The following is a 115,343-nucleotide window of genomic DNA, read 5'->3' as shown; positions in this document are numbered from 1 at the left end:
AGGTCGACTCCCGCAAGGTCCGCCCCGGCGGCCTGTTCGCGGCCTTCGTCGGCGAGCACGTGGACGGCCACGACTACGCGGTCACCGCGGTCGAGGCCGGCGCCGTCGCGGTGCTGGCCTCCCGCCCGGTCGGCGTGCCCGCCGTGCTGGTGGACAGCGTGGTGGACGCCCTGGGCAAGCTGGCCCGCACCGTCGTCGGCCGCTCCGACGCCACCGTGGTCGCGCTGACCGGTTCGGCCGGCAAGACCAGCGCCAAGGACCTCATCGCCCAGCTGCTCCAGCCCCTGGGCGAGACCGTCTTCCCGGCCGGCTCGCTCAACAACGAGATCGGCCACCCGACGACCGCGCTGCGCGTCGAGGCCACCACCCGGCACCTGGTGATGGAGATGGGCGCCCGGCACAAGGGCGACATCGAGTACCTCACCTCGATCACCCCGCCCCGGATCGGCCTGGTGCTCAACGTCGGCACCGCGCACGTCGGCGAGTTCGGCTCCCAGGAGGCGATCGCCGAGGCCAAGGGCGAACTCGTCGAGGCCCTGCCCGCCGACGGCGCGGCGATCCTCAACGCGGACGACCGGCTGGTGCGCGCCATGGCCGCCCGCACCAAGGCCCGGGTGGTGTACTTCGGAGAGTCCCCGGAGGCCGACGTCCGGGCACAGGACGTTCGCCTGGACTCCACCGGACGTCCATCCTTCACGCTGAGCACCCCGGCCGGTTCCGCACCCGTGCAGCTGCGCCTGTACGGTGAGCACCACGTCTCGAACGCCCTCGCCGCCGCCGCGGTGGCGATGGAGCTCGGGATGACCGTCGACGACACCGCCGAAGCACTGAGCCAGGCGGGTGCGCTGTCCCGCTGGCGCATGGAGGTCGTCGACCGGGCCGATGGTGTCACCGTCGTCAACGACGCCTACAACGCGAACCCCGACTCGATGCGGGCCGCGCTGCGGGCGCTGGTCTCGATGGGGGGGCGCGGCCCGGAGCGCCGCCGCACCTGGGCGGTGCTCGGCGAGATGCGGGAGCTCGGCGAGGACAGCCTGGCCGAGCACGACGCCATCGGGCGGCTCGCCGTCCGGCTCGACGTCACCAAGCTGGTGGCGGTCGGCGGACGCGAGGCGGCCTGCATGGAACTGGGCGCGAGGAACGAAGGTTCGTGGGGTGAGGAGTCGGTGCTGGTGTCCGACGCGGACGCGGCGGTCGAGCTGCTGCGCAGTCAGCTGCGGCCGGGGGATGTGGTGCTGGTGAAGGCCTCCCGTTCGGTGAGGCTGGAGAAGGTGGCCGAGGCCCTCCTCGCGGACGGTGCGGCCGAGTAATGAAGCAGATCCTCTTCTCCGGCATGATCGGCCTGATCCTGTCGCTGGCCGGCACCCCCGCGCTGATCAAGCTGCTCGCCCGGCAGGGCTACGGCCAGTACATCCGCGACGACGGCCCCAAGGCGCACCACAGCAAGAAGGGCACGCCCACGATGGGCGGCATCGCGTTCATCCTCGCGACGCTGATCGCCTACTTCGCCACCAAGGCGATAACGCGCGAGAGCCCGACCGCCTCCGGCCTGCTGGTGCTGTTCCTGACCACCGGTCTGGGCCTGGTGGGCTTCCTCGACGACTACATCAAGGTCGTCAAGCGCCGCTCGCTCGGCCTGCGGGCCAAGGCCAAGCTGGCCGGCCAGTCCATCGTCGGCCTGGTCTTCGCGATCCTGGCCCTGCAGTTCCCCGACAACGCCGGCCGCACGCCGGCCTCGGAGCACCTGTCCTTCGTCCGGGACTTCGAGTGGGCGGTCGGCCCGGTCCTGTTCGTCATCTTCGCGTACTTCCTGATCGCCGCCACCTCCAACGGCGTCAACCTGACGGACGGTCTGGACGGCCTGGCCACCGGCGCCTCGGTGATGGCCTTCGGCGCCTACACCTTCATCGGCGTCTGGGAGTACGGCCAGAGCTGCGCCTACGTGGCCTCGGCCACCTCCAACTGCTACGACGTCCGCGACCCGCTGGACCTCGCGGTGGTCGCGGCCGCCCTGATGGGCTCCTGCTTCGGCTTCCTCTGGTGGAACACCTCGCCCGCCAAGATCTTCATGGGCGACACCGGCTCGCTGGCCCTCGGCGGCGCGCTGGCCGGTCTGGCGATCTGCTCGCGCACCGAGATCCTGCTCGTCCTGCTGGGCGGCCTCTTCGTGATCATCACTCTCTCGGTGATCATCCAGGTCGGCTCGTTCCGGATGACCGGCAAGCGCGTCTTCAAGATGGCCCCGCTGCAGCACCACTTCGAACTCAAGGGCTGGAGCGAGGTCCTGGTCGTGGTCCGGTTCTGGATCATCCAGGGCCTGTGCGTGGCCGTCGGCCTCGGCCTCTTCTACGCGGGATGGGTGACCGGATGACCACCGCCGCACCGGGCAACCCGGACTGGGCCGGACTCCCGGTCGCCGTCGCCGGGCTCGGCGTCTCCGGCATCAGCGCCGCCCGCGTCCTGCACGGCCTCGGCGCGCGCGTCACCGTCGTGGACGGCGGCTCCGGCGAGGGCCTCGGCGCCCGCGCCGCCGAGCTGGAGGCGCAGGGCGTCACCGTCCGCCTCGGCGACGGCGCCACCCTGCCCGAGGGCACCCGCCTGGTCGTCACCTCGCCCGGCTGGCCGCCGAGCAGCCCGCTGTTCGCCGCCGCCGCCGAGGCCGGCGTCGAGGTCTGGGGCGACGTCGAGCTGGCCTGGCGCCTGCGCCGGCCGCTGCCCGCCACCGGCGAACCCGCCCCCTGGCTGGCCGTCACCGGCACCAACGGCAAGACCACCACCGTCCAGATGCTCGCCTCGATCCTCACCGCCGCCGGCAGGCGCACCGCCGCCGTCGGCAACGTCGGGGTCTCGGTGCTGGACGCGGTGCTCGCCGAGGAGCCGTACGACGTGCTCGCCGTCGAGCTCTCCAGCTACCAGCTGCACTGGGCGCCCTCGCTGCGCCCGTACGCGGCGGCCGTGCTCAACCTGGCGCCCGACCACCTCGACTGGCACGGCTCGATGGAGGCGTACGCCGCCGACAAGGGCCGGATCTACGAGGGCAACGTCGTCGCCTGCGTGTACAACCTGGCCGACCCGGCCACCGAGGCGCTGGTCCGCGAGGCCGACGTCGAGGAGGGCTGCCGGGCGATCGGGTTCGGCCTCGGCGCGCCCGGCCCGTCGAACTTCGGCGTGGTCGACGGCCTGCTGGTGGACCGCGCGTTCGTGGCCGACCGGGCCGTGAGCGCCGCCGAGCTGGGCTCGGTCGAGGACATCAGCCCGCCCGTCGCCCACCACCCTTCCGAGGAAGGCGCCTCGCGCCGCCGCCCTGCCGCCCCGCACAACATCACCAACGCGCTGGCGGCCGCCGCGCTGGCCCGCGCCTACGGCGTGGAGCCCAAGGCCGTCCGGGAGGGCCTGCGGGCCTTCCGGCCGGACGCGCACCGGATCGCCGAGGTCGCGGTGGTCGACGGCGTCACGTACGTCGACGACTCCAAGGCCACCAACACCCACGCCGCCGCGGCCTCGCTGGCCGCGTACCGGCCGATCGTCTGGATCGCCGGGGGCCTGGCCAAGGGCGCGACCTTCGACGACCTGGTCCAGGGCGCGGCCGAGCGGCTGCGGGCCGTCGTGCTGATCGGCGAGGACCGCGCGCTGATCCGCGAGGCGCTGGCGCGACACGCGCCGGATGTCCCGGTGATCGAGGCGGCCGAGGGCCAGACTGGCGCGGTGGCGATGACCGAGGTGGTCCGCGCGGCCGCGTCGCTCGCCCGAACGGGTGACACGGTGCTGCTGGCCCCGGCCTGCGCCTCGATGGACATGTTCACCAACTACGGCGAGCGCGGCGACCTCTTCGCCGCGGCCGTCCGGGAGCTGGCGGACGGGAACCGGTAGGCGACCTCCTGCCCCGTGGCCTCCGGCCCGGAGGCCACGGGGGACGGAAAAGGGGAGCTGTGGTGGGGCAGGGCGGCAGGGTGGGCGGTTCGAGCGCGCCGGAGAAGGGCCGCCCGGCCGGGTCCCTGCGGGTGATCTCGGCCACCATCACCGCCTACAAGTCGGCCGGTCCACTGGCCCGCCTGCAGGCCTTCCGGGCCCGCGTGCGGTACGCCCTGGACCGGCCGCTCACGCCCTACCTGCTGATCGCCGGCACGGCACTGCTGCTGGTGGTGCTCGGGCTGATGATGGTCTTCTCGGCCTCGCAGATCCTCGCGCTGGGCCAGCACCGCTCGACCCAGTTCTACTTCTACAAGCAGCTCCTCGCGGTGGTGCTCGGCTTCGCCCTGCTGCTCGGCTTCGCGCTGGTGCCGGTGGCGGTGCTGCGGGTGATCGTCTACCCGGTGATGTTCGCGGTGATCGGCGCCATGGTGCTGGTCGCGATCCCGGGCATCGGCATGGAGGTCAACGGCAACCGGAACTGGCTGGATTTCGGCGTGTTCCAGTTCCAGCCGTCCGAGTTCGCCAAGCTCGCCCTGGTGCTCTGGGGCGCCGACCTGCTGGCCCGCAAGCAGAAGACCGGCACCCTCGATCAGTGGAAGCACCTGCTGGTCCCGCTGGTGCCGGGCACCCTGTTGCTGCTCGCGCTGATCATGCTCGGCGGCGACATGGGCACCACGATGATCCTGGTGGCGATGCTGTTCGGCCTGCTGTGGATGGTCGGCGCGCCGCTGCGGCTGTTCGTCGCCACCCTCGGGGTGGCCGTCGTGGTCTGCACCGCCCTGGTGGTCACCGTCCCGCACCGCGCCGAGCGGCTCTCCTGCATCGGTGTGACCAAGCTCGACCCGGCCGGCGCCTGCTTCCAGGCCCTGCACGGCGTCTACTCGTTCGGCCTCGGCGGTCTGTTCGGCTCCGGGCTCGGCGCAGGCGTGGAGAAGTGGGGCCAGCTCCCGGAGGCGCACACCGACTTCATCTTCGCCACCACCGGCGAGGAACTGGGTCTGGTGGGGACGCTGTCGGTGATCGGTCTCTTCTCGGCACTAGGCTACGCGGGTATCCGTGTGGCCATCGGTACGAAGGATCCCTTCGTCAGGTACGCCGCGGGAGCCGCCACCACCTGGATCATGGCGCAGGCCGTGATCAACCTGGGGTCGGCGCTGGGACTGCTGCCCATCGCGGGCGTCCCGCTCCCGCTGTTCTCCTACGGCGGTTCCGCCATGCTGTCGGCCATGTCCGCGATCGGGGTGCTGCTCTGCCTGGCACGCAGCAGCTCGGGCGCGAAGGCGGCCCTGGCCGCCCGGAGCAAGAACTCCCGGATCAGGAAACAGCTGGCCCGGGTGCTGCCACGACGACGAACCACAGCGCGCCCGGCCAGCGGGCCGGCACGCAGGGAGCGGTGAATTTCGGTGCATGTCGTACTCGCCGGCGGGGGGACCGCCGGTCACATCGAGCCGGCCATGGCCCTCGCGGACGCCCTCCGCAGGCATGACCCGTCCATCGGGATCACCGCCCTCGGCACCGAGCGCGGCCTGGAGACCCGGCTGGTGCCCGAGCGCGGCTACCAGCTGGAGCTGATCCCGGCCGTCCCGCTGCCCCGCAAGCCCACCCCCGAGCTGATCACCGTCCCGGGCCGGCTGCGCGGCACCGTCCGGGCCGCCCAGGAGATCATCGAGCGGGTCAAGGCGGACGCCGTGGTCGGCTTCGGCGGCTACGTCGCGATGCCCGCCTACCTGGCCGCCAAGCGGGCCGGTGTGCCGATCGTGGTGCACGAGGCCAACGCCCGGCCCGGTCTGGCGAACAAGATCGGCGCCCGCTACAGCGACTTCGTCGCCGTCTCCACGCCGGACAGCAAGCTGCGCGACTCCCGGTACATCGGCATCCCGCTGCGCCGGACCATCGCGACCCTGGACCGCAACGCGGTCCGCCCCGAGGCCCGGCACTACTTCGGCCTCGACCAGCGGCTGCCCACCCTGCTGGTCACCGGCGGCTCGCAGGGCGCCCGCCGGCTGAACGAGACGATCAGCGCGATCGCGCCCCGGCTCCAGCAGTACGGGGTGCAGATCCTGCACGCGGTCGGCCCGAAGAACGAGCTGCCGCAGGTGGACGAGATCCCCGGGATGCCGCCGTACCGCCCGGTGCCGTACCTGGACCGGATGGACCTCGCCTACGCGGCGGCGGACATGATGCTCTGCCGGGCCGGCGCCATGACGGTGGCCGAGCTGGCCGCGGTCGGCCTGCCCGCCGCGTTCGTGCCGCTGCCGATCGGCAACGGCGAGCAGCGGCTGAACGCCCAGCCGATGGTCAAGGCCGGCGGCGGCCTGCTGGTCGACGACGCCGAGCTGACCCCGGACTGGGTGCTGCAGAACGTGCTGCCGGTGCTCACCGACCCGCAGCGGCTGTGGGACATGAGCCGGGCCGCCGCCGAGTTCGGCCGCCGGGACGCCGACGAGTTGCTGGTCGGCATGGTCTACGAGGCCATCGAGGCCGCCCGGGGCGGCCGCCGTCGTGGCTGACGCCCGGCTCGCCGACCCTCTCGACGAGGAGTTCGAGGCCGGGGAGTACGCTCCTCGGCTCCGGCTCTCCCGGCGGGGGGCGCTGGTGCTGGGCGGTCTGACCGCGGTGCTCCTCGGCACGCTGTCCTGGCTGGTGTTCTTCTCCTCGGTGCTGGAGGTCCGCTCGGTCTCCGTGCAGGGGATGCGGGACGACCGGCTGACGGCCGACGAGGTCCGCTCGGCGCTCGGCGGGGTCGGTTCCGGCCCGCTGGCCCGGGTGGACCTCGACGAGGCCCGCCGCCGGGTGGAGGCGATCCCCCGGGTGGCGAGGGCGGAGGTCTGGCGGGGCTGGCCGAACACCCTGCGGGTGAAGGTCACCCAGCGCACGGCGGTCGCCGTGGTCAGGGGCGAGGACGGGCAGTTCACCCAGGTCGACGCGGGCGGCGTGAGCTTCGCCACCGAGCCTGCCGCCCCGGAGGGGGTGCCGGTGGTGGAGCTGAAGCTCAGCCAGCAGGCCCTGGACGCCGAATCGGTGATCGACCATGCGCAGCTGGTGCGGGGCGCGGTCGCGGTGGCCGCCGGCCTGCCGGCGGACGTCCTGCAGCGGGCCGGGGCCGTCCTCGTGCACTCGTACGACGACATCCAGGTGCAGCTCGGCGGGGGTGTGACGGTGCGCTGGGGGAGCCCGGAGCAGACCGATCGAAAAGCCCGGGTCCTGGTGGCACTGCTGAATCAGAAGGGTACGAACTTCGACGTGAGCGCCCCTGACTCGCCTGCGGTGTCCGGATGATCCGGTAGGTTTTCTGCTGCAGGAAGGGGTTGACGCGGTTTCGTGTCGGCCTGACGCTTGGTGGTCACCCCGGTTTCATCCGCCGGTCGATGATCACATAGGCTCAAAAGAAAAAGGGAAGCTCGGCGTGTTCGTTGAAACACGTGGCCGGAGCCACCTAGTGTCCTGTGTCACCAGACTGTGTTTCCTGGTGATGTGACAGAGGCACAGCACTAACCCTAAAGGTCAAGTTTAGGGTTGGGGTCGGCGGTCGGCATTTCGGACATTACGTCAGAAACCAGGCTCCCTACCCATCGACATCCGTCGGTTCGGCCCGTTCCGGGTATCGGGCCGACCCGGAAATTCGAGGCGAGAGGCCTTCGACGTGGCAGCACCGCAGAACTACCTCGCAGTCATCAAGGTCGTCGGCATCGGCGGCGGTGGTGTCAACGCCATCAACCGGATGATCGAGGTCGGTCTCAAGGGCGTCGAGTTCATCGCGATCAACACCGATGCGCAGGCCCTCCTCATGAGCGACGCCGACGTCAAGCTCGATGTGGGCCGTGAACTCACCCGGGGCCTCGGCGCCGGCGCCAACCCCGAGGTCGGCCGGAAGGCCGCCGAGGACCACCGTGAGGAGATCGAGGAGGTCCTCAAGGGGGCCGACATGGTCTTCGTGACCGCCGGTGAGGGCGGTGGCACCGGCACGGGTGGCGCGCCGGTGGTCGCCAACATCGCCCGCTCACTGGGCGCCCTCACCATCGGCGTGGTCACCCGCCCGTTCACCTTCGAGGGCCGGCGCCGCGCCAACCAGGCCGAGGACGGCATCGCCTCCCTGCGCGAAGAGGTCGACACCCTCATCGTGATCCCCAACGACCGGCTGCTGTCCATCTCGGACCGCCAGGTCAGCGTCCTGGACGCGTTCCGCTCGGCCGACCAGGTCCTGCTCTCCGGTGTCCAGGGCATCACCGACCTGATCACCACCCCCGGTCTGATCAACCTCGACTTCGCCGACGTCAAGTCCGTCATGTCGGACGCCGGTTCGGCGCTCATGGGCATCGGCTCGGCCCGCGGCGAGGACCGCGCCAAGGCCGCCGCCGTGATGGCGATCTCCTCGCCGCTGCTGGAGGCCTCGATCGACGGCGCCCGCGGCGTGCTGCTCTCCATCTCCGGTGGCTCGGACCTCGGCCTGTTCGAGATCAACGAGTCCGCCCAGCTGGTCAGTGAGGCGGCCCACCCCGAGGCCAACATCATCTTCGGTGCGGTCATCGACGACGCCCTCGGCGACGAGGTCCGGGTCACCGTCATCGCGGCCGGTTTCGACGGCGGGCAGCCGCCGGCCATCGTCCGCGAGCCGGTCGTCAAGGCGAGCGCGTCCCCGGCCAGCCCGCCGGCCGCCTCGTCCGGTGGCGGCAGCGCCCCCGAGCGCCCGGCCGGCCGTCCCGCCTACGGCGGCATCGGCTCGGTGACCGCCCGCCCGGAGGGCGAGGGCGCCGCCCCGGCCCGCCCGGCCGAGTCCCCGGCCACCGCGACCGCCGCCCCGGTGCCGCCGCAGGTGCAGCCGGCCCGCCAGCCGTTCGTGGAGAGCCCGGCCGAGGAGCTCGACGTCCCGGATTTCCTTAAGTGATCGACCACGCGGTCCGCGACGGTGCTCACTTCGCCTTCACCACTCGGTGGGGCGGGGTGAGCACTTCGCCGTACGGGGAGCTGAACCTCGGCGGTGCGGTGGGGGACGACCCGGAGGCCGTCCGGGAGAACCGGGCGATCGCGGCCCGCGCGCTCGGCCTCGACCCGGCCGACGTGGTCTGGATGAACCAGGTGCACGGCGCGGACGTGGCCGTGGTGACGCGGCGGCAGCCGGCGGGGCAGGCCCCGACCGTCGACGCGGTGGTCACCGACCGGCCGCTGGCGCTGGCGGTGCTCACCGCCGACTGCACGCCGGTGCTGCTGGCCGACCCGGTCGCCGGAGTGGTCGGCGCCGCCCACGCCGGGCGGCCCGGCCTCGCCGCCGGGGTGGTCCCGGCGGCGGTCCGGGCGATGGTGGAGCTCGGCGCCGAGCCCGGGCGGATCGCCGCCGCCACCGGCCCCGCCGTCTGCGGCCGCTGCTACGAGGTGCCCGCGCAGATGCGCGCCGAGGTCGCCGACCGGGTGCCCGCCGCGTACGCGCAGACCTCCTGGGGAACCCCGGCGCTGGACGTGCCGGAGGGAGTCGCGGCCCAGCTGGCCGCCGTGGGGGTCACCGAGGTGGTGCGATCACCGGTCTGCACCCTCGAATCCGCCGATCACTACTCCTACCGCCGCGAGCAGCGCACGGGCCGGCTCGCGAGCTACGTCTGGTTGGGCTCTGAACACTGATGACGAATGACATCTACGGACCGTTCCCGAGTGGCGACGACCGGTTTCCGGACAAGGAGTGGCTGGACGCGCTGACGGAGGGTCAGCGCGCCCGCTACGAGGAACTGGGCACCAATCTGGAGGTCGTCGAGCGCCGGATCGCCGACGCCTGCGCCGCCGCCGGGCGGGCGCGCGACGAGGTCCGGCTGATCGTGGTCACCAAGACCTACCCCGCCGAGGACACCGCACTGCTGGCCGGCCTGGGCGTCACCGACGTCGCGGAGAACCGCGACCAGGACGCCGCGCCCAAGGCGGAGCAGTGCAGAAACCTTCCGCTTGCCTGGCACTTCGTCGGTCAGCTGCAGACCAACAAGGTCCGCTCGGTGGTCCGCTACGCCGACCACGTCCACTCGGTGGACCGGCCGCGGCTGGTGGACTCGCTCGCCGCCGCGGTGCGCAAGGCCGAGCGCGCCGACCTCGGCTGCCTGGTCCAGGTCGCCCTGGACAAGGAGGCCGGCGAGGGCGAGCACCGCGCGGGCGTCGCCCCCGCGGACGTCGTGGCCCTGGCCGACGCGATCGCCGACACGCCCGGGCTGCGTCTGGACGGTGTGATGACGGTCGCTCCGCTCGCCGGACCGCTGGCGGGCGACCCTGCCGCGGCCTTCGATCGGCTGGCGGAAATCGCAACCGCCGTACGGACCGCCCATCCGGCTGCCACCATGGTGTCGGCAGGGATGAGCGGTGACCTTGAGCAGGCCATTGCCGCCGGAGCGACACATGTGCGCGTCGGAACGGCGGTACTCGGAGTGCGGTCACCCCTCGGGTAACGTCACCGGGTAGTAGATCAGACTGCAGGACAAAATAGGACAGAAGCTAGCAGCTTATCTGAGCGCTAGCCAACCGTGGATCGCAGCTCCGCGGCCCTCATCCACGAACTCTGATTGGCCGTCGGCCTGATGAAGCGTCGTGGGCGGACCGCGGAATCCGCAGGCGGGGCCGTACGGCCCGGCCGCCGGGACGGAGCCGGTCCACCACAAGCGGAGGAGACAGGAGCATGGCCGGCGCGATGCGCAAGATGGCGGTCTACCTCGGCCTCGTGGAGGACGAGACGTACGACGGCCAGGGGTACGACCCCGATGACGACTACGACGCGGACCCCGAGCCGATGCGGACCGGACGGACCGAGGACATCCCCCGGCCGGCCGCGCCGGCGCCCGCGCCGGTCTCCTCGATCACCCCGCAGCCGGTGCCGGCCGCCGTCCCGATCCGCCAGGAGACCCCGAGGATGGCCCCAGTGTCGTCCATCACACCCGACCGCCGCCACAACCTGGAGAAGAGCGCCCCGGTGATCATGCCCAAGGTCGTGAACGAACGAGAGCCCTACCGCATCACCACGCTGCACCCGAGGACCTACAACGAGGCCCGTACCATCGGCGAACAGTTCCGTGGCGGCACCCCCGTGATCATGAATCTCACGGAGATGGACGACACCGACGCGAAGCGACTCGTAGACTTCGCCGCTGGACTCGTCTTCGGTCTGCACGGCAGTATCGAGCGCGTGACGCAGAAGGTGTTCCTCCTGTCGCCTGCTAACGTCGATGTCACGGCGGAGGACAAGGCCCGTATCGCCGAGGGTGGGTTCTTCAACCAGAGCTGACCCGGCCACGACTTTACGTGTGGATCTGATCGACAGTGAGTTAGCGACAGACGAGCGGCCCCAGGGCCGGGAACAGGGGAGAGGGAAGCGCGATGGAGATCGTGTGGGCAGTGCTCTACTACGCACTGACCGTCTTCCTGGTGTTCCTGCTCGTGCGGCTGGTGATGGACTGGGTGTTCCAGTTCGCGCGTTCGTGGCGGCCCGGCAAGGCCATGGTTCTGGTCCTCGAGGCCACGTACACTGTCACGGATCCGCCGCTCAAGCTTCTGCGGCGGTTCATTCCGCCGCTGCGTCTCGGGGGCGTGGCGCTCGACCTGTCCTTCTTCGTACTGATGATCATTGTGTATGTCCTGATCTCGCTTGTGCGGCCCTAGTCGTAGGTGAGCGATGCGACAGGATGCCGGTGTGCCGACGATCACGTTGAGGTGAAGAGATGCCATTGACCCCCGAGGACGTTCGGAACAAGCAGTTCACGACCGTCCGCCTGCGCGAAGGCTATGACGAGGACGAGGTCGATGCCTTCCTCGACGAGGTCGAGGCGGAGCTGACCCGTCTCCTCCGCGAGAACGAGGACCTGCGCGCCAAGCTGGCCGCCGCGACCCGGGCCGCCGCGCAGAACCAGGCCAACATGCGCAAGGAGCCGCCGCAGGACGCGCGTTCCGGCGCGCCGGTGCCGGCCGCCATATCCGGCCCGCCGGTCCCCGGCCAGCAGGGTGGCCCCGGTGGCCCGCAGCAGCAGATGGGCCCGGGCGGTCCGCAGCAGCAGCAGATGGGTCCCGGCCCGCAGCAGCAGCAGATGGGCAACCAGCCGCTCGGCCTGCCGTCCGGCGCCCCGCAGCTCCCCGCCGGCCAGGGCGGTCCGATGGGCGGCCCCGGTGGTCCGCAGCAGCAGATGGGCCAGACCATGGGCGGCCAGCAGCAGCTGGTGCAGCCGATGGGCGGTCAGATGCTGCAGCCGATGGGCGGCCCCGGCGGCCCGCAGGGCATGGGCAACCCCATGGGCCAGGGCATGGGCCAGCAGCAGATGCAGCAGATGGGCGGCCCCATGGGCGGCCCGCAGCAGATGGGCGGCCCGCTCGGCGCCCCGATGCAGCAGCAGGGCCCCGGCGGCGACAGCGCCGCCCGCGTGCTGGCGCTCGCCCAGCAGACCGCCGACCAGGCGATCTCCGAGGCGCGCTCCGAGGCCAACAAGATCGTCGGCGAGGCGCGCAGCCGGGCCGAGGGTCTGGAGCGGGACGCCCGCGCCAAGGCCGACGCGCTGGAGCGGGACGCCCAGGAGAAGCACCGGGTCGCGATGGGCTCGCTGGAGTCCGCCCGCGCCACGCTGGAGCGCAAGGTCGAGGACCTGCGGGCGTTCGAGCGTGAGTACCGGACGCGCCTGAAGTCCTACCTGGAGACCCAGCTGCGCCAGCTGGAGTCGCAGGCGGACGACTCGCTCGCCCCGCCGCGGATCCCGGCCACCGCGTCGCTGCCGCCGGCCGCGTCGTCGATGGCTCCGGCCGGTGCGAGCGCGATGAGCAGCCCGTCGCCGAGCTTCGGTGGCAGCCAGCCGTCCTTCGGCGGGAACCAGCCCTCCTTCGGCGGGCAGAGCTCCTTCGGCGGGAACTCGGGTGGGCAGGGCTTCGGCGGGCAGGCCTCGGGTGGCAACTCGGGCGCGCCGCAGATGCAGCCGGCCGGGATGACCCAGCCGATGGCGGCCGTGCGTCCGCAGCCTCCGCAGCCGATGCAGCAGGCGCCGGCGCCGATGCGGGGCTTCCTGATCGACGAGGACGGCGACAACTAGGCGGTAGCCGCTGTCGCGAGCGCCCCCTTCTCGACCCTTCGGGGCCGGGGAGGGGGCGCTCTGCGTTGCCGGCGCGCCGGGCCGGGTTCGCGCGGGGCCGGGTCGGGTCGCGCGGGGGGTACGGCGAAGCCGCCGCCGGTCGGGGACCGGCGGCGGCTTCGGCGGGTTCGGTCAGGCCTTGCGGAGCTGGAAGGCGAGGCCGAGGGAGTCGTCGGAGAAGGTGTCGGACTGCCAGTCGGCGGCGCCGGCGGCGAAGTCGGTGGCGAGGACCTCCTCGGCGACGAGGGCGCCGTGCTCGGCGATGGCCTCCGCGGTCTCGTCGTCGGTGGCCCGCCAGCGCAGGACGATGCGGTCGGCGACGTCCAGGCCGGAGTTCTTGCGGGCCTCCTGGATCTGGCGGATCGCGTCGCGGGCGATGCCGAGGCGCTTCAGCTCGGGGGTGATCGCCAGGTCGAGGGCGACGGTGGCACCGGACTCGTTGGCGACGGCCCAGCCCTCGCGCGGGGTCTCGGTGATGATCACCTCGTCGGGGGAGAGGGCGACGGTCTCGCCGTTCAGCTCGACGGAGGTGGTGCCCCCGGCGCGCAGCTCGGCGGCGAGCCCGGCGGCGTCCGCGGCGGCGACCGCCTTGGCGACGTCCTGCACGCCCTTGCCGAAGCGCTTGCCCAGCGCGCGGAAGTTGGCCTTGGCGGTGGTGTCGACCAGCGAGCTCCCGACCTGGGCCAGCGACTCCAGGGCGGAGACGTTGAGCTCCTCGGCGATCTGCGCGCGCAGGTCGGCGGGCAGCTCGTCCCAGCCCTGGGCGGCGATCAGTGCCCGGGACAGCGGCTGACGGGTCTTCACCCCGGACTCGGCGCGGGTGGCCCGGCCGAGCTCGACCAGGCGGCGGACCAGCGCCATGTGGCGGGAGAGGTCGGCGTCGACCAGCGACTCGTCCGCCTCCGGCCAGGTGGCCAGGTGGACCGAGGCCGGGGCGTCCGGGGCGACCGGGACGACCAGGTCCTGCCAGACCTGCTCGGTGATGAACGGGGTCAGCGGGGCCATCAGCCGGGTGACGGTCTCCAGCGCCTCGTGCAGGGTGGCGAGCGCGGCGGCGTCGCCCTGCCAGAAGCGGCGGCGGCCGCGGCGCACGTACCAGTTGGAGAGGTCGTCGACGAAGCCGGAGAGCAGCTTGCCGGCGCGCTGGGTGTCGTAGGCCTCGAAGGCCGCGTCCACCTCACGGACCAGGGTGTTCAGCTCGGACAGCACCCAGCGGTCCAGCTGCGGGCGGTCGGCCGGGGCCGGGTCGGCCGCGGACGGCGCCCAGCCGGAGGTGCGGGCGTACAGGGCCTGGAAGGCGACGGTGTTCCAGTAGGTGAGGAGGGTCTTGCGGACCACCTCCTGGATGGTGCCGTGGCCGACCCGGCGGGCCGACCAGGGCGAGCCGCCGGCGGCCATGAACCAGCGGACGGCGTCGGCGCCGTGCTGGTCCATCAGCGGGATCGGCTGCAGGATGTTGCCCAGGTGCTTGGACATCTTGCGGCCGTCCTCGGCCAGGATGTGGCCCAGGCAGACGACGTTCTCGTAGGAGTTCTTGTCGAACACCAGGGTGCCGACGGCCATCAGGGTGTAGAACCAGCCGCGGGTCTGGTCGATCGCCTCGGAGATGAACTGCGCCGGGTAGCGCTTCTCGAACAGCTCCTTGTTCTGGTACGGGTAGCCGTACTGGGCGAAGGGCATCGAGCCCGAGTCGTACCAGGCGTCGATGACCTCGGGCACCCGGGTCGCGGTGCCGCCGCAGTCGCGGCAGGCGAAGGTGACCTCGTCGATGTACGGGCGGTGCGGGTCGAGGCCGCTCTGGTCGGTTCCGGTCAGCTCGGTCAGCTCGGCCAGCGAGCCGACGCAGGTGAGGTGGCCCTCCTCGCAGCGCCAGATCGGCAGCGGGGTGCCCCAGTAGCGGTTGCGGCTGAGCGCCCAGTCGATGTTGTTGTTCAGCCAGTCGCCGAAGCGGCCGTGCTTGACGTTCTCGGGGAACCAGTTGGTGGCCTCGTTCTCCCGGACCAGGGCGTCCTTGACCGCGGTGGTGCGGATGTACCAGGACGGCTGCGCGTAGTAGAGCAGCGCGGTGTGGCAGCGCCAGCAGTGCGGGTAGCTGTGCTCGTACGGCAGGTGGCGGAAGAGCAGGTCGCGGGCCTGGAGGTCCTTGACCAGGGCCTCGTCGGCCTTCTTGAAGAACTGGCCGCCGACCAGCGGGACCTCGGGGGCGAAGGTGCCGTCGGCCAGCACCGGGTTGACCACCGGCAGGCCGTACTTGCGGCAGGTCGCGAGGTCGTCGGCGCCGAATGCGGGCGACTGGTGGACGATGCCGGTGCCGTCCTCGGTGGTGACGTACTCGGCGTTGAGGACGTAGTGCGCGTTCTCGATCTCGACCAGGTCGAACGGGCGGCGGTAGGCCCAGCGCTCCATCTCGGCGCCGGTGAAGGACTCGCCGGTCGGCTCCCAGCCCTCGCCGAGGGCCTTGGCCAGCAGCGGCTCGGCGACCACCAGCCGCTCGGTGCCGTCGGTGGCCACCACGTAGGTGACCTCGGGGTGCACGGCGGCGGCGGTGTTGGAGACCAGGGTCCACGGGGTGGTGGTCCACACCAGCAGGGCGGCCCGGCCGGCCAGCGGGCCGCTGGTCAGCGGGAAGCGGACGAAGACCGAGGGGTCGACGACGGTCTCGTAGCCCTGGGCCAGCTCGTGGTCGGACAGGCCGGTGCCGCAGCGCGGGCACCAGGGGGCGACCCGGTGGTCCTGGACCAGCAGGCCCTTGTCGAAGATCTGCTTGAGCGACCACCAGACGGACTGCACGTAGGACGGGTCCATGGTGCGGTAGGCCTCGTCGAGGTCGACCCAGTAGCCCATCCGGGTGGTGAGCTCGGTGAAGGCGTCGGTGTGGCGGGTCACCGACTCGCGGCACCTGGCGTTGAACTCGGCGATGCCGTACGCCTCGATGTCCTGCTTGCCGGAGAAGCCCAGCTCCTTCTCGACGGCCAGCTCGACCGGCAGGCCGTGACAGTCCCAGCCGGCCTTGCGGGCGACGTGGTAGCCCTTCATCGTCCGGTAGCGGGGGAAGACGTCCTTGAAGACGCGGGCCTCGATGTGGTGGGCGCCGGGCATGCCGTTGGCGGTCGGCGGGCCCTCGTAGAAGACCCACTCCGGGCGGCCCTCGGACTGCTCCAGGCTGCGCTGGAACACCTTGTTGTCCTGCCAGAAGGAGAGGATCCGGTGTTCGAGGGCGGGCAGGTCCACCTGCGCGGGGACGGGGTTGTAGGTACTGGCCATCGCGGGTGTCTACCTCCGGCGGATGCGTGGACGGGATCCGACGGAGGGACGAGACGGCGTGCCGTCCCGCGGTACCACCCTCCTTGGCCGCGGTGCTGCGTGCGGCCCTCTTGTTTGGGCTTGCGGCCGGATCTACTGGGCCGGCGAGCGACGTCGCGGACCGTTCTTCCGGCGGCTCCGGGGTGATCTTCGCGCGGTGCACACCCCCGGGCTCACACCGTCCCCGGGTCGCTGGTGGCTGCGTACTGCGGTACTCGTCCCCATCTGCGCCTTGCAGGCCCAGTGTATCGGCCGTCGCAAGTCGGTTTCGGCGCGCCCGGGCGGGGGGCACAACTCTGTTCGGCGTGCTGGGCGTGGCGGCTGTGACGTCTGCCCGGGTGGGATCATTGTGAGGCGTCGGTATGTCATGTTGTGACCGTTTTTGATCGGGATTATCGTTCCGGCACCGGAGGCCGCCGGGAACCGGCGGCTCGATTCGTTCGTAGATGGGGTCGAAGCCATGGCTGAGAAGGCAACCGGCGCGGGTACCGCCACCAAGCGGGCACGCAAGGCCGTGGCAGGCGACCCAGGGGAGGGGACCGTGACCACTACCGCACGGCGCAAGAACACCACCGATCTCGTGGCCCCGGGCCGCACCCGTACCCCGGCCCCGGCCGGGACCTCCGCGCGGCCCGCGGGGGGCGGCGCCGAGTCGGTCGACCCGGCCGAACTGCCGGTCCGGCCCGGCGAGGACCCGTGGACCTCCGAGGAGGTGCACGAGCTGCACGCCGAGCTGATCAGCGAGCTGGAGCGGCTCCAGCACGAGATCGGCGCGGCCGAGGCCGCCATCACCGGTCTGATGCGCGACTCCAACGACGGAGCCGGCGACGACCAGGTGGACGCCGGTACGAAGAACATCTCGCGGGAGAGCGAGCTGGCGCTGGCCAACAACGCCCGTGACAGCCTCGCCCAGACCGAGCACGCGCTGGCCCGGCTGGAGGGCGTCGGGTTCGGCACCTGCGAGTCCTGCGGCCAGGCCATCGGCAAGGCGCGGATGCAGGCCTTCCCGCGGGCGACGCTCTGCGTCCAGTGCAAGGCGAAGCAGGAACGCCGCTGACCACTCCGGGCGACCGACCGGGGCGACGTGGGGGGTCGGGCTTGCCGTAGGCTCGACCCCGTAACGTCGCCCGATCCCTCGGTGGATCGGGTTTTCCACCGGCCCTCGGCCCCCACGTCACGGCAGCGGAGCGGATCATCAGTACGCAAGGTTCCCCCCAGACCCGGGACGAGTCCGTCCCGACGCCCGCCGACGTCGCGGCCGAGACCCCGGCCGCCGGGGAGGCGCCCGTCGCGCAGCCGGAGGCTCCCGTGCAGACCGAGGGTCCGGCCCCGTCCGGGGACGCCGAGCAGGCCGAGCGGGCCGAGGAGCCCAAGGGTCCCCGGCGGGTCGGCGTGCTGCTGGCCGTCGCCCTGCTCGCCTTCCTGATCGACTTCGGCAGCAAGCTGCTGGTCGTGGCCCGGCTGGAGAACCACGCGGCGATCGAGGTGATCGGCGACGTGGTGACCTTCCAGGTGATCCGCAACTCCGGCGCCGCCTTCGGCATGGGGCAGGCACTGACCGTCGTCTTCACCATGATCGCCTCGGCCGTCATCGTGGTGATCTGGCGGATCGCCCGACGGCTGTACAGCCTGCCCTGGGCGATCGCGCTCGGCCTGCTGCTCGGCGGGGCGCTGGGCAACCTCACCGACCGGCTGTTCCGCTCGCCCGGCGTCTTCCGCGGGCACGTGGTGGACTTCATCTCCGTCCAGCACTTCGCGGTCTTCAACCTCGCCGACTCGGCGATCGTCTGCGGCGGCATCCTCGTCGTCCTGCTCTCCTTCCGCGGCAGCAACCCGGACGGCACCGTGCACCAGCAGACGGAGAAGGGCGAGAAGGCGGGCAAGGCCGAGTAGGGCCGGGCGGCCCCCGGGCGGGAGCGTCCGGGGGGACGGCGCGCGTCCGGCATACTCGTACGGGTGAGTACCGCAGCGCAGATCCGCAGCCTCCCCGTTCCCGACGGCCTGGAGGGCGAGCGCCTCGACGCCGCCCTGGCCCGGATGTTCGGCTTCTCCCGGACCAAGGCCGCCGAGCTGGCCGCCGACGGGAAGGTGACGCTCGACGGCGCCGTCGCCGGCAAGTCGGACCGGGTCACCGCCGGCTCCTGGCTGGAGGTCGAGATCCCGGCGCCCGCCGCGCCGGTGCGGATCGTCGCCGAGCCGGTCGAGGGCATGCGGATCGTCCACGACGACGAGGACATCGTGCTCGTCGACAAGCCGATCGGCGTCGCCGCGCACCCCAGCCCCGGCTGGACCGGCCCCACCGTGATCGGCGGGCTCGCCGCGGCCGGCTACCGGATCTCCACCTCGGGCGCGGCCGAGCGCCAGGGCATCGTGCACCGGCTCGACGTCGGCACCTCCGGGCTGATGGTGGTGGCCAAGTCCGAGCGCGCCTACACCGACCTCAAGCGGCAGTTCCACGACCGGGTGACCGAGAAGAAGTACCACACGCTGGTCCAGGGCCACCCGGACCCGCTCAGCGGCACCGTCGACGCCCCGATCGGCCGGCACCCCAGCTCCGACTGGAAGTGGGCCGTCACCCGCGAGGGCAAGCCGTCGGTCACCCACTACGACCTCGTCGAGGCCTACCGGGCCGCCTCGCTGCTGGACATCAAGCTGGAGACCGGCCGCACCCACCAGATCCGCGTCCACATGTCCGCGCTGCGCCACCCCTGCGTCGGCGACCTCACCTACGGGGCCGACCCGACGCTCGCCAAGCGGCTGGGCCTGACCCGGCAGTGGCTGCACGCGGTCTCGCTCGGCTTCGAGCACCCCGCGGACGGCGAGTGGGTGCAGTTCGCCAGCGAGTACCCCGCCGACCTGCGCAAGGCGCTGGACATCATCGCGTCGGAGAGCTGAGGAGGCCGGGATGGCCGGGACGGTCCGGGTGGCGCGGGGGGAGTCCGACCTCGCGCTGGTGCACCGTGTGCGGCGGGACGTCTTCATCGTCGAGCAGGGGATCTCCGAGGAGGAGGAGTGGGACGACCTCGACCCCACCTCGGAGCACCTGCTGGCGCTCGGCCCGGACGGTGAGCCGGTCGGGACCGCGCGGCTGATCTTCGGGGAGCAGGCGCTGAAGATCACCGGCGGGATCGAGGGGCGGGTGCTGCTCGGCCGGCTCGCGGTGCTGCGGACGGCCCGGGGGACCGGGCTCGGCGCGGAGCTGGTGCGGGCGGTCGAGGCCGCCGGGCTGGCGCGCGGAGCGCGCGAGGTGGAACTGCACGCGCAGGTGCAGGCGCTCGGGTTCTACGAGCGCCTGGGGTACGCGGCCGAGGGGCCGGTGTACGACGAGGCCGGGATCCCGCACCGGACGATGACCCGGGTGCTGTAGGCCCGCCGCGGGCCTCCGAGGCCGGCGGCGCCGGTGGTGGACGCCGGTGATTTTATCGGACGCCTACTCCGCGGGCGGCTACGATCACCGCCATGGAGCTCGGTGGGGCGTGGCGCCGGTGGCGAGGCCGTGGGACGGCCGCCGGACGGAGACTGGTGGCCGGGGCGGTGGCCCTGGTGGCCGTGGCCGGCGTCGGGACGGCGGTGGCCGTCGCGGCCGGCGGCGAGCAGTCCGTCCGGCAGGAGGACCGTTTCCTCGCGATGCCCGAGACACCGGGCAGCGCGCAGGTCGTCCAACTGGACACCTCCTTCTTCACCACCGGCGACAGCCCGCGCCCGGCCGTCCTGCTCGGACACGGCTTCGGCGGCTCCAAGGAGGGCGAGCGGGAACGCGCCCAGGAGCTCGCCCGGCAGGGGTACGCGGTGCTGACCTGGTCGGCGCGCGGCTTCGGGCGCTCCGGCGGACGGATCGGGCTGAACGCGCCGGACCGCGAGGTCGAGGACGTCAAGCACCTGGTCGACTGGCTGGCGCAGCGCCCCGAGGTACGGCTGGACGGCCCCGGCGACCCCCGGGTGGGGATCACCGGCGCCTCCTACGGCGGCGCGGTGGCGCTGCTCGGCTCGGCCCACGACAGCCGGATCGATGCCGTGGCCAGCGCGATCACCTGGTGGAACCTGGCCGACGCGCTGTTCCCGCAGGGGGTGCGCGGCTCGGGCGCGATCGACGGCGTGTTCAAGAAGCTGTGGGCCGGGATCTTCTTCACCACCGGCTCGGCGGGCGAGCTCGGGCCGTCCGGCGGTGCGCCGCGCCCGGCCCTGGCGCCCGATCAGGGCGGCGGGCAGGTCGGCTGCGGCCGGTTCCTGGACGAGCTGTGCCGGATGTACGACCGGGTGGCGGCCTCCGGGCACGCCGACCCGGAGGCGGTCGCGCTGCTCGACCGCTCCAGCCCGTCCTCGGTGGCCGCGCGGCTGAAGGCGCCCACGCTGGTGATCCAGGGCCAGCAGGACTCGCTGTTCCCGCTCGACCAGGGCGACGCGATCGCCCGGGCGGTGGCCGCCAACGGCGCCCCGGTGGCGGTGGACTGGTTCGCCGGCGGGCACGACGGCGCGACCGACACCAGTGCGCGGGTGGACGGCCGGGTGGCGGAGTGGTTCGACCGGTACCTGAAGGGCGGCGACGGCGACACCGGCGCGGCGTTCCGGGTGACCCGGACCGGCGGGGTCGACTCGACGGGCTTCCAGGCGGTGCTGCGCGGCGCGAGCGCGGACGCCTACCCGGGCCTCGGCGGCACCGGCTCCCGGCAGTTCGAGCTGAAGGCCCCCACCGGCGAGCCCGAGCAGGCCTTCGCCAACCCGCCCGGCGGCGCACCGCCCAACATCTCCGCGCTGCCCGGATTCGGCGGCGCGCTCAGCCAGGCCTCCTCGCTGGGTGCCGGGCTGTCGCTGGACTTCCCCGGGCAGTTCGCCGCCTTCGAGTCGGCGCCGCTGGACGGCTCGGTGCACCTGACCGGACAGCCGACCGTGCCCGTCCGGGTCCGGGCGGACCGGCCGGACGCGGTGCTCTTCGCCAAGCTGTACGACGTCGCCCCGGACGGCAAGCAGAGCCTGCCGCAGCAGCTGTCCGCGCCGCTGCGGGTGACCGGCGCGGACGCGCCCGAGGGGCGCGAGGTCACGGTGGCGCTGCCCACCCTCGACCACACCTTCGACACCGGGCACCGGCTGCGGCTGGTGCTCGCCTCGACCGACCTGGCCTACGCCTCGCCCGTCGAGCCCGCGACCTACCGGGCGGCGGTCACCGGGCCGGTGACCGTGCCGACCGTGGACGAGCTGGTCACCGAGGCGGCGCCGCTGCCGTCCCGGACCTGGGTGCTGCCGCTGGTCGCGCTCGCGCTGGCCGCCGCGCTGGTGCTGGTGCCGCGGCTGCGCGCGGCCCGGTCCGCGCGCCGGGCGCACGGACCGGCGTACGACCCGGCGCTGGCCGGGGTGCCGCTGCAGATCACCGGCCTGAGCAAGCGCTACAAGGGCGCCGCCGACCGCTACGCCGTCCGCGACCTGGGTTTCCGGGTGGAGCAGGGCCAGGTGCTCGGCCTGCTCGGGCCCAACGGCGCGGGCAAGACCACCACGCTGCGGATGCTGATGGGCCTGATCCGGCCGGACGCCGGTGAGATCAGGCTCTTCGGCCACCTGGTGCGGCCCGGCGCGCCGGTGCTCTCCCGGGTCGGCGCGTTCGTCGAGGGCGCCGGCTTCCTGCCGCACCTCACCGGGCGGGCCAACCTGCGGCTGTACTGGCAGGCCACCGGCCGCCCGGAGGCGGACGCGCACCTGGAGGAGGCGCTGGCCATCGCCGGGCTCGGCGAGGCGCTGGACCGGGCGGTGCGCACCTACTCGCAGGGGATGCGGCAGCGGCTGGCGATCGCCCAGGCCATGCTCGGCCTGCCGGACCTGCTGATCCTCGACGAGCCGACCAACGGGCTCGACCCGCCGCAGATCCGCGAGATGCGCGAGGTGATGATCCGCTACGCGGCGGCCGGGCGGACGGTCATCGTCTCCAGCCACCTGCTGGCCGAGGTCGAGCAGAGCTGCACCGACCTGGTCGTCATGGACCGGGGCCGGCTGGTCACCACCGGCGCGGTCGCGGAGATCGTCGGGGCCGGCACGCAGCTGATGGTCGGCACCGACGCCTCGTTCGGGTCGGCGGACCTGGAGGCGGCGGCCGGCAAGGTGGCCGCGCTGGACGGGGTCGGCTCGGCCGAGGCCGTGGAGGGCGGACTGCTCGTCCGGCTGGACGGCATGGCGGGCAGTCAGCTGCTCGCCGAGCTGGTGCGGCTCGGGGTTCCGGTGGAGTCGGCCGGGCCGCAGCGCCGGCTGGAGGACGCGTTCCTGTCGCTGATCGGAGGTACGGCGTGAGCGCCGTGGGTGCAGGGGTGGCGGCCGAGGCCGCGCCGGACCACGCGGCCGGCTACCGGGCCGGGCGGACGCTGCCGTTCCGGGTCGAGGTGGTCCGTCAGCTGCGGCGGCGCCGGACGCTGGTGATCGGCGGGGTGCTGGCCGCGATGCCGCTGGTCGTGCTGGCGGCGTTCGCGGTCGCGGGCACCCCGGGGCGGACCGACCGGACCACGTTCATCGAGCTGGCCACCGCCTCCGGGCCGAACTTCGCGGCGACCATGCTCTTCATGGGCACCGGCTTCCTGCTGGTGATCCCGGTCGCGCTGTTCTGCGGCGACACGGTGGCCTCGGAGGCCAGCTGGTCCTCGCTGCGCTACCTGCTGGCCGCGCCGGTGCCCCGGGCCCGGCTGCTGGTGCGCAAGTTCCTGGTGGGACTGCTCTTCTCGGCGGTGGCCGTGACGCTGCTGCCGCTGGTCGGGCTGCTGGTGGGCACCGTCGCGTACGGCTGGGGGGACCTCCAGCTGCCCGCCGGCGCGAGTCTGACGGCGGGGGAGGCACTGCCGCGGCTGGCGGTCGCGGTGGTGTACGTGTTCCTGAGCGAGATCGTGGTCGCCGCGGTGGCGTTCTGGCTCTCGACCGCCACGGACGCGCCGCTGGGGGCGGTCGGCGGGGCGGTGTTCGCCTCGATCGTCACCGGGGTGCTGGACGCCATCACGGCGCTCGGGGACCTGCGGGCCTGGTTGCCGGCGCACTGGCAGTACGCGTGGGCGGACGCGCTGCAGCCGCGGATGGAGTGGGGCGGCATGGTGCAGGGCGTCTCGCTGTCGCTGTCCTACGCGGTGGTGCTGCTGGCGCTCGCCTTCCGGGGCTTCACCCGCAAGGACGTGGTGTCGTAGGCCCGGTCCGCGGTGGCCCGGGCGCGGCGACGGCCCCGTCCCCGGCGTCCTGACGGAGGCCGGGGACGGGGCCGTTCGGGGTCGGCCCTGCCGACCGGTACTACGGTGTGTGACTGATGCTACGGTGCGTGACAGGCGTTACGGGGCGGCGTGGACGGCGGCGGCCGTCGCGCGGCGCCGGGCCCGGTGGAGCAGCGCGCCGCCCGCGAGGGCGAGCAGGCCGCCGGCCGCGGCCAGGCCGGTGACCGGTGCGCCGGTGTCGGACAGGCTGCCGGGCCCGTCGTTCGGCGGTACCGCGTGCGGGCCGGAGGCGCTGTCCTGCGACTTCCCGTAGCCGCCGCCGTGACCCGGGTGGCCCGGGCAGGCGCCGCCCTTGTCACCGTGGCCCTTCGGGGGGCAGGGGACGACGGTGATGCAGAGCTCCACGTCCGGGCTGCGGACCGGATCGCCCTGGGCGTCGGTGCCGGTGGCGAAGGCCCGGTTGGTCACGTGGCCGGCCTCGGCGTCGGCTTCGGTGACGGTGTAGGTGGCGTGGCAGGTGGCGCTCTCGCCGGGGTCGAGGGTGGTGCGGTCGCAGGTGACGTTGGGCGCGTGGTCGTCGGACACCGCGAGGTCGTGCACCGTGGAGCCGCCGGTGTTGGTGACGGTGTAGGTGTAGGTGAGGGTCTCACCGGGGTGGACCGAACCGTCGGTGTCGGCGGTCTTGGTGATGCTCAGACTCGCCGCCCCGGCCGTGACGGGCAGGGTGACCTGGGCGTCGGGGCTGCGGACGGGGTTGCCCTGGGGGTCGGTGCCGGTGGCGTGGGCGGTGTTGGTGAGGCTGCCGGCCTGGGCGTCGGCGGCGGTGACGGTGTAGGTGGCGTGGCAGGTGGCGGACTCGCCGGGGTCGAGGGTGGTGCGGTCGCAGGTGGCGTTGGGCGCGTGGTCGTCGGACACCGCGAGGTCGTGCACCGTGGAGCCGCCGGTGTTGGTGACGGTGTAGGTGTAGGTGACGGCGTCACCCACGTGCACCGGTCCGGCGGTGCTCGCCGTTTTGGTCAGGCCCAGCGCGGCGGGGACCGGAGCGACGGGCAGGGTGACCTGCGCCGGCGGGCTCTCCACGGGCTGGCCCTGCGGGCCGAGCGCGTCGGCCAGCGCGGTGTTGGTGAGGTGGCCGGCCTGGGCGTCGGCGGCGGTGACCGTGTAGCTGCCGCTGCAGGTGGCGACCTGGCCCGGGGTGAGGGTGGTGCGGTCGCAGGTGACCGTGGGGGTGTGGTCGTCCCGGACGGTGAGGGTGTTCACCGTCGTCCCGCCGGTGTTGGTGACGGTGTAGGTGTAGGTGACGACGTCACCCACGTGCACCGGTCCGGCGGTGCTCGCCTGCTTGCGCAGGTCGAGCCCGAACGTCCCGGTGATCGTGACGGTCGCCTCGGCCTCCGGCGAGACGACCGGCTGGCCGCCCGAGGTCCCGCCGGCGCGGGCGTGGTTGGTGACCGAGCCGAACTGGCCGTCGGCAGCGGTGATGGTGTAGCTGCCGTGGCAGACGGTGCTGTCACCCGGGCTGCCGGCCGGTGCCAGCACGGTGGAGTCGCAGACGATGCCGGTGACCTTGTCGTCCGTCACCACCAGGCCGTCCACCTGGGTGCCGCCGGTGTTGGTGACCACGTAGCTGTACGGCACGGTCGCCCCGACCGCGAACGGCTCGGGCGCGTCCACGTGCTTGGTCAGGGTGATGCCCGGCGGGGCGACCACCGGCACGGTGGCGGTGGACGGCGGGGAGAGCACCGGGTCGCCGTTGGAGGTCCCGGAGGCCTGTGCGGTGTTGGTGAAGTGGCCCAGGGCGGCGTCCGCCGCGGTGAGTTGGTACGTCCCGGTACAGGTCATCGTCTCGCCGGGGGCGAGGGTGGTGCTGGGGCAGGTGATCTCGCCGACCAGCGGGTCGTTGACGGCCACGTTGTTCAGCGTGGTGCCGCCCGCGTTGGTGACCACGAAGTCGTACGGCACGGGCGTGCCGACCGTCAGCAGCCCGGGCAGGGGTTCGTGCGGCTGCTTCACCAGGTTCAGCTGGGGCAGCGGCGCGACCGTGGACAGGGTGACGTTGCGGATCAGGTGCACGTCGGTGAACAGGCCGGTCGAGCCGGCGAAGCCGAACTTGTAGGTGGAGGGCACCGGTTCGGGCGCCGGGGTGGAGAGCACCTGGTGCGAGCCGGTGCCGTCGTTGAAGTCGATGCTGACCGTCAGCACCGGGGAGGGGGCGGGCGTCAGGTGGACGTTCACCCGGCGGCGGGAGGGCTCCAGCAGGGTCTGCGCCTGGTCCGGGGTCACCCCGGGCGGCAGCGTGGTGAGCGGGCCCTGCAGGGTGCCCGGCAGGGTGGAGGGCCACGGGCCGGTGGTGGTGAAGTTGCTGGTGGTCGCGGTCAGGAAGCAGTAGCCGGTGGTGCCGTCGCCGGGGCCGCGAACGGTGACCATGTTGGAGCCCGGCGCGGGGATCCGGAACCCGGTGCCGGCCGGCGAGCGCTGGGCGCAGCCGTTGCCGCGCTGCTCCCAGTCGCCGAAGTAGTTGCCGAGGACGTCCAGGCCGACGCCGAGGTAGCCCCGGTCGACGCCGGGCAGGAAGGCGAGGTTGGGGTCGTCGTCGGGCAGTTTCTGGGCGTAGCCGAGGCTGCCGCCGAAGGCGCCGGGGTGCTGGAGCGAGGTGTCGCCGTTGACCAGGAAGAAGGAGATGCCGTCGGCCGGGGTGTTGGGCGTGGTGCTGCCGTACTGCCACTGGTCGAAGGTGACGTCCAGGCCGTTGCCGGCGGGCAGCGCCTGGTCGAACAGGACGGCGCCGCTCTGGTCGGTGGAGGCGTCGGTGAGCCGGAGGTAGCCGAGCGGCGCGCTGTTGAGCGGCGGCACCGGTCCGGTCTCGGCGGCGGGGCAGCCGCCGAGCGGATGGTTGCCCGGCCCCGGGGTGGCGGGCGCCGCACCGGTGAGGCAGGCGGAGCCGACGGCGAGGAAGCGCGGGTCGGCGGTGGCGCCGGTGAACGCCTCGTCCAGCAGGACGCTGCCGGTGGCCCGGACGCGCTCCGGAGCCGGCGCGGCCGGGTGGAGGGCCGGGGGTACGGCCGCCTGGGCGGCGGCGCCGGTCAGGCCTGTGCCGAGGATTCCCAGGGTGGCGATGGTGGTGACGAGGCGGGCCGTTCGGGCACGGAGCCACGGAGGACCGCAGGATTCTCTGGTCATATCGTCACTATGTGCGACCAGTGCACGGTGTGACGGATCGATTGCTCTGAGTGTGGAGGGTGGGTCGCCCGGACGACGGAGGGCGGAGCCGTCCGGGTCTCCCCGGCGGGGCGGGCCCCGCCTCTCCGGGGGCGGCCGGAGGGGCGGGGCCCGGTGGGGTGGTGGCTACTTGACGGGGGAGTAGACCCGCTCGATCTTCTGGGTGCCGGACTTGGTGCGGTAGGAGCGCGTCCACTTGCTGGTCGCGTCCTTGCGGGTCCGGTCGGAGAGGGAGTAGTAGTCCATCTGGGTCTGGGTGGGGGTGACCTCCAGGACGCCGTAGCCGTGCGAGTCCAGGTCGACCCACTTGATGTGCGGGTTGGCGGCCTTCAGCGCGGTGGCGGCGACCAGCGACAGGGTCTGCGGCGCGACCTTGAGGATGTCGTCGATGTTGTCCGAGGTGACCGAGGTGACCACGAACTCGGTCGCGGCGCTGCCGGACAGCGGGTAGGTGGCGGCCTCGTGCGGGACGTCCGAGGCCCAGGCCGAGTGAATGTCGCCGGTGAGGAAGACGGTGTTGGTGATGCCGTTCGCCTTGAGGTGGCCGAGCAGCTCGCGGCGGTCGTGGGTGTAGCCGTCCCACTGGTCGGTGTTGATCGCCAGGCCCTCGCCGGGCAGGCCGAGCAGCTTGGCCAGCGGGCGCAGCAGGTAGTCCGGCAGCGAGAAGAACGCGACCGGGGAGATCATCACCTCGTTGCCGATCAGGCGCCAGGTGGTGTCGGAGGCGGAGAGGCCGGCCTTCAGCCAGTCCATCTGGGCGCGGCCGGTGATGCTGCGGTCGGCCGAGTCGACGTCGCCGTTGCCGACCTTGACCTGCTGGGAGCGGAACGAGCGCTGGTCCATCAGGTGCAGGTCGGCGAGCTTGCCGTAGCGCAGGCGGCGGTAGGTGGTGCCGGCGATGGAGGGGCGGACCGGCATCCACTCGAAGTAGGCCTGCTTGGCGGCGGCGACCCGGGCCGCCCAGTCGCCCTCGGCGCCCGGGGTGTGGTTCTCGGCGCCGCCGGACCAGGCGTCGTTGGCGAACTCGTGGTCGTCCCAGATCGCGATGGCCGGGACCTGGGCGTGCAGGGCCTGGAGGTCCTCGTCCGTCTTGTACCGGCCGTGGCGGGTGCGGTAGTCGGCGAGGGTGAGGATCTCGTGGGCGGGCGCGTGCGGGCGGACCACCGAGCCGGCGGCGCAGAACTCGCCGCTCTTGTACTCGTAGATGTAGTCGCCGAGGAAGAGGAAGGCGTCGAGGTCGCCGCGGGCCGCCAGGTGGCGGTAGGCGGAGAAGTAGCCGGCCTCCCAGTTGGCGCAGGACGCGACGCCGAAGCGGAGCCGGTCGAGGGCGGCGTCGGCGGCCGGGGTGGTGTGGGTGTGGCCGACCGGGGAGGTCGTGGTGCCGGCGGTGAAGCGGTACCAGTAGGCGGTGTCCGGGGCGAGGCCGCGGACGTCCGCCTTGACGGTGTGGTCGGCTGCGGCGGAGGTGGTCACGGTGCCGCTCGCCGCGATCCGGGTGAAGCCCTTGTCGGCGGCGAGCTCCCAGCGGACCTCGGTGTCGGCGCCCAGGCCGGAGCCGGGGACCGCCTCGGGGGCCGGGGTGACGCGGGTCCAGAGCAGGATGCCGTCCGGCAGCGGGTCGCCGGAGGCGACGCCGTGCAGGAACTGCGGGGCGGTGGCGGCCTGGGCCGTGGCGCCGAGGGTCAGCGGCAGGGCGGCGGCGCCCGCCACGATGGCGGTGGCCTTGAGCACCTGGCGACGGTGCGGGTGGGCGGGGGTCATGTCATTGACAAGGTCGGTCACGGCGGACAGGCTACCGGCGGGTAACGATGTGTTCCATATGTAGAACTGACTGTTTGTCGGTGATTCACCGGTGTGTGATGTCCCGCCACTCCGCCGGGTGGGGGCGGCCACCTGGCGGCCATGAGCGATGATGGGGTGGTTCCCGCCCGCTGCAAGGAAGTTCTCCCCGTGGCCCAGATCCTGCTCCTGCACTCCGCCTACGGCCTGCGCCCCGCCGTCCACGCCGCCGCCGACCGGCTGCGCGCCGCCGGGCACACCGTGCACACCCCCGACCTCTTCGAGGGGCGGGCCTTCGACGACGTCGAGGAGGGCATGGCGTACAAGGAGGAGCTGGGCAGCGAGGAACTGCTGCGCCGGGCGGTCGGCGTGGCCGCCCCGCTGCTGGCCTCCGGCGCCACCCTGGTCTACGCCGGCTTCTCGCTCGGCGGCTCGCTCGCCCAGAACCTCGCCCTCGCCGACGAGAACGCCCGCGGCCTGCTCCTGCTGCACGGCACCTCCGACATCCGCGAGGACGCCGCCACCTCGATCCCCGTCCAGCTGCACGTCGCCGAGCCGGACCCGTTCGAGCCGGAGGACTGGCTGAACGCCTGGTACCTCAACATGCGCAAGACCGGCGCCGACGTCGAGATCCACCGCTACCACGGCGCCGGCCACCTCTTCACCGACCCGGACCTGGCGGACTACGACCCCGAGGCCGCCGAGCGCACCTGGGCGATCGCCCTGGACTTCCTCGCCGAGCTGGACGGCTGACCCGCCGTGCGCGGGAAGTCGGCCCGGCCGACTTCCCGCGCACGGCAGGGGAAAGGCCTCAGGAAGGGGCTTGGTAGGAGGGGGCGCGTTGTCCGGGCCGGACAACGCGCTCTGTCTGGCCGTCCGCGCCCGCACCGAGGCCGGCCCGCCGACACCTGGTTCGGCTACTCCCTCCAGAAACACCACGTCCACCTCTCCCAGGCGTTCACCCTCCTGGGACAGACCCGCGAGGCGTACGCCGAGCAGGAAGCCGCCCTCGCCCTCACCCACTCGGCCTCCGTGATGACCCGCGCCCTGCTGGCCATGGACACCGCGATCTGCCTCAACACCGATGGCGACCCGACCGCCGCGGCCACCATGGCCGTCGACGTCTGGGAACACCTGCCGAAGGCGTACCGCGACGGGCTGGTGCGCACCCGGGCCGAAGGCCTCCGCCACGCTCTGTCCGTCCCGGCCCGGCCCGGCCCACGCCCGGCTCGGCGAAGCCCTGGCCGGCTGACGGCCAGCTGATCCCAAAACCGCCGAGCGGGCAGTGGCGCTGGACTTCCCGGCGGAGCTGGACGTGCACAACGGGGGCGCCTACGGTGTCGGCCATGACCGAACCCGGCCCCGGCGCCTGGCCCCCGGCCCCGATCAGGACCGAGCGGCTGGTGCTTCGTGCGTCCGAGGCCCGGGACCGTGCGGCGTTCATCGAGCTGTTCGCCTCGCCGGAGGTGGGTGCGTACACCGGTGGCGCCCGACCGCGTGACGAGCTTGAGTGCATGGTGCCCGCGGTGCCGGGGCGGCGTCCCGGCTTCTTCGTGATCGAGCTCGACGGGGCGATGATCGGCACCGTCGAGCTCAACCGGCGGGCGGTGGAGCACCGGAGCCAGGTCCGTCCGGACACCGGGGAGGCCGAACTCGGCTACCTGTTCCTGCCGGAGGCGTGGGGGTTCGGGTACGCCGCCGAGGCGTGCGAGGCGGTGCTCGACTGGTACGCCGACGCGCTTCCCGGCGAGCCGGTGGTGCTCACCACCCAGACCGCCAACGACCGCTCGATGCGCCTCGCCGCGAAGCTGGGGTTCGCCGAGGTCGCGCGGTTCGAGGAGTGGGGCGCCGACCAATGGTGCGGCGTGCGGCCCCCCAAGGGGCTGCACGACTATCTCGCCCGTCGCTGCGAGGAGGTCGCCAAGGTGGGCTTCACCTGCCGCGACGGGCGGGAGTTCCTCGGCTGGATCGCGGAGGTCGCCGGGGACCGCGTCCTGCTGACCTGGGCCCCCGGCCCCCTCGACGACCGCGACCCCGACGACGAGTGGCTCCCCCTCACCGCCCTCCGCCCGGAAACCGCCGCCCACTACGACACCGTTTCTTCCGGCTGGATCCCTTACCCGGGCCGACTTCCTGCGCCGAGGTGGGGGTAGCGCCGGGGTCGTGGTGCGCAAGGGAGCCGGGCTCTCGGGAGCCCGGCTCGCTGGGGCGGGGGTCCGGCCGCCTTCGTCATGTGTGACGAAGGCGGCCGAGGGAGGTGTTCAGCGCAGGTGGTCGAAGGCGCCGGACTTGGCGCCGTCGAGGAGGGAGGCGATCTCGGTGCGGGTGTAGACGAGTGGGGTCTGTGTGGGGTTCTTGGAGTCGCGGATGGCGACGTACTGGCCGATCACGCCGAACTCCACACAGTTGCCGCCGCCGCTGAACGGGGACTTCGCCCAGGAGACGCCGGAGAAGTCGAGTTCGGCGGGATCGGGCTTGTTGATCACTTTCGCGTCTCCTTGAGCAGCTCGTGCAGGTGGGCATGGGTCTCAGGCGGCCCGCGGGCTCGGGGAAGCTCATGATGACGAAGGGGCCGTCCAGGCCGGGGTGAAGACCAGCGCTGAATGGGAGGACTTGCATGGTGATGTTGGTCCGCGCGCCCATGTCCAGCAGGTGTTGCAGTTGGCCGCGCAGAAGCTCGGGTGTTTCTGCGAGCCGACGAATGGCTGCTTCGTCGATGACGGCCCAGAGCTTGACGGCCTGCTCCCCCGCGAGCAGGTCGCGGCGCATCATTCTCACCTTGACCAGCTCTTCGATCTGAGGCAGCTCCAGATCGAAACGCATGACGGTCAGGACGTGGCGGGCGTACTCCTCGGGTGGGCAGGTCGTTGGCATCGGGGTTCGGGTGGCCAAGGCGGGGGCGGTGGTGATTCGGGTCGGTGATTCGCACCCGGGGTTCTTCGGTGGGCGAGTGTCGCGGGAGCCCGGGGAGCATGGGCGGGGGCTCGTCATGGTGCGGCGGTTGGCGCGGTGCTGGTGGTGGGAGCCGTTGCCGGAGGGGAAGGTGGTCTGTGCCCTGGTGGAGCTGGGCGGGGGAGGATGTGGGGGTGACGAGGATGAGTGATGGGCGGTATGCGCCGGCGGGGTCGTTGATCGGGATGGTGCAGCGGGGGCGGGGGTTGGGGGCCCGGATGGCTGTGGAGGATCCGGTGGGGGTGGCGGAGGTCGTCCATGGGTGTGTGCGGTGGGACTGGCGGTGGGACGGGCTGGATGAGCGGGGGGTGTATCTCGCGCGGCTGGTGAGGGATCTGGGGTTGCCGCTCGGGCCGGTGGTGGAGGGGTTGGCCGGGAGCCAGGAGCGGTGCGAGCGGGCGGCGCGGGTGTTGGGGTTGCTGGCGCTGAGCGGGTCGGGGGAGGCGCGGGAGGCGCTGCGGAGGTACGTGGGCGAGGGGGAGCACTGGCGGGATGTGCTGGAGGAGATGGCGCGTGGATGGCCGGTGGAGTGGTGGGAGGACCTGGGGGAGACCGCGCGGGCGCGGTTGAAGGGGGACGAGACGGATCTCTGGGGGGAGCCGTGGGTTCGGTGGGGAATGGGGACGAGGCCCCCGGAGGACGGGCCCGGGCCGGCGGATCCGCTGGTGGCGGAGACGAACGCGCGGTTGTTGGAGTTGCTGGCGGATCCGGGGGAGAGGCGGCAGTGGGGGGACGCGGTGCGGTTGTTGGCCGGGCGGGAGCCGGAGCCCGGGTTGCTGCCGTTGGTGCCGTCGTTGGGGTCGGCGGACGGGGAGCGTCCGATGCCGTTGCTGCCGCGTGCGGTGCGGCGGCTGGGGCCGGTGGCGGTTCCGGCCGCGCGGGAGTGGGCCGGGTCCGGGACGGGCTGGTTGGCGGAGCTGGGGTGCCGGGTGTTGACCGAGCACGGGGAGGTGGCGGACATCCCCGTCCTGGTGGCCGATCTGGAGCGGGACTGGGTGGAGAAGCGGTGGTGCGGGCCGGTGCACACGGCGCGGGGGTTGGCGCGGTTCGGCGTGGAGGCGCGGCAGGCGGTGTCGTTGCTGCGGCGGTTCTGGTTGTGGACTCCGCACTCGTACGAGCGGGCGGGGTATCTGGAGGCGTTGGCGGCGATCGAGCCGGCGGGGTTGGACGGGATCCATGTGGAGTGTCTGTGGGACTGTGAGGAGGCGGCCCGGTTGCTGGGGGTGAGGAAGGCGAAGGACGGGGTGGAGGTCAGGGAGAGGTTGGCGTACCTCAGGGACGACGAGATGGAGACGGCGGAGGTCAGGGCCGCCGCCGGGGAGCGGCTGGCGGCCCTGACCGGGCAGGGCTAGAGGCCCGGGATGCGGTTGTTGCGGTAGAGGTCGACGAAGAGCTGGTGGTCGGCGCGGGCCCGGGCGCCGTAGGTGTGGGCGAAGTCGACCAGCATCTCGGTGAAGCCCTTCGAGTCGCGGGCGATGGCCTCGTGGATGGCGTGCTCGGTGGAGAACGGGACCAGGGTGTGGCCGCTGGAGGACTCGTCGGCGGCCGCGTGCATGGTCGCCGTGGCGCGGCCCAGGTACTCGGTGACCGTGAGCAGGTCGGGCAGCTCGTTGAGGTCGCGCCAGTCGAGGTCGGTCGCGTACGGGGACACCTCCGCCACCAGCTGGCCGCGGCCGCGCAGGGTGGTGTGGCCGAGCCACGGGTCGCTGTGGGCCTGGAGGGCGCGCTGGGAGATCACCGTGCGGTGGCCCTCGTGCTCGAAGTAGCCGGCGATCGCCGGGTCGGTGACGTGACGCGAGACGGCCGGGGTCTGGCCCTGCTTCATATAGATGATCACATCGTTCTCGAGGGCGTCGGTGTGGCCTTCGAGGAGCAGGTTGTAGGAGGGGAGACCGGCGGAGCCGATGCCGATGCCCCGGCGGCCGACCACGTCCTTGACCCGCAGGGCGGCCGGGCGCACGAGGGAGGACGGCGGCAGGGTGGCGAGGTAGGCCTCGAAGGCGGCGAGGACCTCCGCCTTGGTGGGCTCGTCCAGCTCGATCGCGCCGCCCCCGAGGCGGAAGCGGCGGTCGTAGCCCTCGATCACGGTGTCGCCGTCGAGCAGGGAGACCCGGGTCTGCAGCCGGGCCTGCCGGAGGGTGGCCAGGATCGGGCCGCCGGTGGTGTCCAGGGTGTACGGGTCGGCGTCGCCGGTGGTGACGTGGGCCGAGATCCGGTGGCGGTAGGCGTCGGCGAAGGAGGTGACCAGCTCGGTGATGGTCGCGTCGGAGAGCGCCTTGGCGTAGCCGATCAGCGCGAGCGAGGCGGCCAGGCGCTGGACGTCCCAGGTGAAGGCGCCGACGTAGGCCTCGTCGAAGTCGTTGACGTTGAAGACGAGCCGGCCCTCGGCGTTGAGGTAGGTGCCGAAGTTCTCCGCGTGCAGGTCGCCGTGGATCCAGACCCGGCTGGTGCGCTCGTCGAGGAAGGGCTCGCCGAAGGAGGAGAAGGGCGCGGTGGTGAGGTCCGCGTAGTAGAGGGCGGCGGTGCCCCGGTAGAACGCGAAGGCCGAGGCGGCCATCTTGCGGAACTTCACCCGGAAGGCCGCCGGGTCCTGGGCGAGCAGGTCGCCGAAGGCCGTGTCGAAGACTCCGAGTATGGCCTCGGCGCGGTCCGTGGCGGGGAGCGTCTGGTGGGACATCGTGGCGGTTCCCTTGCGGTGGGTGAGTGCGGGCGGTCGAGGGGCCGGGGGCTAGAGTAGGGAGCGTGAACGCGTGAGTGACGGTCCGGGTCGGGTTGGCGACTCGGACCTCATTCATTTTCCGGCGCATCCGCCGTGACCTGCGCGTTCACCGGCCCACCTGCCAGCACGAGCCTACGGAGGCCCCGCCTTGAGCGATCAGCCGTTCGCGCATCTGCACGTTCACACCGAGTACTCGATGCTGGACGGTGCCGCCCGGCTGAAGCAGATGTTCAAGGAGGTCGAGCGGCTGGGCCAGACCCACGTCGCGATGACCGACCACGGCAACATGTACGGCGCGGCCGAGTTCCACAAGCAGGCCACGGCCGCCGGCATCACCCCCGTGATCGGCATCGAGGCGTACGTCGCCCCGGAGTCCCGTTCGAACACCAAGCGCATCCTGTGGGGCCAGCCGCACCAGAAGAAGGACGACGTCTCGGCGTCCGGTGCCTACACCCACAAGACCATCTGGGCCCGGAACAAGGAGGGCCTGCACAACCTCTTCAAGCTGACCTCGCGCTCGTACTCCGAGGGCTGGCTGGTCAAGTGGCCCCGGATGGACAAGGAGCTGATCTCCGAGCTGTCCGGCGGCCTGATGGCCACCACCGGCTGCCCCTCCGGCGAGCTGCAGACCCGGCTGCGCCTCGGCCAGTTCGACGAGGCGCTGCGGTCGGCCGCCGAGTACCAGGAGATCTTCGGCAAGGAGAACTACTTCCTGGAGCTGATGGACCACGGCCTCGACATCGAGAAGCGGGTCCGCGACGGGCTGATCGAGATCGGCAGGAAGCTCGGCATCCCGCCGGTCGTCACCAACGACTCGCACTACACCACCGAGGCCGACGCCGGCGCCCACGACCTGCTGCTCTGCGTGCAGACCGGCAAGAACCTCTCCGACCCGGACCGCTTCCGGTTCGACGGCACCGGTTACTACATCAAGTCGGCCGCCGAGATGTACGCGCTCGACCAGTCGGACGCCTGGCAGGAGGGCTGCCGCAACAGCCAGCTGCTGGTGGCCTCCCGGGTCGACACCGAGGGCATGTTCCAGTTCCGCAACCTCATGCCGCGCTTCCCGATCCCGGAGGGCTTCGAGTCCGAGGCGGACTTCTTCAAGTCCAAGGTCTGGGAGGGCATGGACTGGCGCTTCCCGCACGGGTACGACGAGGAGCACAAGAAGCTCGCCGAGTACGAGATGGACACCATCATCCAGATGGGGTTCCCGGCGTACTTCCTCGTGGTCGCCGACTTCATCATGTGGGCGAAGAGCCAGGGCATCGCGGTGGGCCCGGGCCGCGGTTCGGCGGCCGGCTCGCTGGTCGCGTACGCCATGGGCATCACCGACCTCGACCCGATCCCGCACGGCCTGATCTTCGAGCGCTTCCTCAACCCCGAGCGCATCTCCATGCCCGATGTCGACATCGACTTCGACGAGCGCCGGCGCGGTGACGTGATCCGGTACGTGACGGAGAAGTGGGGATCCGACAAGGTCGCCATGATCGTCACCTACGGCACCATCAAGGCGAAGGCCGCCATCAAGGACTCCTCGCGCGTCCTCGGCTATCCCTACGCGATGGGCGACCGGATCACCAAGGCGATGCCGCCGGACGTCATGGGCAAGGGCATCCCGCTGTCCGGCATCACCGACAGCAGCCACCCGCGCTACAGCGAGGCCGGCGAGATCCGCGGGCTGTACGAGACCGACCCCGACGTGCGCAAGGTGATCGACACCGCGCGCGGCATCGAGGGCCTGATCCGCCAGCCCGGCGTGCACGCGGCCGGCGTCATCATGTCCGCCGAGCCGCTGACCGACCACATCCCGGTCTGGACCCGGCACACCGACGGCGTCACCATCACGCAGTTCGACTACCCCACCTGTGAGGGCCTCGGCCTTCTCAAGATGGACTTCCTCGGCCTGCGCAACCTGACGATCATGGACGACGCCGTCAAGGCGATCGAGAAGAACAAGGGCATCAAGATCAACCTTCTTGAGCTGCCCCTGGACGACAAGCCGACCTACGAACTGCTGGCGCGCGGCGACACGCTCGGCGTCTTCCAGCTCGACGGCGGCCCGATGCGCTCGCTGCTGCGGCTGATGAAGCCCGACAACTTCGAGGACATCTCCGCCGTACTGGCGCTCTACCGGCCCGGCCCGATGGGCGTCAACTCGCACACCAACTACGCGCTGCGCAAGAACGGGCAGCAGGAGATCACCCCGATCCACCCGGAGCTGGAGAAGCCCCTGGAGGAGGTGCTCCGGCCCACCTACGGCCTGATCGTCTACCAGGAGCAGGTGCAGAAGGCCGCGCAGATCCTGGCCGGCTACTCGCTCGGCCAGGCCGACCTGCTGCGCCGCGCCATGGGCAAGAAGAAGAAGGAGATCCTGGAGGCCGAGTTCGTCCCGTTCCAGAAGGGCTGCCGGGAGCGCGGCTACTCGGACGCGGCGATCCAGGCGGTGTGGGACGTCCTCGTCCCCTTCTCCGGCTACGCGTTCAACAAGGCGCACACGGCGGGCTACGGGCTCGTCTCGTACTGGACGGCGTACCTCAAGGCCAACTACCCGGCCGAGTACATGTCCGGCCTGCTGACCTCGGTGAAGGACGACAAGGACAAGTCGGCCGTCTACCTCAACGAGTGCCGCAAGATGGGCATCAACGTCCTGCCGCCGGACGTCAACGAGTCGGACGCGGACTTCACCCCGCACGGTGACACCACCGTCCGGTTCGGCCTGACCGCCATCCGCAACGTCGGCGGGCCGGTCGTCGAGTCGATGATCCGGACCAGGAAGACCAAGGGGAAGTTCTCCTCCTTCCCGGACTTCCTGGAGAAGGTGGAGTCGGTGGTCTGCAACAAGCGGACCGTCGAATCGCTGATCAAGGCCGGTTCCTTCGACTCGCTCGGGCACACCCGCAAGGGCCTGACCGCGCAGTTCGAGCCGATGATCGACAACGTCGTCGGGATCAAGCGCAAGGAGGCCGAGGGCCAGTTCGACCTGTTCGGCGGCGACCCGGCGAGCGACGAGCCGAGCTTCGGGCTGGACGTGGTCTTCTCCGAGGAGGAGTGGGAGAAGTCCTTCCTGCTCACCCAGGAGCGGGAGATGCTCGGCCTGTACGTCTCCTCGCACCCGCTGCACGGCATCGAGCACGTGCTCGCCGACAAGGCGGACTGCGCGGTGGCGGACCTCGCCGAGCGGCCGGACGGGACGATCGTCACCATCGGCGGCATCATCTCGGGCCTCCAGCGGAAGATGACCAAGCAGGGCAACGCCTGGGCGATCGCGACCGTCGAGGACCTCGCCGGCTCGATCGACTGCATGTTCTTCCCGGCCAGCTACCAGCTGGTCTCCTCGCAGCTGGTCGAGGACGCGGTGGTGTTCGTCCGCGGCAAGCTGGACAAGCGCGAGGACGTGCCGCGGCTGATGGGCATGGAGCTGTCCGCCCCGGACCTGTCGAACGCCCACGCCGAGGCGCCGATCATCATCAGCATCCCGAGCGGCAAGGTGACGCCCCCGCTGGTGGCGCGGCTCGGCGAGGTGCTGAGCAGCCACCGGGGGACGACCGAGGTGCGGGTGCGGCTGGAGGAGCGGAACAAGACGACCGTGCTGCGGCTGGACCGGCACCGGGTGAAGTCGGATCCGGCGTTGTTCGGCGACCTGAAGCAGCTGCTCGGCCCGAGCTGCCTGGCGGGCAACGGGGCGGCGTAGCGCGATCGGCCGCCCGTACCCGGCCACCGGTACGGGCGGCCGTCGGCTACGCGGAGTTGCGCAGCGGGGCCGGGACGGCGGTGTGCAGGGCGGAGACGAAGGCGGAGATCGCGGGGTGGGCGCCGGCGCCCGCGCGGAACGCGGTGCGGGTGCGGCGGTACATCGGCAGCCGGGTGAGCACCACCCCGGGCGGGAGCGGGTCGATGCCGAGGTGCGGGACCAGCGCGACCCCCTGACCGGCCGCGACCAGCGCGAGCACGGTGACGAAGTCGTCGATCTGGTGGCGGATCCGGGGCGCGAAGCCCGCGCTCTCGCAGGCCCGGACGGCCATGCTGTGGCACAGGGTGCCCGGCGGGGCGAGGATCCACGGCTCGGCGCGCTGGTCGGCGACGGTGCCGGTGGCGCGGGCCGCCAGGTACATCGGCTCGGTGAAGATCGGCCGGGTCAGCGCCAGGCCGGGCTCCGGGTCGGCGGGCACCAGGTCGTACTCGTGCACCAGCGCCACGTCCAGCTCGCCCGCGCGCAGCGCCGCCGCCACCGCGGCCGGGTCGACCTCGGTGACCATCGGCTCCAGCCCCGGGTGCCAGCCGGCCAGCTCGGCGAGGACGGCGGGGATGATCGCGCGGGCCGCCGACGGGTAGGTGCCGATCCGCAGCGGGCCGGCCAGCCCCTCGCGGGCGTGGGCGAGTTCGGCGTCGGCCTGTTCCAGCCGCTCCAGCACGGCCTCGGCGTGCCGGACCAGGTTGCGCCCGGCCGGGGTGAGGGTGACCCGGCGGCCGGTGCGCTCCAGCAGCGGGACGCCGGCCTCCTTCTCCAGGACGGACAGCTGCTGGGAGACCGCCGAAGGGCTGAAGCTGAGGGCCTCGGCGACGGCGGCGATGGTGCCGAGGTGGGCGAGTTCGCGCAGCAGGCGCAGGCGTCGGACGTCGAGCATCGGCTCAGCTTACGAGAAGCTTCGGAAACGTGAACTGGACCTGGGGGATCGGCGGGCCCGAGGATCGTGGGCATGGAACTCAAGGGCATTCTCGTCCCGCTGGTCACCCCGTTCGCGGCCGACGGCTCGGTGGCGCTGGACGCGCTGGAGAAGCTGGCCGGCTCGGTGCTGGACGACGGTGCGGCGGGGCTGGTCGCGCTCGGCACCACCGGGGAGCCGGCCGCGCTGAGCGCGGACGAGCGGCGCGCGGTCACCGAGGTCTGCGCGGCGGTCTGCGCGGCGCGGGGCGTGCCGCTGCTGGTCGGCGCGGGCGGGCCGGGCACGGCCGCGGCCGCCGAGGAGCTGGCCGCGCTGGCCGGGCGGGTGCCGGGGGCGGCGGGCGCGCTGGTCACCGTGCCGTCCTTCGTGCGGCCGGGCGAGGCCGGGACGGTCGCGCACTTCCGGGCGCTGGCCGAGGCCAGTTCGGTGCCGCTGGTGATCTACCACATCCCGTACCGGACCGGGCAGCCGCTGTCGGGCGCCGCGCTGCTGGAGCTGGCCGCGCTGCCGAACGTGGTGGGCGTCAAGTACGCGACCGGCGGGGTGGACCAGGCGGCGGCGGAGCTGCTGGCGGCCGCGCCGGCCGGGTTCTCGGTGCTGGGCGGGGACGACGCCGTCCTGGCGCCGCTGCTGGCGCTGGGCGCGGACGGCGGCATCCTGGCCTCCGCGCACCTGGCCACCGCGCGCTTCGTGGAGCTGGCCGCGGCCTGGCGGGACGGGGACGTGGAGCGCGCCCGGTCGCTGGGGCACCGGCTGACCGCGCTGGCGGTGGCGGCCTTCGCCGCGCCGAACCCGGCGGTGGTCAAGGGTGTGCTGCACGCGCGGGGGCGGATCCCGACGCCGGACGTCCGGCTGCCGCTGCTGCCGGCCGGACCGGCCGAGGTCGGGCGGGCGCTGGAACTGGCAAATGGTCTGGACCACCGAGGACCACAGGATGGAATGCCGGGCCGTCCGGTGCCGGTGACAAGGCATGATGGGCGGAGTGCGGCTGTGAGCGGCAAGATCAAGAGGAGTAGTCGGATGAAGATCGGCATTGTCGGGGCCACCGGCCAGGTGGGCGGCGTGGTCCGCGAGATCCTGGCCCAGCGCAACCTTCCGGTGGAGCAGCTGCGGCTGTTCGCCTCGGCCCGTTCGGCCGGGCGCACGCTGCCCTGGCAGGGCACCGAGATCACCGTCGAGGACGCGGCCACGGCCGACTACGCTGGCCTGGACATCGTGATCTTCTCGGCCGGCGGCGCCACCTCCAAGGCGCTCGCCCCCAAGGCCGCCGCCGCCGGCGCCGTCGTCATCGACAACTCCTCCGCCTGGCGCCGCGACCCCGAGGTCCCGCTGGTCGTCTCCGAGGTCAACCCCGGGGCGATCGCCGACCGCCCCAAGGGCATCATCGCCAACCCGAACTGCACCACGATGGCCGCCATGCCGGTGCTGCGCCCGCTGCACGAGGAGGCCGGTCTGGCCGCCCTCGTCGTCTCCACCTACCAGGCCGTCTCCGGCAGCGGCGTGGCCGGCGTGGCCGAGCTGCGGGACCAGGCGGCCAAGGTCGTCGACGGCGCCGCCGCGCTCGCCCACGACGGCTCGGCGGTCGACTTCCCCGAGCCCAAGGTCTACCAGCGCCCGATCGCCTTCAACGTCGTCCCGCTGGCCGGCTCGATCGTCGAGGACGGCTCCAACGAGACCGACGAGGAGCAGAAGCTCCGCCACGAGAGCCGCAAGATCCTCGGCATCCCCGGGCTCAAGGTGGCCGGCACCTGCGTGCGCGTCCCGGTCTTCTCCGGCCACTCGCTGCAGATCAACGCCCGCTTCGAGCGCCCGATCAGCCCCGAGCGCGCGGTCGAGCTGCTCACCGGCGCCCCCGGCGTCGAGCTGAGCGACATCCCCACCCCGCTCCAGGCCGCCGGCCAGGACCCGAGCTACGTCGGCCGCATCCGCGTCGACGAGACGGTGGAGAACGGCCTGTCGCTGTTCGTCTCCAACGACAACCTGCGCAAGGGCGCCGCGCTCAACGCGGTGCAGCTCGCCGAGCTGGTCGCCGCCGAGCTCAAGGGCTGAACCGCCGCACGCCCCGCGAGGGCCCCCGTCCCCGATCCCCGGTACCCGGAATCGGACGGGGGCCCTCGTCGTGCTGGGGGAACAGTGGCGACGGCCGGGGTTCGGCGGGCGGATCCGGGGGAAAAAGCTGACCCAACGATCGGGCGGCTGCGGGCACCCCCTCACCCCACCCGCCCGGGCGCCGGGCGTACGCGCCCACCCCGGCACCGTCGGTCCCGGCGGAGCCCCACCCCGAGGGCGAGCGGAAAGAGGTGCGCGATGGACCGCTGTGTCGTCCTGGTGGACGCCGGATACCTGCTGGGCGCCGCCGCCAGCCTGCTCGCCGGTGACCCGTCCCGCTCCAAGGTCACCGTCGACCACACCGCGCTGATCGCCGCCCTGCGCGAGCGCGCCGAGGCCGAGACCGGCCTGCCGCTGCTGCGGATCTACTGGTTCGACGCCGCGCCCGAACGCCGCCCGATGCCCGAGCACCGGCGGCTGCGCGTCCTGCCCCGGGTCACCGTGCGGCTCGGCGCGCTCACCCGGGCCGAGGGCCGCTGGGTGCAGAAGGGCGTCGACGCCGCGATGCACGCCGAGCTCTCCGAACTCGCCCGCAACCGGGCCTGCGCCGACGTGGTGCTGATCACCGGCGACGGCGACCTGCTGCCCGGCATGATGTCCGCCAAGGAGCACGGCGTCGTCGTCCACCTCTGGGCGCTGCAGGCCGCCGACGGAGACTTCAACCAGTCCGAGGACCTCGTCGGCGAGGCCGATGAGCGGCGGGTGCTGGACCGCGAGTGGATCGAGGGGTCCTTCAGCCTGCGCGACACCTCCAGCGTCTTCCCCGGCCCCGGTGCCCGGCACGACATCGCCAAGATCCTCGCCGCGCCGCCCGCCGCGCCCCCCGGCGCCCTGCCGGGCCCGCTGCCCGCGGCCCAGGTGCCCGGCCGCCCGGCCGCCGAGGAACCCGCCGTGGCCGTCGCCGCCGTGGCGGCCCCCGCCGTCAACGGGCGCCCCCAGCCGGCCGCCGCCGGGCTCAAGGTGGTGCCCACCCCCAAGGACCTCGCCGGGCGCAGCGCCGACCGGCAGGCCGCCGTCGCCTCCCAGCCGCAGACCGGCCCGGTGCTGCGCTGGTCCTCCGACCGGGGCTGGATCGACCGGCCGGTCGCCGAACCCGCCGTCACGGCCGGGGACGGCCTGCCCACCCTCGCCCAGCTCACCACCGCCGAACAGCGCTGGGCCGACCGCGAGGAGGACATCACCTCCATCGGCGGCGACGCCCACGAGGTGGGGCAGGTCTTCGCCCGCCGCTGGACCAGCCGGATCGGCGACGCCGAACGGCTCGCCGTCCTGTGGCCCGGCTACCCGCGCATCCCGCACCGGGTGGACGGCGAGCTGCTGCGCTACGCCGCGCGCTTCGGGCTGCTCGCGCACAAGGACGACCAGATCGACGAGCACGACCGGTACGCGATCCGGGCGGGCTTCTGGAAGGAGCTCGCCGCCCGCGTCCCCGGCGGTGACCTGCTGGTCGACGACTAGAAGCCCTCTCCCGGGGGCGGGGCGGGGCCCCGTTGTCCGGTTCGCCCGTCGCACCGCGTAGAGTCGTCGGTCGTGAGTGAGACGGCCGGGCGGGCACCCCAGGAGACCTCGCCGTGCTGTGCCGTACGCGACCTTGTACGGACGTACCGCGCCGGGCGCGGAGCCTCCGCCACCGAGATCCGGGCCAACGACGGCATCAGCCTGACCGTCCGGCAGGGCGAGATCTTCGGCCTGCTCGGACCCAACGGCGCGGGCAAGTCCACCCTGGTCCGCCAGCTCACCGGCCTGCTGCGGCCCGACTCCGGCAGCATCGAGATCCTCGGCCACGACGTGGTCCGCCACCCCGAACGGGCCGCCCGGCTGCTGGGCTACCTCGGCCAGGAGTCCACCGCGCTGGACGAGCTGACCGTCGCGCTGGCCGCCGAGACCACCGGACGGCTGCGCGGCCTGGGCCGGGCCCAGGCCCGCGCCGCCGCCGACGAGGTGATCACCGAACTCGCCCTGGAGCCGCTCGCCCACCGGCCGCTCGCCAAGCTCTCCGGCGGCCAGCGCCGGCTCGCCTGCTTCGCCGCCGCCCTGGTCGGCGACCGGCCGCTGCTGGTCCTCGACGAGCCCACCACCGGCATGGACCCGGTCGCCCGGCGCGCCGTCTGGTCGGCGGTCGAACGCCGCCGGGCCGAGCGCTCCGCCACCGTCCTGCTGGTCACCCACAACGTGATCGAGGCGGAGACCGTGCTGGACCGGGTCGCCGTGGTCGACGAGGGCCGGGTGATCGCCTGCGACACCCCCGGCGGCCTCAAGGCGCTGGTCGACGGCGACGTCCGGCTGGACCTGGTCTGGCGGGACGAGGCGCCGCTGGCGGTGCCCGCGGTGGCGGCGCTCGCCGAACGGGCCGAGCGCACCGGCCGCCGCTGGACCGTGCGCACCACCCCCGAGCAGGCCCGCGAACTGGTCGCCGCCGTCACCACCGGCCCGGCCTTCGCGGCCCTGGACGACTTCACCCTGGCCACCCCGAGCCTTGAGGACGCGTACCTCAAGCTGGGCGGCCGCCACGGAGGACTGGCCAAGTGACGCTGCTCTCGGCACCGCCGCGGACCACCCCGGACGCGGCCGGCGGGCCCGCCCCGCTGGCCCCGGCCGCCCGGCTGCTGCCCGCCCTCGCGGCGGTCTACCGGGCGCAGCTGGCCCGGGCCCGGGTGGCGCGGATCCCGCTGCTGTTCGTGGCGACCTTCCAGTCGCTCGGCATCCTGGTGATGATGCGGGGCGTCGTCGAGCCCGGGCAGACCTCGGCCGCCCGGTACGTGGTGTCCGGCTCCAGCGTGCTGGTGGTCGCCTTCGTGGCGCTCAACCTGCTCGCCCAGTACTTCGGCCGGCTGCGGGCCAGCGGCGGGCTGGACCACTACGCGACCCTGCCGGTGCCGGCCGCCTCGGTGGTGCTCGGCGCGGCGGCCGCGTTCGCCTCGTTCACCCTGCCGGGGACGCTGGTCACGGCGGCGGTCGGCGCGGTGATGTTCGGGCTGCCGCTCGGGCAGCTGTGGGTGCTGCTCGCGGTGGTGCCGCTGGCCGGCGCGGCGCTCTCCGGGCTCGGCGCGGCCTGCGGGCTGCTGGCGCCCAAGCAGGAGATCGCCACCATGCTCGGGCAGCTGGGCATGTCGGCGGCGCTGCTGCTCGGCGTGCTGCCGGTGGACCACCTGCCGCAGCCGGTGCTGTGGCTGCGCGACCTGCTGCCCTCCACCTACGCGGTGGAGGCCTTCGCCCGGACCTTCCACCCCTCGCCGGACTGGGCGGCGGTGGTCGGGGACCTCGCGGTGTGCGCCGGGGTTGGCGTGGTGTCGCTGGCCGTCGCCACCTGGGCGTACCGGCGGGCGACCCGACGGTAGGGCCCGACTCCTGGATTCCGCGGCCCGGCATGGCGCGGCCCCGGAGAGGAGCCGCGGGACAGGCCCTGACGGCGGGGGGACGGTCATCCGGTCGGTGGGCGGCCGGGCCGCGGGGGCGGTGACCGTGAAACGATGGGGGGTGTGACCGTACCGAACACACCTCCGGACCCCGCGCGCGCCGACGGCACCGATGCCGTGGCGGACGCCGTGCCCGCGGACGCCGTGCCCGCTCCGTACGCCGCGCCCGGTCCGCACGCCGCGCGTGATCCGTACGCACCGCCGCCCGGGCCGGACCTGGTGACCGGGAAGGCGGGGCCGGCCCAGTCGCCGGCGCAGCGGCTGATGCCCGAGCTGAGGGTCGGGGCGGCCACCCTGCTGGCCTGCCTGGTGCTGGGCGTCGTGATGGGCGGGCTGTGGGCCTGGCTGGCGCCCAAGGTGCCGCTGGTGGTGGACGGCAACAAGATCCTCTACGGCGACCCGGAGGGGGAGCAGCGGGCCGGGGCCGACAGCGTCTTCGTGCTGATCGGCCTGGGCATGGGCATCCTGACGGCGCTCGGGGCGTTCCTGGTCACCCGCAAGCGGGGCGGCGGGATCGCGGTGGCGGTCGGACTGGCCGTCGGCGGACTGCTGGCGTCGGTCGGGGCGTGGGGGCTCGGGCGGTGGCTCGGGCCGAGCCGCGATTTGATCGGCGAGGCGCGGCGGGTCGGCAACGGCGGACACTTCCAGGCGGACATCGACCTCGGGGCGTACGGCGCGGTGCTGGCCTGGCCGATGGCGGCGATGGTGGTGCTGCTGGCGCTGTCGGCGGCGTTCGGGAAGCGGGAGGAGGACCCGCCGCCGTACTGGGTGCCGGGGCCGCCGGCCGTGGACGCGGGTGCGGGCGCCGTCCCGGGCACGGGAGCGGGTGCGGCCACGGGCGTCCCGGCGGAGGACCGGCGGGACGCCTGAGGATCCGGGGCCGGTGCGCGGCGCACCGGCCCCGCGGCGTGTCCGGGCCCGGTCAGCGGGCGATCGGGGCGGTGCTGGCGCTGGTGAGGCCGACCAGGTGGGCGGGGGAGAGCTCGACCTCCAGACCCCGGCGGCCGGCCGAGACGTAGACCGTGGGGTGGTCGAGGGCGCTGGCGTCCACGACGGTGCGCAGCGGGCGCCGCTGACCGAGCGGGGAGATGCCGCCGCGGACGTAGCCGCTGCTGCGCTCGGCGGCCGCCGGGTCGGCCATCGCGGCGCGCTTGCCGCCGACCGCCGCCGCCAGGGCCTTGAGGTCGAGCTGGCCGACGACCGGGACCACGCCGACGGTGAGGACGCCGTCGACGTCGGCGACCAGGGTCTTGAAGACCCGCTCGGCCGGGACGCCGAGCGCCTCGGCGGCCTCGGCGCCGTAGGAGGCGGCGGCCGGGTCGTGCTCGTAGGAGTGGACGGTGAACGGCACGGCGGCGGTCTCCAGGGCGACCGTCGCGGGCGTGCCCTGGCCGCCCTTCTTCGGCTTCTTGGCCACGGGGGCTCCCGCAATCGGTGGGCTCGGTGGGTGGGCTCGGTGGGTGGGCTCGGTCAGTTGGGGCTGAAGGACTGGCGGGTGAGGTGGACGGCGGGCAGCGAGGGCAGCCAGCCGAGCACCGCCGTCTCGCGGCGCAGCAGGTCGAGCTCGGTGCGCAGCCGCTGGGCGTTGTCGGGGCAGGCGAGCAGCTGCTGCTTGAGCGGCACCTCCAGGACGGCGGCCGCGGCGACCAGGTAGGACAGCACCTGCGGGTCCTCGGGCAGCTCCTGGCGGCCGACGGTGCTGGCCTCGCGGGCGCCGGCGAGGCGGCGCTGGTAGGTGCGGAAGACCCGCTCGACCTCGGCGGCCAGCGCGCCGGAGCCCTCGCCGGTGCGCTCCTCGATGGGTTCGAGCTCGCCGGTGAGGTACGGCCCGCCGACGTCGACGGAGCGGAGCCAGAACCGGGTGGTGCCGGTGACCAGCAGCTCGTACCGGCCGTCCGGCTGCGGCTGGACGGAGGTGACGTCGGCGACGCAGCCGACGTGGTGCAGCGCCTCCAGCGGGTCGCCGGTCGCGGTGCCCAGGCCGTCCAGCGGCCCGGCCGGGCCGTCCTCGGGACGGACCGGGGCGGTCTCGCGGCCGTCCTTGATGGCGAGCACGCCGAAGCGGCGCGGCTGGTCCTCGGGTTGTTCCAGCAGGTCGGCGACGAGACGGCGGTAGCGCTCCTCGAAGACGTTCAGGGGCATCACCAGTCCCGGGTAGAGGACCGTGTTCAGCGGGAAGAGCGGAAGCCGTTCTGTCACGGCGGACAGCGTAGTTCCCTTGACCCGCCGGGCGTCCACGGCCCTGGACCCGGCTGCCCGCGGCCCGGTCGTCCGAGGCCCGGTCACCGGCGCCCGGGTCGTCGCGCGCCCCGGCTATCCGCGCTGGAGCATCCGGCTGGCGCCGGCGGCGACCGTGGTGGCCAGCACCCAGCCGACGACGACCAGGCCGGAGGAGATCCACTGGGCGGTGCCGCCCGGGTTCCAGCCCTTCTGGCCGAGGTCGACGACGGGCAGCAGCTGGCCCAGCGCGTACAGCACCGGGTTCCAGTGCGGGCGTTCGTCGGCCTTCAGCGGCTGCGGCGCGTGGGTGGCGAAGTAGAGGCTGCCCAGGGCCCAGGCGAGCAGCATCCAGAGCGCGGCCCGGCCGGGCCGGAAGCCGTAGCCGACGGTGACGTCCTGGACCCGGCCCCAGATCCGGGCCGGCAGCGGCAGGGTCTGCCGGCGGCGGCGCTGCTTGGCGTAGAGCACCTCGCGGGCGTCGTCGTCGGCGCCGTCGCGGCGCAGGGCGGCGGCCAGTTGCTCGTAGGACTCGGGCTGGAACTCCACGGAGGAACGTTCCAGCCAGCCGATCCGATCGTGGACGGGGAACGGCACGGCCGGGCGCAGGCACTCGTAGGTGAACCCGGTCAGGCCGACCGCGCCCTCCCGGGGCCAGGAGCCGGGCGCGTCGACGAGGTTGCCGACCCGGGCCCGGGACAGCGAGACGGCGCCGCCGCCCGGGAAGCGGCAGGTGAAGCGCAGCTCCGGGGTCTGGATCCGGCGCAGGGTCACCTCGTCGCCGTCGGTCAGGTGGAACTCGGCGTCGGAGAGCAGACAGGCGTTCTCGAAGCGGCCGTCGGAGAGCCGGACCTGGCCGAAGGCGCGGAACGGCGTGCTCGGCGCGTCCGGCGGCGGGACCTCGCCGTACCCGGAGCCGTAGTAGGTCTGCGACCCGTACCAGCCGCCGTCGGCCGAGCCGCTCAGGTACAGGGTGTGGCCGACGGTGACCCGTACGGCGTTCAGGGCGTTGCGGTTGCCGGGCACGGCGCGCAGCTGGGCGCCGCGCAGCGAGAGCCGCCCGCCGATCCGGGCGGTGCGCAGGCTGACCTCGCCCTCGGCCTCCAGCCGGTCGGCCTCGCAGTCCTGGCTGACCGCGATGCCGTCGGCGGACAGCGCCCGGCCGAACCGGTCGCCGCCCAGCACGGCCTGGTTGATCAGCAGGTCGGTGCCGATCCGGGCGTCGGTGAGCCGCACGCCCTGGCGTATCCGGCAGCGGGCCAGGTGGAGGTCCCCCGAGGTGGCCAGCCGGGAGGCCTCCAGGCGGGGGATCAGGCAGTTGATGAAGCGCAGCGTGCCGGCCTCGGCCTCGGAGATCAGGATCTTCTGGTCGAAGCGGCAGTCGTGCAGCTCGACGTAGTGGCCGATGGTGCCGCCGGCGAGGTCCAGCGGGCCGGTGACCAGGGCGCCGGTCAGCTTGAGCGAGGCGACCCGGCCGGGGACGGGGGCGGGCCCGTCCAGCAGCAGCCGGGCGAGCACCCGGGCGCGGACCGTGCGCCCGGGGCCCCAGACGGCCTCGCCGAACGGGTCGTCCTCGGCGGCCTCGCCGCTGCGCAGGTCGTGGATCCGGCCGAGCCGGAACGCCTGCCAGAGTGCCTGCTCGGCCGCCGTCCAGTCCTCCGGTGCCCGATCCGTCATGCTTCCCCCCGAATCCCACGGCCTCCCCCGGGCCGTCTCGCCCTTCGTATCACGGACTGAAATGCGGGACCGTCGGTTCCGGCCACTCCTTACACTGGGTGGCGTGATCTCTCGAATCGATCTGCGCGGCTCGCTCGACGACCCGCGCGACCTGCTGCCCCGTGCCGACTTCGACGTCGCGGCCGCCCTGGAGACGGTGCGCCCGATCGCCGAGGACGTGCATCATCGCGGCGTCGCGGCGCTGATCGAGATCACCGAACGCTTCGACGGCGTGCGGCTGGAGTCCACCCGCGTCCCGGCCGAGCAGCTCGCCGAGGCCCTGGAGGAGCTGGACCCGAAGGTGCGCGCCGCACTGGAGGAGTCGATCCGCCGCGCCCGCCTGGTGCACGGCGACCAGCGCCGAGAGGGGCACACCACCCAGGTGGTGCCGGGCGGCACGGTGACCCAGCGCTGGGTGCCGGTGGACCGGGTCGGGCTGTACGTGCCGGGCGGACTGGCCGTCTACCCGTCCTCCGTTGTGATGAACGTGGTGCCGGCCCAGGAGGCGGGCGTGCGCGGCATCGCGGTGACCTCCCCGCCGCAGAAGGCCTTCGGCGGCCGGGTGCACCCGACCATCCTGGCGGCCTGCGCGCTGCTCGGCGTCACCGAGGTGTACGCGGTCGGCGGCGCCCAGGCGGTCGCCATGTTCGCGCTCGGCACCGAGGAGTGCGAGCCGGTCAACATGGTCACCGGCCCCGGCAACATCTACGTGGCCGCCGCCAAGCGCTACTTCGCCGGGCGGATCGGCATCGACTCCGAGGCCGGCCCGACCGAGATCGCCGTCCTCGCCGACGACAGCGCCGACCCGGTGGACGTCGCCGCCGACCTGATCAGCCAGGCCGAGCACGGCCCGACCTCGGGCTCGGTGCTGGTCACCGACTCGGTGGCGCTCGCCGACGCGGTCGAGGCCGAGCTGAAGGCCCAGGTCGCCCGCACCCGGCACGGCGAGCGGGTGGCCGAGGCGCTCGGCGGCCGGCAGTCCGGCGTCATCCTGGTCGACGACCTGGAGCAGGGCCTGGCCGTGGTCAACGCCTACGCGGCCGAGCACCTGGAGATCCAGACCCGGGACCCGCGCGCCGTGGCCGCCCGGGTGCGCAACGCCGGCGCGATCTTCCTCGGCCGGTTCACCCCGGTCTCGCTCGGCGACTACGCCGCCGGCTCCAACCACGTGCTGCCCACCGGCGGCTGCGCCTGCCACTCCTCGGGCCTGTCCGTGCAGACCTTCCTGCGCGGCGTGCAGGTCGTCGAGTACGACCGCGAGGCGCTGGCCGGCATCGCCGCGCACGTCGTCAACCTGGCGAACGCCGAGGACCTGCCCGGTCACGGCGACGCGATCAAGGCCCGATTCGGATGGAGTGTGCCGGGCGCGTGACGAAGATCGACGACCTTCCCGTCCGGGACGAGCTGCGCGGCCAGTCGCCCTACGGCGCCCCGCAGCTCGACGTCCCGGTCCAGCTGAACACCAACGAGAACCCCTACCCGCTCCCCGAGGAGCTGGTGGCCCGGATCGCCGAGCGGGTCGCCGAGGCCGCCCGCAACCTCAACCGCTACCCCGACCGGGACGCGGTCGAGCTGCGCGAGGGCCTGGCGGCGTACCTCACCCGCACCACCGGCCACGCCGTCGCCCGGGAGAACGTCTGGGCCGCCAACGGCTCCAACGAGGTGCTCCAGCAGCTGCTGCAGACCTTCGGCGGCCCCGGGCGCACCGCGCTCGGCTTCGAGCCCTCGTACTCGATGCACGCGCTGATCTCCCGCGGCACCGGCACCGGCTGGATCTCCGGCCCGCGCAACGCCGACTTCACCGTCGACCTGGACGCCGCCCTCGCGGCGATCGCCGAGCACCGCCCGCACGTGGTGTTCGTCTGCTCGCCGAACAACCCGACCGGCACGGCCGTCGAGGCCGACACCGTGCTGCGGCTCTACGAGGCCGCGCAGGCCGCCCGGCCCAGCCTGGTGGTGGTCGACGAGGCGTACGTCGAGTTCTCGCACCGCGCCTCGCTGCTGTCGCTGATCGAGGGCCGCCCCAACCTGGTGGTCTCGCGCACCATGTCGAAGGCCTTCGGCGCGGCCGGGCTGCGCCTGGGCTACCTGGCCGCCGACCCGGCGGTGGTGGACGCGGTGCAGCTGGTCCGCCTGCCGTACCACCTGTCGGCCGTCACCCAGGCCACCGCGCTGGCCTGCCTGGAGCACACCGACACCCTGCTCGGCTACGTCGGCCGGCTCAAGGCCGAGCGCGACCGGCTGGTCGACGCGCTGCGCGGACTCGGTCTCGAGGTGACCGACTCGGACGCCAACTTCGTCCAGTTCGGCCGCTTCGCCGACACCCACGCCGTCTGGCGGGCCATCCTCGACCACGGCGTCCTGGTCCGTGACAACGGCGTTCCGGGATGGCTGCGCGTCACCGCCGGCACCCCCGCCGAGAACGACGCCTTCCTGGAGGCCGTCGCCACCGCCCTCCCGTCGCCCACCCCCGCCCTTGAACGTGCGCGCTCCGCGCGCGCGGCCAGTCAGGAGCTGTAACCGCTGATGACCCGCATCGGACGCGTCGAGCGCACCACCAAGGAGACCTCCGTCCTGGTCGAGATAGACCTGGACGGCACCGGCAGGACCGACATCTCCACGGGCGTCGGCTTCTACGACCACATGCTCGACCAGCTCGGGCGCCACGGCCTCTTCGACCTCACCGTGAAGACCGACGGCGACCTGCACATCGACACCCATCACACCATCGAGGACACCGCCCTCGCGCTCGGCGCCGCCTTCAAGCAGGCACTGGGCGACAAGGTCGGCATCTACCGGTTCGGCAACTGCACCGTGCCGCTGGACGAGTCGCTCGCCCAGGTGACCGTCGACCTCTCCGGCCGCCCCTACCTGGTGCACAGCGAGCCGGACGGCATGGCGCCGATGATCGGCAGCTACGACACCACCATGACCCGGCACATCCTGGAGTCCTTCGTGGCCCAGGCCCAGATCGCCCTGCACGTCCACGTGCCGTACGGTCGCAACGCGCACCACATCGTGGAGTGCCAGTTCAAGGCGCTGGCCCGGGCCCTGCGCTATGCCGCCGAGCGCGACCCGCGCGCGGCCGGCATCCTCCCGTCGACCAAGGGTGCGCTGTGAGCAACTCCACGATGATCCTCCTCTTTGTCGGGCTGTTCCTGGCCGGCGGTGTCATCTCGTTCTGGAAGCAGAAGCAGTCCAAGGGCGTCATCCTCGTGCTCGCGCTGGGCTCGGTGATGTGCCTCGCCTCGGGCCTCATGCGCCTGTAACCGTCGAGCCAACGAGAGACTGGACACCTGAACATGGGCAAGAACGTCGTGGTGCTCGACTACGGCTCGGGCAACCTCCGCTCGGCGCAGCGCGCCCTGGAGCGGACCGGGGCGAACGTCACCGTCACCTCCGACTACCAGACCGCGATGGACGCCGACGGCCTGCTCGTGCCCGGCGTCGGCGCCTTCGAGGCCTGCATGCGCGGCCTGAGGTCGGTCCGCGGGGACTGGATCATCGGGCGCCGGCTGGCCGGCGGCCGGCCGGTCATGGGCATCTGCGTCGGCATGCAGATCCTCTTCGAGAGGGGCGTCGAGCACGGCGTGGAGACCGCCGGCTGCGACGAGTGGCCGGGCACGGTGGAGCCCCTGGAGGCGCCGGTCGTGCCGCACATGGGCTGGAACACCGTGGACGCCCCCGAGGACAGCCGGATGTTCGCCGGCCTGGACGCGGACACCCGCTTCTACTTCGTCCACTCCTACGGGGTGCGCAGCTGGGAGCTGGAGGCGCACAGCGCGCGGATCAACCCGCCGCTGGTCACCTGGGCCACCCACGGGCAGCCGTTCGTCGCGGCCGTCGAGAACGGCCCGCTGTGGGCCACCCAGTTCCACCCCGAGAAGTCCGGCGACGCCGGCGCCGCCCTGCTGACCAACTGGGTCAGCACTCTCTGACGACCCCTGACGACGGAAGTTGTGACACCATGAGCCGCCTCGAACTGCTGCCCGCCGTCGACGTCCGGGACGGCCAGGCCGTGCGCCTGGTCAAGGGCGCCTCCGGCACCGAGACCTCCTTCGGCGAGCCGCTCGCCGCCGCCCTCGCCTGGCAGAAGGCCGGCGCCGAGTGGCTGCACCTGGTCGACCTCGACGCCGCCTTCGGCACCGGCTCCAACCGGGACCTGGTGCGCGAGGTCACCGGCACCCTGGACATCAAGGTCGAGCTGTCCGGCGGCATCCGCGACGACGCCTCGCTGGCCGCCGCCCTGGCCACCGGCTGCACCCGGGTCAACCTCGGCACCGCCGCCCTGGAGAGCCCCGAGTGGGTCGCCAAGGTCATCGCCGAGCACGGGGACAGGATCGCCGTCGGTCTGGACGTGGTCGGCACCACCCTGCGCGGCCGCGGCTGGACCAGCGACGGCGGCCAGCTCTTCGACGTGCTGGCCCGCCTGGACGCCGAGGGCTGCGCCCGCTACGTGGTCACCGACGTCAACCGGGACGGCACCCTGACCGGCCCCAACCTGCAGCTGCTGCGCGACGTGTGCGCCGCCACCGACAAGCCGGTGGTCGCCTCCGGCGGCGTCTCCTCGCTGGACGACCTGCGGGCGATCGCCGGTCTGGTCGGCGAGGGAGTCGAGGGCGCGATCGTCGGCAAGGCACTCTACGAGCAGAAGTTCACCCTCGGAGAGGCGCTGGAGGCGGTTTCGGGATGACGGAACGTCGGATCGTACGCGGCCGGGTCGGCGGGTTCTCCGTCTGGGAGGACGTCCTCGGCGCGTCGCAGGCGGTCGCCGCCGGGGACCACGTCCACGTCGCCGGGGCCAGGCCCCTGGTGGAGGGCGTGCTGCACGGCGAGGGCGACCCCTACGAGCAGGCGGGGGCCGCCTTCCGCAACGGGCTGGAGGCCCTGGCCGCGTACGGTCTGACGGCGGACGACGTGGTCCGCACCCGGATGTACCTCACCCACTCCCGTGACATCGACGCGGCGGGCCGTGCCCACCAGGAGGCCTTCGGCGCGGTGCGCCCGGCGGCCGCCGTCGTGGTGGTGCAGAGCCTGGTCGACTCGCGGATGCTCGTCGAGGTCGAACTCGACGCCCACCGCGCCGGACTCGCCGCGACCCTCGAAGCTCTGGAAGGCAATCAGCCGTGACCCTCGCCGTACGTGTCATTCCCTGCCTGGACGTCGACGCCGGCCGTGTGGTCAAGGGCGTCAACTTCCAGAACCTGCGCGATGCCGGGGACCCGGTCGAGATGGCCAAGCTCTACGACGCCGAGGGCGCCGACGAGCTGACCTTCCTCGACATCACCGCCTCCTCCGGCGACCGCGAGACCACCTACGACGTGGTCCGCCGCACCGCCGAGCAGGTGTTCATCCCGCTCACCGTCGGCGGCGGCATCCGCGCCGTCGAGGACGTCGACAAGCTGCTGCGGGCCGGCGCCGACAAGGTCGGCGTCAACACCGCCGCCATCGCCCGCCCCGAGCTGGTCCGGGAGATCGCCCGGCGGTTCGGCCGCCAGGTGCTGGTGCTCTCGGTGGACGCCCGCCGCTGCCCGGAGGGCACCGAGACCGCCTCCGGCTTCGAGGTCACCACGCACGGCGGCCGCCAGGGCACCGGGCTGGACGCCGTCGAGTGGGCCGGGCGCGCCGCCGAGCTGGGCGCGGGCGAGATCCTGCTCAACTCGATGGACGCCGACGGCACCAAGGACGGCTACGACCTGGAGCTGATCCGGGCCGTCCGCAAGACCGTGTCGGTGCCGGTGATCGCCTCCGGCGGCGCCGGGAAGCTCGCCGACTTCGCCCCGGCGGTGGAGGCGGGCGCGGACGCGGTGCTGGCCGCCAGCGTCTTCCACTTCGGCGACCTGCGGATCGGCGAGGTCAAGGACGCGCTGCGGCAGGCCGGGCACCCGGTCCGCTGAGGTCGTCCGGCCCGTCGGCCAGTGCCAGCAGGCCGGGCAGCGAGAGCACGGTGGTGCTGCGCCGGCCGAGCCGGATCAGGCCCAGGCCGGCCAGTTCGTGCAGGGCGTGGTGGACCCGGCGCTCGCCGGCGCCGGTCAGCGCGGCCAGCTCCGCCTGGGTGAGCCGCGGGCGGACGGTGATGCCGGCGCCGCGCGGGCCGGGGACGCCGTAGCGCCGGGCCAGCTCGGCGAGCTGGCGGGCGAGCCGGCGCTGCACCGGCTCGGAGGCGAGGCCGACCAGCCGTCGGGTGGTGGTCCGGCCGCGGTGCACCAGGCAGCGGCTCAGCGCGATGCCGGCCGGTGCGTGGGCGCCCAGCCAGTGCAGCCAGTCGGGCTGGGAGATCCGGCGCAGGGCGACCGGTCCGGCCGCGGTCACCGTCGCCGAGCGGGGGCGGCCGTCCAGGGCGGCGGCCTCGCCGACCACGTCCCCGTAGGCGCGCACGTCCAGCAGGGCGGTCGCGCCCGCGCCGTCCTCCACGGTGGCCTTGGCGAAGCCGGCCAGCAGGAGCAGGACGAAGCCGCCGAGGTCCCGGTCGAGGATCAGCGTCTCGCCGTGGCCGTGCGCGCGCCGGGTGCCCAGCCGCAGCACGGCCCGCTCGGCGGCGAGCGCGGCGGGCGAGCCGTCGCGGTGCAGCTCGGCCAGCAGGGTGCCCTCGGGCCAGCCCCCGCTCGCTCCGTGCACGGCGTCCACCCCCTGCGCTGCGCTCGTTCGGGAGGCTAACGCAGGGGGTGCGGGCGCGGAAGGGGTCAGGACTCCTTCGGCGGCTCGCCCTTGATCAGGGCGAACGGGGCGCCGAACGGGTCGGCCAGCCAGGCGATCCGGCCGACGTCCGGGACGTTCTCCGGGCCCATCAGCACGGTGGCGCCGGCGCCGGTGGCCTGGGCGAGCACGCCGTCCACGTCGGAGGCGCCGAAGTACGGGGTCCAGCTGGGCGGCTGGGCGTCGCCCGTCACCGGGGCGATGCCGCCGAAGGAGGTCTCCCGCAGGTCGCCCTCGGCCGGGGAGATCACCTTGTACGTCATGCCGGGCGCCGGGAAGTTCTCGGAGCGCCAGCCGAAGACCCTCTGGTAGAAGGCGAAGCCCGCGTCCACCGCGCCGGTGTGCAACTCGACCCAGATCAGCGCGCCGTCCTCGGAGACGACGTCCAGCCCGGCCACCGTGCCGGGCTGCCAGACGGCGAACTGCGCGCCCTGCGGGTCGGTCAGCTGGGCCATCCGCCCGGCGTCCATCACGTCGAAGGCGGGGACCCGGACGGTGCCGCCGGACTGCTCGACGGCCTTGGCGGTGGCCCCGGCGTCGGGCGCGTGGAAGTACGTCGTCCAGGCGGACTGCGCGCCCTCCTCGGTGAGCGGGCCGACGGCCGCGGCCGTCCTGCCGTTCAGCTGGAGGAAGCCGTAGCCGCCGGCCTCCGGGCCGGCGGACCGGAAGGTCCAGCCGAAGACCGTGCCGTAGAAGCCGGCGGTGGCGGCCGGGTCCGGGCTGCCGAGGTCGATCCAGCAGGGGGAGCCGGCGGGGAAGGCGGTGGTGAGCATGGTGGAGCGTCCCTTCGGGGGAGAGGGAGCCGGTGCACGACGGGGACGGGCCCGGGCGGTGGCCCGCCCGGACCGCGCCCCCTGCGAGTCTGCACCCCACCACGGACATCCGCAGCCGGGGCGTTCTACGGAACCGGCAGGACGTGGCGCAGGGCCTCGACGGCTTCCCGGGGACCGTCCACCGTCAGCTCGGCGCGGGCGCCGCGGCCGAAGGCGAAGAGCAGCAGCTCGCCCGGCTCGCCGGTGATCCGCACGGTCGGCAGGCCGGCCGGGCCGACGGTCAGGCTCCGGCCGTCCGGGCGGCTCAGCTCCAGGCGCACCGGGGAGCGGCGCCCCGCCTCCAGCCGGGCGATCAGCGGCAGCCGGCGCCAGAGCGCCTCGGTCCGGCCGGGCGGCACCGGCCGCGGTGCGGGGCCGTCACCGGCCCGGGCGACGTCCTCGGCGTGCACGTAGTACTCGACGGTGTTGGCCGCCTCGTCCGCGCCGGGCAGCGAGAACAGCGAGAGCACCGGCGGGCCGGAGCGGAACAGCCGGACCAGCTCCTCGTAGGGCCGGTCGGCGTACGACTCCTGCACCCGGTGGGTCCAGCCGGCCAACGGGCCGATCCGGATGCCCGCGGCGGCGTCCGGCCGCCGCTCGCGGATCACCAGGTGGGCGGCGAGGTCCCGGGTGGACCACCCGGCGCAGAGGGTGGGCGCGTCCGGCCCGGCGGCGGCCAGCAGTTCGGCCAGGCGGTGGCGTTCGGCGAGCGCGTGGTTCGACATGCGCCCAGCCTAGGCGCCCCGCACTGACGGCGGCTCAGCGCAGCCGGCCGGTGAGCTTGGTGGAGCCGGGCCGGTTGCTCGCCGTCAGGATGCAGGTGTAGTCGCGCCAGCCCTGCTGGTAGAAGGTGAAGTTCGGGCCCACCGGGTAGCCGTAGTACGGCCCGCCGCCGCCCTGCCGGGCCTCGGCGGCGGCCTGCGCCTCCTTGCAGCCCTCCCGCATCGTGTTGGCGATCTGGTAGTCGCCGGTCAGCCCCTCCGGCAGCAGCTGGTCGGCGATCGCCTCGCCGTCGTGCTTGTCCTCGCAGGGACGGGCCTCCGGTTTGGTGACCGTCTTGTTCAGCTGCGGGTGGTCCAGGCAGGTGCCGACGGTGAAGAAGCTGTACGGGACCACCTTGGTCGGCGTGGGGGTCGGCGTCGGCGTGGGCGTCGGCGTCGGCGTCGGGGTGGGGGTCGGCGTGGCCGTGGTGGGGGAGGGCGGCGGCGGCTTGGGCGCCGGGTCGTCCTCGGGCCAGAGCAGCACCGTCGCCACCACCGCGAGCAGGAGCGCCAGCACCGCCGCGACGGCGATCAGCAGGCCCCGGGACGGCCGGGCGTCGGAGGTGCCCCCCGGGCGGGGGAGGTCGTCGTCGCCCGGCGGCTCGGCGGGGCCGGCGGCGCGCTGCTCGGAGGTCATGGGCACGAGAATGGCGCAGAGCGGGGCCCTCCGGCAGGCGGTTTGCACAACTCGTTCGATCGGATGGTCTGCCCGGCCCCCGCCGCACCCGCCCCCGCGTCCGCCCGCCGCGTCCGCCCGCCGCCGCCCACGGGGACGGCCGCGATCCGGACGGCGGCCCGTCCGGGCGGACCGGGCTGACACAATGGGCCCCATGCCCACCTCACCCGCCGCCCCCGGTTCCACCGCACTGGCCCCCGAGATCGCCGCCCGGCTCAAGCGCACCGCGGACGGCCTGCTGCCGGCCGTCGCGCAGCAGTACGACACCGGCGAGGTGCTGATGCTGGGCTGGATGGACGACGAGGCGCTGCACCGCACCCTCACCACCGGCCGCTGCACCTACTGGAGCCGCAGCCGCCGCGAGTACTGGGTGAAGGGCGACACCTCGGGCCACGTCCAGGCGGTCAAGTCGGTCGCGCTGGACTGCGACGGCGACACCCTGCTGGTGAAGGTCGACCAGACCGGTGCGGCCTGCCACACCGGCGACCGCACCTGCTTCGACGCCGACGTGCTCCCGCTCGGCTGACCGCTCCCTGCTAGCCCCTTCCGCCCCCTTCCGCCCCTCCGTCGTAAGGTGCCGCTCGTCATGGACCTGGAAGCCTTCCGCAAGCTCGCCGTCGACACCCGGGTCATCCCGGTCACCCGCAGGCTCCTCGCGGACGGCCTCACCCCGATCGGCCTCTACCGCAGCCTCGCCGACGAGCGCCCAGGCACCTTCCTGCTGGAGTCCGCCGAGCAGGGCCGCAGCTGGTCGCGCTACTCCTTCGTCGGCGTCCGCAGCGCCGCCACCCTGACCGCCGGACCGGACGGCGGCGCCCGCTGGCTCGGTACCCCGCCGGTCGGCATCCCGACCACCGGCGACCCGCTGGAGGTGCTGCGCGCCGCGCTGCGGGCCCTGCACACCCCGCGCCACGCCGACGACGGCCTGCCCCCGCTCACCGGTGGCCTGGTCGGCTACCTCGGCTACGACGTGGTGCGCCGGCTGGAGAAGCTGCCCGACCTCAACCCGGACGACCTGAAGCTGCCCGAGCTGACCCTGCTGCTCGCCACCGACCTCGCGGTGCTCGACCACGCCGACGGCACCGTGCTGCTGATCGCCAACGCGGTCAACCACAACGACCTGGCCAGTGGCGTGGACGAGGCCTACGCGGACGCCGTCGCCCGGCTCGACGCGATGGAGGCCGACCTGCTCAAGCCGGTCGACCCGGGCCTGGCCACCTTCACCCCGAGCGGCCCCGGCGAGGTCCGCTCGCCGTTCGGCGGGGAGCCGTACCGGGCCGCGGTGGAGGAGATCAAGGAGCGGATCCGGGCCGGCGAGGCCTTCCAGGTGGTGCCCTCGCAGCGCTTCGAGGCGCCCTGCCCGGCCTCCGCGCTGGACGTCTACCGCGTCCTGCGCACCACCAACCCCAGCCCGTACATGTACCTGTTCCGCTTCCCCGGCCCGGACGGCGGCGCCGAGGGCGGCTTCGACGTGGTCGGCTCCAGCCCGGAGGCGCTGGTCAAGGTCACCGACGGCGCGGCGATGCTGCACCCGATCGCCGGCACCCGGCACCGCGGCGCGACCCCGCACGAGGACGCCGAGCTGGCCGCCGAGCTGCTCGCCGACCCCAAGGAGCGGGCCGAGCACCTGATGCTGGTCGACCTCGGGCGCAACGACCTCGGGCGGGTCTGCGAGCCGGGCAGCGTCGAGGTCGTCGACTTCATGCAGATCGAGCGCTACAGCCACGTCATGCACATCGTCTCCACGGTGACCGGCCGGGTCGCCGAGGGGCGGACCGCCTTCGACGTGCTGACCGCGTGCTTCCCGGCCGGCACCCTGTCCGGCGCGCCCAAGCCGCGGGCGATGCGGATCATCGAGGAGCTGGAGCCCACCCGCCGCGGCCTGTACGGCGGCTGCGTCGGCTACCTGGACTTCGCCGGCGACTCCGACACCGCGATCGCCATCCGCACGGCGGTGCTGCGCGACGGCACCGCCTACGTCCAGGCCGGCGCCGGTGTGGTGGCCGACTCCGACCCGCACGGCGAGGACACCGAATGCCGCAACAAGGCCGCCGCCGTCCTGCGCGCGGTCGCCACCGCGAATACGCTGCGTAGGCCGTAGAACGCCGGCCCCCGCGCGGGTCGCGGGGGCCGCCGCAGCGGAAGGGACAGCAGGATGCCGGAGGTGCAGCGGCGGATCGTGACCGCCGCCAGGGAGCAGCTCGTGCGGCAGCCGGGCGGCCACGGCGGCGTCCTCGCCGACGTGCGGCTGGAGGGGCAGCCGGCCGCGCTGGTGCTGCTCGCCCCGGGCGCGGTGCCCGACCCCGCCGGGCACTACCGGGCCGGGGACGCGCTGGTGGTGCTGGACGTGCTTCCGGCGCCCGAACCGGTCGACCGCCACCGCTTCCACGCGGCCGCGGGCGTCCCGCTGTACGTCGTGGTGGATCCGGGGGAGGGCGTCTGCACGGTGCACAGCCGTCCGCTGCGCGGCGCCGGGTACCGGGAGGCGGAGCGGGTGCCCTTCGGGAACGATCTCTTCCTGCCGCTGGGGGAGCGGACGCTGGTGCTGGAGACGGGCGATTTCCCCACCGAGCCGCCCACCCCGGGTGCGGCGGCGGGGTGAGGGCGGGGGACACTGGTGGGGTGAGCGCTGAAGCCCCTACCGACGCCGTGTCCGCCGACCCCGCCGCCGCACCCGCGCCCGCCGCGCGGGCCGGGCGGCGCACGTTCGCGGTGATGCTGCTGCTCACCGTGCTGGGCGCGGTGCTGGTGCTGACCGCCGCCGGCCGGGTCTGGGCGGAGGGGATGGCGGGCACCCTGGAGGTCTCCGTCACCGGCGGGAAGATCTCCGAACTGCCCGCCGGACTGGCGCTGGTGGCGATGGCGGCGGCGGTCGCGGTGTTCGCGGTGCGCGGCGCCGGCCGGCTCGCCGTCGGGGTGCTGACCGTGCTGGCCGGGCTGGGCGCGGCCGCCCCCGCCGCGACGGGCGCCGGGGACACCGCGGCGCTGGACGCCGAGGCGGCCCGCAAGCTCGCGCTGACCGGGTCGGCCGCGACCGGCGTCGGGCACACCGCCTGGCCGTGGGTGGCGCTCGTGGGCGGGCTGCTGCTGGCCCTGGCCGGGCTGCTGACCGTCCTCCACGGGCGCGGCTGGCCGGCGATGGGCAGCCGCTACGAGGCACCGACCGGCAAGGCGCCGGCGAAGCGGCGGGCCGCCGCGCAGAGCCCGGCCGACCTGTGGAAGGCGCTGGACCGGGGCGAGGACCCGACGGCGGGCTGACCGGCCGGGCGGGCGCGTGCCGCACTGTGACGCGATAGACCCGCCACCCCCTTTGGGGGCCCGGTGTGTGGCCCGGCACAATGGGACACGTCAATGGGACACGTCAAGCGTAGGAGCACCATCCGATGGCAGCAGCAGCACACGGCCACACCCCCGCCGCCTGGACCGGCGTGACCATCTCGTTCATCGGCTTCGGCGTCGCGGGTGTCGCGATGATCCTGCCGTCGGTGCTCCTCACCTGGGTGGGCCTGGCGGTCGTCCTGCTCGGCGGCGTGGTCGGCAAGGCCATGTCGATGGCGGGCATGGGCAAGCAGCCCAGCACCATGGTGTACACCCCCGAGGAGCAGGCCGCGCTGGCCGCCGCCGCTGCCTGACCGACCGGTACTTCGCGTGAACGGCGGCCCACGGGCCGCCGTTTCGCTTCTCCCGCGCGGCCGCCGGGACGGGCACAATCATGGGCGTGAACGCCGCCCCCGCCTCCACCGCCTCCGCCCGGCCCTCCGCGCCGCGCCGGCTGGTGCCGCCGCTGTCCGCGGCGGCCGCCGTGGCCCTCCCCGCCGGGTACGTCGCCGCGGTGGACCCGAACGTCCCCGGCCACTACCCCGACTGCCCCTTCCTGGCGGCCACCGGCTGGTGGTGCCCCGGCTGCGGCGGGCTGCGCTGCGTGCACGCGCTGACCCACGGGGACCTCAGCGGGGCGCTGCACGACAACGCGGTGGCGGTGCTGCTGTTCGCCGTGCTGGGGGTGCTCTGGGCCCGCTGGCTCTGGGCGGCGCTGCGCGGCCGGCCCGGCCCCCGGCTGGCGCTCGGGGCGCGCCGCTGGGTGCTGGTGGGGCTGCTCGTCCTCGTCTTCACGGTGGTCCGCAACCTGCCGGTCGGCGCCGGTCTGGCCCCGCCACCGGTCTGATCGTCGGCGTGGCGGGGGTGTGAAGCCGCAGCTCGCGGCGGGTCCGGGGGGTCCGTACGGTGAGACGCGCGCCGGGCGGATGCGCTGTGCGCTCCCCCTTGCCGATACCATCGAAGGGCCGGAGGCCTGGTGGCCGCCGGCTCCTCGCTAGCAGAATCAGGACTAGCAGACATGATGGGGGCGCCCGAGTGAGTGTGCTCGACTCGATCGTCGAAGGGGTCCGCGAGGACCTCGCCGAGCGGCAGGCCCGGGTCTCGCTGGACGAGCTCAAGGAGCTCGCCGCCAAGGCCCCGGACGCCAAGGACGGCGTGGCGGCCCTGCGCGGCGACGGTGTCCGGGTGATCTGCGAGGTCAAGCGCTCCAGCCCGTCCAAGGGCGCGCTGGCCACGATCGCGGACCCGGCGTCGCTGGCGGTCGACTACGCGGCCGGCGGTGCCGCCGCGATCAGTGTGCTGACCGAACAGCGCCGCTTCGGCGGGTCGCTGGCGGACCTGGACGCCGTCCGGGCCGCGGTGGACACCCCGCTGCTCCGCAAGGACTTCATCGTCACCGCCTACCAGCTGTGGGAGGCCCGCGCGCACGGCGCCGACCTCGCGCTGCTGATCGTCGCGGCCCTCGACCAGCCGGCCCTGGTGTCGCTGATCGAGCGGGCCGAGTCGATCGGCCTCACCCCGCTGGTCGAGGTGCACGACGAGGAGGAGATCAAGCGCGCGGTGGACGCCGGCGCGCGGATCATCGGCGTCAACGCCCGCAACCTCAAGACCCTTGAGGTGGACCGCAACACCTTCGGCAACGTCGTCCACGCCATTCCGGACGGCATCGTCAAGGTCGCGGAGTCCGGGGTGCGCGGCCCGCTGGACGTGATCTCCTACGCCAACCTGGGCGCGGACGCGGTGCTGGTCGGCGAAGCGCTGGTCACCGGCAAGGACCCGCGGGCCGCGGTGGCCGACCTGGTCGCCGCCGGTGCCCACCCGGCGATCCGGCACAAGGACTGATCCCGCCGCCATGAAGATCGCCACCCGTCTCGCCCCCGGCTGCCGCCCGCGCGGCTGCCGCGCGCCCGCACGCCGGGTGCTGGGGCGGCGGGTGCGGTACGTCATCGGCTGCGAGCCCGGGCAGGTGCCGGGGCGGCGATGGCGCGCGACGTCCGGCTGACCGCAGCCGACAGACGTCACCGTCAACCGTCGTCATCTTCCCGAGGGACTTCACCATGTCCGAACGGTCCGACAAGGACTACCTGCCCGGCGCCGAGGTGCCGGACGCGCGCGGCTACTTCGGCGCGTACGGCGGCCGCTTCATCCCGGAGGCGCTGGTCGCCGCCGTGGAGCAGGTCGCCGAGGAGTACGAGAAGGCCAAGGCCGACCCGGCCTTCGCCGCCGAGCTCGACGCGCTGCTCAAGGACTACACCGGCCGGCCCAGCCCGCTGACCGACGTGCGGCGGTTCTCCGCCGAGGCGGGCGGCGCCCGCATCCTGCTCAAGCGCGAGGACCTCAACCACACCGGCTCGCACAAGATCAACAACGTGCTCGGCCAGGCGCTGCTCACCAGGCGGATGGGCAAGACCCGGATCATCGCCGAGACCGGCGCCGGGCAGCACGGCGTGGCCACCGCCACCGCCTGCGCCCTGTTCGGCTTCGACTGCACCATCTACATGGGCGAGGTCGACACCCGGCGCCAGGCGCTGAACGTCGCCCGGATGCGGATGCTCGGCGCCGAGGTGGTGGCCGTGAAGTCCGGCAGCCGCACGCTCAAGGACGCCATCAACGAGGCGTTCCGCGACTGGGTCGCCAACGTCGACTCCACCCACTACCTGTTCGGCACCGTGGCCGGCCCGCACCCCTTCCCGATGATGGTCCGCGACTTCCACCGGGTCATCGGCGTCGAGGCGCGCGAGCAGGTGCTGGAGCGCACCGGGCGGCTGCCCGACGCCGTCGTCGCCTGCGTCGGCGGCGGCTCCAACGCGATGGGCATCTTCCACGAGTTCATCCCGGACGCCGGGGTGCGCCTGATCGGCTGCGAGGCGGCCGGCGAGGGCGCCGAGACCCCGCGGCACGCGGCCACCCTCACCAAGGGCGACCCGGGCGTGCTGCACGGCTCGCGCACCTACGTCCTGCAGGACGAGGACGGCCAGACCATCGAGTCGCACTCCATCTCGGCCGGCCTGGACTACCCGGGCGTCGGCCCGGAGCACGCCTGGCTGAAGGACACCGGCCGGGCCGAGTACCGCCCGGTCACCGACGACGCCGCCATGCAGGCGCTGCGGCTGCTGTCCCGCACCGAGGGCATCATCCCGGCCATCGAGAGCGCCCACGCGCTGGCCGGCGCCCTGGAGCTGGGCCGCGAGCTCGGGCCCGAGGCCACCATCCTGGTCTCGCTCTCCGGGCGCGGCGACAAGGACATGCACACCGCCGCCGAGTACTTCGGCCTCTACGACGAGCCGGGCGCCGGCTCCGCCCACGGGGGTAAGTGACCATGGCTTCGAAGCTCAGTGGCATCCTGGCCGCCGCCAAGGCGGAGGGCCGCGCCGCGCTGATCGGCTACCTGCCGGCCGGCTTCCCGTCGGTGGACGGCGGCGTGCGGGCGGTCGACGCGCTGATCGAGGGCGGCTGCGACATCGTCGAGATCGGCCTGCCGCACTCCGACCCGGTGCTGGACGGTCCGACCATCCAGACCGCGGACGACATCGCGCTGCGGGCCGGCGTGCGGATCAAGGACGTGCTGCGCACCGTCCAGGAGGCCGCCGCCGCCCACCCCGCCGCGGCGGTGCTGGTGATGACCTACTGGAACCCGGTGGACCGCTACGGCGTCGCGCGGTTCGCCGCCGACCTGGCCGCGGCCGGCGGGGCGGGCTGCATCCTGCCGGACCTGCCGGTGGAGGAGTCCGAGGAGTGGCGCAAGGCGGCCGGGGAGCACGGTCTGGACACCGTGTTCGTGGTCGCGCCGAGCAGCAAGGACAAGCGGCTGGCCGAGGTCACGGCGGCCGGCAGCGGCTTCGTGTACGCGGCCGCGGTGATGGGCGTGACCGGCAGCCGGGCGCAGGTCGGCGAGCTGGCCGAGGACCTGGTCGCCCGGACCAGGGCCACCACCGAGCTGCCGGTCTGCGTCGGCCTCGGGGTGTCGACCCGTGAGCAGGCCGCCCAGGTGGCCGCCTTCGCGGACGGTGTGATCGTCGGCTCGGCCTTCGTGCAGCGGATCCTGGACGCCGACGGGGACGAGCAGGCCGCGCTGGCGGCGGTGCGCTCGCTGGCCGGCGAGCTGGCGCAGGGCGTCCGCGGGCGGTAGCCCCGCCGCGGCGCGGGAGGTCCGACGGCCCGCCACCCCCTCCCGGGGTGGCGGGCCGTCGTCGTCACCGGGTCCGTCCGGTCAGCCCGTCGACCCGAACGGGTGAACAGTGCGGGGCAGGCGTACCAGCGGTGGTTGACCGGCGTTGACTGGAGGGACGAGTGCACCCAGCACGTGCCCGAGGGCCCAGCGAGCGGAAGGGGTCGGCCGATGCCCGGTCTTCAGCGAGCCGTCCTGCTGCGGGCGGCCGCGGCCGCGCTGGCGCTCGGCGCGGCGCTCGGGGCGCAGGGCGCGGTCGTCCCGGCGCTGGCCAAGCGGGGGGTGGAGCGGGCGGAGCGGGACGCGTACGTGTGCGCGGAGGCGGTCCGGATGGAGGCGGTGGCGCGGGCCACCCGCTCGGGCGCGGCGGGCCGGGCGGAGCTCGCGGGGCCCGCTGGGGGCGACGCCGACCGCCGTGACCTCGACCGTCACGACCTGGGATGGCCGCCCGGCTGCGATCCGGCCACTCGTTAGGGTGAAAACGCCTCGGGTCGGATTAACTTTCACTCTTTCGGAGTGACTCCGGAAACCGGAGAAACCCGGCGCTCCCGGGAGCGGTTCATAGGGGCGTGACGGTGTTTCCCGAGGGGGTTGTCCGGACGGCCGGGCCGGCGACCGAGTGGATCGGCACGGCCGCCCGGCTGGCTCTGGCCGTGGTCTGGGCCTGGGCCGGGCTGGCGAAGATCGCCGACCCGGCGGAGGCCGCCCAGGCGGTGCGCGCCTACGAGATCCTGCCCGAGTCCCTGGTCAAACCGGTGGGCCACGGCCTGCCCTTCCTGGAACTGGCGCTCGCCCTGCTGCTGGTGACCGGCCTGGGCGTGCGCCTGGTCGCGGGCGTCTCGGCGGTGCTGCTGCTCGCCTTCGTCGGCGGGATCGCCTCCGCCTGGGCGCGCGGCATCTCGATCGACTGCGGGTGCTTCGGCGGCGGCGGGGCGGTCGACGCCTCGCAGACCGAGTACCTGCAGGAGATCCTGCGCGACACCGGGTTCCTGCTGCTGGCCGGCTGGCTGCTCTGGCGGCCCCGCACGAAGTTCTCGGTGGACGGCCTGCTGGCGAGCTGAGCGCACCCCGCCGCCTCGTCCCGACCCACCGCACCCCCACCCCCGAACCTGGAATTCCAAGGCTGATGAGCGAGAAGAACCGAGAAGGCAAGCGCACCGCCCGTGAGCGGATGCTGGCGGAACGGGCTGACGAGGAGGCCCGCGGCCGGCGGAACAAGAAGCTGATCGTCGGCGGCGTGGCGCTCGCGGTGATCGCCGCCGCCGTGGTCACCGGCGTGGTGGTGCAGGACCAGCGGTCCACGCCGGAGACCCCCTCCGCCGCCCCGGCCGGCACGATCGGGGACAAGAACCTGATCGTCCCGGTGGGTTCGGACAACGCGCCGTCCGTCCTCACCGTCTACGAGGACCCGCGCTGCCCCGCCTGCGGCATCTTCGAGCGGGAGTTCTCGCCCACCATCAGCCAGCTGGAGGACGCGGGCAAGATCTCCACCAACTACCACATCGTCTCGTTCATCGACCGGGCGGTGCCGGGCAAGGGCTCCAAGTACGCCGCCAACGCGCTGGGCTGCGCCCAGGACGCCGGGCGCTTCCGCGACTACCACGACGTGCTCTACCGCAACCAGCCGGACGAGACCAACGACGCCTTCGGGAACAAGGCGGTGCTGATCAACCTCGCCAGGCAGGTCGACGGGCTGGTCACCCCGGCCTTCGAGGACTGCGTCAACGACCTGAAGTTCGCCGACTGGGTGTCGGCGGTGCAGCAGGACTTCGACAAGTCCGGCTTCAAGTCCACGCCGACGGTGCTGCTCAACGGGCAGCCGATCTACCCGAAGTACAACAACGAGGAGATCACCCCGGCCAACCTGGTGAAGTGGGTGGACGCCGCCAACCAGGGCAAGCCGCTGGGCACTCCGGGCAGCCACGGGCAGTCGCCGGCGCCCACCAGCACCGCCTCGGAGAGCAACAACCCCTCGCCCAGCGCCGGCTGAGCGGGCGCGTACGCTGCGGGGTGGCCGCCGCCCCTCCCCGTCCGGAGGGAGCGGCGCCGTGTCGTGCCCCGGCCCGCGCGCCGATCTGTGCCCGACTGTGACCCGCCGGGGTGTCCTGGACGGGCCGCCGACCCTGTAGCGTCGGAGCTGCCATGGATATCGCCTACATTCCCAGCCCGTCGCGGGGGGTCCTGAACCTCGGACCGATCCCGCTGCGCGCCTACGCCTTCTGCATCATCCTCGGTGTCGTCGTGGCCGTCTGGCTCGGCAGCAAGCGCTGGGTCGCCCGGGGCGGTGGCCGACACACCGTCGGTGACATCGCCGTCTGGGCCGTGCCGTTCGGCCTGGTCGGCGGCCGGCTGTACCACGTGATCACCGACCACCAGCTGTACTTCGGCGAGGGGAAGAACCCCTGGAACGCCTTCAAGATCTGGGAGGGCGGCCTCGGCATCTGGGGCGCGATCGCGCTGGGCGCGGTCGGCGCCTGGATCGGCGCCCGCCGGCGCGGTGTCCCGCTGCCCGCCTACGCGGACGCGATCGCCCCCGGCATCGTGCTCGCCCAGGCGATCGGCCGCTGGGGCAACTGGTTCAACCAGGAGCTGTACGGGCGGGAGACCACCCTGCCGTGGGGCCTGGAGATCACCAGGACGCTGCCCGGCGGTGAGGTGGTCACCACGATCCACCACCCGACCTTCCTCTACGAGTCGCTCTGGTGCGTGGGCGTCGCGGCGCTGGTGATCTGGGCGGACAAGCGGTTCACCCTGGGCCACGGCCGGGCCTTCGCGCTGTACGTGGCCGGGTACACCGCCGGCCGGTTCTGGACCGAGTGGCTGCGGGTGGACGAGGCGCACCACATCCTGGGCCTGCGGCTGAACGACTGGGTGGCGATCTTCGTCTTCCTCGCCGCCGTGGCGTACCTCGTGATCGTCGGCAGGACGCGGCCCGGCCGGGAGGACCCGGCGACCATCGATCCGGCGGCGAACGCGGAGGCCGGGCGGGCCGCCGGGGCGCCGGCCGACAGGACGGGCGACGGGCCGGCCGACAAGACGGCCGACAAGGCGGGCGGCAAGGCGGCCGACGAGCCCGGCGACCTGCCGAAGGCGGGGCCGGAGGGGAAGTCCGGCGGCAAGCCCGCGGACGGCCTCGCCGAGAAGCTCGACAAGCTGGAGAAGGGCGCCAGGCACCCGGCCTGACCTGCGCCGACCCCGGTCCCCGGCCGCCCCCCGCACCCCGTGCGGAGGGCGGCCGCCGCCATGTTCGGACAGCCTTACTTTGCTGGAAATGCCCAGCTCAAGAAGGCTACGGTCGATCAGTAAGACGATCGGACCAACGGGATGGAGGGGGATCGGCCGTGACTGCGACCGCCCTGGAACACGAGAGCGGGCACCAGCCCCGGATACCCGCGGCCGGGCACCACCGGGACGTCAACGGCGGCTGGCTGCGGCCGGCGGTGTTCGGGGCGATGGACGGCCTGGTCTCCAACTTCGCGCTGATGACCGGTGTCGTCGGCGGCGCGGTCTCCACCAGCACCGTGGTGCTCACCGGCCTGGCCGGCCTGGCGGCCGGCGCCTGCTCCATGGCGGCGGGCGAGTACACCTCGGTGGCCTCCCAGCGGGAGCTGGTGCAGGCCGAGATCGAGGCGGAGCGGCTGGAGCTGCGCCGCAACCCGCACGGCGAGCTGGCCGAGCTGGCCCAGCTGTACGTCGAGCGGGGGGTGGACCCCGCACTGGCCCACGAGGTGGCCAGGCAGCTGTCCGCCGACCCCGAGCAGACCCTGGAGATCCACGCCCGGGAGGAGCTGGGCGTCGACCCCAACGACCTGCCCTCACCGTGGGTGGCGGCCGGATCCTCGTTCGTCTGCTTCGCGGTGGGCGCGCTGCTGCCGCTGCTGCCGTACCTGCTGGGCGCGACCTCGCTGCTGCCGGCGCTGCTGCTCTCGGCGGCCGGACTGTTCGCCTGCGGCGCGGTGGTGGCCCGGGTGACGGCGCGCAGCTGGTGGTTCAGCGGTCTGCGGCAGCTGGCGCTGGGCGGGGTGGCGGCCGGGGTGACCTACCTGCTGGGCGCGCTGATCGGCGGGCAGGTCGGCTGACGGGACGGCGGGCGGGTCGGTGGCCGGGCCCGGCGGGCGGGCCGATCGGGCACTGTGCAGTTGCATGGATATGCGGCCGAGCGGGTGAGCTTGCACACATGCCGGCCCGGCCGCGCCTGGCCTTGTCTCGCGATGTGGGCTCAATGGCCGAGGAATCGCATCCGCGGATCGATTTCCGAGATGGAATCACAGGCGGCTTTGATCGACTTCTGTGATCGCGGGATTTCGCCCCTGTTTCGGCCCGCGCGCCGCCGGGCACAATCGTCGGGACGTGCGCTGTGGCGCGTCCCCTCACCACCCGCGTGACCTGCGGATCCGTCCGCGATGTGGACGCAATTTTCCGCTTCCCGGGATCCCCGGCATCATGTAACGTGCGTGCCTCAATCGCATCAGGGCCAACGTCGTCCCTACTGCACCAGTTTCGAAAGACGACGACGGGAGAGCCGATGCTGTCTGCATCCATGCACTCCGCCAACGAGCCCCAGGCCGGCGCCGCCCGCCCGCCGTACGCGCTCGTTCCGGATGCGCGACCTGCTGCTCAGGGCCTGTACGACCCGCGAAACGAGCACGACGCCTGTGGCGTCGGATTCGTCGCCACGCTGACCGGCATCGCCGACCACACCGTCGTCGAGCAGGCGCTGACCGTCCTGCGCAACCTGGAGCACCGCGGCGCCACCGGCGCCGAGCCGGACTCCGGTGACGGCGCGGGCATCCTCACCCAGATCCCGGACGCCTTCCTGCGCGCCAAGGCCGGCTTCGACCTCCCGGCGGCCGGCGACTACGCCGTCGGCATCGCCTTCCTGCCGGACGCCGACGACGAGGACGCCGCCGCCGTCGCCCGGATCGAGGCGATCGCGGACGAGGAGGGCCTGACCGTCCTCGGCTGGCGCGACGTCCCGGTCACCCCCGACCTGCTGGGCGCCACCGCCCGCGGCGTCATGCCGCGCTTCCGCCAGCTCTTCCTGGCCGGCGAGGGCAAGGCCGGCATCGAGCTGGACCGGATCGCCTTCGTGGTCCGCAAGCGCTCCGAGCGCGAGGCCGGGGTCTACTTCCCCTCGCTGTCCGCGCGCACCATCGTCTACAAGGGCATGCTGACCACCGGCCAGCTGGAGCCCTTCTTCCCCGACCTGTCGGACCGGCTCTACGCCTCCGCGCTCGGCCTGGTGCACTCGCGGTTCTCCACCAACACCTTCCCGAGCTGGCCGCTCGCCCACCCGTACCGGTTCGTCGCGCACAACGGCGAGATCAACACGGTCAAGGGCAACCGGAACTGGATGACCGCCCGGGAGTCCCAGCTCGCCACCGACCTCATCCCCGCCAACAGGAACGGGCAGGGTCTGAGCCGGATCTTCCCGGTCTGCACCCCGGACCACTCCGACTCGGCCTCCTTCGACGAGGTCCTGGAACTGCTCCACCTCGGCGGCCGCTCGCTGCCGCACGCCGTGCTGATGATGATCCCGGAGGCGTGGGAGAACCACGCGACCATGGACCCGGCCCGCCGCGCGTTCTACCGGTACCACTCCAACCTGATGGAGCCCTGGGACGGCCCGGCCTGCGTCACCTTCACCGACGGCAACCAGATCGGCGCCGTGCTGGACCGCAACGGCCTGCGCCCCGCCCGCTACTGGGTCACCGAGGACGGCCTGGTCGTCCTCTCCTCCGAGGTCGGCGTGCTCGACATCGAGCAGACCCGGGTGGTCAAGAAGGGCCGGCTGCGGCCCGGCCGGATGTTCCTGGTCGACACCTCCGAGCACCGCATCGTCGAGGACGAGGAGATCAAGTCGGCGCTGGCCGCCGAGCACCCCTACGAGGAGTGGGTCGAGGCCGGGCAGATCCAGCTCGCCAAGCTCCCCGAGCGCGAGCACATCGCGCACACCCACGCCTCGGTCACCCGCCGCCAGCAGACCTTCGGCTACACCGAGGAGGAGCTGCGGGTCATCCTGGCGCCGATGGCCAGGACCGGCGCCGAGGCGCTCGGCTCGATGGGCACCGACTCGCCGATCGCCGCGCTGAGCGAGAAGCCGCGCCTGCTGTTCGACTACTTCGTGCAGCTCTTCGCGCAGGTCACCAACCCGCCGCTGGACGCCATCCGCGAGGAGCTGGTCACCTCGCTGCTGTCCAACCTCGGCCCCGAGGGCAACCTGCTGGCCGCCGAGGCCGCGGCCTGCCGCTCCGTCGGCATCACCTTCCCGGTGATCGACAACGACGAGCTGGCCAAGCTGGTGCACATCAACGCGGACGGCGACCAGCCCGGCCTCAAGGCCGTCACGCTGTCCGGCCTGTACCGGGTCGCCGGCGGCGGTGAGGCACTGGCCGCCCGGCTCGCCGCGATCGCCGCCGAGGCCGACGCGGCGATCGCCGACGGCGCCCGGATCATCGTGCTCTCCGACCGGCACTCGGACGCCGAGCACGCCCCGATCCCCTCGCTGCTGCTCACCTCGGCGGTCCACCACCACCTCATCCGCACCAAGCAGCGCACCCGGGTGTCGCTCCTGGTCGAGGCGGGCGACGTCCGCGAGGTGCACCACGTCGCGCTGCTGATCGGCTACGGCGCCGGCGCGGTCAACCCGTACCTGGCCATGGAGTCGGTCGAGGACCTGGTCGGGCAGGGCACCTTCCTGACCGGGATCGAGCCCGAGAAGGCGATCAAGAACCTGATCAAGGCGCTCGGCAAGGGCGTGCTCAAGGTGATGTCCAAGATGGGCATCTCCACCGTCGCCTCCTACCGCGGCGCGCAGGTCTTCGAGGCGATCGGCCTCTCCCACGAGCTGGTGGAGGCCTACTTCGCCGGCACCACCACCAAGCTCGGCGGCATCGGCCTGGACGAGATCGCCCGCGAGACGGCGGCCCGGCACGCCAAGGCGTACCCGGCCTCCGGCATCCCGGCCGCGCACCGCGCGCTGGAGATCGGCGGCGAGTACCAGTGGCGCCGCGAGGGCGAGCCGCACCTGTTCGACCCGGACACCGTCTTCCGGCTGCAGCACTCCACCCGCAACCGCCGGTACGACATCTTCAAGCAGTACACGGACCGGGTGAACGAGCAGTCCGAGCGGCTGATGACGCTGCGCGGCCTGTTCAAGCTCGACGCGCTCGGCCGCACCCCGGTGCCGGTCGAGGAGGTCGAGCCGGTCTCCGAGATCGTCAGGCGCTTCTCCACCGGCGCCATGTCCTACGGCTCGATCTCCCGCGAGGCGCACGAGACCCTGGCCGTCGCGATGAACCGCCTCGGCGGCAAGTCCAACACCGGCGAGGGCGGCGAGGACCCGGACCGCCTCTACGACCCGGAGCGCCGCTCGGCGATCAAGCAGGTCGCCTCCGGCCGGTTCGGCGTCACCTCCGAGTACCTGGTCAACGCCGACGACATCCAGATCAAGATGGCCCAGGGCGCCAAGCCCGGCGAGGGCGGCCAGCTGCCCGGCCACAAGGTGTACCCGTGGGTCGCCAAGACCCGGCACTCCACCCCGGGTGTCGGCCTGATCTCGCCGCCGCCGCACCACGACATCTACTCGATCGAGGACCTGGCGCAGCTGATCCACGACCTCAAGAACGCCAACCCCGAGGCCCGCATCCACGTGAAGCTGGTCTCCGAGGTCGGCGTCGGCACGGTCGCGGCCGGCGTCTCCAAGGCGCACGCGGACGTGGTGCTGGTCTCCGGCCACGACGGCGGCACCGGCGCCTCGCCGCTCACCTCGCTCAAGCACGCGGGCGGCCCCTGGGAGCTCGGCCTCGCCGAGACCCAGCAGACCCTGCTGCTCAACGGCCTGCGCGACCGGATCGTGGTGCAGACCGACGGCCAGCTGAAGACCGGCCGCGACGTCGTGATCGCCGCCCTGCTGGGCGCCGAGGAGTTCGGCTTCGCCACCGCCCCGCTGGTGGTCTCCGGCTGCATCATGATGCGGGTCTGCCACCTGGACACCTGCCCGGTCGGCGTCGCCACCCAGAACCCGGTGCTGCGCGAGCGCTTCTCCGGCAAGCCGGAGTTCGTGGTCAACTTCTTCGAGTTCATCGCCGAGGAGGTCCGGGAGATCCTGGCCTCGCTGGGCTTCCGCTCGATCGAGGAGGCCGTCGGCCACGCCGAGCACATCGACGCCGAGGCCGCCGTCGACCACTGGAAGGCCGCCGGGCTCGACCTGGCCCCGCTGTTCCACGTGCCCGAGCTGCCCGAGGGCGCGGCCCTGCACCGCACCACCACGCAGGACCACGCGCTGGACAAGGCCCTGGACAACCAGCTGATCGACCTGGCCCAGGACGCCCTGGAGAACGGCGACGCCGTCCGCATCCAACTGCCGATCCGCAACGTCAACCGGACCGTCGGCACCATGCTCGGCCACCACGTGACCAAGCGGTACCGCGGCGAGGGCCTGCCGGAGGGGACCATCGACGTCACCTTCACCGGCTCGGCCGGCCAGTCCTTCGGCGCCTTCGTGCCGCGCGGCATCACGCTGCGTCTGGAGGGCGACGCCAACGACTACGTCGGCAAGGGCCTGTCCGGCGGCGTCATCGTCGTCCGCCCGGCCCGCGACGCGGCGGCGATCGGCGCCGACGCGCAGAACCACGTCATCGCCGGCAACACCATCGGCTACGGTGCCACCGGCGGCCGGATCCACCTGCGCGGCAAGGCCGGCGAGCGGTTCGCGGTCCGCAACTCGGGCGCCACCCTGGTCGTCGAGGGCGTGGGCGACCACGGTCTGGAGTACATGACCGGCGGGCGGGTCGTCGTCCTCGGCGAGACCGGGCGCAACCTGGCGGCCGGCATGTCCGGCGGCATCGCCTACGTGCTGGACCTGCGCCCGGCGAACGTCAACAGCGGCATGGTGGGCATCGAGGCCCCCGGCGCCGAGGACCGCGACTGGCTGCGCGAGACCGTGCAGCAGCACTACGAGGAGACCGGCTCCACCGTCGCGGCCGAGCTCCTGGCGGACTGGGGCAGCGGGGTCTCCCGCTTCTCGAAGATCATGCCGACCGACTACAAGGCCGTGCTCGCCGCCAAGGACGCCGCCGAGCGCGATGGCCTCTCCGAGGCCGAGACCACTCGCAAGATGATGGAGGCGGCACATGGCTGACCCCAAGGGCTTCCTGACCACGCCCAAGCAGCTGGCCGAGCGGCGTCCGGTGGACGTGCGCCTGCGCGACTGGAACGAGGTCTACGCCGAGCGCAGCCTGCTGCCGATCATCACCAAGCAGGCCGGCCGCTGCATGGACTGCGGCATCCCGTTCTGCCACAACGGCTGCCCGCTCGGGAACCTCATCCCGGAGTGGAACGACCTCGCCTACCGGGACGACTGGAACGGCGCGATCGAGCGGCTGCACGCGACCAACAACTTCCCGGAGTTCACCGGGCGGCTGTGCCCGGCGCCCTGCGAGTCGGCCTGTGTGCTCGGCATCAACCAGGACGCGGTGACCATCAAGAACGTCGAGGTCACCATCATCGACAAGGCCTGGGACCGCGGCGGGGTCATCCCGCAGGTGCCGGAGCGGCTGTCCGGCAAGACGGTCGCCGTGATCGGCTCCGGGCCGGCCGGCCTGGCCGCCGCCCAGCAGCTCACCCGGGCCGGGCACACCGTGGTGGTGTACGAGCGGGCCGACCGGATCGGCGGCCTGCTGCGGTACGGCATCCCCGAGTTCAAGATGGAGAAGCGCCACATCAACCGCCGCATCGAGCAGATGCGGGCGGAGGGCACCCGGTTCCGCACCGGCGTGCACGTCGGCGAGGACATCACCGGGCAGCAGCTGCGCGAGCGCTTCGACGCGGTGGTCGTCGCGGCCGGTGCCACCACCGCCCGCGACCTGCCGGTGCCCGGGCGCGAGCTCAAGGGCGTCCACCAGGCCATGGAGTACCTGCCGCTGGCCAACAAGGTGCAGGAGGGCGACTTCGTGGAGTCGCCGATCAGCGCCAAGGGCAAGCACGTCGTGGTGATCGGCGGCGGCGACACCGGCGCGGACTGCGTCGGCACCGCGCACCGGCAGGGGGCGGCCTCCGTCACCCAGCTGGAGATCATGCCGCGGCCCGGCGAGGACCGGCCGGCCCACCAGCCGTGGCCGACCATGCCGATGACCTACAAGGTCACCTCGGCCCACGAGGAGGGCGGCGAGCGGATCTACTCCGTCTCCACCACCCACTTCAGCGGCGACGAGGACGGCAACGTCCAGCAGCTGCACCTGGTCGAAGTGGAATTCAGGGACGGGAAGTTCGAGCAGGTGCCGGGCAGCGAGCGGGCCATCCCGGCGCAGCTGGTCACCCTGGCGATGGGCTTCACCGGGACGGACGTGAAGAACGGCCTGGTGGAGCAGCTGGGCGCGGACCTCGACGCACGCGGTAATGTGGCCCGCGACGGCCGCTTCGCCACCAACGTCGATGGCGTCTACGTCTGCGGTGACGCCGGACGGGGCCAGTCCCTGATCGTCTGGGCCATCGCGGAGGGCCGCTCGGCCGCCGCGGCGGTCGACAAGTACCTGGGCGGCAAGACCCCGCTGCCCGCTCCGATCCGGCCGACGGACCGCCCCCTGGTGGTCTGATCCGGTCCAGGTGGCCCGGCGCCGCATCGCCGGGCCGACCGAGCCGCACCCCGTCAGCGTCGCCGGGCCACCGCGGTCCATGGCGCCTGCCCACATCCCCGACCAGTTTGGGGGCAGGCGCCTTTCGCGTTTCCCGGGGGCGGCCGGGTCCGTCAGTCGGCGGGGAAGAGGACGGGGTGGCCGGCGAGGTTGAGGACCACCCGGTTCCCCGGGGGGCCGGTGAGCCGGAACCGGGCCTCCCGCCCGGCGCCGTTCGGTTCGCAGTCGGTCGGCCGGCCGTCGGTGCGGCCGATCAGCACCAGGACGTCGGCGGTCCCGTACACCGCGCCCGGCAGCGGACCGGCGCAGTTCCCGGGGTACAGCAGGGCCCACAGCTCCTGTTCGTCGGTACCGCGACCGGCGTACCAGAGGTCCGTGACGCCTTCGGGGAGGTCCTTGTCCTCGACGGTGCGGGGGCCGGGGGGCTCCTGCGACTCCACGGCCGCGACCGCGTAGGGCTCGTCGAGCCCGGCGAACACGAACTCCCAGACCGGGACCGTCGCCGTTCCGCGGCTGGTGCTCTGGGGCCGGGTCGCGGGCCGGACGGCGGTGACGGTGAGCACGGTGTCGCAGGGCTCCCTGGTGCAGGGGCTGTCGCGGTAGCGGACGAGTTGCTCGTAGGCGGCGCGCGGGTCGGTCAGCGGCAGGGCCTGGGAGGTCCCGTCCGGGAAGGAGACCGTCCCCGGGCCGGAGAACGGGGGGAAGTCGGCCTCCAGGTCGATCCGGTCGCCGAGGAAGGCCGCGAACGCGCCGTCGTTCCCGGTGAAGTCCCGCGGCAGCCAGCTCTGTCCGTTCAGCCGGGCGTAGTAGCCGGTGTGCCAGATCCGGTCGGACTCGGAGCCGGGCCAGGCCCGTGCCACCTGGCGGGCCCGCTCCAGGGCCCCGGCGGGGACCGGGGGGCCGCCGCGCCCCGCACGGGCGGGGACCGGGGCGGCGGGCCCGGGGGAGGAGTCACCGGGGACGGTGAGGACGGCGAGCGCGGCGAGCAGGAGCACGGCGGCGGGAAGTCGTCTCAGCACACGGTGGGGGACGCCCGGGGGCCCGCGCGAGTTGCGACAACTGCGCCGGATTCTGGCTGAGTTGCATCGCCCCCGGGCGGCTTCGGGGCGCCCGGCGGGGGGTTGGGGATGTCCATGGCGACGGCGGGGGACTAGAGTGCGTTCGGGGAGCTACGAGTCGGCTACCGCGCGTATCCGGACGGTGGTCGTCCGGGCGGTCACGGCGGGAGCCGGCGGCTCCACCGAGGGTGTTCCGAGGACTGTTGTTTGTCGGTCCCTGATGGAAGACTGCGGCCGGAGGCCGGGGGGCTGCGCGAGGTGCGGAGGGTGAGGCGATGGGTGCGACGCAGGCGGGTGGCGGTGCCACGGTGCGGCGTCTGCTGCTGGGGTCGCAGCTGCGAAGGCTCCGGGAGGCCAGGGGTGTCAGCCGGGAGGAGGCCGGCTACTCGATCCGGGCCTCCGAGTCGAAGATCAGCCGGATGGAGCTCGGCCGGGTCGGCTTCAAGGAGCGCGACGTCGCCGACCTGCTGACGCTGTACGGGGTCGACGCCGAGCAGGAGCGGGCCTCGGTGCTGGGGCTGGTGCGGGCGGCCAACGCGACGTCCTGGTGGCACGGGTACGGGGACGTCCTGCCGGGCTGGTTCCAGAACTACCTGGGACTGGAGGAGGCCGCCACCGAGATCCGCAGCTACGAGGTGCAGTTCGTCCACGGGCTGCTGCAGACCGCCGACTACGCCCGGGCCGTGATCACCCACGGCGGGCACGTCACCGAGCCGGCCGAGATCGAGCGCCGGGTGGAGGTGCGGCTCAAGCGCCAGGAGGTGCTGACCGCCGCGCGGGCGCCGCGGCTGGTCGCGGTGCTGGACGAGGCCGTGCTGCGCCGGCCCTGGGGCGGGCCGGAGCTGATGCGGGCGCAGGTCGACCGGCTGCTGGAGCTGACCGAGCTGCCGAACGTGGAGCTGCAGGTGATGCCGCTGGGCTTCGGCGGGCTGCGCGCCGAGGGCGGGGCCTTCTCGGTGCTGGCCTTCGACGAGCAGGAGCTGCCGGACATCGTGTACCTGGAGCAGTTCACCACCGCCCTGTATCTGGACAAGCCGGCGGAGGTCGCCGAATACGCCGGCGCGATGGACGGTCTGGTGGCGGACAGCCTCTCCCCCGAGCGGACACGAGAACTTCTTCGCTCCGTACGCCAAGAACTCTGACGGATAAGTACGATGAGGCCCGATCAGATCTGATCGCGAACGACCGCGAACGGTGTTCGTGCGTTCCCGTAGGCATGAGAGGGATCAGATGTCGTACCTTTCCGAGTTGGCGCTGCAGTACATCGACGGTGAGTGGCGCGAGGGCAGCGGCTCCTGGGACATCGTCGATGTCGACCCCTTCACCGGTGACAAGCTCGCCGCCATCACCGTCGCCACCGTCGAGGAGGTCGACCAGGCCTACCGGGCGGCGGCGCAGGCGCAGCAGGAGTGGGCGGCCACCAACCCCTACACCCGCCGGCTGGTCTTCGAGCGCGCGCTGCGGATCCTGGAGGACCGCGAGCAGGAGATCACCCGCGACATCATGGCCGAGCTCGGCGGCACCGCCGTCAAGGCCTGGTTCGAGCTCTCGCTCACCAAGGACATGCTGCGCGAGGCGATGCAGCTGTCGCTGCGCGCCGAGGGCCGGCTGCTGCCCTCCCCGGTGGACGGCAAGGAGAACCGGCTCTACCGGCTGCCGGTGGGCGTCGTCGGCGTGATCAGCCCGTTCAACTTCCCGCTGTTCCTGTCGATGAAGGCGGTCGCCCCGGCGCTGGCGCTCGGCAACGGCGTGGTGCTCAAGCCGCACCAGGAGACCCCGGTGGTCGGCGGCACCCTGATCGCCAAGATCTTCGAGGAGGCGGGCCTGCCGGCCGGTCTGCTGAACGTCGTGGTCACCGACATCGCCGAGATCGGCGACGCGTTCATCGAGCACCCGATCCCCAAGGTGATCTCCTTCACCGGCTCCGACAAGGTCGGCCGGCACGTCGCCACCGTGGCCGCCTCGCACTTCAAGCGGACCGTGCTGGAGCTGGGCGGCAACAGCGCGCTGATCGTGCTGGACGACGCCGACGTCGACTACGCGGTGGACGCGGCCGTCTTCAGCCGCTTCGTGCACCAGGGCCAGGTCTGCATGGCCGCCAACCGGGTCCTGGTCGACCGCGCGGTGGCCGAGGAGTTCACCCGCAAGTTCGTCGCCAAGGTCGCGGGCCTGAAGGTCGGCGACCCCCGGGACCCGGCCACCCACATCGGCCCGCTGATCAACCCCGTCCAGGCCGACGGCCTCACCGCGCAGGTCGACCAGGCGATCGCCGCCGGCGCCACGGCGCTGCTGCGCGGCACCACCACCGGCAGCCTGATGGAGCCCGTGGTGCTCGGCGACCTGCCGGCCGACGCGCCGATCCTGCGGCGCGAGCTGTTCGGGCCGGTCGTGCTCCTGGTGCCGTTCGACGGCGAGGACGAGGCGGTGCGGATCGCCAACGACACCCCGTTCGGGCTCAGCGGCGCCGTGCACACCGCCGACGTGGAGCGCGGCGTGCGGGTCGCCCGGCGGATCGAGACCGGCATGATCCACGTCAACGACGGGACCATCGCGGACGAGCCGGTGGTGCCGTTCGGCGGCGAGAAGAGCTCGGGCGTGGGCCGGCTGAACGGCGAGTCCACGGTCGACGCGTTCACCACGGTGAAGTGGATCTCGATCCAGCACGGGCGCAGCCGCTTCCCGTTCTGACCGCTCCGCGGACCGCTCGGGCACCCGGCCGTTCCCCTTCGTGCCGGAGGGGACGGCCGGGTTCCGGTTGCCGGCGGGGGCTGCCCTATGCTGCGCCTGTCGGATCGTAGGGGGACTGTGTTCGACCGTGTTTGACCGGAACGGATCGAAGGGGTGGCAGGGGTGACCGGGTTTCAGGACATCGGCCGGGAGTGGCTCGTCGGCGACGGGGGCGACGAGGTACGGCCGCCCGCCGACCTGCGCCCCGAGATGCCGCACCCCGCCCGGATGTACGACTACTACATCGGCGGCAAGGACAACTTCCCGGCCGACCGCGAGGCCGCGGAGCGGGTGCTCGCGATCAGCCCGATGGTGCGGCTCAGCGCGCTGGCCAACCGGGCCTTCCTCGGCCGCGCGGTGCGCCACCTCGCGGGCGAGGGCATCCGGCGGTTCGTCGACATCGGCACCGGCATCCCCAGCGCCGGGAACACCCACGAGGTCGCCCAGCGGGTGCGGCCGGACGCGCGGGTGGTCTACCTCGACAACGACCCGATCGTGCTGGTGCACGGCCGCGCCCTGCTGAGCGGCACCACCCCGGAGAGCACCTCGGTGGTCCAGGCCGACCTGCGCGACCCGGCCGCGATCCTGGCCACCCCCGAGGTCCGGCGGGCGCTGGACTCCGGCGAGCCGGTGGCGCTGCTGCTCGTCGCCGTCCTGCACTTCATCGACGAGCAGGACGATCCGTACGGCATCGTGCGCACCCTGGTGGACGCCCTGCCGTCCGGCAGCCGCCTCGTCCTGTCGCACGGCACCCTCGACTTCACCCCGACCGCCGACGCCGGCCGCGGCCCCGCCGTCTACCGCAACGCCTCCGCCCAGCTGACCATGCGCAGCCGCGAGCAGGTGCTGCGCTTCTTCGACGGCCTCCACCTCATGGCCCCCGGCCTGGTCACCGCCCCTCTCTGGCGCCCCGACACCCCCGAGCAGCCGACCGACTCCCAGATCGGCATCTGGGCCGCCGTCGCCGAGAAGTCCTAGCCGGCGGCGGGGTGGCGGAGCAGGCCGGCGGTCGCGAGCTCGAAGGAGAACGGGGCCGGAACGGGCACGCCGTCCCCGGACTTCCCGGTCCAGTGCCGGTGGTAGGTGCCGCCGTCCGGTCGTCACCGGAGACCTCGATCTTCCAGCCCGACGGCGGGGTCGGGCTCTGCGCGTAGGCCAGAAGTCGGGTGTTCCGTCCGGGAGCGTGGGAGCCGGTCATGAGGCCATCCTCTCGCCGGCGGGCCCGTGTTCCAGGTAGTTCGTGGTCCGAATTGTCCTGTTAGGCTGGGTGGGTGGACAAGAGCGAGGGTGACGGGATCGGAGTGGTGGGGGCGCTCGTGCGGGCGGCGTTCCTGGTGGACGCGGTGTATGCCGAGGCGGCGCGGGAGCAGGGGCTGACTCCGCAGCAGGGGCAGCTGCTGTGCGTGCTGATGGGGCGGCCGTACGTGATGGGGGAGCTCGGCGGGGTGCTGCGGCTGGCCAAGTCGAGCCTGACCGGGCTGGTGGACCGCAGTGAGCGCAACGGGCTGGTGCGGCGGGAGAGTTGCGAGGCGGACGCGCGGGCGGTGCGGGTCGTGCTGACGGAGGAGGGGGCCGTGCTGGCGGAGCGCTTCCACACCGAGACCTGCCGGCGGATCGACGGGCTGCCGTCCGGGCTCTCGGTGACGGAGCGGGAGGTGCTGGCCGGGCTGCTCGGGCGGGTGGTGCTGGACAACGAGACGCCGCCGGTCTTCGGCGAGCCGGGCTGATTCCCGCGGGCAGGGGTTGCAGTTCGCAGCGCGAACTAATATGTTCGTAGCGCGAACTGCAGCTCTTTTCTGCTTTGGGGGCAAGAGAACATGAGTCGTACCGTTGTCGTGGTCGGTGGGGGCTACGGAGGATCCGCGGTCGCCAAGGCGCTGGACGCCGAGGCCGACGTCGTCCTCGTCGACCCGCGCGACGCCTTCGTCAACGCCGCCGGATCGCTGCGGGCCCTGGCCCGGCCCGACTGGGCGGACAACATCTTCTTCCCGTACGAGACCCTGCTCGCCCGCGGCGCGGTGGTCCGCGACCGGGTGGTCTCGGCCGACCCGGGCGGCGTCACCCTCGCCTCCGGGCGGCGCGTGGACGCCGACTACCTGGTCCTCGCCACCGGTTCCGGCTACGCCTACCCCGCCAAGCCGGTCGCCGACTCCCGGGCCGAGGCGCTGGACCACCTGCGCGCCACCCACAAGGAACTCGCCGGCGCCGACCGGGTGCTGATCACCGGCGCCGGGCCGGTCGGGCTGGAACTGGCCGGGGAGATCAAGGACGTCTGGCCGCGGAAGCAGGTGACCGTGGTGGACCCGGTCGACCGGCTGCTGCCCGCCCTGCTGCCCGAGCTGCGCGAGGAACTGCACCGCCAGCTGGACGCCCTGGGCGTCACCCTGCGGCTCGGTGCCCGCCTGGCCGCCGACCCCGCCGTCGAGCCGGGCCGGGCCGCCACTTTCACCGTCGCGCTGGACAGCGGCGAGGAGCTCACCGCCGACCTCTGGTTCCGCGCCCACGGCGTGCGGATCAACAGCGACTACCTCGCCGACGGCCGGCTCGTCGAGCGCACCGCCCGGGGGCAGGTCCGGGTCACCGACACGCTCGCCCTGGACGCCCACCCGCACGTCTACGCGGTCGGCGACCTCACCGCCATCGAGGAGCCCAAGATGGCCGGCATCGCGCTCCAGCACGCCGAGGTGGTCGCCAAGAACATCGCCGCCCAGCTGCGCGGCGAGCCGGCCGGGGAGCGCTACGCGCCCCCGGCCGCCCCCTTCATGCTGGTGCCGCTCGGTCCGCGCGGTGGCGTCGGCCAACTGCCAGGCCCCGACGGCCCGGTGATGGCGTCGACGGAGGCCGTCGTGGAGTACAAGGGGACCGACCTGTTCACCGGCCGGTTCGCCGAACTCTTCGGCACGGCCTGAGCATCCGGAACGGAGGAGGGGCAACGATGGGCACCGAGCACCAGGGCGTCGTCTTCGGATTCGGCGCGCCGGGCGACCTCGCCGACACCGGACGGCTGCTGAGCGTCGTCCGGCAGGCCGACCGCGACGGGCTGGACCACTTCTCGCTGTCGGACCACCCCTACCTCGGCGGGCGGGTGGACGCCTACGCCGCGCTCGGCTTCCTGCTCGGGCGCACCGAGCGGATCAGCGGCTTCGCCAACGTCACCAACCTGCCCAGCCGGCCCGCGCCGCTGCTGGCCCGGGCGGTCACCTCGCTGTCCGCGCTCTCCGGCGGGCGGGTGGTGCTGGGCATGGGCGCCGGCGGACTCTGGGACCGGATCGCCGACCTGGGCGTCGAACGGCTCACCCCCGGCGAGGCGGTGGAGGCCTTCGAGGAGGCGATCGTCCTGGTCAAGCGGCTCTCCGGCGGCGGCGAGCCGGTCACCCACGAGGGCCGGCACTACCGGGTCCGGGGCATCGAGCCCGCGCCGGTGGCCGCGCCGCCGGTGTGGACGGGCTCCAACGGCCGCAGGTCCCTGGCCGTCACCGGCCGGGTCGCCGACGGCTGGATCCCCGGCCACGCGGCGGACTGGCTCAGCGAGCGCTACCGCACCTCGCGGCCGGTCGTCGACGAGGCGGCCGCCGCCGCCGGGCGCGACCCGCGCGAGATCCGCACCGTCTACAACCTCCCGGGCCGGATCACCGACCGCCCGCTCGCCGCGACCCGCGACGAGCGGCGGACCTGGCTCGGCGGCTCGGTGGACCAGTGGGTCGCCGAACTGACCGGCGCGGTGCTGGAGCACGGCGCGTCCGGCTTCACCCTGTTCGCCGCCGACCACGGCTCGCCGGACCCGCTCGCCCTCGGCCGCTGGGCGAACGAGATCGCCCCGGCCGTCCGCGAGGCGGTCGCGAAGGGGTAGCGGCGGGGATCGGCCGGGAGCGGCGGGGGAGCACGGCCGCCGGGGGCGGGGCCTCAGGCGGCCCGGGTCTCCCGGCGGTAGCCGCCCGGCGCCAGGCCGAATTCCCGCTTGAACGCCTTCGCGAAGGCGTACTCCGAGCCGTAGCCGGTCTTCGCCGCGACGGCGGTCAGCGGGGCCTGCGACTCGCGCAGCAGCCGGGCCGCCGTCGTCATCCGCCAGCGGGTCAGATAGGCCATCGGCGGCTCGCCGACCAGGGCGGTGAAGCGGCGGGCGAACGCCGCCCGGGAGAGTCCGGCCCGGGCGGCGAGCGACTCCACCGTCCACGCCGTGGACGGCGACTCGTGGATCGCGGTCAGCGCCGGGGCCACCGCCGAGTCGCCGAGCGCCGCCGCCCAGCCCGCCGCGGTGGCGGGCGGCTGCTCCTCGAACCACGCCCGCAGGATGTACAGCAGCAGCGAGTCGATCAGCGCCGGGACGATGCCCGCCGAACCGATCCGGGGGTTCTCCAGCTCGGCGCCCAGCAGCTGGACGGCCGCGCTCAGCTCCGGGTGCCGGCCGTGCCGGGTCTGCAGGTGGACGATCTCCGGCAGCTGCCGCACCAGCGGGTGCGGGCGGGCCTGGTCGAGGTGGTAGTTGCCGCACAGCAGGCTGGTGCGCGGCCCGTCCCCGCCGACGGAGACGGTGCCGATCGGCAGGCCCGGCCGGAACTGCGAGGGCTGCTCGGGGACGGCCGGGGTGTGCGGGTGGTCGGCGAGGATGTGGCCGCGGCCGTCGCGCAGGAACACCACGTCGCCCGGGCTGAGCGCGACCGGCGCGGCCCCCTCCTCCAGCGGCACCAGCCAGCACGTCCCGTACAGCACCACGTGGAACCCGGCGCCGGCGACCCGGGGCAGCCGCAGCCCCCACGGTGCCCGCCCCTCGGTGCGCACCGAGGCCGGCTGCCCCGTGCGCATCGAACCCAGTGCCTCGGTCAGGATGTCCACGTGCGCTCCCCGTCCGCCGTCCGCCGCCTGCCGTCCCCGTGAACCCTACGGCTCAGGCGACGGTCAGGACGATCTTGCCCTGGGTGCGGCCGGTGGCGATCAGCTCGTGCGCCTTGCCGGCCTCCTCCAGCGGGAAGGTCTCGGCGATGTGCGGACGGATCCGGCCCTCGTCGACCAGCCGGGCGATCGCCTCCAGCGAGGCGTAGTCCGGCTCCACCGAGATGCCCGCGAACCGGCGCCCGGCGCCCTCGACCTCGGCGGCCAGCGCGGTGTTCCAGTGCTCCATGATCGAGACCAGCACGCCGCCCTCGGACAGCACCTCCAGCGAGGCGGTGCCCTGCGAGGACGAGTCGAACACCACGTCCACCCGGCCGGCCCGCGCCAGGAAGCCCTCCTCGCGGTGGTCGAGCACCTCGTCGGCGCCCAGCGAGCGCACGAAGTCGTGCTTCGGACCGCTCGCCAGCGCGACCACGTGCGCGCCGCGGGCCTTGGCGATCTGCACGGCGAGGTGGCCGACGCCGCCCGCCGCCCGGTGGATCAGCACCCGCTGCCCCTCGGCCAGTTGCGCCGCGTCCACCAGGCCCTGCCAGGCGGTCAGCGCGGCCAGCGGCAGCGCGGCGGCCTGCACGTGGTCCAGCGCGGCGGGCTTGCGGGCCACCTGGCGGGAGGGCACCGCGACGTACTCGGCGTAGCCGGTGGCGGCGCGCGGGAAGAACGGCATGCCGAACACCTCGTCGCCGACCCGGAACCGGGCGCCCGGCCCGGCCTCCTCGACCACGCCGGAGATGTCCCAGCCGACCCCGAACGGCGGCTCGCCGAGCAGCGGGTAGACACCCGAACGGACCGCCGCGTCCACCGGGTTGACGCCGCTGGCGTGGACGCGGACCAGGACCTCGCCGCCGCGCGGGGCGGGCCGCTCGGCCTCGACGACCTCCAGGACCTCGGGGCCGCCGAAGGTCTGCTGGACGACTGCGCGCATGGAACTGCTCCTTCTCGGAACGGGGGATTCTCGGTGACGTGATCAACGGTAGGCAGGCCCGGCGCGCGGCTGAATATCCCGCTGTCTCGGGAAGATGTCCCAGCGTCTCGCCGGCCGGTCGCCCCGGCGGGGGAGCGGTCCGGGTGGACCCTCCCACGGGGGGAGGGTCCACCATGGGCCCGTGCGAGACCAGGACGACTTCCTCACCATCGGGCGCTTCGCCCGCCTCTGCCGGCTGAGCGTCAAACAGCTCCGCCACTACGACGACAGCGGACTGCTGCCCCCGGCCCGGGTCGACCCCGCCACCGGCTACCGCTACTACGCCCCCGCCCAGGCCCGCGACGCGCTCACCGTCGCCCTGCTGCGCGAACTCGACGTACCGCTCGCGGTGATCGCCGCGACCCTGGCGGCCGGCGAGCCGGAGCGGGCCCGGCTGCTGCGCGCCGAACGCGACCGGGTGGCCGAGCGGATCAGCCGCGACCGGGCCCGCCTGGAGCTGCTGGAACGCCTCGCGGACGGCGGCGGGCTGCCCGGGTACGAGATCATCCTCGGCCGGGAGCCGCGGCGGCGGCTCGCCGTGGTGCGGGCGGTGGCCGGGCCGGGCGAGCTGGCGGAGCGGACCGGCGCGTGCGTCGGCCGGCTGCTGGCGGGGCTGGACGGCACGCCGTGGCGGCCGCCGCTGTGGGGGCTGTTCCCGCTGGACCTCGGGGAGGGCATGCGGATCGCGGTCGGCGCGGAGACGGCCGGGGCGGCCGGCGCCGGCGAGGTGGCCGCGGTGGCCGGCCTGGAGTGGGAGGTGCTGCCCGGCGGGCCGGTGGTGGAGACGGTCCACCACGGCCCGTACGCCCAACTGCCGCTCGCCTACAACGCCTTGATGGCCGCCGTGCACGAGCGCGGGCTGCGGCCGCTGGCGCCGGTGCGCGAGGCGTACCTGGTCGGACCGGGGGAGGCCCCGGCGGAGGAGTGGACGACCCGGCTGGTCGTCCGGGTCGAGGAGACGGCGGAGGTCGGGGCGTGAACACGCAGCCACTGGGCGGCATGCACTGCGAGACGACGGCGCTCGGCGTGCTGCTGCGCCACGAGGGCGTCGAGCTGTCCGAGCCGATGCTGTTCGGGCTCGGTGCCGGACTCTCGTTCGTCTACTGGGACGGCAAGGGCCTGGACTTCCCGTTCCTCGGCGGCCGGGTCAAGCCCTTCGAGCTGACCCGCACCCTGGCCGCCCGGCTCGGGCTGGAGCTGGACGTCCGGGAGACCGGCTCCGCCCGCCGGGCCTGGCGGAACGTGGCCGCCGAACTGGACGCCGGGCGCCCGGTCGGGCTCCAACTGGACAGCTACCACCTGGAGTACTTCACCTCCCGGGTGCACTTCGGCGGGCACATGGTCGCGATCTGCGGCTACGACGCCCTCCGGGCGCACCTGGTGGACACCGCGCAGCAGGGCGGGGCGGTCACCACCAGCCTCGCCTCGCTCGCCGCGGCGCGCGCCGAACGCGGCCCGATGACCGCCCGCAACCGCTCCTTCACGCTCACCCGGCGCGCCGAACTCCCGGACGTGCGGGGGCTGGTGGCGCCGGCCATGGCCGAGTGCGCGAAGGCCTTCCTGCACCCGCCGATCGCCAACCTCGGCCACCGGGGGATCGGGAAGGCCGCCGCCCTGGTGCCGGGCTGGCTGACCCGCGCCGAACATCCCGAGCGCCAACTCCCGCAGGCCGCCCGGATGATGGAACTCGCCGGCACCGGCGGCGCGCTGTTCCGCAACCTCTACCGGGACTTCCTCGGCGAGTGCGCCGACCTGCTCGACGACCCCCGGGTCCGCACCGCCCGCGACCACTACGCCGAGGCCGCGGCCGGCTGGACCGAGGTGGCCGAACTCGTCGCCGTCGCGGGGGAGTCGGGTGATGCGGAGCCCCTGCTCCGGGCCGGCCGGCTGCTGGACGACCTGGCCCGGCTGGAACGCGCGGCGATGGAGCAGCTGGCCGGTTCGCGGTAGCGGGCCCCTCCAGGGGCCAGGCGGCGACGGTCCGCATGCGCCCGGCCCAGAGCGTGCGCGGGAAGCGGAACAGCCCCGGGGCGCGGGCCCCGGAGCTGCTCCGGTGGTGCTGCGGCGGTCGGTCGGTCGGGTCAGAAGACCGGCTGGCCGGCGCGGACCAGGCGCCACGACTCGGTGAAGAAGTCGGCCGGGTCGATGACGCCCTTCTCCTTCACCCAGGCGATCATCGCGTTGCGGATCTCGTCCGAGTTGGCCCACACCATGGTGGCGGCCGCGACGTGCGGGAAGTTGCCGCCGCCGTTGGCACGGTAGTTGTTGACCGCGAGGACGAACCGGGCGTTCGGGTCGATCGGCTTGCCCTCGAAGGAGAGGTTGACGATCCGCGAGCCGACCGGCTGGGCGATGTCGATGTCGTACGAGACGCCGTACACCGCGTCGTAGTTGTAGTCCGGGGTGTTCTGCGCGTTGGTCAGGGTGGCCCTGTCGACCGCCGCGCCCGGGGCGAGCTGGGCGTAGTACTTCGCCGAGAACTCCAGGTAGTCCTTGATCTGGGCGCCCGTCAGGACGCGGGCCTCCAGGGTGTTCTCGTAGATGTACAGCCCGGCCGCGTCGCGCAGCTTGACCTGGCCGGACGGGATCTTCGCGGTGCGGTTGAACGGCGCGGCCTGGGCGAGCACCGGCAGCCCGGCGTACTGGCCGCCGGCCAGCGCGGCGCGGACCACGTCGGCCTGCACCCTGCCGATCAGGTCGATGATCGGGGTGTCCCGGAACGGCGCCTCGGCGATGGACAGCTCGATCTTGGCGGTGCCGATGACCTGGTTGACGTAGTCGACGACCTTCTTGTGCTGCTCGGTCATCAGGTCGACGATCTCCGGGTCCTCCGGGACGGTGTTGGAGTTCAGCACCCGGGAGGAGAGCGAGACGACCTTCCACGCGCCCTTGTCGAACTCGACCTCGAAGTCGAAGCAGGTCAGGCGCTGGCCCCAGCACAGCGGCTCGGAGAGCACGACGGTCCTGCCGGTCTCCTTGTTGACGACCAGGCGCTGCGGGATCTCCTTGTGGGCGTGGCCCACCAGGACGGCGTCGATGCCGGGCACCTGCTCGGCCAGCGCCACCGAGGCGTTCTCCGGCCAGGGCAGCTGGTCGCCGTAGGAGGTGGCCTCGTCCGTGCCGGAGTGGCAGGCCACCACGACGACGTCCGCGCCGGCCGCCTTGACCTTCGGCACCCAGGTCTTCGCGGTCTCGACGATGCCGGGGAAGGTCATCCTGCCGGCCACGTTGGCCTTGTCCCAGATCGCGATGCCCGGGTTGGTCAGGCCGACGATGCCGACCTTCAGGGCCGGGCCGTTGCCCAGCTTCAGCTTGCGGATCACGTACGGCGGGAAGGCCGGCTTGTCGTTGCGGGCGTTCAGCGCGTTGGCGCCCAGCAGCGGGAAGTCCAGCTGCTCCTCGTAGGCGCGCAGGGTGTCGATGCCGTAGTTGAACTCGTGGTTGCCGAGCGCGGCGGCGGTGTACTCCATGGTGTTCATGGCGAGCGCCATCGGGTGCTCGGGCGCGGTGTCGGCCTCGGTGGCGATCGGCTCGACCCGGGCGTAGTAGTACGTCAGCTGGGTGCCCTGGATGGTGTCGCCGGCGTCGATGAGCAGGCAGCGGTCCCAGCCCTTCTCCTCGCGCACCTGCTTGGCGAGCGTGGAGATCTTGGCGAGGCCGACCTCGTTGTGCGCCTTGTCGGCGTAGACCGCGTCGGTGAAGTAGTCCCAGTTGAGCACCCGGCCGTGCAGGTCGGTGGTGCCCATCACGGTGAAGGCCTGGCGCTTGGTCCGGCCCTTGGCGCGGGCCTCGTCCGGTCCGGCCGCCGCGGCGGGGGTGGCGGCGGAGAGGGCGGCGCTGCTCGCGAGGGCGGCGCCGGCGGCGGTGGCGGCGGACCGGGTGACGAAGTCACGGCGGTTCAGGGGCATGGGACGACTCTCCAGGTGGGGCTACGGAAGGGACCTCGGTGACGCGCGTAGAAGTACGCGCGTAGAAGTGTGCCGTGCGCCCACGTCGATGGATAGCCCCCGGATCTGTCCAACGGGTGAGATCTTGGCGACTCGCTCATGACGCGGGCGGGCAGGTGCTGTACCCTTCGCACCCTGCCCGCCCGGTGTCCTGGTGACTGCTTAGATGTACCCCTCGCGGACCGCGTGGGCCACCGCGTGCGCCCGGTTGCGCAACTGCAGGCGGGTGGTCAGACCGTGCAGCACGTTCTTGACGGTCCGTTCCGAGTACGACAGCCGGGCCGCGATCTCCCCGGTGTCCCACCCCTCCGCGACCAGCCGCAGCACGTCCGACTCCCGCTCCGACAGGCCCGCCGGAGCCTGCCCCGGCATCCCCTGCACGGACCGCTGCAGACGGCCCACCTGGGCGATCAGCCGCCCCTGAAGGTCCGCCGGCAGGTCGCCGTCGCCGCGGGCCGCGGCCAGCACCGCCCGGCCCAGCCGCTCCGGCGTCGCCTCCCGGCGCCACAGGATCGCGGCCACGCCGCACTCGACGGCCTCCATCAGCTCGGTCTCGCGCAGCCGCTCGACCACCAGCACCACCCGCTGCCCGGCGCCGCGCACCAGCCGGCGCAGTGCCGCCGTCGCGGCCGCGTCGGCGGACTCGGCGACCAGCACGGTGACCGTGCCCGGCGTGGCCGCACCCGTCGGGTCCACCACCGCGACCCCGGGGAAGCGGCGCAGCTGCGCCTCCGCGCCCGCCCGGGAGAGCGGATCGGCGGCCTGGACGGCGACCGGCACCGTCGAGGTGCGGGCCGCCGAGGCGCCCGCCGGCCGGGTCGCCCCCGCCGCGGCGCGCGCCGCGACGGCCGGCGCCTGGGGGTGCGTGGCCGCGACCGCGGCCGCGCCCGGCGCCTGACCGGCCACGGCGACCGCACGGGACGCCACCGGGCGCTGCGGCGGAACGGTGCGCGTGGCGGATACCGAAGCCCGTACCGCCGTGCCGCGGCGGTCGTACTCGGTGTGCAGAACAGTCAAATCTGGCCCCCTCCTGGGAGAAGCCGGCCCGGCCACCCGGCGGACCCCGAACCCCGGGGCATCACGCCCCGTCCGGGAGCAGGCCGTTTCGACGGCGATCCGGGAGCGCTGCCCATGCCCCGGAAACTGCCTCCATGTTTCCCGCCGGGGCAGCCTCCCGGCCATCGTGGTCCACCACGAGATCGGGCCCGCCGGGCAGTCCCCGCCGACCGGCGGGGGCAACGCATCGGGGCCCCCAGGTGGTCATAGGGGTCGCGGACCTGCCCGTGCGGCGGCCTCACGGCGCCCGGACGGGCCGTTCCGCGCGATCACACCGGTCCCCCGGGGACCGTCGCGTCACGGCGAGAACCGGACTCACCGGTAACGCGTGGTTAGCACGTCAAGCCGATTTCCCGGTACAACGGCGGATACTGCCCCTTCGGACACCGCCCGGCGGCCGGGAAGGGCAGAAGGGGATAGAGGGGAAACCGGGGATGCGCACCACCACGTCCACCCACCTCGCGGAACGCGAACCACAGCTGCGGCAGATCGCCGACCGGGCCGACGCCGCCCGCGGCGGCACCGGCCACGTGCTGCTGATCACCGGCGCCACCGGCACCGGCCGCACCGCGCTGCTCGCCGAGGCCGTCCGCCGCGCCGCCGCCGACGGCACCACCGTGCTGCGCGCCCGCTGCTCCGCCGAGGAGACCGCCACCCCCTGGGCGGCCGCCCGCCAGCTCTTCGACACCGGCCCCACCCCCGCCGGCCCCTACGGCCCCGCCTCCTGGAGCACCCCGCCGGCCGCGACCCCCGCCCCGGACGGCGCCGCCGCCCCCGACAGCGCCGAGGCCACCCTCTGGTCCCTGCTCCGCCTGCACGGCACCCACCACCCGCTGCTGCTCGCCGTCGACGACATCCACCTCGCCGACGAGGCCTCCCGCCGCTGGCTGCGCCAGGTCGCCCGCCGCATCGACCGGCTGCCCGCCCTGCTGATCGCCACCGAACACCGGCAGGCCACCCTCGACACCCCGCGCGACCGCTTCGCCCGCGACCTGACCCCCGACCTCGCCACCACCCTGCGGCTCGCCCCGCTCGGCACCCCCGCCGCCGTCCGGATCGCCCGCCACCGGCTCGGGCCCGACGCGCCCCTCGGACTGGCGGCCGACTGCGCCCGCGCCAGTGGCGGCAACCCGCTGCTGCTCACCGCGCTGCTCGCCGACCTCACGGCGGAGGCGGCGAACCGGGCGGCGGGGACGGACGCGGACGGTCCGCAGGAGGACGCGGTGGACGCGGGCGGCGGTGGCGCCCTGCCCGCCGCCCTGCCCGAGCAGTGCGGCACCCTGCCCGGCGGCGGCGGCGCCTTCGCCGAAGCCGTCGACGCCTGGCTGCGGGGCGCCGGCGAACAGGCCGTCACCGCCGCCCGCGTCCTCGCCCGGATGCGCGAACACCCCGCCGCCGACACCGCCCCCGCCCCCGGGACCCCGCCCCTCGACCCGCTCCCGCTGCTCGCCGAACTCACCGCCGCCGACCCCGGCCGCCTCGCCGGCTGGCTCGCCCACCTCACCCTCCACCACCACCTCGACACCCCCGGCCCGGGCACCTGGCCCCGCTTCGCCCACCCCCTGCTCGCCGACGCCGTCCTCACCGGCCACGCCCCCGGCCACCGCGCCGAGGTCCACCTCGCCGCCGCCGAACACCTCCACCGCACCGGCGCTCCCGACCGGACGGTCGCCGGCCACCTCCTGCACACCCCCGCCCCCACCCCCCGCTGGGCCGCCGACACCCTGCGCCGCGCCGCCCGCCAGGCCGCCGAGGCCGATCACCCCGCCGACGCCGTGGCCCTGCTGCGCCGCGTCCTCGCCGAACCCCTGAGCGACCGCCAGCGCGGCCTGCTGCTCACCGAACTCGGCAGCCTCGAAGTCACCCTCGGCCCCGCCGAACGCACCGTCGGCCTGCGCCACCTCGCCGAAGCCGTCCACCTCCAGCACACCGACGAAGGCGTCTTCCGCGCCGCCAACACCCTCGGCGCGGTGCTCGCCACCCGGGGCGACACCCCCGCCGCCCTCGAACTCATGGACGAGCTAGCCCACCGCTTCGTCGACCAGGAGGACGTCCTGCACGCCGTCCAGGCCGCCACCGCCCAGATCGCCGCCCACGACGGCCGCAGCTGGCTCCAGGTCGTCGAAGGCGTCCAGCGCCTCGCCGCCCGCACCCCGCACCGCCTCGCCCCGCCCGCCTTCGCCCTGCTCACCGAGTTCGACGCCACCAGTGGCCTGCTCTCCGCCACCGAGGTCGCCGAACGCATCGGCGAACTCGACGCCTCACCCGTCGACCCGCTCTGCCGCTCCTACCTCCTGGTCTCCCTCGCCACCCTCTCCCAGTGGGCCGACCTCCTCGACCAGGCCGACGAGATCACCGCCCGCGGCTTCGCGGGCTACCGCGGCGGCCCCCTCGATCCCGGCTACCAGTGCCTGCTCAGCGTCCGCGCCGAGACCAGGATCATGCGCGGCGAGTACCAGGCCCTGCTCGACGACTACGCCCTCACCGCCCCCGGCCCCGCCGCCGCGCCGGCCCCGTCCGCCGGGCCGTCCGCCGCACCCCCCGCCCCGGTGCTCCTGCGCGCCACCCCCTGGGGACCGCCCGGACTGCCCCGGCTGCCCGCCCTGGTCGCCCCCGGCCACCGCGGCGGCGCCGCCGCCCCCACCTGGCGCGCCGGCGCCGCGCCCGCGCCCGCCCCCGCCACCGACGACACCGCCCCCGGCCGCTACGCCGAACTCCTCGGCCAGCAGAACGCCCACCTCGTCGCCCAGAGCGTCATCGCCCTCGTCGAGACCGGCCGGCTCTGGCAGGCCCACGGCCTCGCCCGCGCCGTCGCCGCCGATCGCGCCCAGGACTCCTGGGAGTGGAACGAGTACCTCTACGCCCGGGGCCTGCTCCGGCTCGCCTCCGGCGAACCCGCCGAAGCCCTCGCCGACCTCCTCGAATGCGGCCGCCGCCAGGGCGAGCGCCAGGTCCGCAGCCCCATCGTCACCCCCTGGCGCTCCGCTGCCGCCGAATGCCACCTGCAGCTCGGCGAACCCGGCCCCGCCGTCGCCCTCGCCGAGGAGGAACTCCGGCTCGCCCGGATCTGGGGCTCCCCCCGCACCGTCGGCCGCGCCCTGCGGGCCCTGGCCGCCGCCACCGGCGGACGCCACGGCCTCGACCTCGCCGCCGAAGCCGTCCACATGCTGCGCACCGCCGAGATCGACACCGAACTCATCCCGGCCCTCATCACCTACGGCCGCCTGCTCGCCGACGGCGGCCGCCGCGGCGCCGCCCGCCGCGCCCTGCGCGAGGCCGCCGGCCGCGCCGAACGCCTCGGTGCCGTCCGCCACCGCGCCGCCGCCCTGGAGTCCCTGCGGGCCTCCGGCGCCCGCATCGGCCGCGCCGACCACGCCGGCGCCGAGGCACTCACCGACAGTGAGCTGCGCATCTGCCGCCTCGCCGCGGCCGGGCACTCCAACGCCGAGATCGCCGCCATGCTGCACCTGGCCGTGCGCACCGTCGAGACCCACCTCACCAACAGCTTCCGCAAGCTGGGGGTGCGCCGCCGCCTCGAACTGCCCGGCGTCCTGGAGGCCTGACCGGCGGCACGACGCAGCGGCCGGTCCCCGGTCACCCGGGCCGGCCGCTGCGTCCGGCGCGCTGCCGCGGCGATCAGGTCGCCGGGACCATGGCCGCCATCTCGTCCACCGCCCGGGCCAGTTCGGCCACCGGGTCCGCCCCGTCCGACACCCAGGGCTGCCAGGTCAGCGCCCGCAGGTAGCCGTCCACCGCCAACGGCAGCCGGCGCTGGACGATCGGCTCCGTGGTCGGCCCCGGCCCGGCGGTGCGCAGCCGCACCAGCAGCCCCGGCACGTTCGCCGCCGGCGGCAGCGCCGCCGAACCGACGAACGCCGCCAGCTCCTCCAGCTGCGGCCAGGGCCGCGGCGCCGGCGGGGCGGCCGCGGACGGCGGGCCCGCCGGGCCGCTCTGCTGCCCGGTGCCGCCCTGGGTGCTGCCGGTCGTCGGCGGGTCGTCCGGATCCCGGGTCTCTCCGGTACCCCCGGTACCCCCGGTACCCCCGGTACCCCCGGTACCCCCGGGCCGCCCGGATTCGACGGCCCACCACAGCAACGTCACCGCCCCGTACAGGGCGGCCACGATCCCCGGCCACAGGGCCCCGCCCCGGCCCGCGAAGTGCAGCACCAGCCCACCCGAACCGGCCGTGCACGCCGCGATGTTGCGGGCGGATCCCAGGTACCTCAGGACCCGCCCGCCCCACGTGCCGCCACCGTTACTGGTAGCCACGGATCTCCTCGAACGCCCCGTCCAGCGAACCCGTCCCGTCGAACAGCTTGCCGCCCGTCAGATCCGCGATCCCCTGCAACTGCGTCTTCGCCGCGTCGCCGAACAGGATCGGGAACACCCGCACCGACCTCAGCGCCGGCGAGAGACCGGCCCGGAAGGTCTTGAAGTCCTGGTCCGACACCCCCTCGTTGCTCAGCCCGTCCGTCATCACCACGATCGACGTGAACCGGTCGTCCTTCGCCGCGGCCTGCTGCCGCTCGATCACCCGGTACGCCTCCTCCAGCGACGAGTACACCGCGGTGCCGCCCTCCGCCGACAGCGCCTGCACGTCCGCGTTGATCGACGCCAGCTCCTGCTGCGCCGCCGCCCCGGCCGGCACGGTGTGCGTCTTCGTGGACTTGACCTTGGAGGCGAAGGAGATCAGCGTGACCTCCTCGCGGTCGCGGAACCGCCGCACCCCCCGGGAGTCCTCCGCCCCGGTCAGCCGGCCCATCGCCGACTTCAGCTGGGCCAGCCGCTGCCCCGCCATCGAGCCCGAGGTGTCCAGCACGTAGACCGTCCGCGACGGCCGCCGCAGCTCGTTCTGGTACGAGGCCAGCAGATGGGTCGCCACCGCCAGGCTGCCCGGGAAGGGCAGCTCCCGGCGCCGGTCCGTCGGCACGCCCGCCGCCGGAGCCACCCCGGCCGCCACCGGGTGGCGCAGCGTCTGCTCGGAGATCCGCTTCTGGACGTCCTCCTTCAGCAGGTACTCGGTCAGCCTGCGGAACGATTCCTGCTCCCGCGGCTGCGCGGAACTCAACAGGGTCAACGGGTAGTTGGCCGTCACCACGCCGTCCGTCGGGCGCACCACGGTGAGCCGCTGCTCCGGCGGCAGCGTCTTGTTCATCGTCAGCAGCACCGACTCGTAGTTCACCAGCGCCCCGACCGAGCCCTGCTCGGCCTGGGTGTACGCCTGGGTCAGCCAGCCCGACGACCCGGAGGTCAGCTTCTGTCCGGCGAAGAACTGCTTCAGCTGCGGCGTCGCCTTGGCGACGTCCTCGTCGGTCAGCGCCGAGTTCGCGGCGGAGAGCGCCGAGGCCACCCCCACCAGTCCGGAGAAGCCCGAGTTCGACCGGGACGGGTCCGCCATGCCGTAGTTCAGCTTCCCGGCGGCCGCCGCCTCGGCCAGGTTCCCCCAGGTCACCGCGGAACCGTCACCCCACGACAGCTCGCCCAGGACCGAGGAGCGGATCCCGATCGCCAGCGGCGAGGTCATGACCGGGCTCTCCGACAGCAGCTTCGGCCGGCTCCGCTCGTCCAGCCGCAGGTACTGGTTCGACGGGAACCAGAGCGCGTCGTACTTGCCGTCCGCCGCGTTGCCGGAGACCGCCTCCGCGCCGTCCAGTGATCCCGTCCAGGAGAACTGGACGGTCACGCCGGTCTCCTTCTGGGCCTGCTCCAGGATCGGCGCCATGTCCTGCAGCTCGCTGCCGGCCAGTACCCGCAGCACCCCCGCCTGGGCGGTCGGCGCCGGCGGGGCGGTCGGGTCGGGCTTCGGCGCGGGGGAGGACGTGCACGCCGCCACCAGCGCCGCCAGGGCCGCCAGCGCGGCGGCCAGTCCCCGGGCCCCGCCCCGGTGCTTCACCATCATCGCGGTCTTTCCTGTCGTCATGTTCCCGCCGCTCACGGCTTCGTCGCGTAGTCGGTCAGCTTCTTCAGCACGTCGTACACCGGGATGCTGGCGTGGTTGATCCCCGCCTGGTCCAGGTTGGGCGCGAGGTGGAACGAGTCGTCCTGGGTCCTGAACTGGGTGCCGAAGGCCTTGGTGTCCCCCTGGATGCGGAAGCCGTGCTTGGTCGCGGCCTCCCGCAGCTTGGTGTTGTTCTGCAGCAGCGTCGCCAGCTTCCGCCCGTCCTCGTTGAGTCCGACCAGGGTGTGGGCCGAGAAGATCGTGGTGTCCGGGTAGAGCACCACCATGTCGCCGAGCGTGTTCTGCTGGCGCACCAGTTCGGCGGCCTCCGACTCGTACACGAGGGACAGCGGTCGTCCGACCCCCGAGGTGAAGTCCTTGAACAGCAGGTCGGTGGACTGCTTCTTCTCGCCCTGCTTGGAGATCGCCGTGTACAACAGGTCCTTGACCTTCTCCACCTCCGCGTCGCTCGACACCGGACCGCCGTTCTCCAGGGAGGAGAGCAACGCCAGGTACATCGCGCCGGAGGAGGAGTCCTTCGGGTCGGTGGTGGCCATCAGCACGTTCCCGCGCAGTTCGGCCTTCGGCTTGCCGCCGAGGAGTTGCTCCCACGTCTTGTTGGTGCGCAGCGCGTCCCGGTAGGCGTCCATCCTGAGGGTCCACACGTGGGTGGTGGGGTCCTCGGCCGCCATTCCGCTGTCCTTCAGCGCCTGGGCGGTCGCCTGATGGGCCACGACCACCAGCGGCGAGTAGAACGGTGCCGAGACCACCTCGGTGATGCCCTTGTTCTGGCGGATCTTGTCGGCCGGCGCCTGGCTGGCGGGGAAGGCGAAGGCCTGCCCGTCGAGCTTGTCGACCATCTGCCAGGAGCCGACGGGCAGGGTCTTCACGATGAGCCCCTGGGCCGCCAGTTCGGCCTTGACGTCCTCGTCCTGGAAGAAGTCCTGCTTCTCCGACCCGATGAGACCCGTGATGGTGACGGTCTTCGTGGTCTTCTTGTCGTCGTGGGACGTCGGCCGTAGCAGGGCGAACGCCACCCCACCGAGCAGCACCAGTGCCGCCAGCACCCCGAACGCACGCTTCATACCGGACGCTTCCCCCTCGTCGGAACGACTTCCGCGCCCCGGCATCGCACCGGGGTGACGAGCGTCCCGCCGTGCCGCGTGCGGGGGCGGAAGTGACGGTGAACCAGAGGTGAACACACCTTCACGGGTTCGCATCGGGGAACGGGTGCGGACGAGCCCGGGGGAACCAATCGCACGTCGGTCCGACGTTGTGTCAGAGTGTTCAACTCTCCTTATGGCAACGGCCATCCCGTTGTTTGGACCCGCATCGTCGTTACGCGCCGGTAATGCCTACTCTCAGCACTATGCGCCGAGCAAAAATCGTCTGTACCCTCGGGCCCGCCACCGACGGCTACGACCAGATCAAGGCCCTGGTCGACGCCGGGATGGACATCGCCCGATTCAATCTGAGCCACGGCTCCCACGCCGAGCACGAGGAGCGCTACCGCCGGGTCCGCAAGGCAGCGGACGAGACCGGCCGCAGCGTCGGCGTGCTCGTCGACCTTCAAGGCCCGAAGATCCGCCTCGGCACCTTCGCCGAGGGCCCGGTACTTCTCGAACGCGGCGACGAGTTCACCATCTCCACCGACAACGGCGTCGACGGAGACCAGAACGGCTGCGGCACCACCTACCCCGGACTCGCCGGGGACGTCACCGTCGGCGAGCGGATCCTCGTCGACGACGGCCGGGTCACCCTGGAGGTCGCCGAGGTGGCCGGACCGCGGGTCCGCTGCGTCGTCGTCGAGGGCGGCCTGGTCTCCGACCACAAGGGCCTCAACCTCCCCGGGGTCGCCGTCTCGGTGCCCGCGCTCAGCGAGAAGGACATCGCCGACCTGCGCTGGGCCCTGCGGGTCGGGGCCGACCTGGTCGCGCTCTCCTTCGTCCGCAGCGGGCGGGACGTCGAGGACGTCCACCGGGTGATGGACGAGGAGGGGCGCCGGGTCCCGGTCATCGCCAAGGTCGAGAAGCCGCAGGCGGTGCAGAACCTCGACTCCGTCGTCGACCGCTTCGACGGCGTCATGGTGGCCCGCGGCGACCTCGGGGTGGAGATGCCGCTGGAGGAGGTGCCGATGGTCCAGAAGCGGGCGATCGCGCTCGCCCGGCGGAACGCCAAGCCGGTCATCGTGGCGACCCAGATGCTCGACTCGATGATCAACTCCTCGCGCCCCACCCGCGCCGAGGCCTCCGACGTCGCCAACGCCGTCCTCGACGGCACCGACGCGGTGATGCTCTCGGGCGAGACCTCGGTCGGGAAGTACCCGTCCGAGACGGTCCGCACCATGGGCCGCATCATCGAGGCCGCCGAGCAGGACATCCTCGCGGCCGGCCTGCCCACGCTCGCCGCGGGCGGCAAGCCCCGCACCCAGGGCGGCGCCGTCGCCCGGGCGGCCGCGGAGATCGGCGACTTCCTGCACGCCAAGTACCTGATCGCCTTCACCCAGTCCGGCGACACCGCCCGCCGGCTGACCCGCTACCGCTCGCCGATCCCCGTGCTGGCCTTCACCTACGAACCGGCCGTCCGCAGCCAACTCGCCCTCACCTGGGGTGTGGAGACCTTCCTCGGCCCGTTCGCGCCCACCACCGACGAGATGGTCGAGCAGGTCGACGCCGCCCTGCTCTCCCTCGGCCGCTGCCGGAAGGGCGACATCGTCGTCATCACCGCCGGCTCCCCGCCCGGCCTCGCCGGCTCCACCAACCTGGTCCGCGTCCACCATGTGGGGACCCTGGACGACTGACCCCGTTCCAGCGGCGCGGCGCCTCCTCGGGGCCGCGCCGCTGTCAGTGCTTGGGCCCGATGTGGGCGTCCATGAGGGCCACAGACTCCTTGCGGGCGACGGAGACGTTCACGCTGCCGGTGGGGCGGGTGACGGACCTCCACTGCACGCCGACGGCATCGAGCGTGTCCGTGAAGAGGCGGACGATGTCGGTCGAGGTGTTGGTGAAGAAGTAGCGCGGGTACTCGTAGCGCTTTGTGACACCGCCGACGGTGCGGGTCGTCCAGTTGGTGATCCGGCAGCCGTCGGAGTGGATCAGGCCACGCAGGAAGTCCCGGGGATGGGCATCGACGATCTCCTGCTGCCATGGTGTCAGGGCTATGGTGCGCTCGTGCTTCCTGCCTGGGCCGTGCTGGGGGAAGTAGCAGGTCAAGTGGTTCGAATAGACCTTGACATCGCGACAGCCGGTGCGGCGGACCCGGCAGGGGGTGTTGTTGGGGAGGACCTGGCGCATGGCCTGCTCGACGGAGTCGATGATGCCCGGCCACTTCTCGTCGCACGTGACCTGAAGGCTCTGGGTCCTGCGGTACTCGTTGGGCAGCAGGATGTGGCCGTCGCCGAGGTAGAGGCCGAGGAGGTAGGCGTAGGCGGGACGGTTCAGCCGGTCGCCGTAGCAGTGCGGGCAGGCGGAGCGCTTTCGGCCGGGGAGCCTGTTGTGCCTGGCGAGATCGTGGTGCTTCCAGGCCCCGATGGTGCCCGAGGGCACGCCGAGGCGGCGGGCGACGTCGCGGTTGCGGACGCCTTGGCGGAGGAGGTGGACGGCTTCTTCGCGCGTGGATCGAACGGCCATGCGGGCGATCTTCGAACCCGGGCGCCGAACGGGCGGGCGAATGGAATGGTTTCGACTCGAACGAATGAAGATCGCCAACTATTAGGCTACCCTAAGCGGCTTTCGAATCGAAGGAAAAGTACCCCGGGTGGGATTCGAACCCACGCTGGATGGTGTTTGAGACCATTGCCTCTAACCTCTGGGCTACCGGGGCATCCACAGATTCGAAGGTTGCCCCCGACCCTGCTTGAACTCAAACATACCGTGTCTGGGTACCCTCGTGCATGCAGTACCCCGCCGGAACGAGGAGCCCCGTGAGCACCGCCGACGAGCAGGCCGAGCCGCTTGAGACCGATTCGCCCCAGATCACCCGGATTGTGATCGCCGAGGACGAGGCGCTGATCCGCCTCGATCTGAAGGAGATGCTGGAGGAGGAGGGGTACACCGTCGTCGGGGAGGCCGGGGACGGGGCCACGGCGGTCCGGCTGGTGCAGGAGCTGAAGCCGGACTTGGCGATCCTGGACGTGAAGATGCCGGTGCTGGACGGGCTGTCCGCCGCCGAGCAGATCCATGAGCAGCACCTGGCGCCGGTGCTGATGCTGACCGCGTTCTCGCAGCGGGAGCTGGTGGACCGGGCGCGCGACGCCGGGGCGATGGCGTACATCGTCAAGCCGTTCTCCAAGAGCGACCTGGTGCCCGCGATCGAGATGGCGGTGTCCCGGTACACGGAGATGCGGACGCTGGAGGAGGAGATCGCGGATCTCACCCAGCGGCTGGAGACCCGCAAGCTGGTGGACCGCGCGAAGAGCGTGCTGCAGACCAAGTTCGGGCTGAACGAGCCGGCCGCCTTCCGGTGGATCCAGAAGACCTCGATGGACCGCCGGATGACGATGGCGGCGGTGGCCGAGGCGGTCATCGAGGAGGGCGCCGCTCAGGACCGCAAGAAGGCCGAGGAGGCCGCGGGCGGCGCGGAGTAGCGAAGTGGCGGAAGGGCCCGGCACGGGTGTGCCGGGCCCTTCGCCGTGCCGGTGTCAGTCCTCGCCGAGGTAGGCCTTGCGCACCGACTCGTCGTGCAGGAGGTCGGCGCCGGTGCCCTGGAGGACGATGCTGCCGGTCTCCATGACGTAGCCGCGGTCGGAGAGGGAGAGCGCGGCCTGGGCGTTCTGCTCGACCAGCAGGATGGTGGTGCCTTCGGCCTTGAGCTCGACGATGGTCGCCATGATCTTCTGCATCATCAGCGGCGAGAGGCCCATCGAGGGCTCGTCGAGCATGAGCAGCTTGGGCCGGGACATCAGGGCCCGCCCCATGGCGAGCATCTGCTGCTCGCCGCCGGAGAGGGTGCCGGCGGCCTGCCTGCGGCGTTCGCCGAGGATGGGGAAGAGGCCGTAGGCCCGTTCGACGTCCTGGGCGATGCCGTGCGCGTCGTCACGCAGGAAGGCGCCGAGGAGGAGGTTCTCCTCGATGGTCATGCGCGGGAAGATGTGCCGGCCCTCGGGGGAGTGGGCGAGGCCGAGGGCGACGATCTTGTGGGCGGGGACGGCGGTGAGCTCCTGCCCGTCGAAGGTGATGCGGCCGGCGGTGGGCTTGAGCAGGCCGGACAGGGTGCGCAGGGTGGTGGTCTTGCCGGCGCCGTTGGTGCCGATCAGGGTGGTGACCTCGCCCTGGTTGACGGTGAAGCTGATGCCCTTGACGGCCTCGATCTTGCCGTAGGCGACGCGGAGGTCCTGGACCTCGAGGAGTGCGGTCACTGGTCGGTCTCCGTAACGGGGGCGGTGCCTTCGAGCGGGGCGCCGAGGTAGGCGGTGATGACGCGCTCGTCGCTCTGGACGGTCTCGCGGTCGCCCTCGACGATCTTCTGGCCCTGGACGAGTACGGCGGTGCGGTCGCAGAGGTTGAAGATGAACCGCATGTCGTGCTCGATGACGAGGACGGAGACGCCCCGGTCGCGGATGGCGAAGACGAGTTCCTCGGCGGCGCGGGTCTCCTGCGGGTTCATGCCGGCGGTGGGCTCGTCGAGGAGCAGCAGACCGGGGTCGGAGGCGAGGGCGCGGGCGATCTCCAGCTTGCGCTGCTCGCCGTAGGGGAGGTTGCGGGCGAGGTGGTCGGCCTTGCCGGCGAGACCGGTGAACTCCAGGAGTTCCATGGCCTTCTCGCGGCTCTCGGCCTCGGAGCGGCGGTAGCCGGGGCCGCGCAGGACGGCGGAGAGCAGGCCCTGGTGCATCCGGCTGTGGCGGCCGACCTGGACGTTCTCCAGGACGGTCATGTTGGCGAAGAGCCGGATGTTCTGGAAGGTGCGGGCGATGCCGGCCTGGGTGACGAGGTGGGGCTTGGGCGGCAGGACGGTGCCCTGGTAGGTGACGGTGCCCTCGGTGGGGACGTAGAGGCCGGTGAGGCAGTTGAAGAAGGTGGTCTTGCCGGCGCCGTTGGGGCCGATGAGGCCGATGATCTCGCCGCGGCCGACGGTGAGCGAGACGCCGTTGACGGCGGTGAGGCCGCCGAAGCGCATGGTGACGCCGGAGACGTCGAGCAGGGGCGCGTCGGGGTCCGGGGCGGCCTCGGCGGGTGCGGGGGCGTTGCTGGTGGTCATCTGGGGGTCACGCCCCTGCCTTGGAGAGGGCGACGCCGTCGCCGGTGGGTTGCGCGGGGATGGCGGCGGCCTCGTGGAACTCCAGCTGCCGGCGCCGGTTGGGGATGAGGCCCTCGGGGCGCACCCGCATGAGGACGATGAGGGCGATGCCGAAGGCGAGCAGCTGGTAGTCGGCGAGGAACTCCAGCTTCTTCGGGATGAGGAAGAGCAGGGTGGCGCCGGCCAGCGGGCCGCTGATGGTGCCCATGCCGCCGAGGATGACGGCGGCGAGCAGGAAGGCGGAGTTGGGCGGCAGGGCCTCGGCGAAGGTGTACTGGTCGGGGGTGACGGTGTAGCTGACGTGGGCCTGGACGGTGCCGGCGAGGCCGGCGAGGCAGGCGCCGAGGGCGAAGGCGAGGAGCTTGAGGCGGAAGCCGTTGATGCCCATGGCCTCGGCGGCGGTCTCGTCCTCGCGGATGGCGACCCAGGCGCGGCCGATGCGGGAGTTGCCGACGCGCGCGAAGACCAGCACGACGAAGGCGGTGACCAGCAGCATCAGCAGGTAGTAGTTGGAGAACCGGCCGAGTTCGACGCCGAAGACGGTGGTGGGCTTGCCGAGGTCCCAGCCGAGGATCTCGAGGTCGGGGATCCGGGGGATGCCGTTGGAGCCGTTGGTGACCTTGGGGCCGGTGGTGCCGTTGAGGTTGAGCATGGTGATGCGGAAGATCTCGCCGAAGCCGAGGGTCACGATGGCGAGGTAGTCGCCGCGCAGTCGCAGGGTCGGGGCGCCGATGACGACGCCGAAGACCATGGAGACGACGGCGCCGGTGAGGACGGCGGCCCAGAACGGGAACTGGACGTGGATCGGCGAGGCGGGGGAGCCGGAGACCAGGGCGGCGCTGTAGGCGCCGACGCCGAGGAAGGCGACGTAGCCGAGGTCGAGGAGGCCGGCGAGGCCGACGACGATGTTGAGGCCGAGGGCGACGGTGGCGAAGATCAGGATGTTGGTGGCGACCGAGGTGTACTGGTCGCTGGTCTGGGTGAACGGGAAGCTGGCGGCGGCGGCGAAGGCCGCGCCGGTGGTGACCGCCTGGTACTTGACGGTCAGGGCGCGCAGCCGGGCGATCAGGCCGGAGCGGGTGAGCGCGGCGATCGTGGCGGCGGCGAGCAGCAGGTAGCCGGTGAAGAGTTCGCCGTACTCGGTGTCGATGCCGAAGGTGACGGCGAACAGGCCGATGGCGAAGGCGACGACGATGAGTCCGACCTCGACCCAGGAGGGCAGCTCGCGGGGGGCGGGCTGCGGGCGCTGGACGGTGCCGAGCCGCAGCCAGGTGTTGGCGAGGTGGCCGAGCTGGACGAGCAGCACGGCGCCGGTGGCGATGGCGAGGCCGCCGGCGAGGGCGGTGAGGACGGGGGCGACCGGCTTGTCCTCGGGGACCGCGTGGGTGGCGAACCAGACGACGGGGGCGATCGGGACGAGGAGGAACAGCCGCCGGTCGAGGACGCGCAGCGGGACGGCGGTGCGCCGGTCCAGCGGCAGGCCGAGGGCGCCCGCGACGGCGAGCAGGGAGCCGGCGGCGAGGACCCAGCCGCCGGGTTCGAGGTTGGCGAGGCCGCCGAGGTCGACCGTGATGGACAGGACCGAGAACCAGCCGACGGCGAGGGCGCCGGCGGCGGCGAACAGGACGGCGTTGTGGCTGCGGCGGGGGGCGGCCCAGCGCAGGCCGGGGACGCCCTGGGTGGCGAGCAGCAGCAGCAGGGTGAGCAGGCCGGCGGTGAGGGCGAGCCACTGGAGGCCGGCCGGGGAGCCGTAGTAGGTGAGGTCGCCGGGGTAGTCGGCGGTCCAGGTCCAGGACATCAGGGCGGAGGCGGCGGTGGCGACCGCGCCGAGGCCGGTGAGCAGGGCGGCGGTGCGGCCGGGGAGGGCGATGACCGGGGTGGTTTCGGTGCTGGTGGTGGTCATGGTGCTCACGCCCTGTCCGCGACGCGCTCGCCGAGCAGGCCCTGGGGCCGGACGAGCAGGACGACGATGAGGAGTACGAAGGCCCAGACGTCCTTCCAGGCGCCGCCTCCGAAGAGGTGCATGCCGGGCAGGTGCTGGATGTAGCCCGTGGCGAGGGCTTCGGCGAGGCCGAGGGTGATGCCGCCGAGCATGGCGCCGTAGATGTTGCCGATGCCGCCGAGGACGGCCGCGGTGAAGGCCTTGAGGCCGAGCAGGAAACCCATCCGGAAGTCGACCTGGCCGCTGCGCAGGCCGTAGGCGACGGCGGCGACGGCGGCGAAGGCGGCGCCGATGGCGAACGCCATGACGATGATCCGGTCGGTGTCGATGCCCATGAGCTTGGCGGTGTCGGGGTCCTGGCTGGTGGCCTGCATGGCGCGGCCGGAGCGGGTGCGGGTGACGAACCAGCCGAGGGCGATCATGCAGACGGGGGCGGCGGCGATCAGGAAGAGGTCGCTGCGCTGGATGGCGACGGAGCCGATCTCGAAGGGGTCGCCGGGGATCTTCGGGAACACCCTGGCCTTCTTGGCGTCCGGGTAGAAGGAGAAGACCAGCTGCTGGAGGAGGATGGACAGGCCGATCGCGGTGATCAGCGGGGCGAGCCGTGGGGCCGTGCGCAGGGGCCGGTAGGCGAAGCGCTCGGCGGCGACGGCGGTCAGGGTGGAGACCAGGATGCCGGCGAGCAGCATCAACGGTAGGGCCAGCCACAGGGTGGTGCCGCCGGGGAGGGCGAGGTAGGCGGTCAGGGCGCCGAAGCCGCCGACCATGACGATCTCGCCGTGGGCGAAGTTGATGAGCTGGACGATGCCGTAGACCATCGTGTAGCCGATCGCGACGAGCCCGTAGAGGGCGCCGAGGATCAGGCCGTTGGCCAGCTGCTGCGGTAGGTCGTGCACCGCTGGGCCTCCGTTGTGCGTGTGGGGTGTCCGCGTGGGTGTGGTGGATGTGGGTGCGCGCGGGGGCACTCGTGGCGCCCCCGCGCGGGGTGGTTCCGGTGTGCTGCGGCGCGCCTGACGTCAGGTCAGGATCCGTGTCGGGCTCAGCCGTTGAAGGTGCCGGACTTCTCCACGGTCCACTTGCCGTCCTTGACGGTGTAGACGGTGAGCTGCTTGTTGGTGGTGTCGCCGAACTCGTCGAAGGAGACCTTGCCGGTGACGCCCTCGAAGGTGACCTTCTGGACGGCCTCGACGACCTTGGCGCGCGGGCTGTCGGGGAGCTTGCCGTTGTTGGCGGCGACGACGGCCTTGACGCCCTGGATGATGGCCCAGGCGCTGTCGTAGGAGTAGCCGCCGTAGGTCTCGTAGGCGTCCTTGTAGCCGGCGGCCTTGTAGTCGGCGATGAACTTGGCCGCGGTGGGGAGCTGCTCGACGGGCAGGCCGACGGCGGTGGCGAAGTCGCCCTGGCTCTTGGGGTTGAGCTTGATGAAGTCGCCGCTCTGGATGCCGTCGCCGCCCATCAGCGGAACGCTGACGCCGGCGTCCTTGAGCTGCAGCGAGAGCGGGCCGGCGGCGGGGTACTCGCCGCCGTAGTAGACCGCCTCGGCGCCGGAGGACTTGACCTTGGTGACGACGGCGGCGAAGTCGCGGTCGTCGGGGTTGACGTGCTCCTCGCCGACGATCTGGCCGCCGTTCTTGAGGAACTGGGCCTTGAAGGTGGCGGCGAGGCCGGCGCCGTAGGTCTTCTGGTCGTCGATGATGAAGATCTTGGTCTTCTTGGCGTCCTTGACCAGGAAGTCGGCGGCGAAGGGGCCCTGGACGGCGTCGGTGGTGGCGGTGCGGAAGTAGGTCTGGAAGGGGCGGGACTTCTCGCCGCTGGCCCACTTCTCGCCCTGGCTGAGGGCGACGCCGGTGTTGGCGGGGGAGATCTGGACGAGCTTGGCGTCGTTGAAGATCTGCTGCATCGACTGCGCGACGCTGGAGTTGAGCGGGCCGACGACGCCGAGGACGTCCTTGTCGCCGACCAGCTGGGTGGCGTTCTGCTGGCCGGGCGCGGGCTTGCCGGTGTCGTCGAGGGCCTTGATCTGGAACTTGACGCCGGGGACCTCGTTCTTCTCGTTGGCCTGCTTGATCGCGAGCTCGACGGAGTTGCGGATGCCCTGGCCGAGGGCGGAGAGGTCGCCGGTGAGCGGGGCGTCGACGCCGATGGTGACGGTCGTGGAGCCGCCGCCCGTGCCGCTGTCCCCGGACTTCTTGTCGTCGCGGGAGCCGCACGCGGTGAGGCTGAGGGCGCCGATGACGGCAATGCTCACGACAACTGCTGAACGATGACGCACGAGGGTCCCCTTCGGTTCAGGAGGGCGCCGCGCCTGAACGGCGGGAGCCTGGATGCGCGGTGGGCTTGGCCCATTCCGGTGGCGCGGTGACTGGCCGTGACTCTAGATGTCGGTCGGCGGCTCGGGCAGTGGTGTAGCGAGGCTGTGATTCTCTTGTTATGAGCACACAGAGAAGGCGTCTCAGCATGTGGTCGTTCCGGTCCGATCGATCCGCTGGTACCGGGGGTTCCGTTCCCAACTCGCCCTATGTAAGGCGTAGAAGGGCAGGTTACTCCTGGCCTCACCGATAATCGGACGACAGTGTCCAGGGTGTTGGCGTCGGGCATAAGCGTCCGGATATCGGACGGCACCCGACCCGACGGGCTGCATTCGGCTGGTTCGGCCCTCCGGAACTGTCTGTTGCTCGGATGTCCTACTTGTTACGCAGTGTTACAGCGCTGAGAATGCCCGGGTCTCACCCGGACATGGCACCGCCCCCTTGTCCAGACCAACGACTGCCCAGGGCGGTCGAAGGTCAAACAAGGGGGCGGGCAAGGGATTTGACGAAGAATCGGCTCAGAGGTCGCGCAGCATGCAGGTGAGGCGGCAGCTGGTGACCCGCTTGCCGGTGTCGTCGGTGATCGCGATCTCGTAGGTGGCGGCCGTGCGCCCCTTGAAGACCGCGGTCGCCACGCCGGTGACCAGACCGGAGGTGGCCGAGCGGTGGTGGGTGGCGTTCAGGTCCACGCCCACCGCGTACCGGCCCGGGCCGGCGTGCAGCATCGCGCCCACCGAGCCCAGCGTCTCGGCCAGCGCCGCCGAGGCGCCGCCGTGCAGCAGGCCGTACGGCTGCTGGTTGCCCTCCACCGGCATGGTGCCGACCACCCGGTCGCCGGAGGCCTCGACGATCCGGATGCCCAGCTTCTCGCCGAGCCGCCCGCCGGAGAAGGTGGCCAGGTCCACGCCGAGCTTGGCGAAGTGCTCCAGCATCTCCGGCGGGACGTCGAGGAGGGGGGCCTGGGCGGCCGGGGCCGCGTCGGGGACGGTGATGGCTGCGTCGGGGGCCGGGTCGGTCATCGGGGAGCTCCTGCCGCTCGGGGGTCACGTCGTCGTGCTGCCTGTGATCGTACGACCGTCCTACTCGGCGGTAGAGACGGTGACGGGGGAGTCGGGCGTGGCGCCCGGGGCGCGAGCGCACCCGAGGGGCGCCCGCCCCGGGCGTGCCCCTTTTGTCGGCGGCGGGCCCTAGGATCGGTGGCCGGTAGTGGAATCGGCAGGAACGGACGTTGACGTGGCTACGCAGAGTACGGACAAGGGCGCGGCGGGTGGCGGCGGGGCCGGGCCGCGGCCCCGCCTGATGCTGCTCGACGGGCATTCCATGGCCTACCGGGCGTTCTACGCGCTGCCCGTGGAGAACTTCAACACCTCCACCGGCCAGCCCACCAACGCGGTGTACGGCTTCGCCTCGATGCTCGCCAACACCGTCCGGGACGAGGCGCCCACCCACCTCGCGGTCGCCTTCGACGTCTCCCGCCAGACCTTCCGCTCGGTCGAGTTCCCCGACTACAAGGCCAACCGGGCCAAGACCCCGGACGAGTTCCGCAGCCAGGTCGACCTGATCGGCGAGCTGCTGGACGCCATGAACGTGCCGCGGCTGAAGGTCGAGGGCTTCGAGGCCGACGACATCATCGCCACCCTGGCCACCGCCGCCGAGGCGGCCGGTTTCGACGTCGACATCGTCACCGGCGACCGCGACTCCCTCCAGCTGGTCACCGAGCACGTCACCGTGCTCTACCCGACCAAGGGCGTCTCCGAGCTCACCCGCTACACCCCGGAGAAGGTCGCCGAGAAGTACGGCGTCACCCCCCGCCAGTACCCGGACCTCGCCGCGCTGCGCGGCGACCCGTCGGACAACCTGCCGGGCATCCCCGGCGTCGGCGAGAAGACCGCCGCCAAGTGGGTCAACCAGTTCGGCTCCTTCGAGGAGCTGGTCACCCGCGCCGACGAGGTCAAGGGCAAGATCGGCGAGAAGCTGCGCGAGCACCTCGACTCGGTCAAGCGCAACCGCGTCCTCACCGAGCTGGTCCGCGACGTCGAACTCCCGCTCGGCGTCGACGACCTGGCCCGCGCGCCGTTCGACAAGCCGGCCGTCGGCGCGCTCATGGAGTCGCTGGAGTTCCGCAACGCCAACTTCCGCGACCGGGTCTACGGCATCGACCCGGCCGCCGCCGGGCCCGAGGCCGCCGAGCTCGCCCCCGGCGTCGAGGTCGACGGCGAACTGCTCACCGACCCCGGCACCCTCGCCGCCTGGCTGAAGCAGCACGCCAGCGGCAAGTCCCCGGTCGCGCTGGCCGCCGTCTACCGGTGGGCGCTCGGCAGCGGCGAGGTCACCGAGGTCGCGCTCGCCGCCGGAGAGACGGCCGCCTGGTTCGACCCGGCGCTGCTCGCCGAGGAGGACGAGCGCGCCTTCGCCGCCTGGCTGGCCGACCCGGCCGCGCCCAAGGCCCTGCACATCGCCAAGCAGGTCATGCGCGCCTTCGCCGAGCGCGGCTGGACCATCGAGGGCGTCGTCGCCGACACCGCCCTCGCCGCCTACCTGGAGAAGCCCGGCCGGCGCACCTTCACCCTGGAGGTGCTCGCCGAGGAGTACCTGGCCCGCTCGCTCGCCCCGGCGCCCGCCGCCGAGTCCGGCCAGCTCGCCTTCGACGCCCCGGAGGAGGACCCGGCCGCGCACGCCCAGGCCCTGATGCTCCAGGCCCGCGCCGTGCTCGACCTCGCCGCGCTCTTCGACACCCGCCTCGTTGAGGTCGGCGCCGTCGAGCTGCTGCGCGACATGGAGCTGCCGATCGCCGCCCTGCTCGCCCGGATGGAGCGCACCGGCATCGCCGCCGACCGCGACTGGCTCACCGGCCTGGAGGCGCAGTTCGCCGCCGAGATCCAGCGCGTGGTCGAGGAGGCGCACGCCGCGGCCGGCCACGAGTTCAACCTCGGCTCGCCCAAGCAGCTCCAGGAGATCCTCTTCGGCGAGCTCGCCCTGCCGAAGACCAAGAAGATCAAGACCGGCTACACCACCGACGCCGACGCCCTCACCTGGCTCGCCACCCAGACCGACAACGAGCTGCCGGTCATCCTGCTGCGCCACCGCGACCAGGCCAAGCTGCGCACCACCGTCGAGGGCCTGCTCAAGACCGTCTCCCCGGCCGGGCGCATCCACACCACCTTCAACCAGATGGTCGCCGCCACCGGCCGGCTCTCCTCGCAGGACCCGAACCTGCAGAACATCCCGGTGCGCACCGAGGAGGGCCGGATGATCCGCCGCGCCTTCGTCGTCGGCGAGGGCTACGAGTCGCTGCTCACCGCCGACTACTCGCAGATCGAGCTGCGGATCATGGCCCACCTCTCCGAGGACGCGGCGCTGATCGAGGCGTTCGCCAGCGGCGAGGACCTCCACACCACCGTCGCCTCCCAGGTCTTCGAGGTGCCCGGCAGCGCCGTCGACGCCGAGATGCGCCGCAAGATCAAGGCGATGTCCTACGGCCTGGCCTACGGCCTGTCCGCCTACGGGCTCTCCCAGCAGCTCGGCATCAAGCCCGCCGAGGCCCAGGGCCTGATGGACACCTACTTCGAGCGGTTCGGCGGCGTGCGCGACTACCTGCACCGGGTCGTCGAGGAGGCCCGCGCCACCGGCTACACCGAGACCCTGCTCGGCCGCCGCCGCTACCTGCCGGACCTCAACAGCGACAACCGACAGCGCCGCGAGATGGCCGAGCGGATGGCCCTCAACGCCCCGATCCAGGGCTCGGCCGCCGACATTGTCAAGATCGCCATGCTCCGGGTCGACGAGGCGCTGCGCGCCGCCGGGCTGACGTCCCGGATGCTGCTCCAGGTGCACGACGAGATCGTGCTGGAGCTGGCGCCGGGCGAGCGCGAGCAGGTCGAGGCGATCGTGCGCGAGCAGATGGCGGGTGCCTACCCGCTGCGCGCCCCGCTCGACGTCTCGGTCGGCGTGGGCGGCAACTGGGAGGCCGCCGCGCACTGACGGTGCGTCAGCAGACCCCGGGTGCGGCCTGGTCGAGGCTGCGCCCGGGGCCTTTCCGGCGGCGGTGGGCGGTCCTACCCTGGCGGGTATGCCTGCCGATGAGGTGCTCCGCCGCGGCCGTGACGGCACCACCGTCGACCTCGTGTTCGAGCCGGGCGGAGGCTCCTGGCCCGCCGCCGCGCTCCTGGTGCTGCGCATGCTCGCCGTCGTGTTCGCCGTGGGCGCCGTCTTCCTCCCCGTCGGCATGCTGCTCGTGGAGGTCGCGGTGATCGTCGGCGCCACCTTCGTGGGTGCGGTGACCGTCTGCGCGGTGCTGTGGGTGTCCGCCGCGCTGGTGCTGTGGCCGTTCGTCGCGGCCGCCGAGCTGCGGTCGGTCCGCCGGGTGCAGTTCGCCCCGGCCCGGGCGCCGACCGAACTGCGCTTCGTCCGGGGTGTCCGCGCCGATGCCTGGGCTCCGATCTCCGGCCTGCGGCGCGTCCAGCTGGACGAGAGCGTGGAGGAGCCCTACGAGGGCGACCCCGCGCCGGCCGCCCGTACCCTCACCATCACGGTGGTGACCTCGACCGGCGGCGACGGCCCGCGCCGGGCGCCGGACGGCACCGACGTCGACGCGCTCCAGCGCTCCCTGAAGGACCTGCTCGGTCCGGCCGGCGTCCCCGTCCTGCGCCGCACCGAACGACGCGTCCGCCGCAAGCCCCCGACCCCCTCCGGCGGCCGGGTCTACGGCGGCTCGGGCTCGGCCAATTCCGGCGGGGGATTCTCCGGCGGCGGGTGAGCCGGGAGCCGGGGCGGGGGTCCCCGTCGGCCTGTGTGGCGCCAAGGGTTGATACCGGGTCAGGGAACCTCTTCACTTGTCATGGCGCCGTCGTTTCTTGATCGCGGCGCCGGTCCGCACCAACGCTCCGACGCCTCACCCGACGAGCCTGGAGATCCCTCATGTCCCAGTCCCGCCTGCGACGCGCCGTCGTCGCGCTCACGGCCCTGCCCCTGCTCGCGCTCGGCGCGGGCCAGGCGCTCGCCGTCCCGGCCACCCCTCCGGCCGCCCCGGCGCCCCCGGCGGCCGCGTCCCAGGTCACCGCGATCGAGGACGGCATCGCCCGCACCCTGGCCACCTCCCTCACCGACCCCGCCCTGCGCGAGCGGCTGCGCTCGGCGACCGCCGCCGCCCCCGGCGGCGCCGAACTCGCGCCGCTGGCCGCCGGCGCCCCGGGCCTCGCCGCCGCCACCGCCCGGGCGGACCGCGGCATCGCCGCCGCCAAGGGCCTCGGCGCCGGTCTCGGCCCGCTGCTGCGCGTCCAACTGGCCGACCCCTCGATGCGTGCCGCCCTCGACGCGGGCACCGCACCGCTGGTCGCCGTCGCCGCCACCGACGACTACGCCCGCACCGTCCGCGCCTACGACACCGCCGGCCGGGCCCTCGGCCTCGACACCGGCACCCTGCCCACCCGCCCCGTCTACCTGGTCGACATCGACACGGCCAAGGCGCTGACCGCCGGAATCGAGCTGCTCCAGCGGGAGTTCGCCGCCCAGGGCCTCGGCTCCGGCGCGCAGGCCGCGTCCGGCTGGTGGGGCACCAAGATCACCTCCGTCGAGGTGAACGACGACGAGGAGCCCTGGTTCAAGGGCGCCGCCGAGATGTTCAGCCTGGTCACCGGCTTCGGCCTGGACGGCAAGGTCCGGGTCGACTCCGTCGCCATGCCGTACCTCCAGTACGACGGCACGGTCTACTACCCGAACCAGATCCTGGTGAACTGGTCGAACTACAAGTACAACCTGGCCGACGTCGTCCTGATGGAGGACGACGGCGACACCAACTACCTCGCCCTCGCCAAGGCCGTCGCCGCCGTCCTGCTCACCATCGCCGACCAGGGCGCCTACATCCCGCTGGTCAACGCCGTCCTGGAGGCGCTGCCCGCGTCCTGGTGGGTCGACGACCCGGACTACGTCGACTCCTGGTACACCCTGGCCCGCACCAGCACCGGCCGCCTCAACGGCGCCCGCGGCAACGGCTGGATGACCGTCGAACCGTACTGGGTCAGCCAGCTCTGACCGTCCCCGTCGCCACCGGGCCGGCGCCGCGCGTCCGCGCGCTGCGCCGGCCCGCAGTTGATCAACCCGTGTCACGGAGTCAATTTCGTACTACCGTGGACCTGATGACCACGGAATCCAGGACGACCGACCAGCCCACCTCCCCGGCCGGGGCGCCCACGCTCCAGGCCCGCAACTCCGCCGCCTTCTGGACCGCGACCGGCGAATCCCGGGGCCACGAGGTGATCCGGCGCCGCGGATTCGTCGCCGTCGACGGCGACCAGCGTGCGGGCCTGCGGATCCTGATCCGGGAGCCCGACCTCGACCCGGCCGAAGTGACCGAGGTGGGCGAGCTGGTCCGCCGCGCCTTGGGTCCGGTGCTCGTTGAGGACCCCTTTAGCTCGACGGACCTGAGCCACCTGGGCATGCGCACCTGGCAGATGCCGATCATGCTGCGCCTGCCCGGACCCGTCGACGCCCCGGCACTGGACGTGACCCGGGTGCGGCGGCCCGAGGACCTCCAGGCGGCCGAGCGGATCGTGATCGAGGGCTTCGAACTGGACGGCTTCGAGCCCCACCGCGCCGGTGAGCTCTTCCCGACGACGCTGATCGAACACCCGGGCGTGGACGTGTTCACCGCCTCCGTCGACGGCGTGCCCGCGGGCGCCGGCGTGAGCGTCGTGGCCGACGGCGTCGCCAGCCACTACTGGATCGCCACCTCGTCCGCCTTCCGCTCCCGCGGCGTCGGCCGCGCCGTCATGCTCGGCGCCCTCGCCCACGTCGCGGACCTCCCGGCCACCCTCACCGCCTCGAAGCTGGGCAGGCCCCTGTACGAGTCCCTGGGGTACAGGGTCGCGTCCCCCTCGACCTGGTGCGCCTCCGCGTAGGAAGTCGGCGGGGCCGACTTCCTGTGCGCGCGCCTGGACCGTACCCGTGACGGAGGTGGTGGATCATGCCCAGACGTGACTACGAGGACGACCCCGACGCCCCCGAGGCCAACTCCCTGGTCCCGGCCGCGTCCGTGGTCGTGGTCGACGACGCGGGCCGGGTACTTCTCCAGCGGCGTACCGACAACGGCATGTGGGCGCTGCCCGGCGGCAGGATGGACATCGGCGAGTCGCTCGCCGGCTGCGGGGTGCGCGAGACGCGCGAGGAGACCGGCATCGACATCGAGATCACCGGATCGTCGGCACCTACACCGACCCCCGGCACGTGTTCGCCTACGACGACGGCGAGGTCCGCCAGGAGTTCTCGATCTGCCTCCTCGGCCGCCCACTCGGCGGGGACCTGCGGGTGTCCGACGAGTCCCACGAGGTGGCGTGGTTCACCCCGACCGAGACGGATGGACTGCCGATGGTGTCGATCATCCGCCGACGTCTGGCCGACTGGCGCTCCGGGGCGATCCCCGTGGTGCGCTAGCCACCGCTCGTCGTTCGGCTCCTGGAGTTGGTGCGATCGCCCGTGTTCGGGCTGCCGAGGGAGGTGTCGCGGACGTGTCCTCGATGGGGTGAAGCTGACTGCGGCATTGCACAGTTCGCGCGCCGATGGCGAGGACGGTGTCCTGCTATCGTCCGCAGTGTTCGGACGCCGCTTTCCAGGCATGAACGGATGGGGAGTTCCTCTGTGATCAGCGATGCCGTCGGCGGCCACCAGGAGCGAGCCTTCCGGCTGATCGTGACGGGCGGCGGAACCGGCGGCCACACATACCCGGCGCTCACTGCGGTGCGCACCGCGCGGGCGAGGCTCGCCGCTGTCGGCCGGGCGCTGGATGTGCTGTGGGTCGGCACGGCGGACAGCTTGGAGTCCCGTGTTGCGGCGGGTGAGGGGATCGAGTTCACCGCGGTCGCCACGGGGAAGATCCGGCGCCACCGGAATCCGGTCAAGATGGTCTCCCCTGCGAACGTGCGGGACATCGCGCGTGTGCCGCTCGGTGTCGTCCAGGCCCGCGCGGTGGTCTCCTGGTTCCGCCCCGACGTGGTGCTGGCCACGGGCGGATACGTCGCGGTTCCGGTGGGCATCGCCGCTTCGCTGTGCCGTCGCCCGCTGGTCGTCCACGAGCAGACGGTGCGCCTAGGCCTGGCCAACCGAACGCTCGCAGGACGGGCGGCACGCATCGCGGTGTCGTCCGAGTCCACGCTGCCGCTGCTGCCCGAGGCGGTCCGCTCGCTCGCGGTCGTCACCGGCAATCCGGTGCGGCCCGAGGTGCTGACCGGTGATGCGGACAAGGCGATCCAGGCTCTTGGGCTGCACGGCTTCCGCCGAGACCTGCCGACGGTGTACGTCACCGGCGGCGCGCAGGGCTCGGAGCAGATCAACGGACTGGTGGCCGACGTTCTGCCCTGGTTGCTGGCCAGTGCCAACGTGATCCACCAGTGCGGCCCGGCGAACGTCGAAGCCCTGCGGGCCCGCGCCGCGGCTCTTCCCCCGCAGTTGGTGTCCCGCTATCTGCTCACCGGGTTCGTCGGCCCCGAGCTGCCCGATGTCCTCGCACTGGCCGATGTGGTGGTCTCCCGCAGTGGGGCGGGCACGATCGCGGAGCTGACGGCGCTGGGCAAGGCCTCGGTTCTCGTTCCCCTGGCCAGCTCGGCCGGCAATGAGCAGGCCCACAACGCCGGCCACCTGCACGATGCCGGGGCCGCGGTCGCGCTCCTCGGCGATGTGACGGCGGAGCGCCTCCGGGCGGCGGTCGACCCACTGCTGTCCGACGCCCACCGCCGTGCGGGCATGGCGGAGCGCGCGCGCTCCCACGGCCGGCCGGATGCCGCCGACCGGCTGGTGGACCTGGTTCTGGCGGCCGCCGTCGCGCACTGACGGCCGGTCACTGGAGCCCGGGGCGAGCTTCGCCCCGGGCTCCAGCGCTCTCAGAGGGCGTTCGATAGGGGAATTCCCCCAACTGTCCGGCTTCCATTGGCGCGGCACGGACTCGGTTCCAGGATCTCGTAGCGGCCGGGCCCGCGT

General features: G+C 73.1%; 96 protein-coding genes, 1 tRNA gene and 4 pseudogenes (1 of these 101 running past the window's edge). 71 read left to right on the top strand and 30 right to left on the bottom strand.

What is annotated here, in order from left to right; translation table 11 throughout:
- The 12 genes from ABT238_RS19080 to ABT238_RS19025 all read left to right on the top strand — a co-directional run.
- Positions 1-1,310: the 3' portion of a UDP-N-acetylmuramoyl-tripeptide--D-alanyl-D-alanine ligase gene (locus tag ABT238_RS19080; protein ID WP_350563737.1), read on the top strand. The gene continues 91 nt to the left of window position 1, outside the view; the window shows 1,310 of its 1,401 coding nt (coding positions 92-1,401); its start codon lies off the left edge, out of view; its stop codon occupies positions 1,308-1,310.
- Complete coding sequence (gene mraY, locus ABT238_RS19075; protein ID WP_350563735.1) at positions 1,310-2,371, top strand: phospho-N-acetylmuramoyl-pentapeptide-transferase; 1,062 nt, start codon at positions 1,310-1,312, stop codon at positions 2,369-2,371. The genes ABT238_RS19080 and mraY overlap by 1 nt, the downstream gene beginning before the upstream one ends.
- Complete coding sequence (locus ABT238_RS19070) at positions 2,368-3,870, top strand: Mur ligase family protein (RefSeq protein ID WP_350563733.1); 1,503 nt, start codon at positions 2,368-2,370, stop codon at positions 3,868-3,870. Before mraY ends, ABT238_RS19070 begins: the two co-directional genes overlap by 4 nt.
- Before the next feature lie 80 nt (positions 3,871-3,950).
- Complete coding sequence (ftsW, locus tag ABT238_RS19065) at positions 3,951-5,309, top strand: putative lipid II flippase FtsW (RefSeq protein WP_502891447.1); 1,359 nt, start codon at positions 3,951-3,953, stop codon at positions 5,307-5,309.
- Between the two features lie 6 nt (positions 5,310-5,315).
- Entirely contained in the window at positions 5,316-6,422 is a 1,107-nt protein-coding gene (gene murG / locus ABT238_RS19060) for an undecaprenyldiphospho-muramoylpentapeptide beta-N-acetylglucosaminyltransferase (RefSeq protein WP_350563731.1), read from the top strand.
- Positions 6,415-7,191 carry a cell division protein FtsQ/DivIB gene (locus tag ABT238_RS19055; RefSeq protein WP_350563729.1) on the top strand — a complete coding sequence of 259 codons (777 nt, stop codon included), beginning with the start codon at positions 6,415-6,417 and terminating at the stop codon, positions 7,189-7,191. The genes murG and ABT238_RS19055 overlap by 8 nt, the downstream gene beginning before the upstream one ends.
- A 364-nt stretch (positions 7,192-7,555) precedes the next feature.
- Complete coding sequence (gene ftsZ / locus ABT238_RS19050) at positions 7,556-8,797, top strand: cell division protein FtsZ (RefSeq protein ID WP_350563727.1); 1,242 nt, start codon at positions 7,556-7,558, stop codon at positions 8,795-8,797.
- Positions 8,794-9,525 carry a peptidoglycan editing factor PgeF gene (pgeF, locus tag ABT238_RS19045; protein WP_350769092.1) on the top strand — a complete coding sequence of 244 codons (732 nt, stop codon included), beginning with the start codon at positions 8,794-8,796 and terminating at the stop codon, positions 9,523-9,525. The genes ftsZ and pgeF overlap by 4 nt, the downstream gene beginning before the upstream one ends.
- Positions 9,525-10,331 carry a YggS family pyridoxal phosphate-dependent enzyme gene (locus tag ABT238_RS19040; protein WP_350563722.1) on the top strand — a complete coding sequence of 269 codons (807 nt, stop codon included), beginning with the start codon at positions 9,525-9,527 and terminating at the stop codon, positions 10,329-10,331. Before pgeF ends, ABT238_RS19040 begins: the two co-directional genes overlap by 1 nt.
- A gap of 227 nt (positions 10,332-10,558) precedes the next feature.
- The gene (locus tag ABT238_RS19035) at positions 10,559-11,161 is read left to right on the top strand and encodes a cell division protein SepF (RefSeq protein ID WP_350563720.1); all 603 of its coding nucleotides are present in this window, start codon (positions 10,559-10,561) and stop codon (positions 11,159-11,161) included.
- 92 nt (positions 11,162-11,253) lie between these two features.
- Positions 11,254-11,535 (top strand): YggT family protein, encoded by a 282-nt coding sequence (locus tag ABT238_RS19030; protein WP_030301231.1) that lies wholly within the window; start codon positions 11,254-11,256, stop codon positions 11,533-11,535.
- A 59-nt stretch (positions 11,536-11,594) separates the two neighbouring features.
- The gene (locus ABT238_RS19025; RefSeq protein ID WP_350769091.1) at positions 11,595-12,944 is read left to right on the top strand and encodes a DivIVA domain-containing protein; all 1,350 of its coding nucleotides are present in this window, start codon (positions 11,595-11,597) and stop codon (positions 12,942-12,944) included.
- 171 nt (positions 12,945-13,115) lie between these two features.
- Here the strand turns inward: ABT238_RS19025 and ileS are convergent, their stop codons facing one another.
- The gene (gene ileS / locus ABT238_RS19020) at positions 13,116-16,247 is read right to left on the bottom strand and encodes an isoleucine--tRNA ligase (protein WP_350563716.1); all 3,132 of its coding nucleotides are present in this window, start codon (positions 16,245-16,247) and stop codon (positions 13,116-13,118) included.
- A 580-nt stretch (positions 16,248-16,827) separates the two neighbouring features.
- Here ileS and ABT238_RS19015 point away from each other — a divergent pair.
- From ABT238_RS19015 to ABT238_RS18990, 6 genes are all read left to right on the top strand, one after another.
- Positions 16,828-17,343 carry a TraR/DksA family transcriptional regulator gene (locus tag ABT238_RS19015; RefSeq protein WP_350563714.1) on the top strand — a complete coding sequence of 172 codons (516 nt, stop codon included), beginning with the start codon at positions 16,828-16,830 and terminating at the stop codon, positions 17,341-17,343.
- Positions 17,344-17,594: 251 nt separating this feature from the next.
- Positions 17,595-18,179, top strand: coding sequence for a signal peptidase II (gene lspA / locus ABT238_RS19010; RefSeq protein ID WP_350769090.1), 585 nt, complete (start codon positions 17,595-17,597; stop codon positions 18,177-18,179).
- A 63-nt stretch (positions 18,180-18,242) separates the two neighbouring features.
- Positions 18,243-19,181 carry an RluA family pseudouridine synthase gene (locus tag ABT238_RS19005; RefSeq protein ID WP_350563709.1) on the top strand — a complete coding sequence of 313 codons (939 nt, stop codon included), beginning with the start codon at positions 18,243-18,245 and terminating at the stop codon, positions 19,179-19,181.
- A gap of 10 nt (positions 19,182-19,191) precedes the next feature.
- A complete protein-coding gene (locus tag ABT238_RS19000) occupies positions 19,192-19,653 on the top strand; it encodes a GNAT family N-acetyltransferase (protein WP_350769089.1) in 462 nt (153 codons plus the stop codon).
- A 92-nt stretch (positions 19,654-19,745) separates the two neighbouring features.
- On the top strand, positions 19,746-22,559 hold the full coding sequence (locus ABT238_RS18995; RefSeq protein WP_350563705.1) for an alpha/beta fold hydrolase: 2,814 nt from the start codon (positions 19,746-19,748) through the stop codon (positions 22,557-22,559).
- Positions 22,556-23,434: an ABC transporter permease gene (locus tag ABT238_RS18990; RefSeq protein WP_502884216.1), complete on the top strand. Its 879-nt coding sequence runs from the start codon at positions 22,556-22,558 to the stop codon at positions 23,432-23,434. The genes ABT238_RS18995 and ABT238_RS18990 overlap by 4 nt, the downstream gene beginning before the upstream one ends.
- A gap of 138 nt (positions 23,435-23,572) precedes the next feature.
- Here the strand turns inward: ABT238_RS18990 and ABT238_RS18985 are convergent, their stop codons facing one another.
- Entirely contained in the window at positions 23,573-26,635 is a 3,063-nt protein-coding gene (locus ABT238_RS18985; protein ID WP_350769088.1) for a CLIPPER-2 domain-containing protein, read from the bottom strand.
- 165 nt (positions 26,636-26,800) lie between these two features.
- Positions 26,801-28,435, bottom strand: a complete 1,635-nt coding sequence (locus ABT238_RS18980; RefSeq protein WP_350769096.1) for an alkaline phosphatase D family protein — start codon at positions 28,433-28,435, stop codon at positions 26,801-26,803.
- A gap of 141 nt (positions 28,436-28,576) precedes the next feature.
- On the opposite strand from ABT238_RS18980, the gene ABT238_RS18975 reads away from it, so the two are divergent.
- From ABT238_RS18975 to ABT238_RS18965, 3 genes and pseudogenes are all read left to right on the top strand, one after another.
- Positions 28,577-29,206 (top strand): dienelactone hydrolase family protein, encoded by a 630-nt coding sequence (locus ABT238_RS18975; protein WP_350769087.1) that lies wholly within the window; start codon positions 28,577-28,579, stop codon positions 29,204-29,206.
- 279 nt (positions 29,207-29,485) lie between these two features.
- Positions 29,486-29,716: a hypothetical protein gene (locus ABT238_RS18970; RefSeq protein ID WP_350769086.1), complete on the top strand. Its 231-nt coding sequence runs from the start codon at positions 29,486-29,488 to the stop codon at positions 29,714-29,716.
- Positions 29,717-29,799: 83 nt separating this feature from the next.
- A pseudogene (locus ABT238_RS18965) lies at positions 29,800-30,330 on the top strand (GNAT family N-acetyltransferase); the annotation flags it as partial.
- A gap of 384 nt (positions 30,331-30,714) precedes the next feature.
- Here ABT238_RS18965 and ABT238_RS18960 read toward each other — a convergent pair.
- Positions 30,715-30,939: a DUF397 domain-containing protein gene (locus tag ABT238_RS18960; RefSeq protein ID WP_350769085.1), complete on the bottom strand. Its 225-nt coding sequence runs from the start codon at positions 30,937-30,939 to the stop codon at positions 30,715-30,717.
- 103 nt (positions 30,940-31,042) lie between these two features.
- Positions 31,043-31,276 (bottom strand): annotated as a pseudogene (locus tag ABT238_RS18955) (Scr1 family TA system antitoxin-like transcriptional regulator); the annotation flags it as partial.
- Between the two features lie 263 nt (positions 31,277-31,539).
- On the opposite strand from ABT238_RS18955, the gene ABT238_RS18950 reads away from it, so the two are divergent.
- Positions 31,540-32,757, top strand: coding sequence for a hypothetical protein (locus ABT238_RS18950; protein WP_350769084.1), 1,218 nt, complete (start codon positions 31,540-31,542; stop codon positions 32,755-32,757).
- On the opposite strand, the gene ABT238_RS18945 is transcribed toward ABT238_RS18950, so the two are convergent.
- A complete protein-coding gene (locus tag ABT238_RS18945) occupies positions 32,754-34,082 on the bottom strand; it encodes a DUF2252 domain-containing protein (RefSeq protein ID WP_350563695.1) in 1,329 nt (442 codons plus the stop codon). The two genes, ABT238_RS18950 and ABT238_RS18945, sit on opposite strands and share 4 nt — an antisense overlap.
- Before the next feature lie 190 nt (positions 34,083-34,272).
- Between ABT238_RS18945 and dnaE the strand changes: the two genes are divergently transcribed.
- The gene (gene dnaE / locus ABT238_RS18940) at positions 34,273-37,818 is read left to right on the top strand and encodes a DNA polymerase III subunit alpha (protein WP_350769083.1); all 3,546 of its coding nucleotides are present in this window, start codon (positions 34,273-34,275) and stop codon (positions 37,816-37,818) included.
- A 46-nt stretch (positions 37,819-37,864) separates the two neighbouring features.
- On the opposite strand, the gene ABT238_RS18935 is transcribed toward dnaE, so the two are convergent.
- Positions 37,865-38,752 (bottom strand): LysR family transcriptional regulator, encoded by an 888-nt coding sequence (locus ABT238_RS18935; protein ID WP_350563691.1) that lies wholly within the window; start codon positions 38,750-38,752, stop codon positions 37,865-37,867.
- 72 nt (positions 38,753-38,824) lie between these two features.
- Between ABT238_RS18935 and ABT238_RS18930 the strand changes: the two are divergent.
- The 6 genes and pseudogenes from ABT238_RS18930 to ABT238_RS18905 form a co-directional block, all read left to right on the top strand.
- Positions 38,825-39,601 (top strand): annotated as a pseudogene (locus ABT238_RS18930) (dihydrodipicolinate synthase family protein); the annotation flags it as partial.
- Between the two features lie 210 nt (positions 39,602-39,811).
- The gene (locus ABT238_RS18925; protein WP_350563687.1) at positions 39,812-40,840 is read left to right on the top strand and encodes an aspartate-semialdehyde dehydrogenase; all 1,029 of its coding nucleotides are present in this window, start codon (positions 39,812-39,814) and stop codon (positions 40,838-40,840) included.
- Between the two features lie 258 nt (positions 40,841-41,098).
- The gene (locus ABT238_RS18920) at positions 41,099-42,358 is read left to right on the top strand and encodes an NYN domain-containing protein (protein ID WP_350563685.1); all 1,260 of its coding nucleotides are present in this window, start codon (positions 41,099-41,101) and stop codon (positions 42,356-42,358) included.
- Between the two features lie 72 nt (positions 42,359-42,430).
- Positions 42,431-43,429 carry an ABC transporter ATP-binding protein gene (locus tag ABT238_RS18915; RefSeq protein ID WP_350563683.1) on the top strand — a complete coding sequence of 333 codons (999 nt, stop codon included), beginning with the start codon at positions 42,431-42,433 and terminating at the stop codon, positions 43,427-43,429.
- Positions 43,426-44,238, top strand: a complete 813-nt coding sequence (locus tag ABT238_RS18910) for an ABC transporter permease (protein ID WP_350563681.1) — start codon at positions 43,426-43,428, stop codon at positions 44,236-44,238. Before ABT238_RS18915 ends, ABT238_RS18910 begins: the two co-directional genes overlap by 4 nt.
- Before the next feature lie 141 nt (positions 44,239-44,379).
- The gene (locus tag ABT238_RS18905) at positions 44,380-45,186 is read left to right on the top strand and encodes a hypothetical protein (protein WP_350769082.1); all 807 of its coding nucleotides are present in this window, start codon (positions 44,380-44,382) and stop codon (positions 45,184-45,186) included.
- Between the two features lie 52 nt (positions 45,187-45,238).
- Here ABT238_RS18905 and ybaK read toward each other — a convergent pair whose 3' ends face one another.
- The 3 genes from ybaK to ABT238_RS18890 form a co-directional block, all read right to left on the bottom strand.
- Positions 45,239-45,733 (bottom strand): Cys-tRNA(Pro) deacylase, encoded by a 495-nt coding sequence (gene ybaK / locus ABT238_RS18900; protein ID WP_350563677.1) that lies wholly within the window; start codon positions 45,731-45,733, stop codon positions 45,239-45,241.
- A gap of 53 nt (positions 45,734-45,786) precedes the next feature.
- Positions 45,787-46,515, bottom strand: coding sequence for an LON peptidase substrate-binding domain-containing protein (locus tag ABT238_RS18895; protein ID WP_350563675.1), 729 nt, complete (start codon positions 46,513-46,515; stop codon positions 45,787-45,789).
- 114 nt (positions 46,516-46,629) lie between these two features.
- Positions 46,630-48,210: an oxidoreductase gene (locus ABT238_RS18890; RefSeq protein WP_350563673.1), complete on the bottom strand. Its 1,581-nt coding sequence runs from the start codon at positions 48,208-48,210 to the stop codon at positions 46,630-46,632.
- Positions 48,211-48,313: 103 nt separating this feature from the next.
- On the opposite strand from ABT238_RS18890, the gene hisD reads away from it, so the two are divergent.
- The 8 genes from hisD to hisF are packed head-to-tail and all read left to right on the top strand — an operon-like array spanning position 48,314 to position 54,146.
- Positions 48,314-49,621 (top strand): histidinol dehydrogenase, encoded by a 1,308-nt coding sequence (gene hisD / locus ABT238_RS18885; RefSeq protein WP_350563671.1) that lies wholly within the window; start codon positions 48,314-48,316, stop codon positions 49,619-49,621.
- On the top strand, positions 49,618-50,769 hold the full coding sequence (locus ABT238_RS18880; protein WP_350563669.1) for a histidinol-phosphate transaminase: 1,152 nt from the start codon (positions 49,618-49,620) through the stop codon (positions 50,767-50,769). The genes hisD and ABT238_RS18880 overlap by 4 nt, the downstream gene beginning before the upstream one ends.
- A gap of 6 nt (positions 50,770-50,775) precedes the next feature.
- On the top strand, positions 50,776-51,369 hold the full coding sequence (gene hisB, locus ABT238_RS18875; RefSeq protein WP_350563667.1) for an imidazoleglycerol-phosphate dehydratase HisB: 594 nt from the start codon (positions 50,776-50,778) through the stop codon (positions 51,367-51,369).
- A gap of 11 nt (positions 51,370-51,380) precedes the next feature.
- Entirely contained in the window at positions 51,381-51,518 is a 138-nt protein-coding gene (locus tag ABT238_RS18870; RefSeq protein WP_502884219.1) for a CG2302 family histidine operon protein, read from the top strand.
- A gap of 33 nt (positions 51,519-51,551) precedes the next feature.
- Entirely contained in the window at positions 51,552-52,187 is a 636-nt protein-coding gene (gene hisH / locus ABT238_RS18865; RefSeq protein WP_350563662.1) for an imidazole glycerol phosphate synthase subunit HisH, read from the top strand.
- A 29-nt stretch (positions 52,188-52,216) separates the two neighbouring features.
- Positions 52,217-52,942 (top strand): bifunctional 1-(5-phosphoribosyl)-5-((5-phosphoribosylamino)methylideneamino)imidazole-4-carboxamide isomerase/phosphoribosylanthranilate isomerase PriA, encoded by a 726-nt coding sequence (priA, locus tag ABT238_RS18860; RefSeq protein ID WP_350563660.1) that lies wholly within the window; start codon positions 52,217-52,219, stop codon positions 52,940-52,942.
- Positions 52,939-53,379 (top strand): Rid family hydrolase, encoded by a 441-nt coding sequence (locus ABT238_RS18855; protein WP_350563657.1) that lies wholly within the window; start codon positions 52,939-52,941, stop codon positions 53,377-53,379. The genes priA and ABT238_RS18855 overlap by 4 nt, the downstream gene beginning before the upstream one ends.
- Complete coding sequence (hisF, locus tag ABT238_RS18850; protein WP_350563655.1) at positions 53,376-54,146, top strand: imidazole glycerol phosphate synthase subunit HisF; 771 nt, start codon at positions 53,376-53,378, stop codon at positions 54,144-54,146. Before ABT238_RS18855 ends, hisF begins: the two co-directional genes overlap by 4 nt.
- Here the strand turns inward: hisF and ABT238_RS18845 are convergent.
- From ABT238_RS18845 to ABT238_RS18830, 4 genes are all read right to left on the bottom strand, one after another.
- A complete protein-coding gene (locus ABT238_RS18845; RefSeq protein WP_350769023.1) occupies positions 54,106-54,867 on the bottom strand; it encodes a Crp/Fnr family transcriptional regulator in 762 nt (253 codons plus the stop codon). The two genes, hisF and ABT238_RS18845, sit on opposite strands and share 41 nt — an antisense overlap.
- A gap of 65 nt (positions 54,868-54,932) precedes the next feature.
- A complete protein-coding gene (locus ABT238_RS18840; RefSeq protein WP_350769017.1) occupies positions 54,933-55,718 on the bottom strand; it encodes a VOC family protein in 786 nt (261 codons plus the stop codon).
- Between the two features lie 125 nt (positions 55,719-55,843).
- On the bottom strand, positions 55,844-56,482 hold the full coding sequence (locus ABT238_RS18835; RefSeq protein ID WP_350563648.1) for a TIGR03085 family metal-binding protein: 639 nt from the start codon (positions 56,480-56,482) through the stop codon (positions 55,844-55,846).
- Between the two features lie 34 nt (positions 56,483-56,516).
- Positions 56,517-57,155, bottom strand: coding sequence for a hypothetical protein (locus ABT238_RS18830; RefSeq protein WP_350769003.1), 639 nt, complete (start codon positions 57,153-57,155; stop codon positions 56,517-56,519).
- Between the two features lie 193 nt (positions 57,156-57,348).
- Here ABT238_RS18830 and hisI point away from each other — a divergent pair, with 193 nt between their 5' ends.
- The 17 genes from hisI to ABT238_RS18745 all read left to right on the top strand — a co-directional run bounded on the left by hisI (position 57,349) and on the right by ABT238_RS18745 (position 75,275).
- Positions 57,349-57,720, top strand: coding sequence for a phosphoribosyl-AMP cyclohydrolase (hisI, locus tag ABT238_RS18825; protein WP_350768994.1), 372 nt, complete (start codon positions 57,349-57,351; stop codon positions 57,718-57,720).
- Between the two features lie 60 nt (positions 57,721-57,780).
- Positions 57,781-59,295, top strand: coding sequence for an anthranilate synthase component I (locus ABT238_RS18820; RefSeq protein WP_350563642.1), 1,515 nt, complete (start codon positions 57,781-57,783; stop codon positions 59,293-59,295).
- 54 nt (positions 59,296-59,349) lie between these two features.
- Positions 59,350-59,796: a PDDEXK family nuclease gene (locus tag ABT238_RS18815; protein WP_350563640.1), complete on the top strand. Its 447-nt coding sequence runs from the start codon at positions 59,350-59,352 to the stop codon at positions 59,794-59,796.
- A gap of 20 nt (positions 59,797-59,816) precedes the next feature.
- The gene (locus ABT238_RS18810) at positions 59,817-60,452 is read left to right on the top strand and encodes a TIGR02234 family membrane protein (protein ID WP_350768973.1); all 636 of its coding nucleotides are present in this window, start codon (positions 59,817-59,819) and stop codon (positions 60,450-60,452) included.
- A gap of 125 nt (positions 60,453-60,577) precedes the next feature.
- Positions 60,578-60,826 (top strand): HGxxPAAW family protein, encoded by a 249-nt coding sequence (locus ABT238_RS18805; protein ID WP_350563636.1) that lies wholly within the window; start codon positions 60,578-60,580, stop codon positions 60,824-60,826.
- A gap of 80 nt (positions 60,827-60,906) precedes the next feature.
- Complete coding sequence (locus tag ABT238_RS18800) at positions 60,907-61,359, top strand: DUF2752 domain-containing protein (RefSeq protein WP_350563634.1); 453 nt, start codon at positions 60,907-60,909, stop codon at positions 61,357-61,359.
- Positions 61,360-61,547: 188 nt separating this feature from the next.
- A complete protein-coding gene (trpC, locus tag ABT238_RS18795) occupies positions 61,548-62,354 on the top strand; it encodes an indole-3-glycerol phosphate synthase TrpC (protein ID WP_350563632.1) in 807 nt (268 codons plus the stop codon).
- 10 nt (positions 62,355-62,364) lie between these two features.
- Complete coding sequence (gene trpM / locus ABT238_RS18790; RefSeq protein ID WP_350543990.1) at positions 62,365-62,514, top strand: tryptophan biosynthesis modulator TrpM; 150 nt, start codon at positions 62,365-62,367, stop codon at positions 62,512-62,514.
- Positions 62,515-62,569: 55 nt separating this feature from the next.
- A complete protein-coding gene (trpB, locus tag ABT238_RS18785; RefSeq protein WP_350563630.1) occupies positions 62,570-63,829 on the top strand; it encodes a tryptophan synthase subunit beta in 1,260 nt (419 codons plus the stop codon).
- A 2-nt stretch (positions 63,830-63,831) separates the two neighbouring features.
- A complete protein-coding gene (gene trpA / locus ABT238_RS18780; protein ID WP_350563628.1) occupies positions 63,832-64,641 on the top strand; it encodes a tryptophan synthase subunit alpha in 810 nt (269 codons plus the stop codon).
- 210 nt (positions 64,642-64,851) lie between these two features.
- The gene (locus ABT238_RS18775; protein WP_350563626.1) at positions 64,852-65,154 is read left to right on the top strand and encodes a hypothetical protein; all 303 of its coding nucleotides are present in this window, start codon (positions 64,852-64,854) and stop codon (positions 65,152-65,154) included.
- 95 nt (positions 65,155-65,249) lie between these two features.
- On the top strand, positions 65,250-65,741 hold the full coding sequence (locus ABT238_RS18770; protein ID WP_350563624.1) for a MauE/DoxX family redox-associated membrane protein: 492 nt from the start codon (positions 65,250-65,252) through the stop codon (positions 65,739-65,741).
- A gap of 65 nt (positions 65,742-65,806) precedes the next feature.
- A complete protein-coding gene (locus tag ABT238_RS18765; RefSeq protein ID WP_350563622.1) occupies positions 65,807-66,670 on the top strand; it encodes a DsbA family protein in 864 nt (287 codons plus the stop codon).
- A gap of 152 nt (positions 66,671-66,822) precedes the next feature.
- Positions 66,823-67,863 carry a prolipoprotein diacylglyceryl transferase gene (gene lgt, locus ABT238_RS18760; RefSeq protein WP_350768818.1) on the top strand — a complete coding sequence of 347 codons (1,041 nt, stop codon included), beginning with the start codon at positions 66,823-66,825 and terminating at the stop codon, positions 67,861-67,863.
- Positions 67,864-68,036: 173 nt separating this feature from the next.
- Positions 68,037-68,759 (top strand): VIT1/CCC1 transporter family protein, encoded by a 723-nt coding sequence (locus ABT238_RS18755; RefSeq protein WP_350563775.1) that lies wholly within the window; start codon positions 68,037-68,039, stop codon positions 68,757-68,759.
- A 461-nt stretch (positions 68,760-69,220) separates the two neighbouring features.
- Positions 69,221-73,822 carry a glutamate synthase large subunit gene (gene gltB / locus ABT238_RS18750; protein WP_350563773.1) on the top strand — a complete coding sequence of 1,534 codons (4,602 nt, stop codon included), beginning with the start codon at positions 69,221-69,223 and terminating at the stop codon, positions 73,820-73,822.
- On the top strand, positions 73,815-75,275 hold the full coding sequence (locus ABT238_RS18745) for a glutamate synthase subunit beta (protein ID WP_350563618.1): 1,461 nt from the start codon (positions 73,815-73,817) through the stop codon (positions 75,273-75,275). Before gltB ends, ABT238_RS18745 begins: the two co-directional genes overlap by 8 nt.
- A 152-nt stretch (positions 75,276-75,427) precedes the next feature.
- Here the strand turns inward: ABT238_RS18745 and ABT238_RS18740 are convergent, their stop codons facing one another.
- Positions 75,428-76,333, bottom strand: a complete 906-nt coding sequence (locus tag ABT238_RS18740; RefSeq protein ID WP_350768779.1) for a hypothetical protein — start codon at positions 76,331-76,333, stop codon at positions 75,428-75,430.
- A 314-nt stretch (positions 76,334-76,647) separates the two neighbouring features.
- Here ABT238_RS18740 and ABT238_RS18735 point away from each other — a divergent pair, with 314 nt between their 5' ends.
- The 6 genes from ABT238_RS18735 to ABT238_RS18710 all read left to right on the top strand — a co-directional run bounded on the left by ABT238_RS18735 (position 76,648) and on the right by ABT238_RS18710 (position 82,949).
- Positions 76,648-77,514, top strand: coding sequence for a Sco1979 family transcriptional regulator (locus ABT238_RS18735; RefSeq protein ID WP_350563614.1), 867 nt, complete (start codon positions 76,648-76,650; stop codon positions 77,512-77,514).
- A gap of 88 nt (positions 77,515-77,602) precedes the next feature.
- Positions 77,603-79,060, top strand: coding sequence for an aldehyde dehydrogenase family protein (locus tag ABT238_RS18730; RefSeq protein ID WP_350563611.1), 1,458 nt, complete (start codon positions 77,603-77,605; stop codon positions 79,058-79,060).
- A gap of 162 nt (positions 79,061-79,222) precedes the next feature.
- Positions 79,223-80,077 carry an SAM-dependent methyltransferase gene (locus ABT238_RS18725; protein WP_350563609.1) on the top strand — a complete coding sequence of 285 codons (855 nt, stop codon included), beginning with the start codon at positions 79,223-79,225 and terminating at the stop codon, positions 80,075-80,077.
- 317 nt (positions 80,078-80,394) lie between these two features.
- Positions 80,395-80,826, top strand: a complete 432-nt coding sequence (locus ABT238_RS18720) for a MarR family winged helix-turn-helix transcriptional regulator (protein ID WP_350563770.1) — start codon at positions 80,395-80,397, stop codon at positions 80,824-80,826.
- 90 nt (positions 80,827-80,916) lie between these two features.
- Positions 80,917-82,008, top strand: coding sequence for an NAD(P)/FAD-dependent oxidoreductase (locus ABT238_RS18715; RefSeq protein WP_350563607.1), 1,092 nt, complete (start codon positions 80,917-80,919; stop codon positions 82,006-82,008).
- Positions 82,009-82,034: 26 nt separating this feature from the next.
- Positions 82,035-82,949, top strand: a complete 915-nt coding sequence (locus ABT238_RS18710; protein WP_350563605.1) for an LLM class flavin-dependent oxidoreductase — start codon at positions 82,035-82,037, stop codon at positions 82,947-82,949.
- Positions 82,950-83,002: 53 nt separating this feature from the next.
- On the opposite strand, the gene ABT238_RS18705 is transcribed toward ABT238_RS18710, so the two are convergent.
- Together ABT238_RS18705 and ABT238_RS18700 are read right to left on the bottom strand one after the other, a co-directional pair.
- Complete coding sequence (locus tag ABT238_RS18705) at positions 83,003-83,932, bottom strand: AraC family transcriptional regulator (protein ID WP_350563603.1); 930 nt, start codon at positions 83,930-83,932, stop codon at positions 83,003-83,005.
- 52 nt (positions 83,933-83,984) lie between these two features.
- Positions 83,985-84,911, bottom strand: a complete 927-nt coding sequence (locus tag ABT238_RS18700) for an NADP-dependent oxidoreductase (RefSeq protein ID WP_350768647.1) — start codon at positions 84,909-84,911, stop codon at positions 83,985-83,987.
- Between the two features lie 181 nt (positions 84,912-85,092).
- Here ABT238_RS18700 and ABT238_RS18695 point away from each other — a divergent pair, with 181 nt between their 5' ends.
- A complete protein-coding gene (locus tag ABT238_RS18695; protein WP_350768625.1) occupies positions 85,093-85,929 on the top strand; it encodes a MerR family transcriptional regulator in 837 nt (278 codons plus the stop codon).
- 20 nt (positions 85,930-85,949) lie between these two features.
- On the top strand, positions 85,950-86,900 hold the full coding sequence (locus tag ABT238_RS18690; RefSeq protein WP_350563768.1) for a BtrH N-terminal domain-containing protein: 951 nt from the start codon (positions 85,950-85,952) through the stop codon (positions 86,898-86,900).
- A 131-nt stretch (positions 86,901-87,031) separates the two neighbouring features.
- Here ABT238_RS18690 and ABT238_RS18685 read toward each other — a convergent pair whose 3' ends face one another.
- Entirely contained in the window at positions 87,032-88,858 is a 1,827-nt protein-coding gene (locus ABT238_RS18685) for a bifunctional metallophosphatase/5'-nucleotidase (protein WP_350768606.1), read from the bottom strand.
- A gap of 201 nt (positions 88,859-89,059) precedes the next feature.
- Positions 89,060-89,677 (bottom strand): helix-turn-helix transcriptional regulator, encoded by a 618-nt coding sequence (locus tag ABT238_RS18680; protein WP_350563766.1) that lies wholly within the window; start codon positions 89,675-89,677, stop codon positions 89,060-89,062.
- 710 nt (positions 89,678-90,387) lie between these two features.
- Here ABT238_RS18680 and ABT238_RS18675 point away from each other — a divergent pair.
- Positions 90,388-93,516 (top strand): helix-turn-helix transcriptional regulator, encoded by a 3,129-nt coding sequence (locus ABT238_RS18675; RefSeq protein ID WP_350768581.1) that lies wholly within the window; start codon positions 90,388-90,390, stop codon positions 93,514-93,516.
- 73 nt (positions 93,517-93,589) lie between these two features.
- Here ABT238_RS18675 and ABT238_RS18670 read toward each other — a convergent pair whose 3' ends face one another.
- The 3 genes from ABT238_RS18670 to ABT238_RS18660 are packed head-to-tail and all read right to left on the bottom strand — an operon-like array spanning position 93,590 to position 96,976.
- Complete coding sequence (locus ABT238_RS18670) at positions 93,590-94,222, bottom strand: hypothetical protein (RefSeq protein WP_350768558.1); 633 nt, start codon at positions 94,220-94,222, stop codon at positions 93,590-93,592.
- Complete coding sequence (locus tag ABT238_RS18665; protein WP_350563591.1) at positions 94,209-95,873, bottom strand: substrate-binding domain-containing protein; 1,665 nt, start codon at positions 95,871-95,873, stop codon at positions 94,209-94,211. Before ABT238_RS18665 ends, ABT238_RS18670 begins: the two co-directional genes overlap by 14 nt.
- Before the next feature lie 11 nt (positions 95,874-95,884).
- Positions 95,885-96,976 carry a hypothetical protein gene (locus tag ABT238_RS18660; RefSeq protein WP_350563589.1) on the bottom strand — a complete coding sequence of 364 codons (1,092 nt, stop codon included), beginning with the start codon at positions 96,974-96,976 and terminating at the stop codon, positions 95,885-95,887.
- Between the two features lie 284 nt (positions 96,977-97,260).
- Between ABT238_RS18660 and pyk the strand changes: the two genes are divergently transcribed.
- Positions 97,261-98,691, top strand: coding sequence for a pyruvate kinase (gene pyk, locus ABT238_RS18655; protein WP_350563587.1), 1,431 nt, complete (start codon positions 97,261-97,263; stop codon positions 98,689-98,691).
- Positions 98,692-98,734: 43 nt separating this feature from the next.
- On the opposite strand, the gene ABT238_RS18650 is transcribed toward pyk, so the two are convergent.
- Together ABT238_RS18650 and ABT238_RS18645 are read right to left on the bottom strand one after the other, a co-directional pair.
- Positions 98,735-99,520: a helix-turn-helix domain-containing protein gene (locus ABT238_RS18650; protein ID WP_350768489.1), complete on the bottom strand. Its 786-nt coding sequence runs from the start codon at positions 99,518-99,520 to the stop codon at positions 98,735-98,737.
- 119 nt (positions 99,521-99,639) lie between these two features.
- A tRNA-Leu gene (locus tag ABT238_RS18645) sits at positions 99,640-99,713 on the bottom strand.
- Between the two features lie 100 nt (positions 99,714-99,813).
- Between ABT238_RS18645 and ABT238_RS18640 the strand changes: the two genes are divergently transcribed.
- A complete protein-coding gene (locus ABT238_RS18640; RefSeq protein WP_350543927.1) occupies positions 99,814-100,476 on the top strand; it encodes an ANTAR domain-containing response regulator in 663 nt (220 codons plus the stop codon).
- A 54-nt stretch (positions 100,477-100,530) separates the two neighbouring features.
- Here ABT238_RS18640 and ABT238_RS18635 read toward each other — a convergent pair whose 3' ends face one another.
- The 6 genes from ABT238_RS18635 to ABT238_RS18610 form a co-directional block, all read right to left on the bottom strand.
- Complete coding sequence (locus ABT238_RS18635) at positions 100,531-101,247, bottom strand: ABC transporter ATP-binding protein (protein ID WP_350563585.1); 717 nt, start codon at positions 101,245-101,247, stop codon at positions 100,531-100,533.
- On the bottom strand, positions 101,244-102,086 hold the full coding sequence (locus ABT238_RS18630) for an ABC transporter ATP-binding protein (protein ID WP_350768430.1): 843 nt from the start codon (positions 102,084-102,086) through the stop codon (positions 101,244-101,246). The genes ABT238_RS18635 and ABT238_RS18630 overlap by 4 nt, the downstream gene beginning before the upstream one ends.
- 7 nt (positions 102,087-102,093) lie before the next feature.
- Positions 102,094-104,028 carry a branched-chain amino acid ABC transporter permease gene (locus ABT238_RS18625; protein ID WP_350563764.1) on the bottom strand — a complete coding sequence of 645 codons (1,935 nt, stop codon included), beginning with the start codon at positions 104,026-104,028 and terminating at the stop codon, positions 102,094-102,096.
- A gap of 5 nt (positions 104,029-104,033) precedes the next feature.
- Positions 104,034-104,963: a branched-chain amino acid ABC transporter permease gene (locus tag ABT238_RS18620; protein ID WP_350563580.1), complete on the bottom strand. Its 930-nt coding sequence runs from the start codon at positions 104,961-104,963 to the stop codon at positions 104,034-104,036.
- A 143-nt stretch (positions 104,964-105,106) separates the two neighbouring features.
- The gene (locus tag ABT238_RS18615) at positions 105,107-106,339 is read right to left on the bottom strand and encodes a branched-chain amino acid ABC transporter substrate-binding protein (RefSeq protein WP_350563578.1); all 1,233 of its coding nucleotides are present in this window, start codon (positions 106,337-106,339) and stop codon (positions 105,107-105,109) included.
- A gap of 555 nt (positions 106,340-106,894) precedes the next feature.
- Positions 106,895-107,308 (bottom strand): PaaI family thioesterase, encoded by a 414-nt coding sequence (locus tag ABT238_RS18610; protein ID WP_350563762.1) that lies wholly within the window; start codon positions 107,306-107,308, stop codon positions 106,895-106,897.
- A 367-nt stretch (positions 107,309-107,675) separates the two neighbouring features.
- Here ABT238_RS18610 and polA point away from each other — a divergent pair, with 367 nt between their 5' ends.
- The 6 genes and pseudogenes from polA to ABT238_RS18580 all read left to right on the top strand — a co-directional run bounded on the left by polA (position 107,676) and on the right by ABT238_RS18580 (position 115,196).
- Positions 107,676-110,357: a DNA polymerase I gene (gene polA, locus ABT238_RS18605; RefSeq protein WP_350769095.1), complete on the top strand. Its 2,682-nt coding sequence runs from the start codon at positions 107,676-107,678 to the stop codon at positions 110,355-110,357.
- An 88-nt stretch (positions 110,358-110,445) separates the two neighbouring features.
- Positions 110,446-111,132, top strand: a complete 687-nt coding sequence (locus ABT238_RS18600; RefSeq protein WP_350563576.1) for a hypothetical protein — start codon at positions 110,446-110,448, stop codon at positions 111,130-111,132.
- Positions 111,133-111,293: 161 nt separating this feature from the next.
- On the top strand, positions 111,294-112,406 hold the full coding sequence (locus ABT238_RS18595) for a DUF3103 family protein (protein WP_350768345.1): 1,113 nt from the start codon (positions 111,294-111,296) through the stop codon (positions 112,404-112,406).
- Between the two features lie 104 nt (positions 112,407-112,510).
- Positions 112,511-113,272 carry a GNAT family N-acetyltransferase gene (locus ABT238_RS18590; RefSeq protein ID WP_350768326.1) on the top strand — a complete coding sequence of 254 codons (762 nt, stop codon included), beginning with the start codon at positions 112,511-112,513 and terminating at the stop codon, positions 113,270-113,272.
- Between the two features lie 65 nt (positions 113,273-113,337).
- Positions 113,338-113,804 (top strand): annotated as a pseudogene (locus tag ABT238_RS18585) (NUDIX domain-containing protein).
- Between the two features lie 204 nt (positions 113,805-114,008).
- Complete coding sequence (locus tag ABT238_RS18580) at positions 114,009-115,196, top strand: UDP-N-acetylglucosamine--N-acetylmuramyl-(pentapeptide) pyrophosphoryl-undecaprenol N-acetylglucosamine transferase (RefSeq protein ID WP_350768294.1); 1,188 nt, start codon at positions 114,009-114,011, stop codon at positions 115,194-115,196.
- Positions 115,197-115,343 lie beyond the last annotated feature (147 nt).

It is taken from the genome of Kitasatospora sp. NPDC001527, assembly GCF_040298605.1.
GTDB lineage: Bacteria > Actinomycetota > Actinomycetes > Streptomycetales > Streptomycetaceae > Kitasatospora.
The sequence above is the reverse complement of the archived record's forward strand: the minus strand, read 5'-3'. Positions and strand labels throughout refer to the sequence as shown.

Bases quoted from the DNA above. Each gene is read 5' to 3' on its own strand.
- ABT238_RS19070 (WP_350563733.1), top strand. From the start codon at position 2,368: ATGACCACCGCCGCACCGGGCAACCCGGACTGGGCCGGACTCCCGGTC.
- ABT238_RS18840 (WP_350769017.1), bottom strand. From the start codon at position 55,718: ATGCTCACCACCGCCTTCCCCGCCGGCTCCCCCTGCTGGATCGACCTC.
- ABT238_RS18595 (WP_350768345.1), top strand. From the start codon at position 111,294: ATGTCCCAGTCCCGCCTGCGACGCGCCGTCGTCGCGCTCACGGCCCTG.
- hisB (WP_350563667.1), top strand. From the start codon at position 50,776: ATGACCCGCATCGGACGCGTCGAGCGCACCACCAAGGAGACCTCCGTC.
- ABT238_RS18820 (WP_350563642.1), top strand. From the start codon at position 57,781: ATGGACCTGGAAGCCTTCCGCAAGCTCGCCGTCGACACCCGGGTCATC.
- hisI (WP_350768994.1), top strand. From the start codon at position 57,349: ATGCCCACCTCACCCGCCGCCCCCGGTTCCACCGCACTGGCCCCCGAG.
- ABT238_RS18730 (WP_350563611.1), top strand. From the start codon at position 77,603: ATGTCGTACCTTTCCGAGTTGGCGCTGCAGTACATCGACGGTGAGTGG.
- ABT238_RS19040 (WP_350563722.1), top strand. From the start codon at position 9,525: ATGACGAATGACATCTACGGACCGTTCCCGAGTGGCGACGACCGGTTT.
- ABT238_RS18660 (WP_350563589.1), bottom strand. From the start codon at position 96,976: ATGAAGCGTGCGTTCGGGGTGCTGGCGGCACTGGTGCTGCTCGGTGGG.
- ABT238_RS18830 (WP_350769003.1), bottom strand. From the start codon at position 57,155: ATGACCTCCGAGCAGCGCGCCGCCGGCCCCGCCGAGCCGCCGGGCGAC.
- ABT238_RS18775 (WP_350563626.1), top strand. From the start codon at position 64,852: ATGCCCGGTCTTCAGCGAGCCGTCCTGCTGCGGGCGGCCGCGGCCGCG.
- ABT238_RS18985 (WP_350769088.1), bottom strand. From the start codon at position 26,635: ATGACCAGAGAATCCTGCGGTCCTCCGTGGCTCCGTGCCCGAACGGCC.
- ABT238_RS19025 (WP_350769091.1), top strand. From the start codon at position 11,595: ATGCCATTGACCCCCGAGGACGTTCGGAACAAGCAGTTCACGACCGTC.
- hisH (WP_350563662.1), top strand. From the start codon at position 51,552: ATGGGCAAGAACGTCGTGGTGCTCGACTACGGCTCGGGCAACCTCCGC.
- ABT238_RS18690 (WP_350563768.1), top strand. From the start codon at position 85,950: ATGCACTGCGAGACGACGGCGCTCGGCGTGCTGCTGCGCCACGAGGGC.
- ABT238_RS18980 (WP_350769096.1), bottom strand. From the start codon at position 28,435: ATGACCCCCGCCCACCCGCACCGTCGCCAGGTGCTCAAGGCCACCGCC.
- polA (WP_350769095.1), top strand. From the start codon at position 107,676: ATGCTGCTCGACGGGCATTCCATGGCCTACCGGGCGTTCTACGCGCTG.
- ABT238_RS18870 (WP_502884219.1), top strand. From the start codon at position 51,381: ATGATCCTCCTCTTTGTCGGGCTGTTCCTGGCCGGCGGTGTCATCTCG.
- ABT238_RS18945 (WP_350563695.1), bottom strand. From the start codon at position 34,082: ATGTCCCACCAGACGCTCCCCGCCACGGACCGCGCCGAGGCCATACTC.
- ABT238_RS18700 (WP_350768647.1), bottom strand. From the start codon at position 84,911: ATGCGCGCAGTCGTCCAGCAGACCTTCGGCGGCCCCGAGGTCCTGGAG.
- trpM (WP_350543990.1), top strand. From the start codon at position 62,365: ATGAAGATCGCCACCCGTCTCGCCCCCGGCTGCCGCCCGCGCGGCTGC.
- pyk (WP_350563587.1), top strand. From the start codon at position 97,261: ATGCGCCGAGCAAAAATCGTCTGTACCCTCGGGCCCGCCACCGACGGC.
- ABT238_RS18800 (WP_350563634.1), top strand. From the start codon at position 60,907: ATGGGCGTGAACGCCGCCCCCGCCTCCACCGCCTCCGCCCGGCCCTCC.
- ABT238_RS18995 (WP_350563705.1), top strand. From the start codon at position 19,746: ATGGAGCTCGGTGGGGCGTGGCGCCGGTGGCGAGGCCGTGGGACGGCC.
- ABT238_RS18815 (WP_350563640.1), top strand. From the start codon at position 59,350: ATGCCGGAGGTGCAGCGGCGGATCGTGACCGCCGCCAGGGAGCAGCTC.
- ABT238_RS19030 (WP_030301231.1), top strand. From the start codon at position 11,254: ATGGAGATCGTGTGGGCAGTGCTCTACTACGCACTGACCGTCTTCCTG.
- ABT238_RS18935 (WP_350563691.1), bottom strand. From the start codon at position 38,752: ATGCTCGACGTCCGACGCCTGCGCCTGCTGCGCGAACTCGCCCACCTC.
- ABT238_RS18925 (WP_350563687.1), top strand. From the start codon at position 39,812: ATGAAGATCGGCATTGTCGGGGCCACCGGCCAGGTGGGCGGCGTGGTC.
- ABT238_RS18805 (WP_350563636.1), top strand. From the start codon at position 60,578: ATGGCAGCAGCAGCACACGGCCACACCCCCGCCGCCTGGACCGGCGTG.
- ABT238_RS18610 (WP_350563762.1), bottom strand. From the start codon at position 107,308: ATGCTGGAGCACTTCGCCAAGCTCGGCGTGGACCTGGCCACCTTCTCC.
- ABT238_RS18710 (WP_350563605.1), top strand. From the start codon at position 82,035: ATGGGCACCGAGCACCAGGGCGTCGTCTTCGGATTCGGCGCGCCGGGC.
- mraY (WP_350563735.1), top strand. From the start codon at position 1,310: ATGAAGCAGATCCTCTTCTCCGGCATGATCGGCCTGATCCTGTCGCTG.
- ABT238_RS18765 (WP_350563622.1), top strand. From the start codon at position 65,807: ATGAGCGAGAAGAACCGAGAAGGCAAGCGCACCGCCCGTGAGCGGATG.
- ABT238_RS18855 (WP_350563657.1), top strand. From the start codon at position 52,939: ATGACGGAACGTCGGATCGTACGCGGCCGGGTCGGCGGGTTCTCCGTC.
- ABT238_RS18630 (WP_350768430.1), bottom strand. From the start codon at position 102,086: ATGACCACCAGCAACGCCCCCGCACCCGCCGAGGCCGCCCCGGACCCC.
- ABT238_RS18835 (WP_350563648.1), bottom strand. From the start codon at position 56,482: ATGTCGAACCACGCGCTCGCCGAACGCCACCGCCTGGCCGAACTGCTG.
- ABT238_RS18715 (WP_350563607.1), top strand. From the start codon at position 80,917: ATGAGTCGTACCGTTGTCGTGGTCGGTGGGGGCTACGGAGGATCCGCG.
- ABT238_RS18675 (WP_350768581.1), top strand. From the start codon at position 90,388: ATGCGCACCACCACGTCCACCCACCTCGCGGAACGCGAACCACAGCTG.
- ABT238_RS18600 (WP_350563576.1), top strand. From the start codon at position 110,446: ATGCCTGCCGATGAGGTGCTCCGCCGCGGCCGTGACGGCACCACCGTC.
- ileS (WP_350563716.1), bottom strand. From the start codon at position 16,247: ATGGCCAGTACCTACAACCCCGTCCCCGCGCAGGTGGACCTGCCCGCC.
- trpA (WP_350563628.1), top strand. From the start codon at position 63,832: ATGGCTTCGAAGCTCAGTGGCATCCTGGCCGCCGCCAAGGCGGAGGGC.
- priA (WP_350563660.1), top strand. From the start codon at position 52,217: ATGAGCCGCCTCGAACTGCTGCCCGCCGTCGACGTCCGGGACGGCCAG.
- ABT238_RS18590 (WP_350768326.1), top strand. From the start codon at position 112,511: ATGACCACGGAATCCAGGACGACCGACCAGCCCACCTCCCCGGCCGGG.
- trpB (WP_350563630.1), top strand. From the start codon at position 62,570: ATGTCCGAACGGTCCGACAAGGACTACCTGCCCGGCGCCGAGGTGCCG.
- ABT238_RS18890 (WP_350563673.1), bottom strand. From the start codon at position 48,210: ATGACGGATCGGGCACCGGAGGACTGGACGGCGGCCGAGCAGGCACTC.
- ABT238_RS19035 (WP_350563720.1), top strand. From the start codon at position 10,559: ATGGCCGGCGCGATGCGCAAGATGGCGGTCTACCTCGGCCTCGTGGAG.
- ABT238_RS18650 (WP_350768489.1), bottom strand. From the start codon at position 99,520: ATGGCCGTTCGATCCACGCGCGAAGAAGCCGTCCACCTCCTCCGCCAA.
- ABT238_RS18625 (WP_350563764.1), bottom strand. From the start codon at position 104,028: ATGACCACCACCAGCACCGAAACCACCCCGGTCATCGCCCTCCCCGGC.
- ABT238_RS18920 (WP_350563685.1), top strand. From the start codon at position 41,099: ATGGACCGCTGTGTCGTCCTGGTGGACGCCGGATACCTGCTGGGCGCC.
- ABT238_RS19000 (WP_350769089.1), top strand. From the start codon at position 19,192: ATGGCCGGGACGGTCCGGGTGGCGCGGGGGGAGTCCGACCTCGCGCTG.
- ABT238_RS18975 (WP_350769087.1), top strand. From the start codon at position 28,577: ATGAGCGATGATGGGGTGGTTCCCGCCCGCTGCAAGGAAGTTCTCCCC.
- ABT238_RS18735 (WP_350563614.1), top strand. From the start codon at position 76,648: ATGGGTGCGACGCAGGCGGGTGGCGGTGCCACGGTGCGGCGTCTGCTG.
- ABT238_RS18745 (WP_350563618.1), top strand. From the start codon at position 73,815: ATGGCTGACCCCAAGGGCTTCCTGACCACGCCCAAGCAGCTGGCCGAG.
- lgt (WP_350768818.1), top strand. From the start codon at position 66,823: ATGGATATCGCCTACATTCCCAGCCCGTCGCGGGGGGTCCTGAACCTC.
- gltB (WP_350563773.1), top strand. From the start codon at position 69,221: ATGCACTCCGCCAACGAGCCCCAGGCCGGCGCCGCCCGCCCGCCGTAC.
- ABT238_RS18665 (WP_350563591.1), bottom strand. From the start codon at position 95,873: ATGACGACAGGAAAGACCGCGATGATGGTGAAGCACCGGGGCGGGGCC.
- ABT238_RS18685 (WP_350768606.1), bottom strand. From the start codon at position 88,858: ATGCCCCTGAACCGCCGTGACTTCGTCACCCGGTCCGCCGCCACCGCC.